Here is a 108,516-nt window from a genome sequence, read left to right on the forward strand (position 1 = left end):
TAATCAATCCAGACAGATGAGCCAGATCCTCTCTTAGATTACGCCGCCATCTGTCCCAAAATCCCTGACGACGGACAATCAGAACATTGTGGAAGTGAGCCAGGAACCGCAGGATCACATTTCGCCTGTGTGACGGCGGCGGCTCGTTGCGTCCGAATTTCTCAAGACGGAGTTTAGCTTGTTCTGAAGTAAGCCCGGTGGCCATTGTTTGCAGGTCCTTAAGCACATCAGCACTTTCTTGCGTGTGCGGCAGGGCTCCAGGTGTTTCAGGCAGAACTTTAAGGCGTTCTGGCATTTCAAACTCCGTTTAAGACACGTCTCAGAGATGTCGTTGCAGCAGTGAACTTGGGATTGATGCGCCCTTGTGACGACGGCCAAGTCGCACCGTCACGACAGGCTTATGGTTGAGCGATTCCTTTATATGCGGTCCTGCCGTGGCCGTATTTGATGTGGTTCAACTCAACGACGCGGGATTGAAGTGTGCGCGATTTTCACAGCTTCCTTTATGCAATTCGGATTGTGTGCGTTGTATAGCACAGCAGTGACGTCGCGGTTCCAAAGGGTATCTTTCGGTTCCATCGCGTGAATGAGAACCGCAGGCCGTACAATCAAATGCTCAGGGCTGTTCCATTTTGATCTTCGTCAAGGTTGCACGCAGTGCGCAGAAGTACAGTCATCAACATAACAGGAGGTCTTGCATGGAAGCGCTAGTCGAAATAGGCCGGGCATTTGTTCAGGCGATGCGTGATCGCAAAGGCTTAATAAGCGTTGACGAAATGTACGCAGAAAACGCTCAGTCCGTAGAGGCGGTTGTGCCTCCGGTAAGGCAATTTCGGATTACAAAGGGTCGCGATGCCATCAAGGCGAAGCGAGAAGACTGGCTGAAAACACATGAAATCAAGGAGCTTACTGTAGACGGCCCCTATGTTCATCCACCCAATCGCTTTGGGGTGGGTTTCAACGCCGAGGTCGTGCAGAAAGACACGGGACAAAGCATGACTCTTAGCGAGATTGCCATTTATTCCGTTGAGGATGGCAAGATTGTACTGGAAGAGTTCTTTATGCTGCCGAAATAGCGAAAGACGCCTAGCAATACGGGTTGCCGGACGCTTGCTGCTTCTGCAGGAGGGGTCGCAGACTCCGTGCGGCGGCAAGAAGTATGTCCAATGAAGATGGGCGGTTGCTTGGTCGTTCCGGGCTTGGTGGCCGCGAAGGTTTAAGATCGCAGCTTTATAGCACTTTGCCCAGATCGGAGAACCCAGATGACTGAATTACCTCCTGACAAGCTGTCTGCTGAAGACAAGATTCCTGCGGCAGACACTGGGCAGAATACCCCGCGACACCCCTATGAGAAACTTGACCGCGCTACGCGCGCGGCACTAGCCCGTGCCACCGCCGGTGTATCGCCGCATTCGATTATGGCCACTTGGATGGATTGGGCCATGCATCTGGGTCGTTCCCCCGGGCGCCAGCTTGAACTGACAGAGCGCGCAGCACGCGATACTGCAAAACTCTGGGTCTATGCCTGCGAGATGGCGATTGGAGCAAAAGCTACTCCGCCTTTTCAGCCACGCAAACAAGACCACCGCTTCAGTGCACCCGGCTGGCAGAAGGCGCCATTTTCGCTATGGCAGCAAGCCTTTCTAAGCGCACAGGATTGGTGGCAGGCAGCAACGGACGAAATACCGGGCATCGCACCCCGCGACGCGGAACGAGCTCAGTTTCAAATCCGCCAGGCCCTGGATCTCATCTCCCCATCGAATTTCCCATGGTCAAACCCGGAAATAATCAACCGCACTTTCCAGACCGGTGGTCGCAATCTGATAGAGGGCAGCGCGCATTTCATTGAGGATGTTGCCCATACCATAACGCAAGAACACGAACTTGCCCCTCAGGGTTATGAGGTTGGCAAAGACCTTGCCGCAACTCCCGGCAGGGTCGTTTTTCGCAATACGCTGTTCGAGCTGATTCAATACACACCGCGCACCAAGAGCGTGCAGGCCGAACCTATCCTTTTTGTGCCTGCCTGGATCATGAAATACTATGTACTCGACCTCTCTGCTGAAAACTCCATGGTGCGATACCTAGTCCAGCAGGGCTTTACTGTGTTCATGATGTCTTGGGTCAATCCCACGGCTGATCAAGCTAACCTTAGCTTGGAGGATTACCGCCTGAATGGCGTTATGGCAGCGATTGACGCCATCGAAACAATCATCCCGGGTCAAAAGATACACACCAATGGATATTGCCTTGGCGGTACACTTCTGGCGATTGCGGCTGCGGTGATGCAACGTGATGGCGATGATCGGCTTGCCAGCGTCACACTCATGGCAGCGCAGGTTGATTTTGCCGAGGCCGGTGAGCTTTTGCTGTTTATCGACGAGAGCCAAGTCGCTTTTGTCGAAGACCTGATGTGGTTGCAGGGCTGTTTGGACCGCCCTCAGATGTCTCGGACTTTTACAACTATCCGCGCCGAAGACCTGATCTATGCGCGGGCAGTGCGGCGCTATTTTTTGGGTGAAGACGATCTTCCAACAGACCTGACCGTCTGGAACAATGATACAACCCGGATGCCCGCACGGATGCATTCCGAGTATCTGCGCGGACTGTTCTTAGAAAACCGACTGAGCGCCGGACGGTTTGCCGTCGAAGGACGGGTTGTCGCGCTTAAGGACATACGCGTTCCCATGTTTGTGGTCGGAACGGAATCAGATCACATTGCTCCGTGGCGCTCAGTTTACAAGATACGCCTTTTTACTGACGGAGACCTGACATTCGTGTTGACCAATGGCGGTCACAACGGCGGCATCCTGAGCGAGCCGGGGCACAAGCATCGCCACTATCGTCAGAGCCATAGACCGGCGGATGCGCTGTATACCTCACCGGATGAATGGCTTGAAGCGACGGAAATACGGCAAGGTTCCTGGTGGCCAGCGATGGCGGATTGGATAAAAGGCCGTTCGTCTGGTGAAACTGCGCCCCCGCTGATGGGGGGAAAACGAAAGGGGGTCGCAAAACTGCCCAAAGCGCCGGGCACTTACATTCATCAGACCTGAACGCTAGGCCCCAGCTTTGCTTGGTCAGCCATGTGTGGACAAACATGCAAAACTGGCAGAGCGCTATCGCAATAATAATCACTCGGCTTGGCCTGCGATACGTGAATGGTCAGATAGGACCACGCCTGTCGAAGACAGGCTGCGTCAAACGGGTTTAATCGGTTCTAGCTTTTGGATTTGCCCGCGGCCTTGGAGGCAGCTTCCATGCTTTCGCCGATGGCGTCTGCTTCTGTTTCGCTCACGTGTTTTGCACAGCGTGACACCATTTCGAACCACTCACGTGCATCTTCCACCATTCGTTCTATGGAATGATGTTGCCAATCGGCGACGGCCTGCATCGTTTTGGCCGGATCCGGGTTGTCGCCAGTCGTGGTTTCCCGGGCTGTTTGCAGCGCAGTACGTGTAGCTTCGTGGCGGCGTTTGAACCAGAGACGCGAGTATTCCTCCGCCTCGCTCAGCAGATGGTCCTGCGCTTTCCAAAACTGTTCGATCTGCGGTGCGACCACCGGGTTCATGGACATCACGCCCCGCATGGATTTCAACGCGTCGGTAAGGGCTTCCTGTATTTCGGGTTTGGCTGATTTTGTAGGCATTTGGACTCTCCCTAGAAAGAAGACGGTGAGCCGATTTTACCATGTCTACAGGCGCATTCACATTAACCGAGATCAAATTCGCGAGGTATTTGCGCACTGTCGTTCCCGATATGCCTGGAGACGGCGCACGCGACCGGTTCATATCAGCTCATCTGGGCGACCGACCTTCGGAACATAAACAGGCTTGTCATTAACAGTGCCAAACCCAACACAGCCATCCAAACGAATTCCGGCCAGATCATTTCGATTCCAGCACCTTTGAAAACGATTGCTTGGCTGGCTGACATATAGTGGCGCGACGGCAGAAGCAGCGTTCCGGTTTGCAGCCAGGCTGGCTGCCCTTCGACAGGTGTTTCCCCTCCGGATAGCATAAGCATTGGCAGGACAATCAGCATGACCAGAAGCGCAAACTGTGCCATCGAGCGCGCGATCGTTGCCAGAAAGACCCCAAGTGCTGTGGCTGTAAACAGAAAGAGCGCCGTTCCACAAAGAAACAGTGTTTTTGACCCGGCAATTCGAATGTCCAGCGAGCCCTGCATGACGAAGGCCAGCGATAACCCGGCAGCGATCAGGACAACGGCCGCATTGGCCCAGATTTTCGCCAAAGCGATGTCAAGCGGGGTTAAGGGCATGGCCAGCAGATGCTCAATTGTTCCGTGCTCTCTCTCCCGGATCATGGCAGCACCCGTCAGGATGGTCGTGAGCCACATGATCTGACCAATCAGCGCAACGATGCCTGCAAAACGCACCGTATCTCTGTTTTGGTTGAAGGCGCTTCTCAGAATGACATTGATTGAGGGTGGATCCATGAGATCTACACCGATTGCAAAGCGATGGATCTCGGCGCTCAGAATGTTGGTGATGTAGTTGGCGCCGATACCTGCCTGCTCCATGGCCGTGGCGTCTATCAGAACCTGAATCTCTGGCGTGCGTCTGGCACGCAGGTCTTTTTCGAACCCTGGCGGAATGGCGACAATAAAGATAAACCGCCCGGCATCCATATGCGTTGGGCCGGTCCCCGGTTCAATTTGCACGACCGGTTGAAACTCCGGCGGGAAAAACGCGGTGGCAAGGGTCCGCGACAATGGAGAGTTATCCTCATCTGCAAATGCGATCGAGGCGTTGTTCACCGAGCTTGCAACGCCTGTCGCCTCCATGATCGGAGCCAGCGTGAACGACCAGACCAGCAAGGCCATCATCACCCAATCGCGGCGCAGGCTCATCATTTCCTTAAGCCCTAGCCAGAATATGCAATAGAGGCGTTGCATTCACTTCTCCTGCGCACGGAGGCAAAGAGCGGCGATTAGTGTCAGCACCGGCCCGAAACAGGCAAGCGCCAGAATGTCCGGCGCAAGGGATTCCCAACCCAAGCCCTTGGTGAACGCGCCGACGTTCAAATGAAGAAAGTAAGAAGACGGCCAGAGCGAGCCAATAACCTGAGCTCCCCCTTCCAATGTGGAAACAGGTTGCAATAGGCCCGAGAATTGGATGGTTGGCACAACCGAGGCGATGGCCGTCGCAAATGTCGCCGCCACCTGACTGGATGTCATTGTGGCAATCAGCAATCCGTAGGACGTCGTTGCCCAGACATACAATAAAGCACCGACCGCCAGCGGAATGGGATCGCCTTTGAGCGGCACGCCGAAGACGAAAATGGTCATCGCTGCCAGCAGCAGAAAGTTCGCGAAAGCAATTGCAATGTAGGGGATTTGCTTGCCGATCAGGAATTCGAGCCGAGTTGTCGGCGTTACGTAGAAGTTCACCACAGATCCCAGCTCCCGCTCACGCGCGACACTGACCGCCGTCAAGACGGCCGGCAACATGATAAGCAGAATCGCCGGCATGGCCGGGGCCATTGCTGCAATGCTCTCAAAACTCTGATTGTAGCGAAATCGTGGTTCTATCCGGGCAATCTCGAAGTCACGTTGTCCGGTGTTACGGGCGTATTCATCCAGAAAGGTCTGATGCAGCCCCGCGACATATCCTTCAACCGTCTCGCCTTTGAACGGAATGGCACCATCGACTGTCGCGAGGACCTGTGTCGGCTCTCCTGTGCGCAGCTTACGGCCGAAGTCCGGTGGCAACTCTATGACCAGTGAAACGTCTCCGGCCTTTAGCCGGTTGCGCCCTTCCACAGCGCTGTTCAAGGGGGGCGTGGGTTTGAAGTAGGACGACCCCGCGAACTCAGTCGCATAAGCCCGGCTTTCAGGACCCTGAGAAAGGTCCAGAACTGCAAAATCCAGCTCTTCAATGTCTAGCGTAATGCCAAAGCAGAAAACTAACATCAAAATGGCAGACCCAAGAAACGCAAAGGCAAGCCGAACAGGATCGCGCGCCACTTCGACGGCCTCGCGTCGTGTATAAGCCAGTGCACGCCCGACACTTCCGCCCACATGTTTTGAACTGGTCGTTACGTCAACTTTTGGCGCTGCAACCGGCGCTGGTTTTTCCGCCGCCTCTAGAATTGAGATGAAGGCCTCCTCAAGGCTGTCTGCACCTTCGGCGGCAATCAGTTCGGCTGGGGCGCCTTCGGCCAAGACCTGGCCTGCATGCATGAACGAAACCCGGTCACATCGTTCTGCCTCTGCCATGAAGTGGGTGGAGACAAAGATCGTTACCGCGTCTTTTCGCGACAATTCAACGAGCAATGCCCAAAACGTATCTCGTGCCTCGGGGTCCACCCCGGAGGTCGGCTCATCCAAAATCAGCACACGCGGGCGATGGATGATTGCAACTGCCAAAGATAGGCGCTGTTTGATCCCAAGGGGCAAAGTGGCCGCCAAGGTATCACGATGTGCGGCCAGTCCGAAGCGTTCCGTCAATTCCGCAATGCGCGCGTCACGGTCACGGATCGCAAAGATGCGGGCATGTAACTGCAGGTTCTGGTGCACCGACAATTCTCCGTATAATGAGAAAGCCTGGCTCATGTACCCAATATCGCGACGTACTTTTCGATCCCGGGCGTCAACGGGTTTGCCGAATAGCGATGCCTCACCTGAGCTGGCCGGCAGCAAACCGGTCAGCATCTTCATCGTCGTGGATTTGCCGCAGCCGTTTGATCCCAGAAACCCGAAAATTTCTCCGCGATTGATTGAGAAGTCGACGTTGTTCACGGCGGTGAAATCGCCAAAGCGCCGTGTCAGCCCGCGAGCAGTGATCACCGGATCCGTGTCGATCTGTCGAACGATTGTTTGATCCGGCTCTGAACCAGACGCCCCATCGGTCCGCAAGCGTCGGTAGGCGGTTTCGAAGTCCTTGTCGTCGCGCTTCAATTCGGCGGGTTTGCCCTGAAAGATGACGCGACCTGCGTCCATCGCAACGATCCGGTCAAAGCCTGCGGCCTCCTCCATATAGGCAGTCGACACCAGAACAGAGAGCTTAGGGTTTTCCGCTCGGATCGCTCGGATCAACGTCCAGAACTGTTGACGTGACAACGGATCGACACCGGTTGTCGGTTCATCCAGAACCAGGAGCTTAGGGTCATGAATCAATGCACAGCACAGGCCCAGCTTCTGTTTCATCCCGCCAGAGAGTTTGCCCATCAAGCGATCCTCAAAAGGCGCAAGCCCTGTCGCCGTTAGCAACGCGGCGATCCGTATATCACGTTCAACGTGCCCCTGGCCGAACAGCCCCGAGAAGAATTCCAAGTTTTCGCGTACCGACAGTTCTGAATAGAGGTTCCGACCCAAACCTTGCGGCATGAATGCGATCGCGGGACATATACGTCGACGATGAGCGGGCTCATCTATTGCACCGCCTAGAACGTTGATTGACCCGGATTGCAGTTTCTTTGCACCTGTGATCAAGCCAAGCAATGTGGACTTGCCCACCCCATCCGGTCCTATGAAACCGACAAGCTGTCCGGTCGGAAGTTCCAAGGATACAGAGCTCAGCGCGACGTGTTTTCGATACCTGTGCGTAACACCGGCGATGCGAAATTCTGACGCGGCGGCCGCCAAATTCATTCGAACAGCTCTTGCGGGATGCGCTGTTCAAGCGCCTCGGGCCACGCGCTGGCAGGGTTGATCCGGATCACGGCAATCCCACGCAGGCCAGTTTTTACATGTTCAATCCGGCTTTCAACCAGGTCCTGGGGGATACGGACGCGGACGCGAAAGACCAGTTGCTCGCGTTCATCCAGGGTTTCGACCTGTTTGGGTGTGAACTGTGCCTCGGGAGAGACAAAGCTGACATATGCGGGCGTGGCGTATTCGGGCAAAGCGTCAAGCACGATGCGAGCCTCGGCGCCGATCGGCAACAGCCCGGCTTCGCGCGCTGGAAGAAATACTTCCATATACACGTTCTCAAGACTGAGAAGGGTCAGGATCGGCTCGCCCGATCCGACGACCTCGCCGGGTTCTGCCAATCGATAAAGGACACGCCCCGGCATTGGTGCCAGCAAGGTACTGTCTTCAATCTGCGCCTCAATCCGGCGCACTTCGGCCTCGGCAGCGGCAATCCGGCTTTCTGCGGTTGCAACACGGGCCTTGGCGGCACCCAACACAGCAGCAGCAACTTGATGGATGGTTTCGCGTTCTTCGAAAACCGTCTCAGAGATAGTGTTCCCGGTCAACAACGCCGTTGCGCGTTCAAGCTCTTGCGCTGCCCTGCGCTGCTCACTCTGGCGTTGAAGAACCAAAGCCTCGGCTTCAGCTTTTGTTTGGCGCTCCAGCGCCACCTCAGCTTTTGCCCGATCCAGCGCAGCGGACAATTCATCTATGTCCATCTCGGCAAGAACATCACCCGCGGCAACCATGCCACCCTCAGGTGCCAGAACCTTGGCAACGCGACCTGCGATTGTCGGTGCAATCTCAACCTGCTCGGCCTCAATCCGTCCATTTCCCTGAACGAAACCATTCGGCATTTGATTGCCGTTTTGGGAAATAACGGAATAAAAAACCGCGCCAGCGATCACGACGACTGCCAGAGCAAAAAAGATGGGCGAACTCTTCTTCATAGCTTTTGCCTGATCATTGAATTCGACGGTCAGTCTAGTACGTGTCTGGATCGGAGGCTTTGCGATGGATCAAGCGTTTCTAAGGCGCGCGTGTGCTATCGTGCCGATAGTCGAAACTCTGTTCCACGTTTAGGGATCGTCCGAAAGCCGGGTTCGTGCGCCCCGTGACTTGCAACGAGAGGAAGCAAAAAACGCGGATGATCCCGAGTAATTGTTTTTGGAGTGATACAACATGACACGCGCAATGGTTTTCAAAGGTGTCGGCCGCGCGCTGAGACTGGAGGGCATCGAACTTCCAGCACCAGGCGCTCATGATATACATATCCAGATTGAGGCCTGTGGTGTTTGTCGCACTGATCTGCACGTCGTCGATGGAGACCTCAAGCATCCTGAACTTCCACTGGTTCCCGGTCACGAAATTGTTGGACGAATCCTGCGTAAGGGCGATGAAGTGACAGGCTTGGAAATCGGGCAGCGCGTCGGCGTGCCTTGGCTTGCGTCCACCTGTGGTCAGTGTCCTTATTGCCGAAGCGCACAGGAAAACCTGTGTGATGCGCCGATATTCACTGGATACACACGAAACGGAGGATTTGCCGAAGCCTGCCTTGCGGATGCACGCTACGTCTTTGCGCTGCCAGAGGTCGCCGATCCGGTTGCACTGGCCCCGTTGTTATGTGCTGGGCTTATAGGGTTCCGCTGTTTGCGAATGGCTGAAGAAGCCAGGAACATTGGGTTCTATGGGTTTGGAGCCGCCGCGCATATCTTGGCGCAATTGGCAGTCTGGCAGGGTCGAAACGTCTATGCGCTGACCCGACCCGGCGATATCGAGGCACAGGAATTCGCGCGTGATTTGGGAGCAGTATGGGCGGGTGGGTCTGACGAACAACCACTAGCAGAACTGGATGCTGCGATCATTTTCGCGCCCGTCGGGTCCCTTGTGCCCAAAGCGCTGCGCGCCGTACGAAAGGGCGGCCGCGTGGTTTGCGGTGGGATTCACATGAGCGACATCCCCAAATTTCCATACAGCGATCTGTGGGGGGAACGACATATCCTGTCTGTCGCAAACCTAACGCGCAAGGATGGTGAAGAGTTTTTCGCAATTGTCCAAACCGCAGGCATCCAGACACAGACGCAAAGATATTCACTAAGGGATGCCAACATAGCCCTCGCGGATCTGAGTGCTGGGCGGTTGCAAGGGGCAGCGGTTTTGGTTCCCTGACCAACGGCCCCAAGGTACTCTAAAATGCGACCACCCGCCCCATAAAGCTGACGACTTTCTTTCACCGCTCGTTTTTCGAACCGTGAGACATCTCTCCAAATGGAAATCAATGGGTCCTGACCCTGAGTTCCCGGTTTAGCTTGTCGCCAACTCGGAATACAACACAGGCGTAGGATCAGGTTGGTGTTAGATCAGCTTGCGGACCAGCTCAGCGCCGGGGCCATCACGTAATCTGCGAGTCAGTTGGATAATGCACGCCAAATACCTTTTCTGGGCTCAGGGCAGCCGTTGATTTGTTTGGCACGCGGCACAACAGCTTGAGGCGGCAATCCACATCAGATGGCCTGCCGGATTGGCAGGCCTTTTTTGAACTTTGCGCTGTCAGTCTTTCCTGCCGACGTTTTCTTCGAACGCAACCTTGAAGGCGGCCTGCTTCTCGGGGTTGGCCTCAGTTTGATACTTGGATTTCCATTCATCCATTGTCATGCCGTAGAAAATCTCGCGGGCTTCATCCTTGCCCAGCTCGATACCCTTTTCGTTCGCGGCTTCCTGATACCAGCGCGACAGGCAGTTGCGACAAAAACCGGCGAGGTTCATCATGTCGATGTTCTGAACGTCCGTGCGGTCTTCCAACAGGTGCTTTTGCAACCGGCGAAACGCGGCAGCCTGAAGTTCGATTTCGGTTTGCTTGTCCATGATGTGGCTCCGGATGGCGATTGTGTTGAATCTGACCTAACAACCCAGCGGTCCTGTTACAACAATCTGACCTGCACCAGTGCGTTTTCACATCAGTTTCAATGCCAGCCACGGTACGATGCAGAAGACCAGCGTCAGGATCTTGTAGTTTGCAAGGTACCTGAAATACGCGCGTTTCACATCGGGGCGTTCCATCTGAAACATCCTGCCGTGAATGCCTGCGATCCAATCCTGCAAGAGCAGAACCATCAGGGTGGTAAACAGAAGAACCGCGATATTGAGCACGGCCATCCAACCAAAAAAAGTCGTCAGAAGCTCTAGTGTCACGATGACCCCCTTTCCCTGTTCATATGGGGATCGAGAGGTTTTCTCACAATAGCGTGATGAACGTTAAAGCGCGTGTGAGACTTGCGGTCAAAGGTCGCTGGCTTCCAATGCATCTTGCAGCATAGGAGCCAATCGTTCGGCCCATTCCCTTTGCCCCGCATGGTCCGCGATCAAGTCGTTGCGCAGCTCGATCAGTGCGTTTGGGCGTCCGAACGCGGTGCAGTGTTTGTCAATCGCATCCCCCGGCAAAACTCCGGAATACGGCTCGTTGACGCCAACACACAGATCATCCTCGGCCTGAAGTCTTGCGACCAGAGGGCGCGAGAACCGTTCGTCCAAGGTGTGCAGCACGCCAATGTGCCATGGACGCGGTTCACGACCGCGCAGTTGGCGGGTGAAGGAATGCATCGAAACGATCACCGCATGGGGCAGGGCCGCCATTTGCGCCAGTGCCTCGTGATAGGGGCGGTAGCACATGTTCAGGCGACGTTCGCGTTCGTCGTCATCTGCATGGCGATTGCCGGGGATGATTGAGCCATCATAGAGTTTCATCAACAGCGTCGGATCGTCTTCACCCCGGTTTGGGTCGATTACCAACCGCGAGAAGTTGGCGGCGATCACCGGCGCGTTCAGGATCTCACCTAAATTTTTCGACACCTCATACGCGCCGACATCATAGGCGATGTGGCGTTCCATATCCTCGCGCGGCAAACCGAGGTCGCCGCCATTTACGTCTGGGGGAACAGTATTGGTGGCGTGGTCGCATGTGATCAGCCAGCGCGACGGGCGATCCGCACCGTGGACGAAAAACGGGGTGTATGTCATGAGCCTGTCATCTAGTTTGCCGCAGGTGTAGGGCAGTTGCTTTGAAAAGGGAATTGCGCAATAAGCATCGAAATGATGTTTGCGGTAACATTTTGCGGAAGCTGATCTGCAAACCTGAGATGATGTAAGGAGGTCTATGCTAATGCGACGCCTGAGAAATGTGAAAATCGTGGCGACGCTGGGGCCAGCGTCAAATGACTATGACACGATTCGTGCCCTGCACGAGGCTGGCGCAGATGTCTTTCGTCTGAACATGAGCCATGGCAGCCATGATGAGATCCGCGAACGGCACAAGATCATTCGACAGGTGGAAAAGGACCTGGACAGCCCGATTGCCATTCTGGCCGACCTTCAGGGGCCCAAGCTGCGCGTTGGTGTTTTTGCCAATGAGGCAGAGGATCTGGAAGAAGGCGCAGCTTTCCGTCTCGACCTCAACCCTGATGCTGGCGACATCAACCGGGTCTGCCTGCCGCATCCCGAGATCTTTGCGGTGCTGGAACCGGGCGCGCGCCTGCTCGTTAATGACGGCAAGATCCGTCTGACTGTTCAGGACTGCGGACAGGATTATGCAAATTGCACGGTTGAGGTGGGGGGCACGATCTCGAATCGCAAGGGCGTCAACGTTCCCGATGTGGTGCTGCCGCTGGCGGCTTTGTCGGCGAAAGATCGAGAGGATCTGGAGTTTGTCTGCCAACTGGGCGTCGACTGGTTGGCGCTGAGCTTCGTGCAGCGCGCCAAAGACGTTTTCGAGGCCCGCGCACTTGCTGACGGCCGCGCGGCGATCCTGTCCAAGATTGAAAAACCTGCCGCAGTTGAGGCGTTTGACGACATCCTTGATGCGTCGGACGGGATCATGGTGGCGCGAGGCGACCTGGGCGTGGAACTGCCTGTATCTGCCGTGCCTCCGATCCAGAAACGCCTGGTTCGAAAATGCCGTGGGTCGGCCAAACCCGTCATCGTTGCAACACAGATGCTGGAAAGCATGATCGAAAGCCCGATGCCGACCCGTGCCGAAGTGTCGGACGTTGCGACAGCGATCTACGAAGGTACGGATGCCATCATGCTCAGCGCGGAATCGGCGGCCGGTGCCTATCCGATCGAAGCCGTGCAGACGATGAACAAGGTTGCCATCGAAGTCGAAGCCGACCCGACATATACGCAGATCATCGCCGCCTCGCGTACCGCCAAGGGAACCACCGTTGCGGACGCGATCGTTGCCGCGGCGCGCGAAATAGCCGAGAAAACCGAAATCAAGGCGATCTGCTGTTTTACGCAAAGTGGCACGACAGCCGCATTGACCGCGCGCGAACGTCCCGGTGTTCCGATTATCGCAATGACGTCGCTGATGGGAACGGCGCGCAGACTTTGCCTGACCTGGGGTTGCAACTGCGTCATGACGCCCGAGCTCGAACGGTTCAAAAGCGCGGTAGTAAACGCGGCTCGCGCAGCCAGGGCAGGGGGCTTTGCAACCGAGACCGATCAGATTGTCGTCACTGCGGGCGTGCCGTTCAACGTGCCTGGCACGACCAACATTCTACGTGTGGCCCCGTGTGACGAGCGTCTGATCTACAGCACTGATCCCGAATAATCAGAAACCGGCTTCAGGTTTCCGGCACCCGTTGGCCAACAGGTTCTTTCACGGCTTCCATGACCGTGAAGGAGCTGGTTTGGTGAATTCCGGGCAGCTTGTTTATTTTCTCGCCCAGTATCATCCGGAAATGCGCAATATCGCGGGTGCGGACAGTCAGAAGATAATCAAACGACCCTGCCACCATCAGGCAGCTTTCGATTTCCGGCACATTGCGTACGGCCTCGTTGAACTTTTCCAGGGATTGTTCCGCGGTCGCGGTCAGCGACACCTGCACGACGGTCAGTAGGGCCAGCCCAATCCGTTCTTTGTCGACTATGGCGCTGTAGCCCTTGATATAGCCGTTCTTTTCCAGCCGTTTCACACGTTCAGAGCAGGGCGTATTCGTAAGGTTTACGCGCGCTGCAAGCTCAACTATTGAGAGCCGACCATTGGCCTCAAGCTCGTTCAGGATGCGTTGGTCGATATTATCCAATTCTCTGCTAATCAGTAATATTCCCTGTATTTTTAGTGCAAAACGACAAATTCCACTGAATATAGACCAAAAAAATCTCCAATTCCTAGTGAAAATTCCTGATACTTACCAAAGGGCGGTCTTATTGAAAGTTCCAAGTTCCGGCTGCCCTGTCGGGGGCACGGGCCCCGGCCAAATGAAAAAAAATGGAGGAACGACATGACAACAAAGATTGTCATAGGACTCGACGGGACAGAGACCGGTGAGCGCGTGATTGCCTTTGCAAAGGATTTGGCAAAGCTGATCGGGACGTGTGAATTGGTGGTCGCTTATGTGATCGAATGGTCCCCTTACACCTTTCAGACACCGGAAGAAAACGCACAGCGTCACAAACGAAGGGAAGAAGAGGTTGATCTGGCTACGTCGCGTATCGTGACACCTGCCGTTGAGGCCCTCAGAGAGGCTGGTTTTGAAGCGCAGGGTGTAGTTCGTCATGGCGATGTGGCGGAGACCTTGAACACCATTACAATGGAAATGGGCGGCTCGCAGATCGTTGTTGGCCGGTCTTCGGCGGACGGGATCAAGAAACGTATCTTCGGCAGCTCGACGCAAAACCTTGTGATGCATGCCGATGTTCCGGTCACGGTTGTGAACTGAAGGGAGGGACAAAATGAGAATGCTAAAACAACTCGGCGCCTCAACGGCCGCCGCTATTGTCGCTAGCCCTGCCTTTGCGCAAGACGCTCCGGGGCTTGATGAAAAAATCAACCAGGCTTTCGCTGACCTGACCGGTCCATTCGTTGGCTTCATCTTCGCGCCATTTCCCGGGACCAGCTTTCCGTGGATCGTGATGTGGCTGGTGATCGCTGCGACGGTCTTCACTCTGTACTTTGCTTTTGTGCAGATGCGGTTCTTCAGTCACGCAATCAGCCTTGTCAAAGGTGACTATTCCGACCCTAATGATGCGGGCGAGGTCAGCCACTTTCAGGCTCTGGCCACGGCGCTTTCGGGCACAGTCGGCTTGGGGAATATCGCGGGCGTCGCTGTGGCCGTCGGCATCGGCGGACCGGGCGCAACCTTCTGGATGATCCTGGCGGGTCTTCTGGGTATGGCGTCGAAATTCACCGAATGTACGCTGGGCGTGAAATACCGCAACGAGTACGAAGATGGCACCGTTTCGGGTGGCCCGATGTACTATATGTCCAAGGGGTTCAACGAATTGGGTTTGCCGGGTGGCAAGATCCTTGCTGTTCTGTTCTCGATCTTCTGTATCCTTGGCGCGCTGGGCGGGGGCAACATGTTCCAGGCCAATCAGGCGCATCAGCAGATCGCGGGCATCGTCGGTGATTATCCTGGCTGGATCACAGGGCTGGTCTTCGCAGCGGTTGTTTTCATGGTCATCGTCGGCGGCCTGAAGTCTATCGCGCGGGTGACTGAGAAGGTCGTACCGTTCATGGGCGTTCTCTACGTTCTGACCGCTCTTGTCATCATCCTGATGAATGCGGATATGATCGGCTGGGCCTTTGGCCAGATCTTCGCCGGCGCCTTCACCGGTCTGGGTGTTGCAGGCGGCATGGTTGGCGCGCTGATCCAGGGCTTCAAACGTGCGGCGTTTTCGAACGAAGCGGGTGTTGGCTCGGCGGCGATTGCACACTCGGCTGTTCGGACCAAGGAGCCGATCACCGAAGGCTTCGTGTCGTTGCTGGAACCGTTTATCGATACCGTGGTGATCTGCACAATGACCGCTCTGGTCATCATCATCACCCAGCAATTGATCATCGATCCGGAAACCGGCAACTACATGCTGAATGAGGCCGGTACGGCGATTGCCACTGTTGACGGCAACTCGGGCGTCAGTCTGACTTCTGCCGCTTTCGGCAGCGCATTCAGTTTCTTCCCGTATATCCTGGCGGTTGCGGTGATTCTGTTTGCCTTCTCGACCATGATCAGTTGGTCCTACTATGGCCTCAAGGCCTGGACTTACCTGTTCGGTGAGGGCCACACCAAAGAGCTGATCTTCAAGGTCATCTTCTGTATCTTCGTCGTCATCGGGGCGGCGGCCAATCTTGGCCCGGTCATCGACTTCTCGGATGCAGCGATCTTTGCGATGGCGGTGGTCAACGTCTTTGCGCTCTACTTCCTGATGAAAGTGGTGCGTCAAGAGCTGGCCTCTTACTCTGAGCGATTGAAAACCGGTGAAATCCGCAAATTCGAACACTAAACCCAATCACTGGGGCGGCCTTGGTCGCCCCGGTGCCTGATCAGCCTGTAAAAAGCGCAGATTCTGGTCCAAACCCCCTTGCCAGTATGGTCGAACTTGCGTAAATGGCGCTTCTGATCGCGTGACCGGCCGAGATGGCATGCCGAGTCGCGTCTGAAACCGAACCCCGAAAGGAGACGGAAATGCCTAAGATGAAGACAAAGTCGAGCGCCAAAAAGCGCTTTAAGGTGACTGCGACCGGTAAGGTCCTTGCTGGCCAGGCCGGCAAACGTCACGGCATGATCAAGCGGACCAAAAAGTTCATCCGCGACGCCCGTGGCAACACCACCCTGTCCGCCCCCGACGCCAAAATCGTCAAGGGCTATATGCCCTACGACCGATAAGAGGAGATTAAGACATGTCCCGCGTTAAAGGTGGAACCGTAACTCACGCCCGTCACAAGAAGGTCATCAAGGCTGCCAAAGGTTACTATGGCCGCCGCAAGAGCACCTTCAAGGTTGCCCGTCAGGCCGTAGACAAGGCCAACCAGTACGCAACCCGCGACCGCAAGAACCGCAAGCGCAACTTCCGCGCGCTGTGGATCCAGCGTATCAACGCTGCTGTCCGTTCGCATGACGAGGCACTGACATATTCCCGCTTCATCAACGGCCTGACATTGGCCGGTATCGAAGTGGACCGCAAAGTTCTGGCCGATCTGGCCGTGCACGAACCGGAAGCGTTCGGCGCGATCGTCGCCCAAGCCCAGGCCGCTCTGACTGCCTGATCCTCTGAAAAGAGACAGTGAAAGAAGGGCCGTCCCGTTTGGGACGGCCTTTTTTTGTTTGGGAAGTACTTAAGTCAGCTTAGAGCCCAAACGCAACAGATCTATGGGCACAAAGTCGGTAAATATCGATTGAGTTTTGTGTCGAGAATTTCGAAGCGCATCCGCTTTTTTGACCAGTTGTAGACCTCAGTTCGCTGGTCAGATGGAGCTACTAGGATGGCATGATAGTCCAGAATTACTGTGCCGGTCGGTCCCGTCCTACTCGTCGCGACTTCAGGAAGACGCATTTCCCAAATGGAAATGAGTTCAGTGTCATATCGAGTTGGTTTGGGCACAAGAATACATGCCTCTTGTGTATCGCTAGCCGCCCCACGATGAACGTACATGCCTATTGCTGAAACCCAAGACCACGTTGCAAGAAGAAAGAGGACCAAGAAACCTCTTCGAGGGAACCACCGCGAGGTCCGCCTTGGTGTAATAATATCAGCAAGCAATTGTAGATAGCCGGCAAACCCCACGACGAAAAACAAGGTGATTGCCCCATCAACTGGTGTACCTAAAGCCAACGCCGCAAAAGCGAGTAAAGCCCCGCCAATCAGAACGAGGACTGTGAGCACCGACAGTGCTCAAGCTGGCCACCGGTATTCCTTTAGTGGCTTTTGGACAAGAAGTACCGCGAGCCATCCAAGGGTACAGATTGCAATGGCCGAAAGCGCCCATCTATCCAGTGAGATTGGGAGCCAACTGCTATACCAGAAAATAAGCACAAAAAACGAAGATGCGGCTTTCAACTGAATTTATGCTCCAAGCTAATTTGCGCTGTATCACAACTATGGATTTAAATTCGTATCTCATCCGAGTGCGCTGTCCAAGATCAGCTTTGTCCGCATAGCCGACGTTGGAATTCCCAGCTTCATTGCGGCTTCAAAATACCAACACTCGCCCTATGACTACTTGCTACTGTCTTTCTTCACCAACTGCGCTGCAAAGGCTACGCCAGTCCCCGGACCAACATAAGTGACCATAATCACGTCATCCAGATAGACACCGTTGAAAATCCCAGCTGAAACGTCATCGCCCGATATCCCAGCCTCGGCCAGAACAAAGCGGGTGGGGTCGTCAAGGCTGAAGGTGCCCATAGCTTCTTCAACGATCCAGTCTTTGTCGCCGATGCGCCGCCAGCGGTTGGTGGCCGTGATCAGGTTGCCGTCCAGCTTTGTGACCTCCAGCTCCATCTCGGTTTGCAGCAGTCCTTTGTCGTGGTTTGGGTTCGATTTGGCGAAGGCCACCAGATAGGTGCCGTGCCAGGTGCCGACGATCTGGGGAAAGCCGCTGCCTTCATTGGCGCTGGAAGGGGTGGCAACCGCAAGGATGGCCACGGCCGCGAGGCTTCGGATGAGCTTTAGTACCATTGGACACGTCTCCTGCATGGGGTGTGATAACCACAGGGTACTTGAGTTGGCGCTTTTGACAAACCCGTGTGTGTAAACACAAAAAAACCGGCGCGGTGGGCGCGCCGGTCCAAGTTCATCCGCCGTGATTGCATGAGTGGTGGCAGATTTATTCAGTTAGGTTCAGCCGAATACACGACCCAGTGCGCCGTCGACCGCATCAGTGATCTGGTCGATGTCGTCTGCGGTTGCAATCAGTGCGGGCGAGAAGCACAGCGTGTTGTTGCGGCTGGGGATCGAACGGTTGGTGGCCCCGATGATGACGCCCTGCGCCATACAGTCGGCAACAACCGCCTGAACCTTTTTCTCGTCCATGGGCTCTTTGGTGGCCCGGTCGGAAACCAGTTCGGCACCCAGGAACAGACCCTTGCCGCGCACGTCGCCGATAACTTCGTGCTTATCCATCAGCGCCTGCAGGTTGCCCAACATCCGGTCGCCCATATCAATGCAGTTCTGCAGCAGGTTCTCGTCTTCGATGATGCGCATGTTCTCGATCGCAGCGGCCGGACCGGCGGTGCAGCCACCAAAGGTCGAGATGTCGCGGAAATAGCTCATCGGGTCCGACATGTCGTCTTTGAACATGTCAAAGACTTCTTCGGTGGTCACCATTACGGCAATCGCCGCATAGCCCGAGGCAACGCCCTTAGCCATCGTCACGAAGTCCGGCTTGATGCCGTACTGCTGGTACCCGAACCAGGTGCCGGTACGACCAACGCCGCAGACAACTTCGTCGATGTGCAGCAGGATGTCGTACTTTTTGCAGATCTCCTGCACGCGCTGCCAATAGCCTTCAGGCGCCTCGATCACGCCGCCACCTGCGGTCACCGGCTCAAGGCACAGCGCGCCAACGGTGTCGGGGCCTTCGCGCAGGATCACGGCTTCGATTTGGTCTGCGGCCCATTCGCCGAAGTTCTCTTCGGGGGCGCCGTCCAGCTCGTGCTTGCGGTATTCCATGCAGTGGGGCACGCGCACAAAATCAGGGGCGAAGGGGCCGTATTGTGCAGTACGTTCGTCCTGACCACCTGCCGACATGGTTGCCAGCGTCGAGCCGTGATAGTCGCGGTCACGATACAGGATCTTGGTCTTCTTGCCGCCGTACTTCTTGTGCGCGATCTGGCGCACCATTTTAAACGCTTTCTCGTTCGCCTCAGAACCCGAGTTGGTGTAATAAACGCGGCTCATGCCGGGCATCTTGTCGATCAGTTGCTCGGCAAAGATCGCGCCGGGGATCGAGCCGGCCGAATTGGCGAAATAGCACAACTTCATCAGCTGGTCGTATACGGCCTTACAGATCGATTCGCGGCCATAGCCCACGTTGACAGTCCAGACACCGCCGGAAACCGCATCCAGATGCTCTTTGCCTTTCTGGTCCCAGACGCGCATGCCTTTGCCTTCGACAATGATGCGGGGGTCATTGGCTTCAAAGGGTTTATGCTGGATCAGATGATGCCAGATATGGGCGCGGTCAGCCTCGACCACGCGGGAAAGATCGTTTTCGTTGAACGTGCCGTCCATGACAAGTCCTTTCAGTGAGATGCGGTGCACGGGGTGGGGAAACGGTATGCCCCGGCCTATGTTTAAGATGCTTCAGATCACCGCGAATGGCCGGATCTAAGTAGGGCCAGATCGCACCATCTCGTATTGCCAGTCAATAAGGGTATCGTGATACTACGGATTTGTCAGAGCACCAAGTTTATGCTCAAGTCGCGCAAACCGAGTGCAGGGAGGATCAGCAGTTGGCAGCGACCAATATCTATGAGCGTCATTTGGACAAATGCCGGGCGAATTACACACCCTTGTCGCCCCTCTCGTTTATTGAGCGCACGGCGCAGGTTTATCCCGATTACCCGTCGGTCGTTTATGGTGAGCGGCGGTATACCTGGGCTGAAACCTATACCCGGTGCCGTCGACTGGCGGGTGCCTTGAATGCACGAGGTATCGTAAAGGGTGATACCGTATCAATTATCGCTGCAAACATCCCCGAAATGTATGAAGCGCATTTTGGTGTGCCCATGGCGGGCGCCGTTCTGAACGCCATCAACACGCGCCTGGATGCGCCGATAGTCGCTTTCATCCTGAACCACGCCGAAACCAAGGCATTGTTGGTTGATCCCGAATTTTCCGGCGTCGTGAAAGAGGCGCTGGAGCAGGTTGATCATGATATTCTGGTAATCGACATCGAGGATCCCAGCTTTGATGGTGGTGAAAGGCTCGGCAGCCTGACCTATGACGCCCTGATTTCAGGGGGAGATCCCGAGTTTGACTGGTCACTGCCCGAGGATGAATGGGACGCTATCACACTGAACTATACGTCCGGTACAACGGGCAATCCCAAGGGCGTGGTCTATCACCACCGCGGCGCTACCCTGAATGCACAATCGGATTTGCTGGACTGGGATATGCCCAAGCATTCGATATATCTGTGGACCTTGCCGATGTTTCACTGCAATGGCTGGTGCTTCCCTTGGGCCATGGCAGCCAATGCAGGCGTGTCCATCTGTCTGCGCGCCGTGCGTGCCGAACCTATCTATGCGGCATTCCGCTATGAGAAAGTCACCCATTTCTGTGGCGCTCCTATCGTTTTGAACATGTTGGCCCACGCGCCAGATGAATTGAAAGACTTTGACCATCAAATCAAGGTGATGACCGCGGGCGCTCCGCCGCCTGCCGCCGTGATCGAAGCGATGGAGGCGATGGGGGTCGAAGTCACACACGTTTATGGCCTGACAGAGACTTACGGGCCCTCGGTCGTTTGTGCGTGGAAGGATGAATGGAACGACAAGGGACCCGAAGACCGCGCCGCTCTGAAAGTACGGCAGGGCGTGCGGTATTCGGCGCTGTCTGGTCTGATGGTAGCCGATCCCGAAACGATGGAGCCCGTTCCCGCGGACGGCGAAACCATGGGCGAGATCTTTATGCAGGGCAATGTGGTGATGAAAGGGTATCTCAAGAACCCTGATGCCACGGATGGGGCCTTCAAGGGCGGCTGGTTTGCATCCGGCGATTTAGGCGTCATGCACCCGGATGGCTATATCGCGCTCAAAGACCGTTCCAAGGACATCATCATTTCAGGCGGCGAGAATATCTCGTCCGTCGAGGTCGAGGGTATCCTCTACAAACACCCGGCAGTCATGGAAGCGGCGGTTGTGGCCCGGCCAGACGAGAAATGGGGCGAAACCCCCTGCGCTTTTGTTGAGCTGAAGCCTGACGCGACCGCGACCGAGGCAGAGCTGATTGCCTTTTGCCGGGACAACATGGCCCATTTCAAAGCGCCCAAGACCGTGGTGTTTGGCACCCTGCCGAAGACTTCAACCGGTAAGGTGCAGAAATTCGTTCTGCGGGATCAGGCGCGGGCGCTGGGCTGAAGCTTGGCAAAGATCGACAGGTCCAGATCCAGCATTTCACCCATCCAGATCGCGCGATCGCGGTGATCGGCCAGATGGTCGCCGGTTTCCGGGTGGGTGAAAACCGAAAGGCCCCGCCGGTTCAGCATCAACCACGGAGTGACCTGATCAAAGGCATCAGCCGCAAAGCTCAACTGGCAGCTCCAGCGCGGGTGGGGGCCGACATTACGGCAATGCATGCGCCCCATCTGGACGGGGAACAGACGGGCGGCCTCTTCGCAGACTTGTTGTGCCGTGTTCTGCGTGTCGGCTTCAAAATAGACATGGGCATGGTAGCCGGTGATCTCGGGCATCAGAACCTCTATTGCTTTGATGAAACAAAGCTAAGTCCGATCGGGCCAGACGCCTAGGCGCACAAGCACACAGGATCTGTGCAAGGTTATTGGGGTGCTTGCGCTTCAGGATGTGCTGCGACAAATGCCGGGTGACCGGCGCAGGCCTTTTCGACCTCCAACAGACGGGGCATGTCCGATAAATCGACCTTCCACCGGCGCGCGTTGTAGATCTGCGGGATCAGGCAAATGTCAGCGAGGCCGGGCTGCGAACCAACACAATAGGGGGTTTGTTCAAACTCACCTAACATGGTCTCAAAGGCCTGCAATCCCGGCCGGATGAAGTGCCGCATCCACTCTCCGGGCATATCGGATGGGTCTTTGCTGAGGGCGGTCGCATGTCGAGCAACTGACAGGTTGCAAACAGGGTGAATGTCCACCGCAATCGCATAGGCCAGCGCCTGCACGCGCGCGCGCCCCGCTGCATCGTCGGGCAGAAGGTTCAATTCACGTGTTCTGTCCAGATAGTCGAGAATGGCCAGAGATTGCGTCAGCCGCTGCCCGTCAATATCCAGAACCGGAACGAACCCTTGTGGGTTTCGCGCGATATGTGCGTCACCCTTGTGTTCGCCATCCACCAGGTCGACGACAACCGCGCGATAGTCGATCCCGGCCAGATTCAGGGCGATCCGCACCCGATAGCTGGCCGAGGAGCGCCAATAGTCATAAAGGACGACTTCGCTCACATTCCAATCCGTCAATTGTCGGTCAAGGCGGCGGCGCGAATGGCGTCAGACAACACCTGTTCGTCGCCGATGTGATTGGCCAGCACCAGAACCAGTCGGGCGTTCAGCGCGTCGCTGTCGGCTTTATCAAGCCCTTCATGCGCAGCCAACAGCTCGGCATAGAAGTCGTCAGCATTGTCGATATTCGGGGATAGGATCAGGTCAGACATCGCGCTTACTCCTTACCACAGGCTCTGCGGATCGCATGCCGGAAACTGTTTTCTTCATAGCTGTCCCGTCGCGCCGCCACGTGCTGATCGGGGCGGATCAGATAAACTGCGCTGGCTGCGTCGCCCAGATAGCGACGTTTCAGCGCCAGGGTCAGGTCATCCTTGACCGACAGCGCCAACCGCGTGACCTCAACCCCGTCTTCTTCCAGCACCTCCGGGGCATCTGCGTCAATTGTCAAAAGGGTGAATTTGCCTGCCAGTCTGGGCAACAGGAACTCATCACCCAGCGGCGCGTCCGGGCAGGCCGAGCCGGGGCGTGTCTCGGCAGGGCCATCCAGCGCGTCGGCAGAGTTCAGCGAAGAGCTGTCATAGGTGCAAGGTTGACTCAGGCGTCCTGAATTCACCAACGGACGGGCAAACTCGTACTGCTCGCTCAGGTCCAGAACCGCATCCCGCAGAACCCGCGACATCTCGGATTTCGGAGTGATGAAATCGGTCGAACGGCTGGATTTCTGGATGTTCTCATCAGCCCCGTGCACGCGTTCCGCGTTGTAGCTGTCCAGCAGGCTTTCGGGGGCTTTCCCATCCAGCACCAGTTTCAGCTTCCAGCACAGGTTGTCAGTGTCCTGCATGCCGGAATTGGCACCGCGCGCGCCAAAGGGGCTGACCTGATGCGCGCTGTCGCCTGCGAAAAGGACTCGTCCTTTGCGGAAGCTTTCCATGCGGCGACACTGGAATGTATAAATCGAGACCCACTCCAGCTGAAACTCGACGTCATCCCCAAGCATTGCCTTGAGGCGCGGGATCACATTCTCGGGGCGCTTTTCGCGTTCCTTGTCGATGTCCCAACCCAGTTGCAGGTCAATACGCCAGACATTGTCGGGTTGCTTGTGCAGAAGCGCGGATTGCCCGCGATTGAACGGAGGGTCAAACCAGAACCAGCGTTCCGAGGGGAAATTGGCATCCATGATCACGTCCGCGATCAGGAAGTTGTCTTCGAAAACGCGCCCTTCGAAATCGATACCCAGCATCCGCCGGGTGGGAGACGCCGCGCCGTCGCAGGCGATCAGCCATTCGGTCTCGAGTGTATAAGGGCCTTCGGGGGTTTCGACTTCCAGCCGAACGTGGTCTTCGTGCGTACCGATCGCCTCAACCTTGTTGCGCCCGCGAATTTCGATCAGCGCGCCGTCTGCCTGCAACTCGCGAACACGTTCTACAAAGTAGTTTTCAAAGTGGTATTGCTGCAGGTTGATGAAGGCCGGGTTGGCGTAACCTTCGTCCGGTTGCAGGTTGAATTCATAGACCTGACGATCATCGAAAAAGACCTTGCCGCGGTCCCAAAGAACGCCTTTGTCGACCAATCGCTGACCGCAACCCAGCCGGTCTGCAATTTCCAGCGTGCGTTGGGAAAAACAGATGGCACGGCTGCCAAAACTGACCTTGTCGTTCTCGTCCAGAACCACGACTTCGACCCCCTGTTGGGCCAGATCGATAGCGGCGGCCAGACCAACCGGGCCCGCACCGATCACGATGACCTTGCGCCTGACGGGCATCGGGCTGTCCTGATCCGGGCTGCGTTCATATCCGTATAGCGGCGTTTCAAAGATCTTGTTCATGGGCTCCCCCCAAACAGATGCACCGATGTGCTGCATATCCTGTCCCCCGGCGACGGGCGCCGGAGGCCTTGGCTTATGGTTTCATCGAATCCCGCCGCAAAAAACGATCTGGATCAAACTCGACCGTTTTTCGTCAACCTTGCAGAGCCTCCCACATCTCCAGATCGCGCTGTGCGGTCCAGATACGGGGCGTGTCGATGCCGCGAGCTTCGTCATAGGCGCGAGCCACGTTGAACGGCAGGCAGTGCTCGTAGATCGCGTAATCGGCAAATTTGGGGTCACATTCCGCTCGGACTGCATCCCATGCTTCCTTCAGACTGCCGCCACGTGCCGCAACTTTGGCCGCCGGGCGGTAGGTGCTTTCGACAAAATCGCGGGTATTTTCAATGGCCGCATTCACCATATCCCTGCCGACCAGCGCATCGCCGCGCCCCGGTGCAATGGCGTCGACATCGAACCACTTGATCTCGTCCAGCGTGTCACCCCAGTCGCTGAAATGCCCATCGCCGCAATAGCAGGCCGAGTGATACTCGACGATATCGCCGGTGAACATCACGTTCTGATCGGGCACATGGATGACGATATCGCCTGCCGTATGCGCGCGGCCCAGATGCATCAGGTCGATCCGGCGGTTGCCCAGATAGACGGTCATCGTATCGCTGAAGGTGGTGGTGGGCCAGGTCAGGCCGGGGATGCTTTCGTGCCCTTCGAACAGGCGCGGGAAACGCTGGAATTCGCTGTCCCAATCTTCCTGACCTCGCTCCACGACCATGGCGCGGGCCATGTCCGACATCAGGATCTGCTGTGCGCCGAACGCGCTTGCGCCCAGAACACGTACTGCGTGGTAGTGGGTCAGGGCCACATGCGTGATCGGTTTGTCGGTGACGGAACGCACGCATTCGATCACCTTGTTTGCCAGACGCGGAGTCGCCTGCGCCTCGACTATCATCACGCTGTCGTCACCGATGATCACACCCGAGTTCGGGTCGCCTTCGGCGGTAAAGGCATAGAGCCCTTCTCCGACTTCAGTGAAGCTGATCTTTTTTTCCGACATGTCCCCCTGGGACGCGAATGCTTTGGCCATGGTGGGTTCCTTATCGTGTATATGGGTTTTCAAGAGCAGGCAGAACGGTGCCGACACACTCACCGAAGCCGATCGTGTAGCCGTCGCCACTGGCCGCACCGGTAAGGGTCAACGTGTCGCCATCCTCGATGAAGCTGCGGGTTTCACCGCTGTCCAATGTCAGGGGTTCCTTGCCGCCCCAGCTGAGCTCCAGCAGCGAGCCGCGTTCAGGTTTGGTTGGCCCGGAAATGGTTCCGGATCCCAGCAGGTCGCCCGTGTTCATGGGGCATCCTGATGTCGTGTGATGCGCCAATTGCTGCGCAGCAGAATAGTACATCTGGTTGTAGTTGGTCCGGGCAATCGTCGTGGTGGTTTGCCCGGCAGGTGCCATGGTGATCGCCAGATCGATGTCATAGAGCATCGGGCCGCAATCCTTGAGGTGATCCAGCAGCTCGAACTCGCGGGGCGGCGTGTCACAGCGGAATGGCTCGAGGGCCGCCTTGGTCACGATCCATGGGCTGATCGAGGTGGCCGTGGCCTTTGCCTGAAACGGACCCAGCGGCTGGTATTCCCATGCCTGGATGTCCCGCGCGGACCAGTCATTCAGAAGCACGTAGCCGAAAATAGTGTCATCCGCTTCCTGCACGGTGATCGGACCATCCGAGGGTGTTCCGACAATCGCGCCCATCTCAAGCTCGATGTCAAAGCGACGGCTGGGCAGGAAGGCGGGCAAGTCCTGATCGGGGGCTTTCAGCTGACCCCAGGGGCGGCGAATTTCCGTTCCCGATACCACGACGGAGGATGCCCGGCCGTTATAGCCAATCGGAATATGCAGCCAGTTCGGCGGCAAAGCGTTTTCGGGCCCCCGGAACATGGTGCCGACGTTGAAGGCATGGTTTCGACCTGCATAAAAGTCGGTGTATTCGCTGACGGCGAAGGGCAGATGCATTGCAGCGTCTTCTTGTTTGACAAGCAGAGGTTCGACCTTGGCTTGCTCGTCTGAACCTTCGGCCAGAATGCTGATAAGCCGTTCGCGCAGCGCGGTCCAGACGGCTGGACCTTCCTCCATCAGAGGGTTCCAGAACGGCATGTCGAACAGTGGCTCATCGGTCAGGGAGATCAAGCCCTCGGCCTCGGCTGCGGTAATGTCAAGGATCATGTCACCGATGGCCACGCCGCAGCGCGGATCATCACCTTCGGTTGAGAAGACGCCGTACGGAAGGTTGTTCAGTGGGAACGGATGTGTCGCGTCATTGGCCGACGCAACCCAGGAAGTCATTAAAGGCATATCTTGCCCCTGTTTGTTATGTTCTAAGAGGTTCTGAAGGATTTTAACTCCGGAACAGCGATTGCAATAGCACGAAGCCGCCTCGGTTGTGGCACATCGTATGTGAGGGGCGCGTCACTGCACACCGGTTGCCGAGGAATGTTAGCTCAGCAACCGGTTCAATTCCACGCCAGCAGAACGGCTGCAATGAAAGTGAACCAGTGGGCGGCTCATTTCTTGCCCGGCGTCCCGTCGAACTTTTTCTCAAGGGATGTCCAGCAGTCGATGTAGTCATCCTGCAGTGGCGCTTCGGTGGCAGCAAACGGGGTCAGGTGCTGTGGGAAGCGGGTTTCGAACATGAACGACATCGTCTGATCCAGTTTGTCCGGCCCCAGATTGGAATATGACGCCTTGTCAAAAGCTTCCCTGTCAGGGCCATGCGGGATCATCATGTTATGCAGGCTAGTCCCACCCGGCACGAAGCCCTGCGGTTTCGCGTCGTACTGACCGTAAATGTTGCCCATCAGCTCGGACATGATGTTCTTGTGGTACCATGGCGGGCGGAAGGTATCTTCCATCACCATCCAGCGTTCACGGAACAGGACAAAGTCGATATTGGCCGTACCCGGCTGGCCGGACGGGGCCGTTAGAACGGTAAAGATCGACGGGTCGGGATGGTCAAACAGGATCGCGCCGACGGGGCAATAGTTGCGCAGGTCGTATTTATAGGGCGCATAGTTGCCGTGCCATGCCACGACATCCAGCGGGCTGTGGCCGATCCTGGTGGTGTGGAATTTCCCGCACCATTTGATTGTCACGGTAGAAGGGGTTTCACGATCTTCATAAGCCGCCACCGGTGCCTTGAAGTCGCGCGGATTGGCCATGCAATTGGCCCCGATCGGCCCGCGACCCGGCAACTCAAATTTCTGACCGTAATTCTCGCAGACAAAGCCGCGCGCAGGGCCTTCCAGAACCTCAACCCGGTACAGCAAACCACGCGGAATGATCGCGATTTCCTTTGGCTCCAGGTCAATGATTCCCAGTTCTGTCGCAAATCGCAGGCGCCCTTCCTGTGGCACAACCAGCAATTCGGAATCTGCCGAGAAGAAATAGTCATCGACCATGGATTCCGTGACCAGATAGATGTGGCTTGCCATGCCGACCTGCGTGTTCACATCACCTGCGGTCGTCATGGTCCGCATACCCGTCATCCAATTCAGACCTTCATCGGAATACGGGATGGGATCCCAACGGTACTGACCAAGGCTGATCACATCCGGATCAATACATGGGGCCGATTTCCAGTAGGGCAGATCGATTTTTTCATAACGATGCGAGTGCTTTACGGATGGGCGAATACGATAGCACCAGGTGCGCTCAGGTGGGTTGGCGGTAAAGGCCGTGCCACTCAGCTGCTCTCCGTAAAGACCATAGTTGCACCGTTGCGGGCTGTTCATCCCTTGCGGCAAGGCCTCGGGCAGGGCCTCGGTCTCAAAGTCGTTCCCAAAGCCGGGCATATAGCCTGCGTGAGTTCCGACAGGCGTTGCAGCCTGTGTCAGCGTATGCGGATCAGTCGGACGATTCATTGCGTTTTCCTCCGTTTGCTGCTTGTCGGTTAATAGTTGATTTTGTAACTAACAAGCATGACACACGATGAATCCGAAAAAAATGATGACTTTGATTTGCAGAATTTTCTGCCCTTCCTGCTGAATCAGGCTGCCGAACGGGCTTCGCTTGAGTTTCAGGCTGTTTACAAGGGCCGCTATGGGATGCTCAGAACCGAATGGCGGGTGTTGTTCCATTTGGGGCTGTTTGGCGAGATGACCGCCAAGGAAATCGGAGAGCGCGCCAGAATGCACAAAACCAAGATCAGCCGTGCGGTCGCCAAGCTGGAAGAACGTCGATATCTGAAACGCACGCGGGACGAAGCGGATCGGCGAGCGGAATGGCTGACACTGACACCGGCAGGGCAGGCTGTGTATCGTGACCTGCGCGGCGTTGCTGCCAAGTACGATGCGAAACTGTCAGGCCTGTTCAAACCGGAAGAGGCCGCGTTGTTGCGTCAAATGCTGCAAAGGTTGGCCGGTTTGGACTGACCTATGGCAATTGATGCGTGCCGCCCCCAAATGGGGATCATGCTTGATACGGACATTAAAATGACCTCGCTAGATTCCGCTTCGGATTCCACACATTCTCTGATCGATTGGTTGGTTAACAAGGGGCTTGAGGGCGCCGGGCAAGAAGAGTTGTTGGAAGGGTTTTGTACCCGATTGGTAGATATGGGTGTTCCGTTGATGCGCTTTCATGCGGCGCAATCGACCCTGCATCCGGTCTATGGCGGCACCGGTTACAGCTGGTACAACGGCGCGGGTGGCGAATCCGAGACGTTTGAATACACGGACACGCCCAGCGAAGTTTGGCAGCGAAGCCCTCTTTATGCGCTGCTAAACGAAGATCTGGATGAAATCCGGGTCAAAATGGTCGAGCACAACGAACCCAGCCGCTTTCCCCTGCTGAACGATCTGCGTGAAATCGGAGCAACCGATTATTATGCCACCGGCCTGTCTTACGAAGGAGCGAAACAACTGCGCCCCGACGGCACGAAAAAGGTCAGCGATGGCGTTCTGATGTCCTGGACCTGCGACGCACCGAACGGATTTGAAGACAGCGATCTGAACCGAATACACACTGTACTGCCGCATCTGGGGCTGGCGCTCAAATCCGCAAAGAACCAGGAATTGGCCAAGGATCTGATGCGGGTTTACCTGGGGCGGGATGCCGGTCGCCGGGTTCTGTCGGGTGAAATTCGGCGCGGGTCCTTACAGCAAATCGATGCGGTGATCTGGAATTTCGACCTCGAAGGCTTCACCACGCTGTCCGAAGACCTGCCAGGGCATGAGATCATCGATATGCTGAACGACTATCTGGCTGTTGCCGTGGGTGTGGTGCATGACAAGGGCGGTAACATCCTGAAATTCATGGGCGACGGGCTGATGGCCATGTTCGATGTCGGAGAGATCGACGAAGACGCTCGCGCTGCGCTGAGCGCCGTGCCTTTGTTGCAGTCCCGCATGGATGAACTGAACGCCAAACGCCGTGCGCAAGGCCTGCCTGTGGCAAACTATACGCTGGCGCTACACTCCGGCGAAATTCTCTATGGCAATATCGGGTCCGAGACGCGGCTGGACTTCACCGTGATCGGCCCGGCTGTAAACCAGGCCGCCCGCATCGCGGGCATGCACCGGTCTTTGGGTCAGAGAATCCTGATCTCGGACGACGTCGCCCGCGCTGCACGACCCTGCGCGCAGGAACTTGTCTCGGTCGGTCGCTACATGCTGCGGGGTGTGAATGAGCCGAAAGAGCTGTTTACGGTATACAGTCCCGGCGAACCATCAGGAACCGAGTGAAACTGCGGCTATTACGTTCAGCATTTCCGAACCTGAAGGACTAGATGGAACGTCTTGGTTTAGCTGGGCATGAGCGGCGGGTTAGCCCGGACGTTCAAGAATAATGCGGCCTTAATCCAATAGCTGCTTTGAGCTTCCAGCGGAGGTCGTGGCAAGACTGCCGGGAGGCTATCGTAGGGCGCGAAGAGGGCTTCCATTGGCTTCAGAAAATTGTTGATGCTACGTTGACCTGATTTGGAGGATGCATGACCGACCTCAATGATTTTGAAAAGATGGAGCGCGAAGGTTGGGCCAATCCAGCTATCGCCAAGGGTTATGCAGATGGGTTCGACCGAGCTACGCTCGTTGTGGCGCAAAGGCTTTCGGATGCAGTTTCGGCTGGACCTAAATCAACGGTTCTTGATCTATGCAGCGGGCATGGTGTGGTCGCTGCAGAACTCACGTCAAGAGGCGCTACTGTAACCGGGCTCGACTTTTCTGCGGCAATGATTTCCCTTGCGCAAGCAGCTGTGCCGGACGCTTCCTTCATTCAAGGAGATGCGATGTCAATGGACTTTGCCGATAAAAGCTTTGATGCTGTCACTATTGGTTTCGGCGTACCGCACTTTCCCGATCCCGAACGTGGTTTGGCGGAAGCGGCAAGGGTATTGAGACCGGGAGGGCATATCGCATTTTCAATCTGGAGAGGGAAAGGATCAGATGGTGCATTCGGTTGGTTGTTCGATGCGGTTGGACGTCTGGGCGACCCCTCGGTCACATTGCCCTTCGGACCTGATGCTCATATGCTTGCGGACCGCGCTGCTGCTGAAACTAAAGTCACCAAAGCGGGATTTGCAGAGGTTCAGTTGATCGAGGTGCCGTCAGAACTGCATGTGCAGCAACCTGAAGACTTGTTTGATGCCTTTGACCAAGGTGCCGTTCGCGCAGCATCACTTTTGGGAGCGCAGCCAGTCCTAAAACGAGATGCAATTCGCTCTGATCTGGCGGCACGTACTCGCTCTCAAGGTATTAAACACAATGGCGGTTTTCTGGTCCCGGCTCCGTCCGTCATCGTTTCGGCCGTTCGCCGCTGACTTTAGCAAACTCTTTGTGATTATGCGCGTGCAGCGACTGGCAAGTTTGTCCCGCTAGCCGGTTTTGATATCCCCTGAACCGACCGGATGACCTGCTGAAACCGTCAGATGAACAGTTCAAGCCAATTCGGCAGAGGCTGCAATTCGCGCCTTTGTCTGGTTATCGATACGCTTTGCCGGCCGCGAGACAGCTTCGGGTTTCTTAGGCTATATCTCTCCATAACAAGTGGGAGAACTGTATGTGCAAGTTTAGAAATGCCCATGCCGCTGATGCGGATCGCTGCTTCGAAATCGAGACCGCGGCCTACGAAGGTGAAGAGGCTGCGACACACGCCAAAATCTGCAGACGGATTGAGACCTACCCCGATGGCTTTCTGATCCTTGAAGTGGATGGAACGGTCGTTGGCTTTATCAACTGCGGATGCGCTCATGAGGTTGAAATGTCTGACGAGGAGTTCAAGGAACTTATCGGCCACGACCCTGACGCGCCCAATGTGGTCATCATGTCCGTTGTCGTAGACCCGACCGAACAAGGCAAGGGCTATTCAAGGTCTCTGATGGATGAGTTTGTCAGGCGAATGCAGCAGATGAACAAGGCAACGATCCATCTGATGTGCAAAGAGCATCACGTGTCGCTTTACGAGAAGCTGGGCTATAGCTATCTGAGACGCTCTGCCTCCGACCACGGAGGAATGGCATGGCATGAGATGAGTATGGGACTTTGAAACAAAACTTACTGTCTCTCAGCTAAACGGACATATGGCCCTCCAAGCGGAACGGCAACTTTGTCCGCAGAGCGGCCGCCGAAGCAGCATATCAGAAATCAATCTCCACACCCGGCAGGTTCAGCTCTTTCATCATGTCGCGCAGCTCCTGACGGGCGGCGATGTTCGAGATGTTCAGCTGTTTGACACCGATGTCCTTGAGGTCCAGCAGGGTAAGGCCACGGGGAAACAACTCGCGGAAAATAACCCGCTCGGAAAAGCCCGATGCGACGCGAAAACCGATGCGCTGCGACAGCATCTCGATCGCGCGCTGCATCTTTTCCTTGTTGACCATGCGTTGTGTACCGACGCGGTTGCGAACGACGACCCAGTCGATGGGCTTTAGTCCAGCCTGCGCCCGCAACTGTCGTGCGTTCCAGACCATCTCGGAATAGACAGAGGGGCCAAGGATCTTCTCACCCTGCGAGTCGATCCGTGCCAACAGGTCGAAATCAATGAAGCTGTCGTTCAGCGGGGTGATCAGTGTGTCGGCCAGCGAATGCGCCACCTGACTGAGCCGGGTATGAGACCCCGGGCAGTCGATCAGAATAAAGTCGCTGTCGCTTTCCAGTTGGGAAACGGCGGCAGACAGGCGATGGTCATAGATATTCTCGCCCGGTTTCAGCGTGGCGGCATCAATCTCGGGCAGGTCGTGATGGCGCGGGCTTGGCAGAGTCAGGTCCGAGCTTTTGAGGAAGTTGTTGCGGTTCTCGAAATAGCGTCCCAGACTGCGTTGACGCAGGTCCAGATCCAAGGTGCTGACCTTGTGCCCCAATCGGGCCAGTGCGGTTGCCACATGCATCGACACGGTCGATTTGCCTGCGCCACCCTTTTCGTTCCCGACCACAATGATATGTGCCATGCTTGTATTCCCAAGTCTCGCCGTGCTTCACTACACGTTGTTGGTGCCCACTATATGTTGTGTCGACCGCGATGAAAAGAACCTCAAGCGGCGCTTTCGGGCAATATCAGACTCTATTTGGGAAAACCTAACGCAGAACACGGGTTACACAGGGCGCTTGCCAATGCAATGACGCTGATTCACTGTCGAAAAACGGTTTCGGCTAGGAGAATTCTGCTTGGAGCACCTGTTCCTGAACGTATTAAACGTGGTTCTGCCAGTTCTGATCTGCGCTGGTATTGGCTATGTTCTTGCCGTGATTCAGGCCCCATTTGACAACAAGGTCATTGGCGGGATCGTTTCGAAAGTTGGCTATCCGACACTGATCATTTCTCATTTGTCGACCACCAAACTGGCCGTAGGCACGTTTCTTGACATGATGACCGCCGCTGCCCTTGCGGTGGCCGGTTTCGGCGTTTTGGGGTATGTCGCGCTCAGGAGTCTCCGCTTGCCGGTGCGCGCGTTTCTGACACCATTGATGCACGGCAATGTCGGCAACATTGGCCTGCCGATCACTCTGCTGGCGCTGGGTGATGCAGGTATGGCCTACACCATGGCGTTCGTGGTGGTGGTGCTGATCAGCATCTTTACCGTGGGCATGTGGATTCCCGCCGGAGAATTCTCAGCCAGGAAACTGGCGACGTCCCCGATTATTTACGCCGTGGGGTTCTCTCTGATCCTGATGGCGACCGGGCAAAGCCTGCCACAACCGGTCGCAAAGTCCTTTGACATCCTTGGTGGGTTGTCGATCCCTCTCATGCTGCTGACACTGGGGCATACTCTTGCGACGTTGCAAGTGAAAAGCCTGGGCCGTGCTGTTCTGCTGACAGCGTTGCATCTGGCGATGGCCGTTGCAATTGCCAGCGTTCTGATCTGGTTGTTTGGTTTTACGGGAGCGCAACGGGGTGCTCTGATCCTGTGTTGCCTGATGCCTTCATCCGTGGCGACTTATCTGTTTATCGACCAGCATGTTCCGGAATACGGGGCAGATGTGGCCGGGTATATTCTTGTCTCCACGCTCAGCACAATCCTGGTGCTGCCGTTTGCCTTGTCCTACTGGATCTGACGCAGCCCTATGCGCAGGGTCAGAAATCGCTAAACTGATGAATAATCGTATCAAACAATCTTGGTTTGCGAGTGCTTAATGGGCGACGAGACCTCGGCAAATGTACCTCCGCAATCCGGCGCCCGCGTGGTGCTGGCCTTAACGGCAATTTGCATGACGGTCGTGGGGTTTAACACCACTGCTGTGACCACCATCTTGCCCAACCTCAAGGCCGAGTTCGATTTGACCCCGTCAGGATTGCAATGGGTGATGGCCGCGTATTCCGTGACCAGCGCGACGCTTGTTTGCATCGTTAGCCGGTTGGGGGACATCACCGGCAAGATGGGTGTTTTTTTCGTTGGCATGGTTGTCTTTGCAATCGGGTCAGCCTCGGCCCTGTTTGCTCAGGATGGGGCCATGCTGCTCATCGGGCGCTGCGCGCAAGGTGCAGGCGCGGCGGCGTTGTTTGGCACCTCTTTGTCACTGTTGACGGCAGCCACGCCCGAGGAGCAGCGCGCCAGCGTCACCGGAATCTGGGGCGCGATTGTCGGACTGGCGATTGGTGTAGGGCCTATCGTCGGCGGCGCATTCGGTCACTATGTCAGTTGGCGCGCGGTCTTTGCAGCCGACCTGGCTCTGCTGGCTTTGGCCTTTGCCATCGGTCTGCATGTCAGAAAACGGAAATATGTTCCCGAAACCCGTCTTGCCGACGCAAAGTTCGATTATGCAGGGGCCGTTGCCATACTGTTTTTCCTCGGGCCATTGTCCTTTGCGCTCAGCAATGGGGAAAGCGGTGGGTGGACTTCGCCTCTGACGCTGGTGCCTCTGGGCGTGGCGGCCGTGTCGACAATTGCCCTTGTCATCGTATCCCGCCGCAGCGACGACCCCCTGATCGAGCTTCGGTACTTTCGCCATCCGCGTTATTTGATGGCCGCGGCGGGGATGTTCTTTACCGGCTTCACGCTGTTCTGCTTCTTTGTCTATTTCAATACATTCGTCCAATCGCCCGATGCTTTTGGGTATTCGTCCATCGATGCGGGGCTGGCGATTATGCCGCTCAGCCTCAGCATGTTTGTGATATCTGTCACCGCGCCCCGCTTTCTTGCCCCGTACAGCTTTCAGTGGCCGATCGCGATTGGCCTGGGGGCAATGGCCTGCGGGTTCCTGCTGCTGACGACAACCACGAACACCACGCATTTTTCCGAAATCTGGTGGAAGCTGCTGATCGTCGGGGTCGGGCTGGGCATCTGCTTTTCGCTGTTGCCTCGTCTGGGTCTGCGCCTGTTACCCGAGCAACATGTCGGGCAGGGTTCGGGGGTCATAAACGCCTGTCTCTATTTCGGAGCAACACTTGGCGCCGTGGTCGGAGGTCTGGCTGAAGCAATCACGAAACGCCGCGGTCTGTCCGAGGTGATCGACGCGTTGCCTGCCGGGTCAACCCAGCGCGAGGATCTGGCCCATGCGCTGACACATGGAGCGCCCAGCCAGATACAGCAATTGATCTCGGAGATGGATCCGGCAACGGGAAGTAAATTGGCGAAAGCCCTAAGGGATATGCAGGACAACGCCTTTAACAGTGCCATGATGGTTGCAGCGATCGCGGCGCTGGCCGGGATGACTCTGGCACTCATGCTATTGCGTGGACCAGTTCCCCCTCCCCACAGTGCAGCGGACTTGACGCGCAAACCGCGATAGCCTTGTCCCTAACCTCCGAGGTACACCCCTTTATGAGGACGAAAAAAGACCTTCTGATCGTGCAGCTTGCCCAGAAGTTCGTGAATGCGCCGCAATGTGTCTTCACGGTTGGTCCTGCTGTTCTCTGGTTCGTCCAGTGCAGCTTGTGACAACGAAGCGATCGAACCGCGCAATGCCGTTTCAATCAGATCCATGTCCTCGACCGATAGCTCGATCATGTCGTTGTACTGGGGCATGTCCGGGTCTCCGTGGAAGCTGGGCGTTGGTCACCCGGAGTGTAGCATCACTGAGCCTGTGCCCAAACGCATCTTGTCCGGTTTGTCCGGTGTCGCGTCCATAAGACACATGGAAGCTTACAAAAAAAGGCCGCCCCCAAGGGACGGCCTTTCGAATTCGAAACCAGTCAGACTTAGAAGCCCAGACCTTCGTATTTCTTTTTGAACTTCGACACGCGGCCGCCAGCGTCCATCAGGCGCGACGAGCCACCGGTCCATGCTGGATGCACGGAGGGGTCGATTTCCAGAGCCAGCTGATCGCCTTCGGCGCCCCAGGTGGACTTCATCTGAACCACGGTGCCATCGGTCATTTTGACGTCGATGACGTGATAATCGGGATGGATGTCTTTTTTCATCTTTCCGTTCCTTACGCTTCGGCGCCAGCCTTGGGCTTGTAGTTGGTGACTTCTGCGATACGCGCGGATTTACCACGGCGCGAGCGCAGATAGTACAGTTTGGCGCGGCGAACGCGGCCACGGCGGACAACGGTGATGCTGTCGATGTTGGTCGAATACAGCGGGAACACACGTTCCACGCCTTCGCCAAACGAAATCTTGCGAACGGTGAACGAACCGGCAATGCCATTGCCGTTGTTGCGCGCGATGCAGACGCCTTCATAGTTCTGCACACGGGTGCGCGACCCTTCGGTCACCTTATAGCCGACACGGATGGTGTCACCCGCTTTGAAGTCGGGGATGTCTTTCCCCAGGGCGGCAATCTGTTCCGCCTCAAGCTGTGCGATAAGATCCATCGCAGGTACTCCTATATGCTCGTGGTTGGTCCACGAAGTTTGGGCACGGCCTGAGAGCTCTTGGTCTTCACCGGGTCCTGCATGCAGCCCGCCAGAGGTCAGATCGAATGTTCCTTTGGTCTGGTTTGATCTGACACATCCCCGCCGAAGAAAGCCGAGCTTCAAGCCATGAATCAAACCAAAACACCGGAGTCGCAAATTGCGGCACCGGATTGCGGTCGTTTAAGGGTATTGTGTGCCGGGATCAAGGACAAATCGTATGGCGAAGCAGTGGGAATCCGCCTTTCGAAAATCCCACCGTTGCCACAGCAGTCAGATCAGGCATTCTGAAGGGAATTGAAAGAGCAGAAATTTCAGACAGGACCCCATGATGCGAATTGGACTTATGCTGACGATTGCAGCCGCTTTGCTTATGTCGTGTGGACGCGGCGGCCCGAAACCGCAGGTCGTGGAGCCCACGCCGGGCGTGGACAGGACAGCACCGTCCGTAATCTATCCTGATTTTGGTGACGCCGATCCACATGACTGGGAGGGCCGTCACCCTGGCTTGTATCCGATCCACGGGCTTGACGTCTCGCGCTGGCAGGGACCGATAGACTGGCGCACGGCCAAAGCTTCGGGCGTAAGCTTTGCGTTTCTGAAAGCAACCGAAGGCGGCGATGTGGCGGATCCATTATTCGACGACCACAGGCGCGGTGCTCAGGCAGCGGGCGTGCCGTGGGGGGCTTATCACTACTATTATTTCTGCCGATCGGCCCGGGAACAGGCACGTTGGTTCATTCAGAACGTCCCGAAAGGGGCAGATCTGCCGCATGTTCTTGACATGGAGTGGACGCCGCATTCCAAGACCTGCACGTTGCGGCCCGATGGCAGAACTGTCCGCGCCGAAGCGCAGCGCTTTTTGGACATTCTCGAACGGCATTATGGTCGGCGTCCGATTGTCTACACGACAGTGGATTTCTTTGCGGATACGGATATCGGGCGTTTGCCCAAAACCGAGTTCTGGTTGCGATCCGTCGCAGGCCATCCGCGTCAGGTCTATCCCCGCACGGTCTGGCGGTTTTGGCAATACACCGGCACCGGGCTGGTGCCGGGGGTTCAGGGTAGGGTGGACATCAACACGTTCAACGGCACCCCAGAGACTTGGGCCAGCTGGAAAGCGCGGCGCTAGTTTTGTGATGTTCCGTAGGTTTCGATAGTGCCGCCCCCGACCAGGTGGTCCAGCCGCCGTTCGCGTTCATCACCAAAGGCGTTTCGCACCCAGAACGACTCACCCGCGGTCAGTTCGCGCCGCTCGAAACCGCGTGCGCGTAGGCAGCGATCAACCTGATCGATTTCGCCCTGTTGCCGCAGCTCGTCCTGAAATGGCGCGGTGACGGCAGGCCCGATGATGATGCCCCAAAGCAGGATATTGGTTGCATAACCGCCGATTACGGCGCTGTTGCCGCCCTCGTCAGCTTCCTGAGAGCAGGAATCAACGGCAACCTTCGCAGAGTGCAGATTATGACCGGCTTGCGTCGGAACGGACATCCCAAGCGGTTTGGTGGTACAGGCGGAGGCAACCAATAAAGTGCCAAGCAGTAGCTTTTTCATAGTAACTTCAGTTTTACTTCTTTTTATCCCAAACCCCATGGAACCTAAGAGCGAATACATTGAGGTGTGATCAACTAAAACTGGCAATCTGACAAACCTAGAACCTTCGGCAACCCGGCCACATCATGCGGGCTTAGTCCTGAGATTCGGAGTTGGTTATGACATACTCTGCCCAGATATCAGGGCGCCGTTCGCGCGTGATTTCTTCTGCCATTTTATGGCGCCACCCCGCGATCCGGCCATGATGGCCCGACATCAGAATCTCGGGGATCGGGTGTCCTTTCCAATCTGCCGGACGGGTATATTGGGGGTGCTCCAGCAGACCCGAGGCAAAACTTTCCTCTTCGGTCGAAGCCTGATTTCCAAGAACTCCGGGAATCAGCCGTACTGTGGCATCAATCAGGGCTTGTGCCGCAATTTCGCCGCCGGTCATGACGAAATCACCCAACGACACCTCTTGCACGCCATAATGTTCCAAAACGCGCTCGTCCACGCCTTCAAAACGACCGCACAGAAGGGTAATGCCGTCACAACGGGCAAGATTCTGCATCATGCGCTGATCCATGCGGCGCCCGCGCGGGCTGAGGTAGATCAGCGGCCAGTTCCCTTGAACACCTGCCATCGCATGCTCGATCGCGTCACCCAGAACATCGGCCCGCAGAACCATTCCGGCGCCACCCCCGGCCGGGGTGTCATCAACGTTGCGATGTTTGCCTATACCGAACTGTCGCAGATCCACTGTTTCCAGTTGCCATAGCCCTTCCTGCAAGGCCTTGCCTGTCAGGCTTTCGCCAAGAACACCGGGAAAGGCGGACGGGAACAGAGTGATGATCTTGGTTTTCCAGACCCCGTGCAGGTCAGGACTCGGCGTCATCAGCTCGCGTGGTTTCAGGGCAGGACGGATTGCCTTACGGCCATGGGATCTGCTGGGTTTCTCTGTCATGTCTGGCGGGCCAGTTCGTTCTGTGCGGAGTGAATCAGTGCTTTCTTCTGGGCGATCATGGCGGTTTCGTCCAGCGAGGAACGGTTCAGAGCCAGGATTTCCAGCAGCACATCGTCGGAAAATGCAGGCGTGCTATGTGCAGGCCCGACAAGCTGTGCCGATTGTTCGGGCGGCAGGTTCAAAAATTCGGCCAACGGCGCACCTGCACCAAAGCGGTGGTTCTGCAACGCCTCCATCCATTCCGTTCGGACTGTGACAGACGGCAGCCGGTTCCTGACGGCGTCGGCGGTTTCCTGAAGGGATGGCAAATGGGCAAGGTCGGTCGAAAAAGTGTCCAAGTCCTGCACCATGCGTGATTTCTGCAAGTCATGGGCCCACAGGCTCCGCAGCCATTGATCGCGGTTGCGCAAGGACATGTAGATCGTGATGTCGGTCTTGTTGCCCAGGAACCGACGCCGAACGACGCTGACCAGAGTTTCCGCCAGTTCCGGTGCGGCCCCGTAACCTTCATGCTTATTCCTGCTGGGGCGCAAGCCTGCGAAGTTTTCTTCGCTCAGGATCAACCCCCGGTATGCACCGAAGTGCAGCTTGTCGAGAAACGCGTGCAGGTGACTCCCAAAACCCGCCAGGGTTGCATCCAGCCGATAAAGCGAATGACGCGTGGCCATCTCGCTTAAGCCGCAGTTGCGTGTTTTATAGGGAAGAACCAATGCGAAGCGGGGCCAGATCAGTTTCCGGTTTTCATGAAGGAAGGACTGTGCTGCGGTCATGCCTGTCTTGTGCAGGCCCAGATGCAACAGGACCCGACGCATCAGATCAGGCCTTCGGGCGGGTCGGCTACGATACGGCCTTGCTCCAAGTCCACTGTGGGTACAACTTGCATCGTGAAAGGTAGCAAAACCGTGGTTTTCAAGCCCGGCCCGTGCAATTCCAACAAGTCTGTCGCTCCATGGTTCTGCACGGATTTGACCTTGCCCAAAAGGGTGCCGCCGGTGTCATAGACGTCCAGCCCGATCAGATCGTTGTGGTAGAACTCGTCATCGGGCAGCGAAGGCAACTGGTCGCGCCTCGCAAAAAGGCGCAAACCATTCAGGGCATCCGCCTGTTCCTTGGTCTCAACGCCACCAAGGCGGGCCGCGAACCCGTTCTTGATCGTGCGCGTCAATACCACCGGATAACGTTCTTTGCCCGCTTCATCGGTCAGCGGCGAATAGGCCTCGATATCTTCGGGAACGGCGCAAAAACTCTTCAGTCGCACCTCACCTCGCACGCCATAAGACCCCGCAACTCTGCCGACGCAGATCAGATCACTCATTGGCTGCCCCTGTCGTCAAACATATCCCGTTTCTCCATTCGCCAAGCCCATTGCAGGCTTCGCGCTGGTTGTTGCGCTCAAAGAACACGCCTACAATAAAGGCGATCAGCAGCAGAATGGGAAGTCGTATCAATCCGAACATGAGGTCTTACCGTGTTTCGATCATCAGGCCCTGTGCCCGGTTTTCCCAGCCGACCTGTTCCAGTTCAGGCATGTCCGACATCTGCTCTGGCCTGCCAACACAGAAATAACCAATCAGACGCCAGGTCTCGGGAGCATTCAGATCGCGCATCATCTGGTCGGGATCCAGTATAGAAACCCAACCCAGCCCCAGCCCTTCCACGCGAAGTGAAAGCCAGAACAGGGTGATCGCGGACACGACAGAATAGCGCCGCATCTCGGGCATCGTACCGGCGCCAAGTCCCAGTCCCTTTTCGGTGCCGTCGTCGCAGAAGACGGCTAGCTGCACAGGCGCTTCTTGCATCCCGGACAGCTTCAGGCTGCTGTACAGCTGCGCCTTGTCACCCGAGTACCCAGCCAAAGCGTGGTCATTGGCGGTTCGAAAATTCTTCAGCGCTGCGGCCCGAGCCGCTTCGCTTTCGACGCGGATCACGCGCCAGGGTTCGCTGAGCCCCACCGAAGGGGCCAGTCGAAATGCGTCGAGGCAGCGCGCCAGCACTGCCTCGTCAATCGCCTCGGAGCGGAACCGGCGCACATCACGCCGGAGCCGCAACAACAGGTCGAACTGCGTGCGAAAATCGTCAGAAAAAGTTTGATCTTGCACGCGTCCGCCTGCTTATTCTTCTGCGGCGGCTTCTTCAGCCGGTGCAGCAGCCGCTTCAGCCGCCTTTGCCGCCTTTTCTTCCGCGCGCTCCTGGGCTTTCTTGCCCGGGGTGCCCTTGTTGGGGTTGTTGCGCTCTGCCTTATCTTTGGCACCGGCTGCTTCCAGCATACGAGCGATACGGTCGGTGGGCTGTGCGCCCTGATCCAGCCAGTACTGGATGCGCTCCATGTTCATTTTCACGCGCTCTTCGCTGTCTTTCGGCAGCAGCGGGTTGTAGGTGCCCAGTTTCTCGATGAAACGGCCATCGCGAGGCATACGGCTGTCAGCCGCAACGATGCGATAGAAGGGACGTTTTTTCGAGCCGCCGCGGGCGAGACGAATTTTCATTGCCATGGTGGTATCTCCTTTGAATGGCGTATCCGGCGTGGGTGCCGGTTAGTTCTGGTGTTTGTTGAACCGGAGGTTCACTCTTGATGCTTCCGGTGGTGTCGGATGACTTCCTGAATGATGAAGTTCAGGAAAGCCTTGGCGAAGTCGGGATCCAGATCGGCTTCATTCGCCAGGTCTTCTAACCGTGCGATCTGCGCAGCTTCGCGCGAGGGATCGGACGGGGGAAGGTCGTGTGCGGCCTTGAGCTTGCCAACGGCCTGCGTGTGCTTGAACCGCTCGCCCAGCGTATAGACGAGGATCGCGTCCAGTCGGTCGATGCTTTCGCGATGCTCTTTCAACAGCGTGGCAGCCTGTGTCACGGGGTTGGTCATTGGCCGGTCCTCTCGGTGGTCAAGTCTATCTGCGGGTGGCGCCAGATCTGAGCGTGCTTGCCCAGAAGTTCGGCATTCTCAAGCTCAAGCGTGGCACCAAGCCGTTCAGCCAAGGCGCGCGAACGATCATTGGCATGAGCTATGTATGAGATCACGCCGTTCAGGCCCTGATGTCGTGCAGCGTACGCGCGCGCAGCCTGGGCGGCTTCAAAGGCCAGCCCTTTACCTTCGGCTTCTTCCAGCAAGGTCCAGCCCAATTCCGGTTCCGCCCAGCCCGGCACGTAGATCATTCCGGCCCAGCCAACGAATGCCCCGCCAGCCTTTTCGGTCAGGTGCCAAAGGCCATAACCTCGCAGCGCCCAATGACCCAGTCGGTTCGACAATGAGTTCCAACATTCGAACGCATCCCTGGGGCCACCCACCATATGGCTGCGCTCGGTTGCGAAGAACACGGTCATCGCGGGCAGGTCATCCAGATGCGGGGCGCGCAGGATCAGGCGTTCGGTTTCAATGGTGGGGATGGTGAAAGAGGTCATGCGTAAGCCTCCATTCCGCCATTCACCAGATCCGAGGGTGCCGGGTGCCGCCAGATTTCGGACTTTCCGAACTTGGGGTGGTCATAGTGATACTCGAACTGCGCGCCCAGACGCTTGGCCACGGCCTTGCTGGCGTGATTGTCCAGGTCGATCAGTGAGATCGCGGTTTCCCAACTCAATACATCATAGGCATAGGTGCGTGCAGTCTGCGCGGCCTCGGTCGCATAACCTTTGCCGGTGGCATTGTTCAACAGAGTCCAACCTATCTCGGGTTCCGGCCAGCCTTCTGGAAACCAAAGTCCGATCCGCCCGACATAGGTGCCGGTGTCCTTTTCATCGACGCTCCAATACCCATAGCCGCGCATGGCCCAGTGACCCAGCAGCGAGGCAACCACCCGCCATACCTCATCCTTGCGCAGAGGACCGCCGACGAACTTCGCGGCTTCGCTGGCAAAGAAGGCAGTGTCCGCGTTGACATCAGCCTCGGACGGCGCGCGCATGATCAGGCGTTCGGTTTCCAGCGTCGGGATTGGCATCGCGAATGTCATTCCTGCCCCTCGCTGTACCGCCAGACATGCTGGGTTGGTCCAAAGGCGCTTTCTGCATTGGCATCACGCGCTGCGCCCAGTCGTTGTGCAAGCGCGTTCGAACGGGTGTTGGATTGCGAAACGTAGCTTACAAACTGCCCGGATCCGAGCAGGTCAAATCCGAAATCACGTACGGCGGCGCATGCCTCGGTGGCATAGCCCTGCATGCGGTGTTCAGCGCTGAACATATAGCCAAGTTCCGGTTCGTGATCGTCCCATTCCAGGCCCAGAACGACGAAGCCAATTGCGCGATCATCACTCTTTAGCGTGACCGAGAACAGCCCGTGACCATGCAGAAGCCAGCCCGAGGTATAATAGGAAAACTCGGTCCACGCGTCTTGCGCGGTATCACCAAAGCTGTCGTTGCAGATCGACGTCCACATCGGCAGGTCGTCCAGGGTGGGCACACGCAGAACCAGCCGCCGGGTCTGAATGACCGGCATGGCTGCGCGATATTGCGCTGCTGCCATCGCCGCCTTTCCGGACGGGGGCTGGGTGCAGCGTGCTGGCGTCACTTTTTCTTTCCGAACCCGCTTAGGCCCTGTGGCAGACCCATGCCGCCCGCCAGACCGGGCATCTTGCCGCCCATGGCCTTGGCCGCCTGCTCCAACGCCTTGGGATCCATTCCTGCGGCCATGTCCTCGGGGCTGGGGCCGCCTTTGCCGAACATGCCTTTCATGGCCTGTTTCAGCATTTTGCCTTTGCCCATCTTGCCCATCTTCTTCATCATGTCCGACATCTGCCGGTGCATCTTGAGCAGCTTGTTGAGATCGCTGACCTCCATCCCGGAACCCGCCGCGATGCGCTTTTTGCGGCTGGCTTGCAGCAGTTGCGGGTTGGCACGTTCGCGCTTGGTCATGGATTGGATCATGGCGATCTGCTGGCGCAGAATCCTGTCGTCCAGTCCGGCCTGATCCATCTGTTTGGCCATCTTGCCCATGCCCGGCATCATGCCCATCATGCCCTGCATGCCACCCATCTGGATCATCTGTTCCAGCTGCATTTTCAGGTCGTTCATGTTGAACTGACCCTTGACCATGCGCTTCATCATGCGCTCGGTCTGTTCCATCTCCATCGTTTCCTGGGCTTTTTCGACCAGGGCAACAATGTCGCCCATGCCCAGAATACGACCGGCAATCCGGTCCGGCTCGAAAGTTTCGAGCGCGTCCATCTTCTCGCCCAGACCGACAAAGCGGATCGGTTTGCCGGTCACGGCGCGCATCGACAGTGCCGCACCGCCGCGCCCGTCACCGTCCATCCGTGTCAGGACCACGCCCGAGATACCGACCTTGGCGTCAAACTCCTCGGCCACCTCGACGGCGACCTGACCAGTCAGGCCGTCGACAACCAGCAGCGTCTCACGCGGGTCGACCACGTTGCGGACCTGCTCGACCTCGTTCATCAGAACCTCGTCGATATGCAGACGACCCGCGGTATCCAGCATATAGACGTCGTAGCCGCCCAGCGTCGCCTGTTGCTTGGCGCGCTTGGCAATGTCTACCGGTTTCTGGCCCGGCACGATCGGCAGAGTGTCTACACCAACCTGCGTGCCCAGAACGGCCAACTGATCCATCGCCGCCGGGCGATAGACGTCCAGCGAGGCCATCAGGACCTTCTTGCCCTCTTTCTCTTTCAGGCGTTTGGCAAGCTTGCCGGTGGTCGTCGTTTTACCAGAGCCCTGCAAGCCGACCATCAGGATCGGCGCGGGCGGGTTGTCGATCTTCAGCGCACCCGGGTCTTCCTCGCCACGCAGGGTGTCAACCAAAGCGTCATGCACGATCTTGACGACCTGCTGGCCGGGTGTGATCGACTTGGTGACAGCCTGACCGGTCGCCTGTTCCTGCACCTTCTTGACGAATTCCCTTGCAACCGGCAGCGAGACGTCAGCCTCCAGCAGGGCAACCCGCACTTCGCGCAGGGCGGTTTTGACGTCTTCCTCGGACAGGGCGCCCTGTTTGGTCAGCCGGTCGAAGACACCAGAGAGGCGTTCGGATAGATTTTCAAACATGCCTTCGGCCTCCTTAGCCGGTTATCTCATGGCGCTTCTTAGATAAGAAACACCGGTTAAATGCACAATTGCCCCCACGGGCGAAACTCGCTGGTGGGGGGCGATCCCTGAACGACTCAAGGGACCGGAAGATCAGACGCTTCCGGATGTTGGGGCGTCATCTACGCCGATGGACTGCCCGAGTCAAGGTGGGCCCTAGGTAAACGCACCGCGCGTGGTGTAATCTGGATGGACCAAGTCCAGGGGCGCTATGAAGGACAATCTTCCGCAAAGAACGAACGAGTATGTCGGACAAGTCACCAACACAGACATCTGGTCCAGTTTCGATATCCGTCCAGACGATATCTTTGTCTGCACACCGCCCAAGTGTGGAACAACATGGACGCAGACGCTGGTTCGGATGCTGATCACCGGTAGAGCGGATCCTGCAGTTTATGACAACAAGGTCTCGCCATGGTTGGACGCTGGATTCAGGGATCAGGAAGAACAAGCCTCTCAATTGGAGGCGCAGACGCATCGGCGCTGCATCAAGACTCATACGCCTTTGGACGGGATCACTTATTCACCAGATGCGACTTATCTTGTGGTGCATCGCCACCCGGTTGACGTGCATTTCTCGCTTCGAAATCATGTTGCCAATATGAAGGAAGACTGGCTGGACTATCTGTTTCCCGATGATTTGTCCGAGGCGTTTGCGATGTTTCTGGAACGGCCCGCATCGTCCAGGGGCACGGATGATCTGACTCTCAGATCGATCATTCATCACTTTCGATCCTTCTGGGGTTACCGGCAGCTGCCCAATATTCACTTTCTGCACTATGCAGAACTCAGTCGTGACCTGCCGGGTCAGGTGGCCCGGATAGCCCGGATTTCAGATATCAATATCGATCCAAAACTGGTCAACGACATCGCCGAGGCAGGCAGCTTCGGTTCGATGAAAAACAATGCCGAACGCGCGGCACAAGCGCCGGGCTTCCAAACTGTCTTCCACGACTACGCGCAGTTCTTTGCCTCAGGAACCAGCGAGAAATGGGAAGGCAAGTTAACGGCGGAAGACATGGGGCGTTACGGTGCATGTATGTCCGAGTTAGTTTCACCCGAGGAACGCTTGTGGCTGGAACGCGGCTTGGCCCCTTAACCCGCCCCGACTTCACGACGGTCTTGCCCGAGCTTCGATGGAAGCCAGTCATTTACGGCATCAGCCAACCGATGAGAACCAGACCCGCTGGAAAATGCTTCGACAATGGGATGGCGACCGGCGCTCATCCCTTTCTCAAGAACAAGGACCGGGCGATACAGCGTCGAGGTGCCGTTTTTGCCGCGGGATGTCGTGCTTTCGACTTCAGCGTGGGACAGGTTGGACAGCGTGTGTTCAACCGCTTCATAGCCAAAGACGGATTGGCGGCGGATCAGGATACTGTCCTTCCTCCTGTCCAGAATGATCTGAACCCGTCTTACAAAAGCGCAAAAGGCACAAAAGCCAAGACCGCCTCCGCCCAGGGCGAAGATCAGGCCGAACCAGATGCCTTCGCCGCCCGTGCTCATCAGGAAAATACCGGAACCGACAAAGGCCAGAATGAAAATGACCAGCATGATACCGATGAACCAGGGCGTATTGGCGATGATCAGTTGGTTCGGGGTGTCTCGGGTCACTTTCATGGCGGTATGCTAGCACCGTTCCAACACCCTGTTCCAGTTTGATTTGCCCGCGCCTTGCGCGAATGGAATCGCAAACAGGCAGGCACCAAGACCGCATCTCCTTGATTTCAGGCAGAGCGGGTGCCGGGGTCACCTCCACGTGCAGCAAGCCAGTCATTGACCGTGCCGGTGATGCGTTCGGCACAGGTTCCGGTCGAAAAAGCTTGGATGATCGGATGACGACCCGCACTCATACCCTTGTCCAGCAACAGAACTGGACGATGACGGCTTGCGAACAACCATGCGGGCTTGTTCAGTATGGTTTCAACTTCTGCATGGGACAGGTCGGACAGAGCGTGCTCTATAGCTGCATATCCGAAGATGGATTTCTGACGGATCACCAACGTGCCCTTGGTCCGGTCAAATATTACCTGAACGCGCCTCACCAGCAGGTGAAAGCTCCATAAACCCATAGCGCCACCAAAGATGATCATGCTCAACCCGTACCAGAAAGCCGACCCGCCAGCCCATGTCAGCAAAAGGCCAAGCGCTGCAAAAATCAGGGTATTCAAAGCAAACAGAATTCCGAAGAACCAGGGGGTATCGCTGAGGATCAGCTGTTGGGGTGTGTTGCGCGCGACTTTCATTCGGACAGGCTATCACCCGGGCGATTGTATGTCCCGCGCTTGAATTCCAAGCCTTGGTGCGCGATGAGCAGTTTAAACAGGAGGGTTTCGTGGACGCTTCATCCGCCTATCAGGACACACTGCCGCTGAGCTCCGACGCATTGTTGACGCGGATGGATGGCTGGGGCTTGACCTATCGCCTGCATACCCATGCGCCTTTGCGTACGGTTGAGGATGCCAAGGCGGTTGAAGACCAGTTCATGGTGCCGGGAGAGTACGCGCTTCGGGTCAAGAACCTGTATCTTCGCGACAAGAAAAAGCGCAACTATCTGGTGACCTTGGAGCAAAGCCGCGAGATTGATCTTAAGGCGCTGGGGGCCGAGCTGGGCATTGGCAACCTGTCCTTTGGCTCGGCGGACCGTCTGTTCCAGAACCTAGGCATACGTCCCGGCGCGGTCAGCCCGCTGGCGATGATCAACGGAGTTCAGAATGATGTACGGTTCTTCATGGATGCGGCGGCAAAACAGGCCGAGTTGATTTACATGCACCCCCTTGTCAACGACCGCACCGTGGCCCTGAAGCGGGCAGATATGATGGCCTTCTTCGATCGCATCGGGTGCGAGGTCACCTGGTTGCCCTGATTATATCAGCGCCTCTTTCAGTGCGGCGGCAACATGCGCGGCTGACGGGTTGACGAACAGGTGTCCGTCAGCTTCGAACACCGGATCGTCCAGGTGGTTCGGAAAAGCCAGTGGAAGCTCGGTACAGGCCAGCAGAATCGCGGTTCCGGGGCTGGCGTACTTGTCGCAAAAGGCCAGTAGTCGGGCCCGGGCCGCGTCGGATGCGCCGCCGTAGAAGTCACTGTCGATCATGGCCTGCATCTCGGAAATCTCGGGTTCGGGCAACCGTTCATTTGCGGCAATGCCTTCGGCGTCCAGACGATCCGCATAGTTGGTGGCCTGCATCGTCACGGCTGTTCCCAAGACCAGAGCCTTGGACGCGCCAGTTCCTGCAGTGGCTTCGGCGGTCGCGTCAAAGATGCTGAGGATTGGCATCGAGACACCCTGCCGTATCGCGTGTAGCCGCGCATGGGGGGTGTTGGACGCGATGATGCCGAAATCGCACCCGGCGCGTTCGAGAGTCAGCAGGGCGTCGCGGAACACCGCGTCAAAATCCGCCCAGCTTGCCTCATCCCCGACAGCACCACGAAGGGCACGTGTCCTGGCCTGCGTGACGGATTCGATGGTCATCGGAGGGATTGGCAAAGGCGAGCCGTGACCACGTTCAGCGAAATAACGCCCGGCCCCTTCGGCAATGGCCCTGTAATAGTCGACGGTCGAGGCCCAGCCCACGCCACCCAGAATACCTATTTTTTTCATGCGCCCCGTCCAGTCTGCCTGTTTGCTAACCGGCAGACTGGACGTTTCAACGCCTATTGACCAGAGGCGATCAGGCTGCAAGCTCCGCCACTGCCTTGCGGGCATTCTCCAGCGCCGCATCCGGGTTTGCGGCCATCTGATCCGCGGCGATGACGTCGACGTCGTGAATGCCGATAAAACCCAGAACGTGGCGCGCGAAATTGGTCGCGAAATCAGATTCGGACCCGACAGGAACACCGCCCGATGCGATGGTCAGAATGGCACGCTTCCCTTCCAGCAGGCCTTTGGGGCCGTTTTCCGTGTAGGAAAAGGTCAGACCCGCGCGGGCAACCAGGTCTATCCACGCCTTGAACGCCGCGGGGACCGAGAAGTTATAGATCGGCAGGCCGATGACGATGGTGTCGGCGTCTTGCAATTCGGAAACCAGTTCGTCCGACAGGGCCAGCCGGTCGCGCTGTACGTCGTCGCGCTGGTCGGCGGGGGTAAAATTGGCGGCGATCCAGTCTTCCGTCAGCAGGGGCAAGGGGGTGGCCAGATCACGACGGATGATGCGTTCTGCGCCCAGTTGCTTGACCACGCGGTCGGACAGATCGCGGGTGGTCGAATTCACGCGGCGGGCAGAAGAGTCGATATGAAGGATAGTTGTAGCCATTGTTCAGGTCCTTTGGGTCACGGGAATCTTGTCCTGCCGCCAATATGATTATTGCGTTTGCGAACGAAACTCGGATACATCAACAGTTATTGTTGGAAATTGCACAGTGATGACATTGCCATGGACAATTGGGATGAAGTGAGAACCGCCTATCAGGTGGCACGCATGGGTACGGTCAGCGGCGCGGCAGAGGTTCTGGGTGTTCACCATGCCACCGTGATCCGTCACATCGATGCGATCGAGTCGCGGTTGGGTGTCAAACTGTTTCAGCGTCATGCGCGGGGATACACACCGACCGAAGCAGGCGACGATCTGCTGCGTGTGGCGCAGGCTACCGAGGATCAGTTCAATCAGCTTGTCGGCCGGATGAAGGGTCGCGGAGACGACGTCTCGGGTGAATTGGTCGTGACATCTCTGGGGTCTCTTGCGCCGTTGGTCGTGCCAACGCTCACCGCGTTTCAAAAGATGCATCCGGACCTGATCGTGCGATACCTGACCGGCGACCGGCTGTTCCGGCTGGAATATGGCGAGGCGCATGTGGCGATCCGCGCCGGATCGGCCCCCGATCAACCCGACAATGTTGTCCAACCGTTCCGGCAAGAGGAAGTCGGCCTTTATGCCAGTACCTCGTACATCAAACGGTTCGGCAGGCCATCCGGCATCGAGGATTTCGGAAACTATCACTTCGTCAGTTCTGACGATGAGACCAGCCGCGCGCCGTTCACCCGCTGGTTGCGCGCGACGGTACCTGCCGATCGCATCACCTTCCGCTGTACAAACAACTTCTGCATGCGCGAGGCCGTTCTGGCCGGTGCAGGCATCGGTTTCATGGCCCGTTGGGAGGCCGCCCGCCACGACAATCTGGTCGAGGTGATTGATCCGCTCCCGGAATGGTTCGGCAATCTTTGGCTGGTGACCCACGTGGATTTGCATCGCACCACCAAGGTGCAGGCGTTCCTGAGCTATCTGAAAGAAGAAGCCAAAGGCTGGCAGCCATGAATCCGCAGATGCGTGGCCATCTGGCCATGCTGACCTTCTCAGCCCTTGTTGCGGGCAGCTTTTCGCTGGGGTCCATGATCGCCAACGAGATTGCCCCGGCCGCTCTGAACGCGGTGCGCTTTGCGATTGCCGCTGCGGTGATTGGTTTGGCCGCACTTGCAACAACCGGCCTGCCACGCAGCGCCGCGCAGGCGCCTTGGCGTTATCTGGTACTTGGGGGTCTATTCGCCACCTATTTCGTCCTGATGTTTTATGGGCTGCAAACCGCCCCGCCTGTCAGTGCGGCCGCGGTATTCACTTTGACACCAGTTGTTTCTGCCATGGCGGGGTGGGTCTTGTTGCGCCAGATCACAACGCCGCGCATGGCGCTGGCACTGACCATCGGTGCGGTGGGCGCGCTGTGGGTGATCTTTCGGGCCGACTGGCAGATGTTCCGTGCCTTTGAAATCGGTGGGGGCGAGATCATCTATTTCTGGGGCTGCGTCGCCCACGCGATTTATACGCCCATGATCCGCAAGCTGAACCGAGGAGAGCCCGCCGTGGTCTTTACCTTTGGTACGCTGGTCGCCGGGTGCCTTTTGTTGGTCGTGCTCGGCTGGTCTGACCTGATGGCAACCGATTGGGCTGCGCTTCCGGCCATTGTCTGGATCGGCTTGTTCTATATTTCGTTCTTTGCAACGGCAGCCAGCTTCGTGCTGGTGCAGTTTTCTTCCCTGCGGCTGCCGTCGGCCAAGGTCATGGCCTATACCTACCTGGTTCCCAGCTGGGTCATTCTGTGGGAGATTGCGCTGGGCAAAGGCGTGCCACCCGGTTTGATCCTGGGTGGTGTGGCGCTGACAATCATCGCTTTGCTTATGCTGTTGAAAGAGGAAATCCCGCCCTCGGTGCCAGTTCGCCGCGTCATGGAATAAGGCCCATCTTCGCGGGCGGAACCGGGCGAATCCAAGATACATCCCAGAGATAGTTTTTGTTGAGCCAGATCAAGGCGCCCTGGCGGCACCTCCATTAGCTTCGTCAGCAAGCTAAAGGAGGAGATTATGTTCAAACACATCATGTTGCCGATTGACCGGCATCTACCGCCCGAGGTTCGCAAAGCGGCCGATGTCGCTGCACAAGTTGCAAAATGGCAGGGGGCTAAAATTACTCTGGTCAGCGTCACCGGGGCCCATATGGGTGAATCCTCGGAAACCGAAGCTGAGATCGACAAGGAACTGGCGGAGTTCACCGAACAGTTGGCTGCTGAGAGTGGATCCGACGTTTCCATGCGCAAGGTGCATTCGGTCGACGTCGCCGCCGAAGTGGACAGCGATCTGACCCGTGCTGCAGAAGAGATTGGCGCAGATCTGGTCATTGTCGGCACCCACGCACCCCGGATCACCGACTACATCTTCTCAAGCCACGCCGGTTATCTGGCGAAACACGCCAGCATGTCGGTTTTTGTGGTGCGTTAGGCCTCGTCCGACCTCGGCAGTTCAATTTCCAGAAACCGTTCGAACGCGTCCAGATTGACGGGCTCGAATTGCCCGAACCCCTGCATCCAGACCGAAGCGGCGCGCAAGGCGTCAGGTTCGAGTTTGCACCACTTTACCCGCCCGCGTTTTTCCTGACTGATCAGACCTGCCTTGGTCAGTATCACCAGATGTTTGGAAATCGCGGCCAGCGACATCTCGAACGGTTCGGCCACATCTGTCACGGCCATATCATCCTCCAGCAGCATCGCCAGGATAGCGCGGCGGGTGGGGTCGGCGAGGGCTGCAAAGACTGTGTCGAGATCGTTGGACATGTGTCCGCTCAACCATAGCCGTCGGGATTGGTCAACCATTTGGTTGAATATGGAGATTCAGGGCTCTGGCGGCGCAGCGGTGGCCATCGGAGCGATTGGCGTGCCTTGGGTCTTCTGGAAAATATAACTTTTTCAAAATGTTAAGGTGCGTCAATCAGGGCGTTCTAGGTCGTTGACTCTGCGCCTTTCGCGCCTTAGCACCATGCCCAAGACTGTACGAGGGAAACGCCCGTGACCGATGATGACCAAAAGCAGCGGATGGCGCAGCTGGAGGCCAAGATCGAGGCGGCGAAAAAGGCCAAGGCGCCAAAACCTCGTGCGGACGCTGACGTGTCCGGGGGCGAGCTTGCCTGGAGGATGGTCATTGAAATGGTTTCCGGTCTCGGGATCGGATTTGGCATCGGATACGGGCTGGATAGCCTGCTCGGGACGATCCCGATCTTTTTGGTGCTGTTCACATTGCTGGGCCTTGTCGCGGGCGTGAAGGTTATGCTCCGCAGCGCACAACAGGCCCAAGAGAAACAAACGGCGGCATCGGCGGCCGAGAAGGACGAGAGGGACTGAACGTGGCAACTGAGACCACCGCAGCAGAAGGCAGCAGCCTGGTATTCCACCCGATGGATCAGTTCATCGTCAAGCCGCTGTTCGGCGACGGTGCGATAGGCATGTTCACGGTCACCAACGTGACTCTGTGGTTGTTCTTTGCAGTGCTGGCCGTAACAGCTCTGCTGGTTCTGCCTACATCCAAACGTGCCATTGTGCCGACGCGTATGCAGTCGGTGGCGGAACTGGCCTATGGCTTCATCTACAAGATGCTGGAAGACATTTGCGGCAAGGAAGGCGTCAAGTACTTCCCTTATGTCATGACCCTGTTCATGTTCATCGTGACCGCGAACTTCCTGGGTCTGATCCCGACCTCGTTCACCACGACATCGCACTTCGCCGTGACCATCCCGCTGGCGCTGGCCGTGTTCCTGACTGTGACCATTTTGGGTTTCGTCAAGAACGGCGCCGGGTTCCTGGGTTTGTTCTGGGTGTCCAGCGCGCCGCTGGCGCTGCGCCCGATCCTGGCAATCATCGAGCTGATCTCGTACTTCGTGCGTCCGGTCAGCCACTCCATTCGTCTTGCCGGTAACGTCATGGCGGGCCACGCGGTGATCAAGGTTTTCGCAGGCTTCGCCGCGATTGCCGTGATTTCGCCCGTGTCGGTTCTGGCGATCACCGCAATGTACGGCCTTGAGGTCCTGGTGGCCTTCATTCAGGCCTACGTATTCACCATTCTGACCTGTGTATACCTGAAGGATGCGCTGCATCCGTCGCACTAAGGTCCGATACCCAAACATCGAAACTTCCAATTCGTAAGGAGAAACATCATGGAAGGCGATCTCGCACACATCGGCGCAGGCCTGGCAGCAATCGGTTCCGGCGCAGCCGCAATCGGGGTGGGCAACGTAGCAGGCAACTTCCTGGCCGGCGCCCTGCGCAACCCTTCGGCGGCTGCTTCGCAGACCGCAACCCTGTTCATCGGTATCGCATTCGCAGAAGCCCTGGGGATCTTCGCATTCCTGGTCTCGCTGCTGCTGATGTTCGCCGTCTAATCTGCGGAACCTGATCCTTACGCGCAGGTGGGCCCAAGCCATAGCGGCCCATCTGTTGTAAAGACAACGTTCCGACGGAGGACATCATGGCGACTGAACCCATTTCAGAAGAAGTAGTTGGCTCGTGCGTCGACTCGCATGGCTCTGCCATCGGGATGCCACAGCTCTGCTTCGATTGGTTCCCCAACCAGATTTTCTGGCTGGTCATTACGCTGGTCGTCATCTTTCTGGTCCTGTCCCGCGTGGCCCTGCCGCGCATCGCGGCAATCCTGGCGGAACGTCAGGGGACCATTACAAATGACCTGGCTGCGGCCGAAGATCTGAAGGCCAAAGCGGTCGAGGCCGAAGAGGCCTATAACAAGGCGCTGGCCGATGCCCGTGCCGAAGCGCAGCGGATCGCTGCCGAAGCACGCGCCGAAATCCAGTCTGGTCTGGATGTCGCGATTGCAAAGGCGGACGCGGAAATCGCTGCAAAGGCGGCTGAATCGGAAAAGGCGATTGCCGTAATCCGTGTCGGTGCGCTGGAAAGCATTCAGGTGGTTGCCAAGGATACGGCGGCTGAACTGGTAACTGCGCTGGGCGGCGAAGCGGAAGCTGATGCTATTGCCAGTGCTGTTGACGCGCAGACGAAAGGATAAGCGACATGCGGAACACTCTTGCTCTTGTCCTGACCGTTGGTGCAGCCAGCCCGGCCTTTGCCGCAAGCGGCCCGTTTTTCTCGCTTGGCAATACCGACTTTGTCGTCCTTCTGGGCTTCATCGTCTTCATCGCGGTCCTGTTTTACTTCAAGGTCCCCGGTATGATCGGCGGTGCGCTGGACAACCGTGCCGAAGGCATCAAATCCGAACTGGACGAAGCCCGTGCGCTGCATGAAGAAGCACGCACTTTGCTGGCCTCTTACGAGCGCAAGCAGCGTGAAGTTCAGGGGCAGGCCGATGCGATTGTTGCAGCAGCGAAGGAAGACGCGGCTTTGGCAGCAGAACAGGCGAAAGTTGACTTGGAAAAGTCGATCGAGCGTCGTCTTGCGGCTGCTCAGGACCAGATCGCTTCGGCTGAAGCATCTGCAGTGAAGGAAGTGCGTGATCAGGCCGTTTCGGTTGCGGTTTCCGCGGCAAGCTCGGTTCTGGCGAAGCAAATGACCGCAGCGCAGGCCAACAAGCTGATCGATGCATCGATTGCAGATGTAGGTGCCAAGCTGCACTGAAGGGTGACCCCGACAGACAAATGAAACAGACGACCCGAGAGCTTTTGGCTGTCGGGTCTTTTGTTTTTGGCCCGCTTCTGTTTCTGTTGTTCGAAACACTCCGAATCCTACGACCTGCCGGGGATCAGGTTGATAGGAGCGCTCCGCTGGGGGCGTGACAATAGCAGGGAAAGACAGGCGGTGTCAGGCAACGCAGTTTCGATGAATATTGTCGGCGTCGTCCGAAATGGCGGGTCGGCGCTGATCGACACGATCAACAGGATCGAAAACCTGTCCGCGCAGTTGCGCCGGTTCACTGTCACCATTGCGACGAACGACAACACGGACGGTACGGATCAAGTGTTGTCCGACTATGCGGGTCAAAGCAGGCATGTCGATATCATGCGACTGGATGGTCTAGCGTCAGAATTGCCAAACCGGGTCGAGCGCATCACGGCGGCCAGGAACGCAGTTCTCAAAAAACTCGAGGACCAAGACAGGGACCTGGAGTTGACACTGGTGTTGGATATGGGTGGTCCGAATACCTGCCTGGATGCTCAGGCAGTTCTGGCAGCAGCGCAGCGGGTCGCCCCGTTGTGGGAAGGTGTTTTCGCCAACCCCAAACCAGCGTATGACGATATCTACGCGCTGCGATGCCCTGGCTGGTGTGATGAAGACGTGTGGCAACGCATTCAAAGCACGCGCAGGCCGCTGTTCGGGCGTCATAAATGGCGCCGGTCTGTTATGAAGTCCGCTGTTTTTGACCGCCAGTTTCACATTCCTGCCGATACGCCCCTGATCCCGGTCGACAGCGCTTTCGGAGGTGCTGGGTTGTATAAATCCCGCGCGCTGCGGGGATTGCGCTATTCTTGCCGGGACGAAAAAGGCCGACAAGTGTGCGAACATGTTATGCTGCACAAACATCTGAGGGATCGCGGTGCAAGGCTGTTCATCGACCCGGCCCTGACAACACTGGCCGCTGAGGACCGTCTGGGAGAAGGCAGCGGGGCTCCGTTTCCCCGACATCTGCTTCCAGCCGCGTCAGGCGCCGCCTAGTCCCGGCCTTGCCCTGCTCTGTCTGAATTATCAGGACGGCCCTTAGGTCCGCCCGGTTTCGTGTTGCAGCCTTTGTTGCGCAATAGCTTCGTTCCGATCGGTCTTTTGTTGGTCCGCCATACAGCGTTCCACAAAGTCCAAATGGCGTTCAATTGCATTTCGTGCAGCCAAAGGATCACGCTGTTGCAGAGCCACATTGATGGCGCGGTGCTGATCCAGGATGGCCTCGCGGGTGGCGCGCTGACGGAACATGGTCTGGCGATTGTAGAACACCCCCTGCACCAGCAGGTCATACATCGACCGCATCATATGCAGCATCACCACATTGTGGCTGGCCTCGATGATGGCCATGTGGAATTCGGCATCCAGCTGCGCCTCGTCATTCGCAGCGTTTCGGTTGTGGGCCGCCTGCATCTTGTCAAAGATCGCTTGAACGACCTTAAGGTCGCTGTCTGATCCCATCCGCGCGGCCCGTTCGGCCGCCAGCCCTTCCATGTCACGGCGAAAGGACAGATAGTCGAATACGGCTTCCTCATGGCTGCCGAACAAACGGATCAGCGCAGGGGAAAAGGCAGAGCCCAGAACCTCGGCCACATAGATCCCGGATCCGGCTTTCGCGGTTAAAAGCCCCTGTTCCTGAAGTTCGGAAATTGCATCACGCAAGGACGGGCGCGAAACGCCCATGCGCTCTGCCAACTCTCGCTCTGATGGCAGGCGCTCTCCAGGGCGCAGGATGCCACGCAGGATCAGAAGCTCGATCTGGCGAACGACTGCGAGCGACAGTTTTTCCGTCTGAACTTTGTGAAAAGGCATCTCATCTTCCGAAATTGGTCAATTCATTTGACCATGGACGCCGGTGCTGTTCAAGAATCCCCGGTCACATCCGCCGAAAAATAAGGTCAGCAATATTGACTTTAATGTGAGAGGGCATAGGCTGCGCCGAATTGAGATCGGAGGAACCTCATGTCCCATCACCCTTTGTTTGCCACTCGGGCCTCGCGGATGAAAGCGTCAGAGATTCGCGAACTGCTGAAGCTGCTCGACCAACCCGGCATCATTTCCTTTGCCGGTGGGATTCCTGATCCCGCCCTGTTTCCCGCCGATGCATTTGCACAGGCGTTTCAGCAGGCCCTGGGGCGGGATATGCAAGCGCAGGCGCTGCAATACTCGGTCAGCGAAGGCTATGTCCCATTACGGCAGTGGCTGGTGCAGCACATGCACGAAATCGGGGTGGAGTGTGACATCGACAACATCCTGATCACCTCGGGCTCACAGCAGGCGCTGGACTATCTGGGCAAGCTGTTCCTGTCCCCCGGCGATACGGCCCTGGTTGGGTGGCCCACTTATCTGGGTGCGCTGGCGGCATTCAACGCCTATGAGCCGCGCTTTGACCGGCTCAATGGCAACCAAGGGGCGGACGAATACAAGGCCGCAGCAGGCGAAGGCACTGTGAAGTTCGCCTATCTGTCAGCGGATTTTGCAAACCCGACAGGAGAAACCGTGGACTTGCAGGGCAGGGAGGCTCTGCTGGATCTGGCCGAGGAGCTGGATTGCGCGTTGATAGAGGACGGAGCCTATCAGGCTCTGCGCTACGACGGGGAACCGATCCCCCCCATACTGTCTTTGGAGCAGGCCCGCAAAGGGTCAATCGAGGACTGTCGGACGATCTATTGCGGCAGTTTCTCGAAAACGCTGTCGCCTGGTTTGCGCATGGGATGGGTCGTTGCGTCCAAGCCAGTCATTTCTCAGATGGTACTGCTGAAACAGGCAGCCGACCTTCATTCCGCGACCATTAACCAGATGGCCGTGCATCAGGTGGCGCAGGCCTGTTTTGACACTCATATTCCAAAAGTGCGCGAAGTCTATCGCAGCCGCCGTGATGTGATGCTGAACGCATTGGAACAGCATATGCCGGACGGGGTGGATTGGACACGCCCTGAGGGTGGAATGTTCATCTGGGTCACGTTGCCCGAGGGGAGGATTGGCTCTGACCTGCTGGCGCGTGCGCTGGACACAGTCAAAGTAGCTTTTGTTCCGGGGCAGGCGTTTTTCCCGGATGGCAGCGGTGCAAACACGATCCGTCTCAGTTTTTCAAATTCCGACGAGGCGACGATTCGCGAAGGCATTCGCCGGCTGGGAGAGGTGCTGCGGGCCTGACGTTCGGAAAGGTTCTGTTAACCAAAATGCTGCAACTCTGCGGCATGATCCGGTTTCTCGCACCTCTGTTGCTGGCCGCCTGCGCCGCCGGCACTCCGCATTTTCGCGATGTTCCTGCCACGCGCGTGGCTGTGAATGGCAGTGTGTTCGATGTGCGCGTGCGTGGCGATCTGGCCGAGGCTGTGCGGATCAACGCACAATACGCCCCTCGGCTGGGTTCAGTTCGGGATCGGGCCGCGTTGGCGATGGCGCAGGTTTCGGGCTGTCCGGTCCTGGATGTTTTGGGTGATGCGGCGGTCACGGTTGGTGTTCTGGGGTGTGATCGAGAGGCGGGCAAGCAATTGCTGCTGACAGCCGTCTCTACCCCGAACTACGAGTGCATCGACTATGGTGCCTATGAAAATGTCGGTGACGACTACGGTTACCAGGTCTTTGAATGCACCCCTTATTAAAACACGCGCATTCTTGCGCATTTAGGCAAGATGTTGTGGATAACTCAAGTTGAAATCCCATATCCTGCGCAACTCCGTTGACTCAGACCCCATCCCTTGCGCAGACTTTCAATGCACAGGAATCATGGGACACGCAGCCATTGCGTTTCAGCAAGCTCAAACTGACCGGCTTCAAAAGCTTTGTTGATCCGACCGATCTGATCATCGCGGACGGGTTGACTGGTGTGGTGGGCCCGAACGGCTGCGGCAAGTCCAACCTTCTGGAAGCATTGCGCTGGGTGATGGGGGAAAACCGTCCCAAATCCATGCGCGGCGGCGCGATGGAAGACGTAATCTTTGCCGGTGCTGCCACACGTCCGGCGCGCAACTTTGCCGAAGTCGTTTTGACCTTGGACAACTCGGAGCGTCTGGCACCGTCGGGGTTCAACGACAGCGATCAACTGGAAATCGTACGCCGCATCACCCGCGATGTGGGCAGTGCCTACAAGACAAATGGCAAAGACATTCGTGCGCGCGATGTGCAGATGCTGTTTGCCGATGCTTCGACCGGTGCACATTCGCCCGCGTTGGTCGGACAGAACCGCATTGCCGAGTTGATCAACGCCAAGCCGCGCGCCCGTCGCCGCATTCTGGAAGAGGCCGCCGGGATCTCGGGCCTCTATCAGCGTCGCCATGAGGCCGAGCTGAAGCTGAAGGGCACCGAAGCCAACCTGACCCGCGTCGATGACGTGCTGGAGCAGTTGGGCGGACAACTGGCCCAGCTTGCGCGTCAGGCCCGTCAGGCGGCGCGCTATCGCGAAATTGGCGAACAGCTGCGTCAGGCCGAGGGAATGCTGCTTTATCGACGTTGGAAAGAGGCCGACATGGCCCGCCAGCAGGCCGAAGAAAAACTGCGTGAGCGGATCACCGAAGCCTCCCGTGCCGAGGCTGAAGCCCGCGCTGCTGCCGCAAAACGTGCCGAGATCGAGGAAACCCTGCCGCCGCTGCGCGAGGAAGAGGCCATTGCCGCCGCCGTGCTGCAACGCCAGCAGGTGCAGCGCGATCAATTGTCCGATCAGGAAACCCGCGCGCGTCAGACGATCGAAACACTGACCAACCGAATCCAGCAGCTTGGCAACGACATCGAACGCGAAGCCGGTCTGAACCGCGATGCGGGACAAATGATCGAACGGCTGGAATGGGAAGCGCGCGAGTTGGCCAAGGCAGCTGAAGGTCACGATGAGAAAGTGGCCGAGGCGGCGGAAATCGCCCGCGAGGCGGCCTCGATCCTACAGGAACGCGAAGACCACCTGTCGCAGCAAACCGAGGATATGGCCCGCCTAGTTGCCCGGCACCAGTCAGCCCAGCGTCTGGTCGAAGACAGTCGCAAGACGCTGGCCCGATCCGAGGGTGAAGAGGGAAAAGCCCGGCAGGCCGTGGACGAGGCGAAAACAGCCCTGATCCGCGCCAGCGAGGCGTTTGAAGAAGCCCAATTGGGCGAGGAAGAAGCCCGTGAAGCGGTCGAAGCCGCCGAAGAGGCTCTTGCCGCAGCGGATGAACTCCGCAACGAAACGCAAGGGCGCGAAGCCGAGGCCCGGGCGCGACGTTCCGAAGCGGAAGGCGAGCTTGGAGCGATCCGGGCCGAAACCACTGCGCTGGCCAAGCTGGTGGAACGCGACACAGCGGAAGGTGGTCAGGTGCTGGACCTGCTGCGCGTCGAACCCGGCTATGAAAAGGCTCTGGGTGCTGCTCTGGCTGACGATCTGCGCGCGCCGCTGGTTGAGGGCGACGGCCCGTCCGGCTGGGTGCAGGTGGCTGGATATGACAGCGACCAGCCATTGCCTGAAGGGGCTGAACCACTGGCGCTTCATGTCTCGGGGCCGGATCGTCTCAGCCGCCGAATTGCCCAGATCGGGTTGGTGGATACGGATCAGGGCGCGCGGTTGCAGGCGTCGTTGAAACCCGGCCAGCGTCTGGTGTCCCGCTCGGGCGACCTGTGGCGTTGGGATGGGTTCCGTGCCTGGGCCGAAGACGCGCCAAGTGCTGCTGCTCTGCGGTTGGAGCAACTCAACAGGCTGGAAGCGCTGAAACAGGACCTTGCCCGTGCCGAAGCACAGGCTGACGGTGCCCGTGCCGCACATGAAGCACTGTCTCAGCAATTGGCGGATGTGACTGAGGCAGACCGCCGTGCGCGTGAAGCCCGCCGTGCTGCTGATCAGCGCATGGCTGAAACCGCCCGTCTGCTCAGCCGGGCCGAAGCGGATCGCAATCTTGCACAAGGCAAGCTGGAAACCCTTGCTCTGGCCGTGGACCGTCACAAGGAAGATGCGATGTCGGCCCGTGCGCAACTGCGCGAGGCAGAAGCCTCTTTAAGCGGCCTGGGCGACCTCGACAGCGCCCGTGCAGAAGTGGAAGACATCAAGCAGACCGTCGAGGCGGCGCGGATCACCATGCTGACCCACCGCTCGACCCATGACGAACTGCGCCGCGAAGGGGACGCCCGCACACGTCGTACCCAAGAGGTCACAAAGGATCTCAGTGGATGGCGCCACCGTTTGGAAACGGCTGAAAAGCGGATCTCGGAACTTGCCGAGCGCAAGGAAAGCTCGGAAGAAGAGCTGACCGAGGCCATGGCCGCGCCCAGCGAAATCGCCGAGGCGCGTGAGGAACTGAACGAACTGATCGCTGCCGCCGAGGCTCGGCGGGCCGAAGCAGCCGACAAATTGGCTGAAGCCGAGGCTCAGCAGCGTGAAATCGTTTTGGCCGAACGGGAAGCCGAGCGTCTGGCATCTGAAGCGCGCGAAAGCCGTGCCGCGGCCGAGGCGCGCTGTGACGCGGCCAAGGAAAGTGTTGTCGCGGCGGCGGAACGGATTGCCGAAGATCAGCAACTGACCCCGAACCAATTGCTGAACCAGCTGGACGTGAACCCCGACCAGATGCCAGCTGCGGACGTTCTGGAATCCGAAGTGAACCGTCACAAACGCCAGCGCGATGCGATGGGTGCGGTGAACCTGAGGGCCGAAGAAGACAGCAAGGAAGTTCAGGAAGAATTCGATACGCTCAGCAGCGAAAAAGCCGATCTGGAAGAGGCGATCAAGGCCCTGCGCAGCGGTATCGCCAGCCTCAACCGCGAAGGGCGCGAGCGTTTGCTGACCGCGTTTGAACAGGTGAATTCAAACTTCGCCATGTTGTTCAAGCATCTCTTTGGTGGTGGCGAGGCCAATCTTGTGATGGTCGAAAGTGACGACCCTCTGGACGCGGGTCTAGAGATCATGTGCCAGCCGCCTGGCAAGAAGCTCTCGACTCTCAGCCTGTTGTCGGGCGGTGAGCAGACTCTGACGGCGACCGCGCTGATCTTCGGCGTCTTCCTCGCCAATCCAGCCCCGATCTGTGTGCTGGACGAGGTTGATGCACCACTGGACGATGCAAACGTGACGCGCTTCTGTGATCTGCTGGACGAGATGTGCCGCCAGACCGACACGCGCTTCCTGATCATCACCCACCATGCGGTGACTATGGCGCGCATGGATCGCCTGTTCGGTGTCACCATGCAGGAACAGGGTGTCAGTCAGCTGGTTTCGGTCGATCTGAAGAAGGCCGAACAGATGGTCGCGTGACCCCGTTCACTGCAAGTTTATGACGGGTGCGACTTTATCGCGCTAGTCTGGGCGCATGACGCGCTTTCTGATCTCTGCCCTCGTCGCCGCCAGCCCGGCCTTTGCCGCCGACTGGCCTGTCAAAACCGGGGACATTCCCCTGACAACCGCAGAGCTTGACGCTTTGGCAGGACAGACACTGACTTTCTACGACGACGGGCAAGCGAAATTCTCAGCGGGCGGGGCCTATTCCTACACATACGCGAGCGGAGATTCTGCTTTTGGTACCTATTCCATTGCTGAGGATGGCAGTGTCTGCATCGCCTACCGCACCGGGTTCAGCCGGTGCGATTTGTACGTGCGCAGCGGGGAAAGGTTGATCCTGATTGACGAAAAAGGCGACCGGTATCCGGTGCGTAGTGAATAAAATGATCTGAAATTTTTATATTTCCAGATCATTTGATAGACAAATACCGAGAATCCAGATGATGTAAGGGGGGAAACCTGACAACCAAGGCGGTATCGTCCCGGAGAATCTTCTTTGATGTACGGGAAAAAAAATGTGCCGTTTTTTGGCTTGGGTTGGGCAGCAGCGATATCTGGACGAACTGGTACTTGAGCAAGAACAATCGCTTGTTATTCAAAGCCGAAACGCATTGATTGGGAAAACACCGATAAACGCGGATGGGTTCGGTCTGGCATGGTATTCTGATCGTGAAACGCCGTGCTTTTACAAGGACACCCATCCAGCGTGGTCTGATGCCAATCTGAAGCAATTGGCGCATCACACGAAATCACGGCTGTTTCTGGCCCATGTACGGGCCTCGACGGGTACGGCGACCTCGCGCAACAACTGTCACCCCTTTGGCGTCGGCAGATGGAGCTTCATGCATAACGGTCAGGCCGGGGGTCATGAACGAATCCGGCAAGAGCTTGATACCATGATCCCGGCGCACCTGTACCAACATCGTATGGGCGCAACCGAGAGCGAGGCGATCTTTCTCATCGCCCATGGAGAGGGGCTGGACGCCGACCCTGTTGGTGCAATGGCCCGTGCGGTCGGTCGGGTCGAAGCCCTTTCAAGGCACCGAGGAGCATCACCCTATCTTCGGTTTGCCGCCTGCTGGTCGGACGGCAAACGGGTTTTTGCGGCCCGTTATGCCTCTGATCGGTTTGCGCCCAGCTTGCATTACAAGGCCTGCAAAGACGGTATCATCATTTCGTCCGAGCCACTGGATGCCAATAATGAAGGATGGCTCGAGATACAGCCCAACACTGCAATCGAAACCGAGGGTGCCGTGGTGACGACGCGCGCCTTTGCACCCCACGTTTCGCAGGAACGGGAATGGGTCGCGTGAGCGTGGTTGCTGCTTAAAGCCGGTTTAGCAGATCCACTGTCGGCCATGCGTCGGCCGGCAGGCCAAGCCGCTTCTGTTCCGCCTGCACGGCCGCTCTGGTGCCAGCCCCAAGGATCCCGTCGACCTTGCCAACGTCATACCCTTTGGTCTGAAGCTTGCTTTGCAGTTGCTTCATCTGCGCCCCGTTCAGGCCTTGTGCGGGATTGCCGGCATCGTAAATCTGCGCCCCTTCCAGACGTGTACCGAAATAGGCGGCGGTCATTACATAAACAAAGCTCTGGTTCCATTCGAAATAGACGTCGAAGTTCGGATAGGCCAGAAAGGCCGGGCCGTTGTGCCCCTGTGGCAGGATCAGCGAGGCGGGCAGATTCGCCAGCGACCCGCTGCGCGCCTGAACGCCCATGGCCTGCCAATCCGCCACCGAACGGGGCTTGCCGGGGCCGGATAGCGACCAATCCATCTGCGCGGGCACCGTGACCTCCTGTAGCCAGGGTTCGCCTGCTCGCCAGCCCAGATGCGACAGCATCTTGGCCCCGGACATCAGCGCATCGGGGGCCGAGGTTTTCAGACGGACATGCCCGTCGCCGTCACCATCGACACCGTTTTCCAGAATATCCCGCGGCAGCATCTGGACCATACCGATTTCACCCGCCCATGCGCCCGTTGTACGAGCCGGGTCGAAATCACCGTTCTGATATAGCTCGATAGCTGCAAAGATTTGGGGGCGGAACAGGTCGGGTCGACGGCAGTCATGGGCCAAAGTCACCAGTGCGTTTCGGGTGTTGAAGTCGCCCTGAAACGATCCGTAATCGGTCTCGAACGCCCAGAAAGCCAGCAACACCCCACGCGAGATGCCGTATTCCCTCTTGATCCGGTCAAATACCGCATCGTATTTGCGCGACATCGCTTGCCCGCGTTCGATACGGTTGGCCGAGATCAGACGACGGGAAAACTCGATGAAGGGCTTCTGAAACACTCCCTGCGCCCGGTCGGCCTTCAGCACGGCGCCATCCTGCTGCACGCCTTTGAAAAAAGCGTTCACGGTGGATTTTTCAAAGCCTTGTTGTTTGGCCTCGGCCTTTAGCCCTTTGACAAAAGAATTGAAGTCACCACCACATTGGGCCAGGGCAGGAGAGGCAAACAGGGCAGCGGCGATAAGGCCGGAAAGAAAACGCATGACAAGTGTCCGTCAGTAAATCAGGTCGATCCCAACCCACACCGACACGAGCCCGAGCGCAAGCCCCCAAACACTCCACAACATGTGACAAGCGCGGAAAATCTCTGACGCGCCTATCTCACGCGGGGCGTCGCCATTGACCCATGCCAGATCCCGTACCTTACCGTCATAGCTGCGCGGTCCGGCCAGGGCGACGTTCAAGGCGCGGGCCATGGCGGCCTCGGGCCAGCCTGCATTGGGTGAAATGTGACGGTGCGCATCTGCCACGATTTCGCGCCAGCGCGACCACTGGCCCGACAGCGCCACGATCATCACGCAGGTCAGGCGGGCCGGGATCAAGTTCAGCAGGTCATCGAACCGGGCCGAGGCCCAGCCAAACGCGCGGTATTTTTCATTGCGATACCCGATCATGCTGTCGGCGGTATTTACCGCCTTATAGGCCAGCAGCCCCGGCAACCCCGCGACCAGAAACCAGAAAGCAGGCGCGATGACACCGTCGCTAAGGTTTTCTGCGGCGCTTTCGATGGCTGAGCGTGCCACCTGCGCCTCGGTCATGTCCCGTGTATCGCGCGAGACGATCCTGGACACCTGTGTCCGTCCCTCTGCCAGCGAGGCCATCAGCCCTTTGCCCACGGCGCGAACATGCGCGACCAACGATTTTTGCGCCAGCAGGATAGCGCAGACCAGGATTTCGACAACTGGCCCCAGCAGGGACAAAGCCCATCCAAGCCCCCATGCGCCGCAAACCAGCAGGACAAGCACTCCCACCCCTTTTGCCCGACGTGCGGCCCCGTGATTCAGACGTTTATCCAGCCAGCCAATCAGGTTTCCGATCACTACCGCCGGATGCTTGATACGCGACCAGAGCCAGTCGGGTTCTCCCAGCGCTGCGTCCAGACACATGGCACAGACCAGCATCAGGCCAAGGCTCACAGCGCGGCCTCCAGCCGGTCCCACCCGTTCGCAGGAGGCAAACCGAGGCGCAGATAGGTTTCGGAGTAGGGGAAGATGCGGCTCCAGATATGGTTCTGTGCCAGCTGTTCCTGCCAGCGGGAGGCATCATCGACCTTGTACAATCGGAACAGGCTTGTGCCGCCAGCGACCTTGGCTCCTCTGGCCGTCAACAGCAAATCCAGCCGAGCGGCCTCGTCTGCCAGTCGCTTACGCGTGGCGTTCGCCCAATCCGTATCTGCAAGGGCCTGTGTGCCAACCCGCAAGGCGGGGCCTGAGACCGACCATGGCCCAGTCAGATCGTTCAGCCGGTTGATCAAGTCCGGTCGTCCGATGGCGAATCCCAGTCTCATCCCGGCCAGCCCCCAGAACTTGCCAAAACTCTTCAGCAAGATCACGCCGGGGCGGTCTGCCAGATGGATCAAGGACTTGTCCGGCATGACGTCGCCAAAGCTTTCATCAATAACGGTAAGTGGCGCTGAGACGTCGCTTTCCTGCCAGATATACCCGTCGGGATTGTTCGGATGGACGATCACGCGGGCGTCACCCGGCCCTTTTGTTTGAACATTCCACCCCTGTGCCGAAAAGGCGGCGGCGTGTTCGTTGTAGGTGGGCGGCGTGATCTGTACCGTACCCGCCGCAGTTAGCGCGGGAAGACGCGCGATGACCGCCGATGCTCCCGGTGCGGGCAGGATCGATGCTCGGTGCGGCACGTCCCAGAACCGGCGTGCGGCACCGCTCAGCCGTTCAAAAGCCCCGTGATCCGGTAACTCAGCCCAGTCAGCGGCAGTCAGGCCCGAAATAGGATAGGTATGCGGATTGATGCCGGTAGACAGATCGATCCAGTCGGTGCGTTGTCCGCCGTATTGTGCAATCGCCCTGTCCAGCCCGCCGCCGTGGTCGCGAACCGTGCGTGGATCCAGGTCTTGATCCGATGTGCTCATCTGCTCTCTCTGCGAGAAAAAAACCGCTTTTGGCGTGCTTCAAGCGGATTCTTGCCTCTAATACAAGCAAATCCGCCCGATCACGGGGCTGTGGGGCCGCCGTTAACACTTTGTTAAGGAAATAACGAGATCACGGACCACGGGGGTCGGCACCACTCACCATATCAAGTGCCGAGGTTGTTGCAAATGAAAGTTCTGATTGTTGAGAGTAATCCCGACCTAGGTCGGGTCTGGAAAAGGCATCTGGAACGGCAAGGCGCCGAGGTCACGCTGGTCGAGACGCAGGAGGCCGCCATTCTGGCGCTATACGGCACGGATTTCGAAATCATCGTGCTGGATCTGGTTCTGGAAACCGGAAGTGCTCTGGCTGTGGCCGACTTTGCCAGCTATCGCCGCCCCCAGGCGCGGGTGATCTTTGTCACCAACACCACCTTCTTCTCGGATGGATCAATCTTTGCCCACAGTCCGAATGCCTGTGCTTATGTGCAAAGCGAAACACCGCCAGAGGATCTGGCGGCGATGGTTGAACACTACGCAGCTGGGCGCTGATCGCGGCGGTGCGGTTCTGCGTAATCCAGCACCGGGTTCACCGGAATGATCCGAAATGGATTGATGCTGTCATGGCTGTAGTGATAGTGGCGCACGATATGGGTCATGTTCACGGTGGGGGCCACGCCGGGCCATTGGTACAGTTCACGCGTATAGGCCCATAGATTCGTGTAATCGATCAGACGCCGTTTGTTGCATTTGAAGTGCAGGTGATAGACCGGGTCAAAGCGGATCAGCGTCGTAAACAGCCGCCAGTCAGCCTCGGTGATCCGATCCCCCATCAGGTAACGGTTCCGGGCCAGACGGTCTTCCAGCCAGTCCAGCGTGTCGAACAAAGGACCCACTGCGGCGTCGTAGGCCGCTTGCGAGGTGGCAAAGCCGGACTTGTACACGCCGTTGTTGACGTCTGAGTAGATGCGCCCGTTGACCTCTTCGATTTCATCGCGCATCGCTTCGGGCCAGTAATCATCGGTATTGCCGGTGATCCCGTTGAAGGCCGAATTGAACATGCGGATGATTTCCGAGCTTTCGTTCGAGACAATGGTTTCCTGCTGCTTGTCCCAAAGGATCGGCACGGTCACGCGGCCCGAATAGGCTGGATCGGCTTTGGTATAGATCTGGTGAGCATAGTTCAGCCCATAGAGATCGTCGCCCGTCGCGCCATGGCCGTCTGTTTCAAAGGTCCAGCCTTTGTCCAGCATGTCCGGATGTACGACCGAGACTGAAATCAGATCGTTCAGCCCTTTCAACTCGCGAAAAATCAGGGTGCGATGCGCCCAGGGGCAAGCGTAGCTGACATAAAGGTGATAGCGCCCGGGTTCCGCCTTGAACTCGCCTTTGCCTGATGGCCCCGCCTCGCCGTCAGCTGTCAACCAATTGCGAAACTGCGCGGCGCTGCGCTTGAATGCACCGCCCGTGGATTTGGTATCATACCAGGTGTCGTGCCATTTTCCTTCGACCAACAGGCCCATATCTTTTCCTCCGCATGCGCGTTTCGCCAAAGATAGGGCCGGACCCGGCGTCTTCCTATGCGAGTGCCCGCGCAAATGCCCTGCATTCGCGCACAGTCGAGGCCGGGGTTTCTGTGCAGGAAACCTCCGCCAGATCGGATGTCTGTGACGTGGTTCACTGGATTTTTACAACTTTTCCCGCACAATGGTAGTCAGTCACGGGGGGAACGGATTAATGAGTACCTATGTTTCAAAGGAAATACGCGCCGAGTTGGACGCGGCACGAATCGCCACATTGAAAAAAGCCAGTCGTTTACGGGTGGAAATGGGCGACAATACTTACAAAATACTCAAATTGTGGAAAGACGGTTTTACGGTTGAGGCGGAAACCACGCCGCGCCTGCGCGGACTTGTCGATATCTATGACGGGGCCAACCACCTCTATCAATGCCTCATCGTCGCGGATGAGGATGAGGGCGGTGAGATGCGGTATGAATTCAAACGCAACACGGCGGCCCATGACAGCGCGCCGCTTGACTTTTATCGCGCGCCCGACGCGCCGATCGCCCTGCTTGGGCTTGACGACTAAGGGCGAATTTCAACGGGCGTTCCAGTTGCGTCCAGGATTTGGTCGATACCAGAGGCCAGCGGTGCCAGCATAAGGGCAGGCACGCGCGGGCCAAAGCAGCGTCAGCCAAATCAACCGGCACCTGTGAACAACAGGGCAGAGCTTGAAATTCCCGGCCGACGCATACTTATTGCAGATCCCCGAAGGCCTGTTTCAGCCGCACGCAAGCTTCCTCAACCCGCGCTCTTTGTGTGGCGAGGTTGAACCGTTCGAACGTCTCGCCTCCAGTGCCGAAACCCGGACCTGACGATGTCGCGATCCGCGCGTCCTCGCGCAGACGACGGACAAATTCGGCGTGATCCATGCCGGTGCCCGAGAAATCGACCCAGGCCAGATAGGTCGCCTGCAAGGGCATCGACCAAAGCCCCGGAATTTCGGCGATGGTCTGATCGAACAGGCGCCGGTTTTCCTCCAGATGCGCGATCTGGGCATCCACCCATTCGGCCCCTTCGGGGCTGTAGGCGGCGGTGATCATCGCCACACCCAGCGCGCTGGGATCGTAATCCAATGTCTGCAGCCGTTGCTTCATGGCCGCGCGCAGTTTGGGATCGGGAATGATCATATTGCCGGTCCGCTGCCCGGCGATGTTGAAGGTCTTCGACGCTGCCGTCAGCGTCACTGTCCAAGGCCGCGCATCTGGAGCGGCCACATCCATCGGCACAAATTTGGCGTCGGGATAGACCAAATCGTGGTGAATCTCGTCCGATACCAGGATCAAACCGTTCCGTTCGGCAAACGCGGCTACGGCTTGCAATTCCTCGGGTGTCCAGACGCGACCTGACGGGTTTTGCGGCGAACACCACAGCAGCATCTTCTCGGACCCGTCCAGCCGGGACTGGGCGTCCTCCAGATCAAGGCCATAGCTATCCCTGTCCCGCACCAATGGGCATTCTACGACACGGCGGCCCGATTTGTTCACCTTGTGCGCGAACTCATGGTAGACGGGGGTGAAGATCACGATGCCATCACCGGGATCGGTCCATACATCCAGCGACAGGGCGATTGCATTGCCCAGACCCTGGGTTGTCAGAATCCAATCTGAGTCGATTTCCCAATCATGCCGGGTTTTCATCCACCACTGAACCGACGCCAGGTAATCCGGGTGCATCCATGAATAGCCAAACACGCCGTGATCTGCGGCTTTGCGCACCGCGTCGATCACGCAGGGTGCTGTTTGGTAATCGGAATCGGCCGTCCACATGGCCAGACCGTCCTCGGGCGAGATGCCATACAACATCTCCATCTTGTCCCATTTTGAACTGTTGGTGCCCCGGCGGTCGATCAGGTCGTTGAAAGTCATGTCTGCTCCATTTTGTCGATCGAAAGCTAACCGCAAATCGGGCAGGTGCAAGGGGGGCGTTGCGGCGCGGGGCGGGATGGCCTAAATCAGCCACATGAGACGCAATATCCTGATCCATCCCGACCCCCGCCTGAAAAAGGTCTGTGCGCCTGTGTCCGACCTGACGGATGAGCTGCGCACGCTGGCTGACGACATGCTGGAAACCATGTATGACGCGCCCGGGATTGGCCTCGCCGCACCTCAGATCGGTGTTCTGGAGCGGTTGATCGTGCTGGACTGCGTCAAGGAAGAAGGCGAAACACCGCGCCCGCTGATCATGTTCAACCCCGAGGTCATCGCGTCTTCCGAGGAAACCAATGTGTACGAGGAAGGATGCCTGTCGATCCCGGATCAATATGCCGAAGTGACCCGCCCCAAGGTGGTCGATGTCACCTGGATGGACGAGAAGGGAAACCTGCAACAGGAGACTTTCGACGGGCTTTGGGCCACTTGCGTGCAGCATGAAATCGACCATTTGAACGGCAAGCTGTTCATCGACTATCTCAAACCTTTGAAACGGCAAATGATTACCCGCAAGATGCAAAAGCTCAAACGTGAACGGACGCGCGTATGACCGTTCGTACCTGTCTGCCCTGGCCCGACAAACGCTTGCGCACCAAGGCGGATCAGGTGATTGAAATCACCGATGAAATTCGCCGGATTTGGCAGGACATGATCGACACGATGGAGGCCATGCCCGGTGTCGGTCTGGCCGCGCCGCAGATCGGAGTGATGTTGCGTCTGGCCGTGGTCGATGGGTCGGCCGAGCGGGGCAAGGCCGTGCGTCTGGCGAACCCGGAAATCCTGCACAGCTCGATCGAACTGCGTGAACATGAAGAGGCCAGTCCGAACCTGCCGGGCGTGTCGGCCACGGTAAAACGTCCGCGTGCAGTGACTGTCAAATTCCTGAACGAGCAGGGCATGGTGGACCGTCGCGATTTTGTCGGCATCGAGGCCACCAGTGTCCAGCACCAGATCGACCATCTGAATGGCCGGATGTATTTTGACCGGCTCAGCAAGGTCAAACGCGACATGCTGCTGCGAAAAGCCAAAAAACAGGTATAAAGATGCGCGTTGTTTTCATGGGAACCCCGGATTTCTCGGTGCCGGTTCTGGATGCGCTGGTCGAGGCCGGGCATGAGATCGCCGCCGTCTATTGCCAGCCCCCGCGCCCAGCGGGGCGGGGCAAGAAGGATCGCCCAACGCCGGTTCACGCACGTGCTCAGGCGCTGGGTCTGGACGTGCGTCACCCAACCTCGCTGAAACCGGCTGAGGAACAGGACAGTTTTGCCGCACTGAATGCGGATGTGGCGGTCGCTGTGGCTTATGGGCTGATCCTGCCCCAGCCCGTCCTCGATGCGCCGACTCATGGCTGCCTGAACATTCATGCCAGCCTGTTGCCGCGCTGGCGCGGGGCGGCCCCGATCCATCGGGCGATCATGGCAGGCGATGCGCAAACCGGCATCTGTATCATGCAAATGGAGGCGGGCCTTGATACCGGCCCCGTTCTGCTGCGGCAGGCCACCGATATCGGGCCCGAGGAAACCACCGCGGAACTGCATGACCGGCTCTCGGCGATGGGCGCGGCTCTGATCGTTGAGGCGTTGGCAAAGCTGCCCGGCCTGACTCCTGATCCGCAGCCCGAGATTGGTGTCACCTATGCCGCCAAGATCGACAAGTCCGAGGCTCGCGTGGACTGGTCGCGCCCCGCCGTTGAGGTCGATCGGCAGATCCGCGGCCTGTCGCCCTTTCCCGGGGCCTGGACCGAGGTCGAAGGCAATCGGGTAAAGCTCCTCGCCTCGCGTCTGGCCGAAGGACAGGGCGCACCGGGGGAGGTTCTGAATGACAATCTGTATGTGGCCTGCGGGCAGGGTGCCGTAGAGCTGCTGCGCTTGCAAAGGGCAGGCAAAGGCGCGCAGGATAGGGAAACCTTCCTGCGGGGCTGGCCAATCCCGATTGGCACCCGGATGTCTTCGGAGTAAAGCCATATGTTCATGGTGATGATGGGCACTGTCGTGATTGCCGGGATCGTCGGGTATCTGTCCGAACAGACCGGTTTCACCCATAACGGATATTTACAATCCATCATCATCTGCGTGGGCGGGGCGTTCCTGTTCTATTTCGTCCGCATCATGTTTGGCATCAGCTTTGGCCTTCCGGGGCTTAACGCGGTGATTTCGTCCATTGGGGCCCTGATCATCGTGCCGACCCATTGGAGGAAGTGACATGCCAATCGTCGCCCTGATCATCATCGGCGCAGCGGCAGGGTTCCTCGCTACCCGCTTGATGCGGATCGAGGCCGACATCCCGACGACCATGCTGATCGGTATTGTCGGGGCCTTGATCGGAGGGTTCGTTCTGCGGTTTCTTGTAACCGTTATGGGGTGGCTGTCTGGTTTTGTCGGGGCGGTTCTGGGTGCATTGCTGGTGATCTGGATCTGGCAGACCTACCTGCGCCGTTAACCCCTTGACCCGGCGCCATTCCTCCATCCAGATCACATTCAAGTAAAAAGGGGAGTGATGATGCCGTACGAACTGAAGCCGGGAGATGTCGCTTTGATGGGCATTCCTCTGGATCTGCATTCCTCGTTCCTGCAAGGGCCGGCATTCGCCCCCGGACGCATCCGCGAGGCGCTGCATTCCGGCGCGGCCAACCTGACGGCCGAGGATGGCACTGATCTGGGTGCAAGCGCCCAATTCCGGGATACCGGCGATCTGGGTGTTTTTGAGATGCGCGGGCAGGAACCGATTGACCGGATCGAGGCCGAAGCGGCGAAGCGGATCGCAACCGGCGCACGCCTGTTGTCACTGGGCGGTGACCATTCCGTGGCCTATCCGCTGATCAAGGCCCATGCAGACCGGTACGAAGGGCTGAATATCCTGCATATCGACAGCCACCCTGATCTGTACGAAACGCAGGATATCGGACCGCTCGGCCATGGCTGCCCCTTTGCCCGCGTGATGGAGAACTGCCCGGTCAAGCGTCTGGTGCAGGTCGGCATCCGCACCATGAACGCGCATCAGCGTGAACAGGCCGACAGGTTCGGCGTCGAGGTGATCGACATGCGCAGCTGGAGCCCCGATTTGCAGATTGCCTTCGATGGCCCCGTCTACCTGTCACTGGATCTGGATGCGCTGGACCCGGCCTTTGCCCCCGGCGTCTCGCACCATGAGCCCGGCGGGCTGAGCACGCGCGAGGTTATCGACCTGATCCACTGGTTCAAAGGTCAGCTGGTCGGTGCAGATATTGTCGAGCTTAACCCGCATCGCGACCCCTATGGCATGACGGCGATGGTGGCCGCGAAGTTCGTCAAGGAAATCGGCGCGCGCTTGTTGAACGGCTAACTTACCTTTCGTCGCACTCCGTCGCAGACCCAAGTGCCGGAGCACCTCTGGTGGTCAAACCGAACCGGTTCGCTTCGGTGGTGTTCATCCAGTGCATACTGTCGGCCGGGGCGGCATAGAGGGTGTACCAGTAGAATGCCTCATCCACGCCGATGTCTGTGAAATAGTCCAGGTATCGGTCATGTTCGGGGTCGTCCTCGGGCAAGTCGGTCGCCACCAGACCTGACCCGGCCCAGCTGTGGACACCGACACAGGCCCCCGGTTGCAGGACGCGGCGGTTTCCGGCCAGAAACAGATCGGTGCCCCCGCTGGCAACCAGACCGTTCGAGGGCACGACGGTATCGAACCCGGCCCTGTGCACTTCGCGGCTGAAAATAACGTTGGCGTCATCATCCAACGATCCTTCAATGTATTGCAGCACCAGCGTTCGGGCTTTGGGGTTTTGGGCGATCACTTCCTCAAAGGCAGACAGGGTTGTCTCGTCAATCGTGCCCGAGGCGATGATCTGGTCGCCCTGAGCAACAAAACTGACAGGAGTGTAATACGCGCCACATGAGGCGAGCAGGGCCAGGCAAGATGTGATGGATGTAAGTCTAAAGGACACATTGGCCTCCGGGCTGCGCTTTCAGCAGGGGTATCAGCATGCCGCTTTGGCGTCCACAGATAGGCTCAGTTGCGCGGCGGGCGGCTTTTGTAGACCGGCATCTGCCAGCCAAACATCAAAGATCCGGCTCGCAACGCCCAGCACACCAGCGCGCAGAGAGCCAGAGAAAATGCAGGCTCTGTCCCCAATCTGGCAGCCAGCACTGCCGTCAGGGCACCTGTAAAGGCGCAGGACACATAAAGTTCGCCCTGTTTCAGCACCAGCGGCACTTCGTTGCAGACCACGTCGCGCATCAGCCCGCCCAGGCATCCGGTGGTCACACCCATCAAAACGACAATGACCCCGGACTGATCCAGCGACAGCGCCGCGCCGGTTCCGGCCGCAACGGCAACCGACAGCGCAAAACTGTCCAGCCAGACCAGCCAGTTATAACGGCTTTCAACCAGATGTGCCGTAAAGAACACCAAGACCGACGCCGCGACTGCGATCAGGATGTAATTCGGCTGCCCGACCCAAAAGATCGGGTGACGATCCAGCAAAAGGTCTCGTACAGTGCCGCCACCGACGGCGGTCAGGCAGGCCATGAAAGCAAAGCCCACCAGATCCAGCTGGGCACGGCTGGCCACAAGTGCCCCTGTCAACGCGAAGACCAGAACTGAGGCATAGTCCAGCAGCGTCAGTGCGGTCACGCCTGTGCCTTTTTCGGTTTGAACGGCGCCATGCCGGCACGAGCCAGTTCATCGGCTTTTTCATTCTCGGGGTGGCCCGCGTGGCCCTTGACCCATTCCCAGGTCACATCATGCCGTTCCTGCGCCTCATCCAGACGCTGCCACAGATCGACATTCTTAACCGGCTTCTTGTTCGAGGTTTTCCAACCGTTGCGCTTCCAGCCGAAAATCCAGCCGGTGACACCGTTTTTCACATAGGCGCTGTCGGTGACGATGGTGATCTTCGACGGCCGCTCCAGCGTTTCCAGCGCGCTGATGGCGGCCAGCAACTCCATCCGGTTGTTGGTGGTCTCGGCCTCGCCTCCGTTGAGCTCACGTTCTTTCAGAACCCTGTCCCCGTCCATCGCGCGCAGCAGCACGCCCCAGCCGCCGGGGCCAGGATTGCCCGAACAGGCGCCGTCTGTATATGCAAACAATTCAGGCATGGGCAAACACCAGAACATATCCATCATACGATCCGGCCAGACCCTTTCCGATGCCGTGGACTGCGCGATCAATCGTAAACCCGGCCTCTTTCAATGCGTCTTCGATTTCAGACTCTGTGTAATAGGTGTAATAGCGATCCAGATCATCGCGGTGCTCACCGGTGCCCAGTTTCATCCCCAGAAACAACTGGCCGCCCGGTTTCAGAGCCCTGTGGATCGATTGCAGATGGCGCGGGAAATCTGCGCGGGGTGCGTGCAGCAGGGAAAAGCTGGCGTAAATCCCGTCATATTCGGCTGTCTCGGTGACGTCATCGAACGTACCCAGATGTGCATCCACACCGTTTACGCGTGCATGTTCGACAAAGGCTGGCGTGGCATCCAGTGCCCGAACTTTCAGCCCCTTACGCATAAGGAAACTGCTGTCCGACCCCGGCCCGGACCCCAGATCCAGTACATAGCCTCCTGCACCGACCGCATCGGCGAAAGCCTGACGAGCCTCAAGCTGCTCGGGCGGCAGGGGGATCTTCAGATATTCGGCCACCTTGTTTGTATAGGCTTTGATCGTACGTTCATCGGTCACAGGTACACTCCGACTGCAAGGCTGGCCAATACGACTGCGGTCAGCAGGATGCGCAACTGCATCCACCAGATCGGTGTAAGGCGCCAGTAGGAAAACAGGGCATCCAGCAACAACAAGCCAACGAACCCATATATCAGATTGGTGCCCGCATTGACCGGCCCGCCCCCTGTCATAGCAAATGCCCAAAGCGCGGGCAGAACCGACAACAGATAACACAGTGCCGCCTTGCTGCCTGACGTCTTGGTGGCAAAGCCCCAGAGAACACCGGACATGAAGCTCAGGATGACCGATCCATAGAACAGTTGCACATAGGGCCCTACGAAACGTGGGCCAAAGGTTTGCGCGCCCCAGGCATTCAGGTCGCCGTTCAGATAGGTCAGCGTGCCCCAGACAAACGGGACAAGTCCCGCCAGTCCCAGATAGAGCGGTGCTTTCGGCACTACTTTCACGCCGGTTGCCTTAACACGCGGGGGACTTTGAACTCGACGTTTTCAATGGCGGTCTCGACCGGCTCGACGGTGACATCATAATGCACGCTGAACGCTTCTATCACCTCGTTCACCAGAACCTCCGGGGCCGACGCGCCTGCAGTGACAGCCACGGTCGAGATACCCTCAAGCGCGCGCCAGTCAATCTCGGTGGCGCGCTGGACCAGCTGCGCGTACTGACACCCCTCCCGCGAGGCGACCTCGACCAGGCGGCGCGAATTCGATGAATTCGGCGCCCCCACAACCAGCAAGGCATCCGCCTTGGGGGCTACGGACTTCACCGCTTCCTGCCGGTTCGTGGTGGCATAGCAGATGTCTTCTTTGTGCGGTCCGACAATGGCCGGGAACCGGGCCTGAAGGGCCGCGATGATGTCCTTGGTGTCATCGACCGACAGGGTGGTTTGGGTGACAAAGGCCAGCTTCTGCGGGTCGCGCACCGGCACCGTGGCAACGTCGTCCACGGTCTCGACCAGCAGCACATCGCCCTCGGGCAACTGCCCCATGGTGCCCACGGTTTCCGGATGGCCCTTGTGGCCGATCATAATCATCTGCAACCCCGCATCCGCGTGGCGCTGCGCCTCGACATGCACCTTGGAAACCAGAGGACAGGTGGCGTCCACATAAATCATCTCGCGCTGGGCAGCCTCGGCGGGAACGGATTTCGGCACTCCGTGGGCGGAAAAGATCACGGGGCGGTCATCGGGGCATTCCTGCAACTCTTCGACGAAAACGGCCCCTTTGGCGCGAAGGCCATCGACCACGAATTTGTTGTGCACGATCTCGTGGCGCACATAGACCGGTGGGCCCCATTTCTGCAAAGCCATCTCAACGATCTTGATGGCGCGGTCCACACCGGCGCAGAACCCGCGTGGGGCGGCAAGGTAAAGTGTCAGTGGCGGCTTTTTCATCAGGCTGTCTCCTTATGGCACAGGTAAGTCTTTTCCCGGCCTTGGTCCAGACAGGACATCGTCATTCCTCTGACACGAATCGTTGCTAATCAGGTGATGTTTAAGCACCTGTACCTTGTTAAAGAAGCGCGGCCAGGACCGACGTCCTGACCGCGCGATTTTTCCCCATCATGACAGGCCAGTCGCCTTGTCAGCTGTTGCTGGCAACAGCGACGCTGCGATGCTCCGTTGGCATTTCACGCGGCGGGCGACCGATGACATCGCGCAGGTCTTCCAGCTCGATGAAATTGTCTGCCTGGCGGCGCAGTTCGTCCGAGATCATCGGTGGCTGGCTGCGGATGGTCGAAACCACCGATACGCGCACACCCTGCCGTTGCAGGCTGGCGATCAACGGGCGGAAATCCCCATCACCCGAGAACAGCACGATATGATCGACGCGCGGCGCCAGTTCCATGGCATCGACGGTAAGCTCGATATCCATGTTTCCTTTGACTTTCCGACGCCCCATGCTGTCGGTGTATTCCTTGGCCGGTTTCGTGACCATGGTGAAGCCATTGTAATGCAGCCAGTCAACCAATGGACGGATCGGCGAATACTCGTCGTTTTCCAGCAGCGCTGTGTAGTAGAAGGCCCGAAGAAGCTTGCCGCGGCGCATGAATTCCTGCCGCAGAAGTTTGTAGTCAATGTCGAAACCGAGTGCTTTTGCCGCGGCATAAAGATTCGAGCCGTCGATGAACAGCGCTAGCCGTTCGTCTTTATAAAACATAAATGGTCCCTTCCGGTATAATCCAGTGCGTGCCGCGTTACGTGAGTGAGTGAGTGATAAAATGACGCGCTCTGGTAAGCCTATAATTAGAACTTCTGTCGGTTATCGCAAGTATGCAATGGGTCGAATGTAGGGTATCACATGAGCAAATCCATGCCAAATGCCGTTGTTGCGCTGGGCGCAAATCTCGATTTGAGAGGAAATAGTCCCGCTGCAACACTTCAGAGCGCGCTTGACGCGTTATCGCGTCACAATGTAATGATTCGCTCTGTCAGTCGTTTTTTTGCGACACCGTGCTTTCCCGCCGGGGCCGGCCCGGACTACGTGAATGCCGCGGCGCTGATTGCGACCGAGAAATCTCCGTCGCAGGTGTTGCAGGCGCTGCACGAGGTCGAACAGGAATTCGGGCGCGAACGGGTGCAGCGCTGGGGGATGCGGACGCTGGATCTGGATCTGGTCTGTTTCGAAGATCAGGTCCTGCCGGATCGCGCCGTGTTCGATCGCTGGCTGACCCTGCCGGCCGAAGCGCAAAGGCAGGAGGCGCCGGATCAGTTGGTTCTGCCGCACCCGCGCCTTCAGGATCGCGCCTTTGTCCTGGTGCCAATGGCCGATATCGTGCCCGAATGGCGTCATCCGGTTCTGGATCTCACGGTCTCCGAGATGATCCAGGCCCTTCCCGCGGCAGAGGTCGAGGCGGTCACAGCGCTGTGATCCGTGCAAATGCAGCATTTCCTGCTTGTCAAGGCGCGGATTCGCGCTTAGATAAACCCCTTCCTGACATGGATTCAGAAACGGAGAGCGCCCAATGGCCCGCGTGACGGTTGAAGATTGCGTAGACAAGGTTCCAAACCGGTTCGAGCTGGTGATGCTCGCCGCCCATCGGGCGCGTGAGATTTCCGCCGGTGCAGCGATTACCGTTGACCGCGATAACGACAAGAACCCTGTCGTGTCTCTGCGTGAAATCGCCGACGAAACCCAAAGCGCAGACGAACTGCGCGAGCGGCTGATCGAGGCCAACCAGACCCAGATCGAGGTTGATGAGCCCGAAGAGGATCAGATGGCGCTGCTGATGGGTGCCGAAACGGACAAACCCGCCATGGACGACATGTCCGAAGAGAAGCTCCTGCGCGCTCTGATGGAGGCTCAAGGGCAGGGGTAAGCCCTGAAGACGAAGGTGCGGACCGGATGATTTCTGCTGACGACCTGATTGCGCTGGTCCGCAACTACAATCCCAAGACGAATGCTGACCGCATTGCGCTGGCCTACGAATTTGGCCAGCAGATGCATGAAGGGCAATTCCGTCATTCCGGTGAACCCTATTTCACCCATCCCGTTGCCGTTGCCGCCATCCTGACCGAACAGCGTCTGGATGATGCGACCATCATCACGGCGCTGCTTCACGACACGATCGAAGACACCAAGGCCAACTATGGCAAGGTGGCTGAACTTTTTGGGGATGAGGTCGCCAAACTGGTGGATGGCGTCACCAAGCTGACCAACCTGCAACTGTCCAGTCGCGAGACCAAGCAGGCCGAGAACTTCCGCAAGCTGTTCATGGCCATGTCCAAGGACCTGCGGGTCATTCTGGTCAAGCTCGCCGACCGTTTGCACAACATGCGCACGATCAAGGCGATGCGCCCGGAAAAGCAGATCGTCAAAGCCCGTGAGACGATGGATATCTACGCACCGCTTGCGGGCCGGATGGGCATGCAGTGGATGCGCGAGGAACTTGAAGATCTGGCGTTCCGTGTCCTCAACCCCGAAGGCCGCCAGTCGATCATCCGTCGCTTCATCACCCTGCAACGCGAAACCGGCGACGTGATTCATCGCATCACCGGCGACATGCGGCACGAGCTGGAAAAAGCGGGTATCGAGGCCGAGGTTTTTGGTCGCGCCAAGAAACCCTATTCGATCTGGCGCAAGATGCAGGAAAAGGATCAGGGCTTCTCTCGCTTGTCTGACATCTACGGTTTCCGCATCATCACCCAGACGGAAGAAGACTGCTATAGGACTCTGGGTGCCATCCATCAGCGCTGGCGGGCGGTGCCGGGCAGGTTCAAGGATTACATAAGCCAGCCGAAATCCAACGGTTACCGCTCCATCCACACCACGGTTTCTGGCCGGGACGGTAAACGGGTCGAGGTCCAGATCCGTACCCGGCAGATGCATGACGTGGCCGAAACCGGGGTCGCGGCGCATTGGTCCTATCGCGACGGTGTGCGCACCGAGAACCCATTCGCCGTCGATCCGGCCAAATGGATTTCCAATCTGACCGAGCAGTTCGACAACGAGGAAGATCACGAAGACTTCCTCGAGGCCGTCAAGCTCGAGATGTATTCGGACCAGGTGTTCTGTTTCACCCCCAAGGGCGACGTGGTGAAGCTGCCGCGTGGCGCGACTCCGATCGATTTTGCCTATGCCATTCACACTCGGATTGGTCATGCCTGTGTCGGGGCCAAGGTTGATGGTATCCGCGTTCCGCTCTGGACGCGGCTAAAAAATGGCCAGTCCGTGGACATCATCACCGCCGATGGTCAGACGCCACAGGTCACGTGGCTGGAGATTGCAGTCACCGGCAAGGCCCGTACCGCCATTCGCCGTGCCCTGCGCGAGGTGGATCGGGAACGATTCATCAAGCTTGGCAAGGAACTGGCCCGTTCCGGGTTCGAGCACGTGGGCCGCAAGGCGACCGACAAAGCGCTCGATACCGCCGCAAAACACCTGCGCCTGAAAGATCGGCACGAGCTGCTGGCCCGTCTTGGCAGCGCCGAACTGACCGCGCATGAGGTGGTTCAGGCCGTCTATCCCGAACTTGCCAAGGACGACGGCGACGCCATTCCGCTGCGCCGTGCGGTGATTGGCCTGGAGCCGGGGCAGAAGTTCGACCGGGCCCCCTGCTGTCAACCGCTTCCGGGGGAACGTATCGTCGGCATCACCTATCGGGGCAAGGGCGTGGTCGTGCATGCCATCGATTGCGATCGGCTCAGCGAGTTCGAAGGCGAACCTGACCGGTGGGTCGATCTGCACTGGCACTCGGGCACCCACCCGGCCGTCTATGGCGCGACTTTGGATCTGACCATTGGCAACGACGCCGGAGTTCTGGGGCGTATTTGCACATTGATCGGCGAGAAAAAGGCCAATATCTCGAACCTTGAGTTTGTTGATCGCAAACCGGATTTTTATCGCCTTCTGATCAATGTCGAGCTGCGCGACCTTGAACAGCTTCACTCACTCATGCTGATGCTAGAGGCGGAAAGCGATGTTGCTGCGGTCGAACGGTATCGGGATCAGGTCAAAACTTCGGTTGCGGCTGGCTGAGAAGGGGTGATCACGGGTGGTATTCAAGCGCCGAGACCGACGCTCTCCAGTCCAGATCGCATCGGATTTCGTCTATCCGCGTGGCGGATGGACCCGCGCCTTCCATTACGTGAAACACCGCGTCCGGCGCTTGCCGGATACCCCTGACCGGATCGCGCGCGGCATAGGGGCGGGTGTTTTCGCGGCCTTTACTCCGTTTTACGGGTTGCATTTTCTTGTCGCCGCCATTGGCGCAAGGCTGATCAAAGGCAATCTTCTGGCCGCGCTCAGCGGCACGTTCTTTGGCAACCCGCTCACGTATGTACCGATTGGGGTGATCTGTCTTCAGACCGGGCATTTCCTGCTGGGCACCGAATACGAAGAAGGCGACACACGGGGGCTGATGGGCAAATTCGCCAGTGCCATAGGGGATCTCAAGAACAATTTCTTGGCGTTGTTTACGGATCGCGTGGCCGACTGGCACGGGCTGTCGCAGTTCTACGACGACGTCTTCTACCCCTACATGATCGGTGGGATCATTCCGGGCGTCGTTGCGGGTGTGATCTGCTATTACCTCAGCCTGCCGTTGATACTGACGTACCAGCAGCGCCGTCGCGCCAAGATCAAGGCGAAGTTTGATGAAATCAAGCGTTTGGCCGAAGATTCGGCTGCCGTTTCTTCGGCAGAGCCTCTAGGCTCGGGCCAAAACATGCAAAAGGAATCGAGGGATGTCTGAGAACCATCTGCGTCTGGGTGTGAACATCGATCACGTGGCCACGGTGCGCAATGCGCGGGGCGGGGACTATCCGGATCCGCTGCGCGCCGCCAAACTGGCGGAAGAGGCAGGCGCCGACGGCATCACCGCGCATTTGCGCGAAGATCGACGCCATATCTCGGACGCCGATATCGACGGGCTGATGGAGGTTCTGTCGGTGCCGCTGAACTTTGAGATGGCCGCGATGCCCGAGATGCAGAAAATCGCCTTGCGCCATAAGCCGCACGCGGTTTGCATCGTTCCCGAAAAGCGCGAGGAGCGCACCACCGAGGGCGGTCTTGAAGTCGCGCGCGAGGAAAACAGGCTGGCGCATTTCATCGCGCCTTTGCGTGATGTCGGCTGTCGGGTGTCGATCTTCATCGCCGCCGATCAACGCCAGATCGAGGCCGCGCACCGTATCGGTGCTGAGGTAATCGAACTGCACACCGGCGCCTATTGCGACGCCTATGCCGAAGGCCGTATCGAGGATGCCGAACGCGAGCTTGAAGCACTGCGCCAGATGTCCTCTTTCGCCCATTCGCTGGGGCTTGAGGTTCATGCGGGCCATGGCCTGACCTATGACACTGTAAAGCCGGTTGCCGCTTTCCCCGAGGTCAAGGAACTGAATATCGGTCATTTCTTGATTGGCGAGGCGATCTTTCTGGGTCTGACCCCGGCCATTCAGGAAATGCGCCGCCTTATGGATGAGGCGCGGGCGTGATCACCCCCGGCTTTGTCGCCATCTGGCTAGCCTGGCTGATGGCTGGCGGCTCTCCCGGCCCCGCGACGATGGGCATTGCCGGAACAGCCATGAACGAAGGCCGCACCGCTGGGCTGGCCTTTGCACTGGGCATTTGCGTTGGATCTGCCGCGTGGGGCATTGCCGCCGCGCTTGGCCTGTCTGCGATCATGCTGGCCAATGTCTGGGTGTTCGAGGTGATCCGCTATATCGGCGTAGCTTATCTGGGCTGGCTGGCGCTGAAGGCCCTGCGCCGTGCGATGACCTCGGACGAGGTCGCTTTGGGCAAACCGGTCACGGGTACTTTGCCGACCATCTTTGCCAAGGGCGCGGCAATTCACCTGACCAACCCCAAGGCGATCCTCAGCTGGGGCTCGATCTATGCCATCGTCGCGCCCAATGATGCCAGCCTGTCGATGCTGCTGGGTTATTTCGCCATGCTCTATGCCGGATCGCTTTTGATCTTCATCGGCTATGCATTTCTGTTTTCATCCGAGCGCATGGTCCGCACCTACAGCCGCGCCCGCCGCTGGTTCGATTTCGCCTTCGCCGGGTTCTTTGGTGTGGCGAGTTACAAGATCCTGACGGTGAGATTGTCATGATCCTCGGCATCGGTACGGACCTCGCAAACATCGACCGCATTCAGGGCACGCTTGACCGGTTCGGCGACCGGTTCCGCAATCGCGTCTTTACTGACACCGAACAGCGCAAGGCCGAACGCCGCGCCGACACCGCAGGTACTTATGCCAAACGCTGGGCCGCGAAAGAGGCCTGTTCCAAGGCGCTGGGTACCGGTTTGCGCATGGGCATCGCGTGGAAAGACATGGCCGTCACCAATCTACGCACCGGCCAGCCCGTGATGCATGTGACAGGCTGGGCCGCCGAGCGGCTGCGCGAAATGACGCCAGAAGGGCACGAGGCGATCATCCACGTCACGCTGACCGATGACCATCCCTGGGCGCAGGCTTTCGTGGTGATCGAGGCGCGGCCGCTTCAAGATCTCACCACGCAGCCTTGACTCGCCCCCATCGCCCCCGCATGTAGCAGCGAAGCCAAGCAAAGAACTGGAGAGAGCAGTATGGCCGAGGAAGCCAAGACCGGAAATCCCGTCTGGGAGACGATCAAAACCATCGTCTATGCGCTGCTGATTGCCGGCGTGTTCCGTACCCTCTTCTTTCAGCCGTTCTGGATCCCCTCGGGCTCGATGAAGCAGACGCTGCTGATCGGTGATTTCCTCTTCGTCAACAAGATGGCTTATGGCTATTCCTATGCATCCTGCCCCAGCCTGATCATCCCCAGCGTCGGCCTGAATGTGGACGCAGAAGACATCTGTGGCTGGATGAAGGGCGACGACGACAGCCGTATCTGGGGCGGTGATCCGGAACGTGGCGATGTCATTGTCTTTCGCCATCCGGTCACCGGGCGTGATTATATCAAACGCCTGATCGGGTTGCCGGGCGACCGGATCCAGGTCCGCGATGGCCAGATCATCCTCAATGGCACTCCGGTTCCACAGCAGCCCGATGGCGTGTTCACCGAAGTTGCAGAACCGCAGGGCCCGCAGCGTCTGCGCCCGCGCTGTGAAAACGGTCCTGTCGGTATTGGCGGCACCTGCGAAAAGTCGCGCCTGATCGAAACCCTGCCCAATGGCGTTTCCTATGATGTGTTGAACATCGGCAACCAGGCATCGGACAATACCGGCATCTATACCGTGCCCGAGGGCAACTATTTCTTCATGGGTGACAACCGTGACAATTCCAGCGACAGCCGTCTGCCGCAATCTGCCGGTGGTGTGGGATACGTGCCTTATGAAAACCTGATCGGTCGCGCCGACCGGATCATGTTCTCGTCTGCCGGCCGTTCGATGCTGTTCTTCTGGACATGGCGGTCGGACCGCTTCTTCAAGGCGGTCAATTGAAGCTTTCGTCTGAGATAAAGGCGTTCCAGCGGCGATTGGGGTATGAGTTCAAAAACCCCGAACTGCTGGTGCGTGCGCTGACCCATGGCTCGGTGTCTTCGTCCACCCGACCAGACAATCAGCGGCTGGAGTTTCTGGGCGACCGCGTTCTGGGCCTTGTCATGGCTACCGCGTTGCTTGAAGCTGACAAAAAAGCCTCCGAAGGCCAGTTGGCCCCCCGGTTCAACGCATTGGTCCGCAAAGAGGCCTGCGCAGATGTAGCCCGCCAGATCGATCTGGGCGCGGTCCTGAAACTGGGCCGCTCCGAGATGCTGACTGGTGGCCGCCGCAAGCAAGCGCTGCTGGGCGACGCGATGGAGGCCGTGATCGCCGCCATCTACCGGGATGCGGGGTTCGAGGCCGCCCGCGATGTCATCCTGGCGCTTTGGGGGGACCGCATCCACGAGGTCGAGGCAGATGCGCGTGACGCCAAGACCTCGTTGCAGGAATGGGCGCAGGCGCGTGGACAAAAGCCGCCCACATACGTCGAAGTCAAACGCAGTGGTCCAGACCACGCCCCGATATTCACCATTGCGGCCCGCCTTCAGGACGGCGCCGAGGCACAGGCCACCGCAGGATCCAAACGTCAGGCCGAACAGGCCGCGGCGAAGGCTTTGCTGGAACGGTTGAGTCCGGCCAGCTCGTCCTAGGGGCATGAAGCTCAGACCAGCCCGGAAATCGGACGCCGCCAGCCTGGCCGCGTTGTCGCTTGAAGTCTGGATCGGCACATACCTGCGCCATGGCGTAAGCTCTTTCTTCGCCGAGTTTGCATTGTCCGAGTTCACAACCGCACGGTTCGAAACGCTGCTTGAGGCAGGGAGTGATCTTCTGGTGGTGTCTGAAAACCGCGATGGAATCGATGGCTACATTCGGTTGGCAGAGGGCCGTGATCCACCCATTGACGGGCTTTCCGATCTTGAGATCGTGACCTTTTACGTGCAGCCGCGCCACCACGGAAAGGGCATCGGGTCAGCTTTGTTGCAGGTGGCCATTGACCATTGCCGGAACAAAGGCCGCACCGAAATCTGGCTGACGACCAATTCCCAGAACGCTCCGGCCATCGATTTCTACCTGTCCAAAGGCTTCCGTCAGGTCGGCGTCACGGATTTCCGGATTGCAGACCAAGCCTATCCGAACCACGTTCTGGCGTTGAACATGTCACCACTGGGCTAGCGTCAAATCACCCGGATGAACCCGGCCAGTCCGGTTTTCTGGTGTTCGATCACGTGGCAATGAAACGCCCAGTCGCCGGGATTGTCCGCGACCAGCGCGACGTCGACGGTCTCGTCTTTCAACAAAAGCATGGTATCGGACAGCAACGGTGGCAGTTTGCGCAGGTTCGACGTCAGCGGAACGAAGGCCAGCCCGTGCAGGTGGATCGGGTGCAGGTTGGGCGATTCATTGCGCAGTCGCAGAACATAGCTCTTGCCCCGTTGCAGCACGGCCATTGGCCCGGTTCCCTGCGCCGCATCGCCTGGCCAGGGCGTGCGGTTGATCGACCAGAAACTATAGCCCAACGACCCGCAGAACCCGTCATTCGGGGCGCCGCCTTCCGGGGTCCAACCGAACACGAATTCATGCAACTCGGCCTGATCCAGATCAGGGCGCGCGACTGGGTTTGCCCGCAATGGGCGCAGCTCTTGCAGGTCTCGTGCAATGGTTTTGCCCATAGCCCGCAACCGGACCATAGTGCGGTGTTTCTGCCCGGGAAACTTGGCCACCAGCAGGGCTGACTGCCCCTCGTCGTCCGGCATCCGAACCGCCAGATCCACCCGTTGACCCGGGGCCAGCAAGAGTGGCTTGGCTGCTGTGGGCAGTGTCACGTCTGTTTCTACCGGATGTCCGTCCCATGCGATGATCCGGACCTCGGCCCCTTCGGGATGCAAAGTGTAGATACGGGTCGTATCCGTGTTGACCACCCGCACACGCACCAGACTGCCCGCCGCGTGGTCATACACTGCCTCGCTCTGCCAGTTGGCGGTCTGCACGTTGCCAAACGTGCCCGCCCGCGCAGCGCCGCGGGCAGTATAAGCCGGCAGAAACGCGCCATCTTCGTCCAGCCTGAAATCCCGCAGATTGATCACCTGCTCGCTGTCGAATCCCGGGTCTTCCGGTTCGGCAACCACCATCAAACCGGTCAGCCCTCGGGCCATCTGGTCCATCGTCATGCAATGAGGGTGATACCAATACGTGCCCGCATCCGGCGGTGTGAATTCATAGGTAAAGCTCTCGTTTTCGCCGATGGGCATCTGGGTCAGGTAGGGTACCCCGTCCATCTCGTTGCGGATGCGCAGCCCGTGCCAATGCATCGCAGTATAATCGGGCAGGGTATTGCGCACCGTCAGACGCAGTGTTTCGCCCTGACGCCCGTAAAGAACCGGTGGTGGCGCATCTGGTGACAGGCTGACCATCCCTGTGGTCAGCTGATCGCGCAACCGATAGCTGGCAGGTTGCAACACCAGCTCCTGCGCAGCATCGCTGGCCGTCAGAGGCAACGCTCCCAATCCCAAAACACTTGCAGCGGCGCTGCTTCCAAGAAGAAACTCGCGACGTTTCATGAAAACCTCACTGAACGGATTTGATGCCGGGCTGGGAATGGCTGGGCGTCTGCGTTCATCTGACATCGAAACCGCATGGCCGCAATGCGACAAATCCCTCTGGCCCGTCGAAGCTTTCTGCTATAGGGGTGCGCACTTGCAAACAGGATCGCCAGACTCATGACCACACGCGCCGGATTTATCGCCCTGATCGGAGAGCCCAATGCGGGCAAGTCAACTCTGCTGAACCGCATGGTCGGGGCCAAGGTTTCGATCGTGACGCATAAGGTTCAGACCACCCGCGCGCGTATCCGCGGAGTGGCGATGGAAGGCGCCGCGCAACTGGTCTTCGTCGACACGCCCGGCCTGTTCAAACCCCGCCGCCGCCTGGATCGCGCCATGGTAGCTGCTGCATGGGGCGGGGCCGCAGATGCGGACGTCGTTGTCCTGATGGTTGAAGCGCATCGTGGTATCACCGAAGGGGTTGAGCGCATTCTCGAAGGTCTGGAAGAGATCGGGCAGGGCCGCACAATCGCGTTGGCGATCAACAAGATCGACAAGGTGCCGTCCGAAAAGCTGCTGGCGCTGACCAGTGACCTGAACGCACGCTACCCGTTTGCCGAAACCTTCATGATCTCGGCTGAAAAGGGCCACGGCGTCGAGGATCTGCGTAAGTGGCTGGCCTCTGAACTGCCTGAAGGCCCCTGGCTCTATCCCGAAGATCAGATCGCCGATCTGCCCCTGCGCATGATCGCCGCGGAAATGACGCGCGAGAAACTTACTCTTCGCCTGCATCAGGAATTGCCCTATCAGCTGACTGTCGAGACCGAGAACTGGGAAGAACGCAAAGACGGCTCTGCCAAGATCGATCAGGTCATCTATGTCATGCGTGACGGCCACAAAGGCATCGTGTTGGGCAAAAAGGGCGAGACCATCAAGGCCGTCAGCCAGGCTGCGCGGGCAGAGCTGGAAGAATTCCTCGACCGCAAAATTCACCTGTTCCTGCAAGTGAAGGTCCGGCCCAACTGGCTGGAAGAATCCGAGCGTTACTCGGAAATGGGTCTGGATTTCAAAGACGGAAACGCATGACCCGTCTGACGGCCGAGTTCTGGGTCCACGCCTATCTGGCGCGGCTGCGATTTCAGGATATCCCGGCCTATGTGGTGGCCCATGGCGATGACACGGCAGGCGCAGTTCTGGTCAAGCTGAACACGCTGGATGGACAGGCCGTTGCGTTCCAACGCAGCTTTGATCTGATGAGTGGTGAACGAAAATGGGTCGAACTCTCGTCTGGCCCGGAGGGTGACGTGGACCAGGCCATCCAGCGTCAACGTGGCTTTGACCCGGACCTCTGGGTGATTGAGGTCGAAGACCGGCAGGGGCGGCACCTGCTGGGCGAAGAGGGGCTGGAGTGACCACGATTCAGAAGGGTCTTTGACGCCGAGGTCAAAGCGACTATTTTATTGCTGCAATTGGCCCGTAAGGCCTGACGTGTCCTACGGACCGAGCGCAACCAAGAGGGGCTTTCGTGACTGAAACGCTTGCGGAGAAACTGGAGAAATCGGAACTCGGCCACTGGATGCAGCGGTTCGAGGGCTTCATGGTCTTTGTCGGCGTTGTCGGGCCTTTTGCCACGCTTCCACAACTGATCAAGCTCTACTTTACCCATTCCGAACACGCGACCGGTCAGTCGCTTCTGTCCTGGTCTCTCTATGCCGGGCTGTCCTTCCTGTGGTTTGCCTATGGTATGGTGGTGGGCAAGCTGCCCATCTATGTGGGCAACGGACTCTCGATGGTGCTGAACTTATTAATGGTCATCGGCATCCTAATTCACGCAGGTGTAACGTTCTGAACCTCCCGCCGCCTTAGGTTTTTCTCACTATCAAGTTCGCAAGTGGTTTTCAGCGCCATCAACCTGCGTCGCCAAAATAGACAAAGCTCATCTTGTTCCCGTCAGGGTCGCGTGCATAAGCGCCAAAAAAGTTCGGACCATATTGGGGGCGGTCACCCGGATCACCTTCGTCTGCTCCGCCATTTGCAAGCGCGGTTGCGTGCGCATCGCGAACTTCCGCTTCGTTTTGGCACAGCAGACCAACCATGTTCCCGTTTCCGATCGTCGCGACTTCTTTGTCGAACGGTGTCGCGACCCATATGCATCCGCCGCCACGCAGCTCATAGCATACAGCGTGCGGCATATACTCGGCGATGACCTTTCCGCCGATCTGGGGAACAACCGCGTCATAGTATTTCCGCGCTTTGGCAACGTCGTTAGAACCGATCATGACATAGTTAAGAGACATTTTTGGAATCCCACTTTAAGAACATAAGCGGAACATTAATACCTGAACTGGATTCAAGCAATGCGTTTTTCGGAATAGTTTTGGCGACCCCCGACCTACCCGGACAGGGCAACTGACGGGGTTTCTATCGGTCTGTGGGTCAGCTGACGCGTTCTACCGGGGCCTTTGGAATGAAAGGCTGATATTCTTCCCCACGGTCTTCGCTCGCCTTTGGATCACGTGCCATCTCCGCCGTTCCACCCGTCTTCGTATTCGCCCAACATTCTGGACAGGTGCAGCAGAGACGCAAAAAAGCGGGCGTAGACATCCCGTGACAACATCGGCTTGTTGTCATCCAGCACCTGCACAAGTTCGACGACGGCCGAAGCAAACGTCTCATAGACCTGCATGTCTGCGGCTGTCGGATCCGGCGTCCAGATTTCGTGTTTGTCGTAATACACGGCAGGTTGCGGTTCGTCATCTATCATGGCGCGGCCCCTTCTGTTTGAAGCGCAGGTGGGGGTTGCGAGAACGTGCACAAAACGGGTGGCACGAAGTCACAAAACTATGGCGCCTTCGGAAAAAGGACTCTCGTCGAAAGCGGGAAAAGAAGTTCCGCTCTTGCGCGCCGACGTCGCTTGGGATTTTCTGCGATCCAACCCAACCAACGGCAGGGCTGAGTTTTGGACTGGCGCGATCACGGAATACTCCTGACTTTACGCCGCCATGGCGAAACAGCGGCGATTATCGAGGTCTTCACCGAAGGCCATGGTCGTCATGCCGGTGTGGTGCGTGGTGGGACCAGCCGCAAGATCGCGCCGATCCTGCAACCTGGCGCGCAACTGGACGTGCTGTGGCGCGCGCGACTGGAAGAACATATCGGCACCTTTCAGGTCGAACCCCTGCGGTCCCGCGCGGCAGCCGCGTTTTCAGGGCGGCTGGCACTGTCCGGGCTGAACGCTGTCGTCTCTCTCTTGTCCTTTTGTTTGCCCGAACGGGAACCACACGCCTCGCTCTATACACGGACGGAACAGTTGATGGACCTGCTGGGGCAGGACGAGATCTGGCCTCTGGCTTATCTGCGATGGGAACTCGCGCTGCTGGACGAACTTGGCTTTGGCCTTGATCTGACAGCCTGCGCAGTGACAGGTGTGACCGAAGGATTGATCTACGTATCGCCCAAAACAGGCCGTTCCGTTAGTGCGAATGGCGCCGGTGATTGGGCGGACAAGCTGTTGCCCCTTCCGCCCTGTCTGCGCGGGGAAGGCACTGCGCCCGACGCCGAGATCGCAGAGGCCCTGCGCACGACCGGGTATTTCCTGGAGCACCGCGTCGCGCCGTCTTTGGGGCATAATCCGCTGCCCGAAGCGCGGGCCAGGTTCGTGGATCAGGTCACTCGGCGGCTGTGAACACCATCTCGTGCCCATCCTCGTTTCGCAGGATCAGCACATTGCCTGACACTTCGGATTGGGTCATGGTCATGAGGGCGGCAAAGTAGAACCCTTCCGCTTCGAGCCCCGCACAGGCGGCGCGCGTCGCGCTGAGGTTCTGAACCTCAAACCACGGGTAGGGCGCGTTGAGTGTACCGTCATAGCTGTTGCACGGAGCGTTTCCGGAAATCCTGCCTTCTTCGGGAAACCGCAGCAGAGCACTCGCCTCATAGGGCTGACCATCGATCTCCTGCAGCACCCAAATCTGGTCCGCCGCACCATAGGCCGCAACGGTTTCGTCCTTGTCGCATTGGAACAGTGCCATCAAAGGCAGGGTCAGGATCAGGCGTGTCATAGCTGGGTCTTAGCGCATCGGGGTTGTCGGCGGAACCACGGTCAGTAGGGGAGGGACCCGTTCAGCAGTTGCTCGCGCACTTCCTGCCTGGGTTTCCAGTTATAGCGCGTATCCTCGCGCACCGGCGCCCAGTACAATGCGCCACTGTTGCGCCAGGGATCAAGGATGATGCCGTCATACATCGAATCCCCCTTGGCGCTGATAGACGCCGAATGGTGGATAATTCGAAAGGATGTCGGCGGAGAAGTGGCCCAATTCAGGTCCAGTGTCCGGAAGTTTTCCTGCCGCAGCCGCTTGGTCATGGCTTCGGCCCAGTCATTGCACAACCCTTTTTCACGGAACCCGTTAATGACCTTGGCGTTGTGGACGATGGCCGGGTCGGTGACATTCCAGTCCCGCGCCAATTGCTGCGAATAGGTGTAGGCGATGGTTGCCGCCTTCTGGGCTTCAACCGGATCGACATCCGGCCCAAGCCTTTGGATCGACTGCGCAAGCGTCTCGATATCACTTTGACTGGCCGTTGGCGCAGGGGTGGTGCAGCCCACAAGAAAGAGGGTCGTCAGAGTGGCGCAAAGGACGAAGAAGGATCGGGTCATGCAAAGTACCAAATGCTGATCGGGTTGAGTCAGGTCCAGCTGACGCTGTAACGGTGAAAGTGCCGGGATCAAAGGGGGAAGTTTGGACACGTGCCAGTCACACGTGTCGTTGTAGAGGCGCTGAAGGGCGTCGATGTGGGCCTGTACAAAACGGAAGGTTCCAAGGACAGAGTGCGTACAAACCCCACCGTAAAGAAAAAGACCCGGCGCAAAGGCCGGGTCAGTTGGGGAAACGGGGTGCCGGTTCCGGTCACCCGAGCAGACGTCGTGCTATGACCTGTGCCTGAATCTCGGCAGCCCCTTCGAAAATGTTGAGAATGCGCGCGTCACACAGAACGCGGCTGATCTTGTATTCCAGCGCAAAGCCATTGCCGCCGTGGATTTGAAGCCCGTTATCGGCTGCTGCCCAGGCCACCCGGGCGCCTAGCAGCTTGGCCATGCCGGCCTCAAGATCACAGCGCTGGCCGTGGTCTTTCTCCCACGCGCTGAAATAGGTCAGCTGGCGCGCAATCATGATCTCGACCGCCATTATTGCCAGCTTGCCCGAGACACGCGGGAAGTTGATTAGCGATTTGCCGAACTGCTTGCGGTCGATCGCATATTGCATGGCGATATCCAGCGCGCTTTGCGCCACGCCGATAGCGCGAGCGGCAGTCTGGATGCGGGCGCTTTCAAAGGTTTCCATCAGCTGTTTGAAACCCTTGCCTTCTTCACCCCCCAGCAGGTTTTCACCCTTGATGTGGAAGCCGTCAAAGCCCAGCTCGTATTCCTTCATGCCGCGATAGCCCAGAACCTCGATCTCACCACCGGTCATGCCGGGAGTGGGGAAGGGGTTCTCGTCCGTGCCCGGTGTTTTTTCGGCCAGGAACATGGACAGGCCGCGGTGATCGGTGCTGTCGGGATCGGTCCGCGCCAGCAGGGTCATGACATGGGTGCGCGCGGCGTGGGTGATCCAGGTCTTATTGCCGGTGATCCGGTAATCACCGTTCTCGTCCTTCACGGCACGGGTGCGCAGGCTGCCAAGATCCGAGCCGGTGTTGGGTTCAGTGAAGACAGCGGTCGGCAGAATTTCGGCGCTGGCCAGTTTCGGCAGCCAGTTGGCCTTTTGCTCGTCTGTGCCGCCGGCGATAATCAATTCGGCTGCGATTTCCGAACGGGTGCCCAGTGAGCCAACGCCAATGTAGCCACGCGACAGTTCTTCGGACACAACGCACATCGAGGCTTTGGACAGGCCGAAACCGCCAAACTCCTCCGGGATGGTCAGCCCGAAAACGCCCATTTCCGCCAGCTCTTCGATGATTTCCAGCGGGATCAGCTCATCCTTGAGGTGCCATTCATGGGCATACGGTTCGACCTTTTCCTGCGCATAGCGGCGGAACTGGTCGCGGATCATTTCAAGTTCTTCGTCCAGGCCCGACGCGCCGAACATGGTGGCACCGGCCTGATCCTGCATCAGCTCGACCAAACGGCTGCGTGCGGCTTGTGAGTTTGCCTGCGCCATCAAGGTCTGTACTTCGGACGACTGAAAGCCCGACAGCGCATCCCAACCGAGACCCATATCCTGAAGGCGCACGACTTCGCCCTGGTTCATCGGGATGCCACCTGCGACCTGATGCAGGTACTCGCCAAAAGCTATCTGGTGAAGCAACTGCTCGACTTCGCCGAACTTGCCTTCGGCCTGAAGTGCTTCGGCCCAGCGCTGCATCTGTTGCAGCGACTGATTATACGTGGCCAGCCAGGCCAGACCATGTGCGGCGGTCTGGTTTGCTTCGATCAGAGCGCCAGAGATACGGCCATCTGCCGAGACCATGCGGCGCACGGATTCACGGGCCTTTTCAAAAACGGCTTCTACCGCGGGTACGGCAGCCCGGGTCATATTCAGAAGATCGGGCAAAACTGCAGCAGTTGTCATCTCGGTCATATCCTGTCCGTCGTGGGCCATGAATCGCGTCCTTTCCTCGGTCGTCTGGTCATATCATGCTGCACGTGCAGCGCAACAAAAATACCAATTATGATGTAAAAAAGTTCAAATATTACCCCATCATTTTTGCAATGCAGAAGAATATCCAGATGATATCTAGGGGGAATGAACCTGTTTTCCATTCTCTCGCCGCAGGAACTGCTGTTGGCCATGGCCGTCGCTTTTGCCGCAGGGTGGATCAAGGGTATAGTTGGCTTTGCCATGCCCATGGTGTTTGTGTCAGGACTTAATTCCTTTTTGCCGCCGGATCTGACGTTGGCGGGTCTGATTTTGCCGACACTTGTAACCAATGGGCTTCAGGCACTTCGGGGTGGGGCCAGCGCAGCCTATTCTGCAATCCTTCGGTTCCGGGTATTTCTTGTTGTTGGCGGCCTCTTACTGGTGCTGAGTGCGCAGCTTGTCGCACTGGTCCCGAATTCTGTTTTTCTGATCCTCATCGGTGCATTCGTATCTGTGTTCGTTCTGTTTCAATTACTGGGCGCCCGTCTGACTCTGAGCCGCCCGTCACAGGGTATTGAGGCCGTGATCGGAGGCATTGCGGGTTTCGTCGGCGGCATGTCGGGAATATGGGGTCCGCCGACGGTTGCCTATCTTACGGCTTTGAATACACCCAAGAAGGAACAGATTCGAATACAAGGTGTCATTTATGGGCTGGGCGCGGTGCTTTTGCTAATTGCCCATCAGATGTCCGGTATTGTTCGCGCGGAGACGATCCCATTTTCCGCGACCTTGGTTCTTCCTGCTTTGGCGGGGATGTGGGTGGGCATCAAGCTGCAGGACCATTTTGATCAGGCCAGTTTCCGAAAGGTCACACTGTTTGTCTTGCTGGTGGCCGGCTTGAATTTACTGCGGCGGGGCCTGATGGGGTGACACCTTAAACCTGTCGCTTGTCGGCAAACCTGAAGGCAAAATACAGACCCAGCATCAGGAAGAACAAGCCTGATATATCGCCGATCAGGAAAGCGATGTATTCGACCGTCGCACTGCCAAAAGCCAAATTGGTCAACCCGGAGACAAGGAAGGACGTGATGACGCCGACGCCCATCACACATATCCAGCAGGGTTTGCGGTCTGGGCGGGGAAACAGGTTCCACCCGATTGCTTTGAGAAGATAAAAAATGGCCGGGACAGTCAGAACTGCAATCGCGATGGCCATCAGGCGGCTGGGCAGGAATACGTCCGTTCCACCCAAATAGGCGAAAACGATGAACACGCCAGGCAACAACGCGAAAATGGCGCGCCACCCCAACAGCCACGCCGTCAGAACCCGTACACCATGCGGCAGAAACAACAGGCTCGCCCGGCTTGGATACTCCGGGAAAAACACGTTCTGCAACGGCATAAGAACGGCGAAGGTAAGGATCGACGCCAGCACATAGGCCAGAGAGGCCAGAAGCGTTTCAGTAGCCCACGCGCGCAAAGTGATCACGGCTCCTTGCGCTCGTGGATCGCTTCATCTGGGCGCATGAACGATGTACCGTCCTCGGTTGGCGCTGCCGCTTTGAGAAAGATAGCCTTTTTCGACCAGCGATTTCAGCGCGCGGAAGAAAGTCGGGCGCGAAACGCTCTGAACCAACGTGTGCTCAATCAAGCCGAACGTGCGTACTTCCCGATCGGGCTTAGAAAGCTCTTCGGCGGCATAGTAAATGTCGCGCTCAACCGGAGATAGATTTTCCAGGCCTAATGTGCGCTCCATGCTTTGCATCAATTTGCGCAGTTCGGTGAGTTTCGAGATCTCAGTCATAATGTTACCTACAGTTTTCCGTGCCGTTTGTCGCCTAATTGCGACCATTTGAGTCATTCTGAATGATGCGCATTTCAGAAAGTCTCGTATTGACACTCATCCCCATTTACTTAGACTAGGTGGCTGATTAGGTTGCTCAATCCCGCGTTGTGAGTGTGCGCACATGAGTGACCCCCAATTAGTTTTCAGCCAGTGCCCGGCGCAAAAGTGCCGGGTTTTTTTGTCACAGCGACTATCAGAGCTAGCGCAAATTGCATTTTGAAACAACGCAATTGTATGTGCTTATTACCACAAACAACCTTAGGGAGAAGTGCGGCAGGCGTAAGGCAAAAGGGGCTTTTCAGCCCCTTTCCCAATTTATCCGATTGCGACGGCTTTGATGTCGTCGTCAATGAAGGGCAGATACTGCTCGAAGTTCTCGGCAAACATCTGAACCAGTTTCTCGGCCTGTTTGTCGAACGCGGCCTGATCGTCCCAAGTGCGGCGCGGGTCAAGCAGAACTTCGGCGACGCCCGGGACAGAGACCGGAACGTCAAAGCCGAAATTGGCATCTTTGCGGAACTCGGCGTCGCGCAGCGAGCCTTCCAGAGCGGCGGTCAACAAAGCGCGGGTTGCGTGGATCGGCATCCGGCTGCCTACTCCATAGGCGCCTCCGGTCCAGCCGGTGTTGACCAGCCAGCAGGTCGCGCCGTGTTGAGCGATCTTGTCCCGCAACAGGTTGCCGTATTCCTCTGGGCGACGTGGCATGAACGGTGCGCCAAAGCAGGTCGAGAAAGTCGGCTGCGGCTCGGTGATGCCACGTTCTGTACCGGCCACTTTTGACGTGAAACCCGACAGGAAGTGATACATTGCCTGTGCGGGCGTCAGCCGCGCGATCGGGGGCAGAACGCCAAATGCATCGCAGGTCAGCATGATGATGTTCTTCGGGTGACCACCCAGTGCGCTTTTGGACGCGTTCGAGATATATTCGAGCGGATAGGCGCAGCGCATGTTCGCAGTCAGTGAGTCGTCGTCGAAATCCAGTTCCTTGGTTTCGGGGTCGAAGACCATGTTTTCGATCACCGTACCGAATTTCGAGGTGGTCGCGTAGATTTCCGGCTCTGCCTCTGCATTCAGGTTGATGGTCTTGGCATAGCATCCGCCTTCGAAGTTGAAGGTGCCGCGATCCGACCAGCCGTGCTCGTCATCCCCGATCAGTATGCGCGAAGGATCGGCGGAAAGGGTTGTCTTGCCGGTGCCGGACAGGCCGAAGAACACGGCGGTGTCGACCGGGTTGCCAACGGCATGGTTGGCCGAGCAGTGCATCGGCATCACACCTTTTTCGGGCAGCATGTAGTTCAGCAGGGTGAAAACCGATTTCTTGTTTTCACCGGCATATTCGGTGCCGCCGATCAGGATCAGCTTGCGGTCGAAATTCATTGCAATCACGGTTTCGCTGCGGCAGCCGTGCTTTGCCGGGTCGGCCTGAAAGCTGGGGCAGTTGATGACCGTGAAATCGGCAGTGAACTCATCCAGATCCTCGCGGTCCGGGCGACGCAGCAGGTGTCGGATGAACAAGTTATGCCACGCCAGTTCAGTGACCATGCGAACATTGATCGCGTAAGCCGGATCAGCACCACCAACCAGATCCTGCACAAAATAGTCACGGCCTTTCATATGGGCCAGCATATCATTGTACAGTGCGTCAAAGCCCTCGGGGCTCATTTCGGCGTTGTTTTCCCACCAGATGGTGTCGGCAACGCTGGCGGTCTTGACGACGTGTTTGTCCTTGGGCGACCTGCCTGTGAATTTACCTGTGGTAACCAGAAACGCACCACCATTGCCAAGTGTGCCTTCGCCGCGCTTCAGCGCCTCTTCGATCAGCGCCGGTTCCATGAAGTTGTAATAGACATTGCCCAGACCCTCGATGCCCTGATCTTCGAGGCGGAATTGCGGGTTAACCCGTCCAGATGTCATGTGTGTCTTCTCCTGTGGCGGCGCGAAGGTCGTTGGCCGTTGCGCCTTTGGGGCAGTGAGCCGGGAAAACCGGCGGCTGAGCGCGTCTTATCACGGTCATTCAGGGCATGAACAGGCGGGTTCGACGCAGTTAGCGCAACCAAGCCCGAGTTTAGCGCCATCAGAAATTCAATGTCGGAAAAGCGGGCAGATTTTTGCGGGCATCAAGGCAAATTTGCCGCAGACCTGCCGCAACAAAGGCATGATTCGCAGTTACGGATTGATTCGGCGTCTTAAAACCGCCAACAATGCCTTACAAATAAGCGAATTATTGCGCGAGTGAGCAGGAATAGGGGTGAGCCCGATGTCAAAGATTGCACTTGTGGATGACGACAGAAACATACTGACGTCTGTATCCATGACTCTCGAAGCCGAAGGTTTCGAGGTTGAAACTTATAATGATGGCCAGGCCGCGTTGGATGCGTTCAACAAGAAACTGCCGGACATGGCTGTTCTGGATATTAAGATGCCGCGAATGGACGGCATGGATCTGCTGCAACGGCTGCGTCAGAAGACGCAGATGCCGGTGATCTTTCTGACCTCGAAGGACGATGAGATCGACGAGGTTCTGGGCCTGCGCATGGGCGCGGATGACTATGTAAAGAAGCCTTTTTCGCAGCGTTTGCTGGTCGAACGCATTCGGGCTTTGCTGCGCCGCCAAGAGGCAACAAGCGGCGACGCGGTAGCAACCAACAGTAGTGATACTAAAGTCATGGAACGCGGCGACCTGAGAATGGATCCGTTGCGCCATGCGGTCAGCTGGAAAGGGAATGATGTGTCCCTGACCGTGACTGAGTTCCTGCTGCTTCAGGCGTTGGCCCAACGTCCGGGTTTTGTCAAAAGCCGCGACCAGTTGATGGATGTCGCCTATGACGATCAGGTTTATGTGGATGACCGCACGATCGACAGCCACATCAAGCGCCTGCGGAAAAAAATGCGCGCGGCTGATTCCGAGTTCTCGGCGATCGAAACCTTGTATGGTATCGGTTACCGGTACAACGAAGAATAGGCGCGGCCGCCTGCAAGAGGTAATGGGGTCTCGTGCGCGACACCGAACAAGCCAGCAAAATGCGCGACGGTGACGTCGTTCTAGGGGATGACTGGGTCATTCCCCAGGACCCCGAGTCAGCGGAGCTGAGGGAAAAGCGATCCCGGAGGAACTTGTTTTCTCTGCGTGGTTCACCTCTGGCGCGCAAAATCATCACTTTCAACCTGATCGCTCTGGTGATTCTGGTCACTGGGTTGCTGTATCTGGACGACTCACGAAAAGAGAAAGTTCAGCAGACTGCCCGCAATCTGCTGGGCGATGCGCTGCTAGTCAGCAACGTGTTTGAAACCCAGCTGCGTCAGGGCGCACAGCAATCCGGGCAGAATGCCGGGAACCTGGACGTCAAGGATACCTTGTCTGGCCTCACCCTGCCCGAAGGGGGCGAGGTTTTTGTATATGACGCCAGCGGCACGTTAATCGGCTGGACACGTGGTGCCCCGCAAGCCTCAGATATGCCGGTTCTTCTGCAATCCGAGGCCGAGATTCAGACCGGCAGCACGGTGATCAGCGACACGCTAAATGCTGTCTGGATGGGTTTGTCGAATCTGCTCAATTGGTCAACTGAAACCGAGGCACCGACGTTGGCGCAGCGTGTTCAGACCATTATTCCGCAAGCGATTGACGGTCACAGCCAGGTGCAGGCGGTACAGGACAGCGCGGGTGAGACGGTTATCGTGGCTGCCGCACCGATCCTTTATGCGGATGTTCCCGCCGGAGCGGTTGCCATTACTGGTCCTGCGGGTGAAATCGATGCGCTTGCCCGCCGTGAGCAGGAGCGCATTCTTCAGATGTTCGTGGTGGCGCTGTTGGTTTCTGTGGGCCTCAGTCTTGTACTGGCCTCGACCATTGCCAATCCGCTGGCTGACCTGGCATCGGCCGCCGAAATGGGCAAGGACCGCGGTACGGGCGTCAACCCCGGGCGCATCCGTATTCCGGACCTCAGTGGTCGTCCAGATGAAATAGGGCGCCTCAGCCGCGCTTTGCGTGGTATGGTAACCGCGCTTTACAACCGGATCGACGCAAACGAACAGTTTGCTGCTGATGTCGCCCATGAAATCAAAAACCCGCTGGCCAGCCTGCAATCCGCCGTGGGCACACTGCGGATGATCAAACGCGAGGATCAGCGCGACAAACTGCTGAATGTGATTGAACATGATGTTCGGCGGCTGGACCGGCTGGTCAGTGACATATCGAATGCGTCGCGTCTGGATGCGGAACTCGTCAAGGAAGAAGAGCAACCCTTTGACCTGCTCAAGCTGCTGGGCAATCTCGGCCAGTATCTGGGCGAAGATGCCCGATCCAAGGGCATCGACTACATTACGGATCTGCCCTCCGAACCAATTGTGATCAACGGGCTGGAAGCGCGACTTGCGCAGGTCTTTGTCAACCTGATCACCAACGCGATTTCCTTCTGCGAGGAAAATGACGCCATTCGCGTCTGGGTCAGACAGCGAGACAACCGTGTGTTGGTCGTTGTCGAAGACACCGGCCCAGGAATTCCCGAACAGGCGCTCACCAAAGTGTTCAAGCGATTCTACTCGCAGCGTCCGGCGGAACATTTTGGCAATAACTCGGGCCTGGGGCTGGCGATCTCGAAGCAGATTGTCGAAGCCCACGGCGGCGTGATCTGGGCGGAAAACATCCGCCCGACCGAGGCCGACATCACGTCGGATCCGCTGGGTGCCCGTTTTGTTGTAGGGCTGCCCGTTTAAATCCATGCACGTTGATACACTGTCACACGCCAAAGGTCAGGACAGGGCCTGTGTACATGCCTCCTGCGTTTCGCTTGCCGGACGCGGGCTTTTGATCATCGGTTTGTCCGGTACAGGGAAGTCCGGTCTGGCGTTACAAATGCTGGCGTATGGTGCGGATTTGGTTGCGGATGACCGCGTCAATTTGGAGATGCAGCATCATCGGGTGTTTGCATCCGCCGTGCCACAGATACGCGGTTTGATCGAGGCGCGTCAGTTTGGCCTGCTCGCAGCCGATCCCACAGGCCCGGTTCCGTTGGATTACGTCGTGGATCTGGACCAGCATGAGCCTCAGCGTCTACCCGATCCTTTGATGATTTCCGTGCTGAGGCAAACTGTTCCCTTGCTTCGGGGCGCGGGGGTGCCCAACTTGGCTGCAGCGTTGATGCAACTCCTGGGAAATGGGCGTGTAAACCCCGAATGGCCGAACAAATGACATCGCAAAGGCGAATCGTACTTGTCACGGGTCCCTCCGGGGCAGGAAGATCCACTGCCATTCATGTGTTGGAAGATCTGGGCTATGAGGCCATCGACAACCTGCCGATGGGACTTTTGCTGCGCTTGCTTGACAGCGCGGACAGCGACCGTCCGATGGCGCTGGGTATAGATGCACGCAATCGCGATTTCTCAACGATCGGCTTCATAGAACTGGCCGAAACACTGGGTCGGTTGGCGCAGGTCGATCTGACGGTTCTGTATCTGGATTGCAGCGATGATGTTCTGGTGCGCCGATTTTCAGAAACCCGAAGGCGGCATCCCGTCGCCAAGAATGCCAGCCCGGAAACCGGTGTTGAGCGCGAAAAAGAGCTGCTGACACCGATACGTGAGATCGCGGACACGCTGATCGACACCAGCCTTCTGAACGTGCATCAGCTGCGGGAAGAGGTCGAGAATTGGTTCGCACCACAAGGCGGGCGGCATCTGGCGGTTTCCATCGAATCCTTTTCCTATAAACGTGGACTGCCGCGCGGATTGGACATGGTGTTCGATTGTAGGTTTCTCGCAAATCCCTATTGGCGCCCGGAATTCAGGGCAGCGGATGGTCGACACCCTGACGTTGCGCACTATGTGCAGTCAGACGCAAACTATTTACCGTTTTTTGAAGGTGTGCTGGGCTTGCTGACCCTGCTGTTGCCTGCCTTTCGGGCCGAGGGAAAAGCGCATCTTTCCGTAGCATTCGGGTGTACCGGTGGCCAACACAGATCGGTTGCCCTGGCAGAAGCCGTTGCAAAGGCCCTTGCGGAAGACGGTCAGCAGGTGGCAATTAGACATCGCGAGATGGAACGTCGGTCGTTGAATGTGAGGTCAGATTGATCGGAATTGTGATCGTTGCACATGGGGGGTTGGCTCAGGAATACTTGGCCGCCACTCAACATGTGGTCGGACCGCAGGCCAGCCTCGTGGCGGTCGCGATTGAGGCTGACCACGACCGGGACGAAAAACAGGCCGAAATCTGCCGTGCCGCGGACGAAGTGGACACTGGCGATGGTGTTGTTGTCGTCACCGACCTCTTTGGAGGCAGCCCCTCGAATCTCAGTCTGCGTGCCTGCGCTCCTCAGGACCGGCGTATTCTGTATGGGGCAAACCTGCCGATGCTGATCAAATTGGCCAAAAGTCGCCACTTGCCCATTGGTGATGCCGTCCGCCAGGCAATGGAGGCTGGACGGAAGTACATCAATGCGCAGAATGTGACATTGGATTAAAAGCGGATTATTGAATATGACTAACCGAAGCCTGAAAATAATCAATGAAAAGGGCCTGCACGCACGGGCCTCGGCAAAGCTGGTTGAGGTTGTGGAGGGGTTCGATGCGCATGCTGAGGTGTCAAAAGACGGACTTTCTGCATCAGGCGATAGTATCATGGGCCTTTTGATGTTGGCAGCATCGCGCGGAACAACTATTGACGTCGAGACGTCCGGGCCGGATGCTGAGGCATTGGCAGAAGCTCTGGAAACGCTTGTGAATGACAAGTTCGGAGAGGGGTTTTAAGCCGCCCCGCCGGGACATGAAGAACGGGAAGACCAGGAATTGGCGGAAACAACGCACGAGACCAAGACAAGCCCGGTGGTGGATGGGGCCGCAGATCAGGGTGAGATCTACGACCGTAGAACTCTGACCTATGCAAACTCATTTGACGATGCCTGGACTTCGACGGCCATTCGGGCCATCGAGTGGTGCACAGGCAAGCTGACCATTTTGCGTATGGTCAACAAGTTCGAAAAAAAGAACGAATACTATCGCGGCCAGCGGTTCTGGGGCGGTGCCCTCAAGACTATGGGAATCGACCTGACCACACCGCAGGAACAGATTGACCGCATTCCAAAAACCGGCCCGGTCGTCGTCGTCGCCAACCACCCGCATGGGATGGTCGATGGCATGATTCTCGCCGAGCTGATCGGCCAGGTACGCAGCGATTACCGCATCCTGACTCGTTCGGTTCTGACAGGGCTGGACGAAGCGGCCACATCATTCATGATTCCGGTTCCGTTTCCACATGATCCCGAGGCGCAGGCCAAGATGTTGGAAATGCGCGGCAAAGCTATGGAACATCTCAAAAACGGTGGCGTTGTGGCGCTGTTCCCATCTGGTGTTGTGATGTCCTCGGATGATTGGTTCGGGCCTGCGATCGAGCGGGAATGGAACGTGTTCACCGCCAAGATGATCCGCCGTTCGGGCGCGCGCGTGGTGCCAATTTTCTTTCCGGGCAGTAATTCGCGCTGGTACCAGATAGCCAACCGCGTCTCTGCAATTCTCCGGCAGGGACTGTTGCTGCATGAGATCGTCCGATCCTGCAATAAACCCCAGTCGCCGGTCATCGGCGAAGCGATTTCGGACCGCGATCTGGAGCTGCTGGAGCGCGATCCGCGCGGTTTCATGGCCTGGCTCAGAAATCACACCATGTCTCTGGGCAAGTCGGAACAAACCTGATCCGCGTCTTCATCTGGCTAAAAATATCCCGGGGGTGAGCCCGGGCAAAGTCCGGGCGAGGGGGCTGGCCCCCTCAACGCGTAGGTACCGGAACTTCGCCTCGGTAATCATAAAAGCCGCGCTCGGTCTTACGCCCCAGCCACCCGGCCTCGACATATTTCGTCAGCAGAGGACAAGGACGATATTTGGTGTCGGCCAACCCGTCATGCAGCACGTTCATTATCGCTAGGCAGGTGTCCAGCCCGATGAAATCCGCCAACTCCAGCGGCCCCATGGGATGATTCGCTCCAAGTTTCATTGACTGATCGATGGATTGAACGTTCCCCACGCCTTCATAGAGTGTGTAAACCGCCTCGTTGATCATAGGCATCAGGATCCGGTTCACGATGAAGGCCGGAAAGTCTTCGGCGCTTGCCGCCGTTTTGCCCAACCGATCCACCACCGCTTTGCACGCGTTGAAGGTTTCTTCATCCGTGGCGATGCCGCGGATCAATTCCACTAATTGCATAACAGGAACAGGGTTCATGAAATGAAAACCCATGAACCGTTCGGGTCGATCCGTGCGGCTTGCCAGGCGCGTGATGGAAATCGAGGATGTATTTGACGTCAGAATCGTATGCGGCAGCAGGTGCGGTTGCAGGTCATCGAAAATCGCCTGCTTGATAGCTTCCCGCTCGGTTGCCGCCTCGATAACCAGATCTGTTTGACCCAGTCGCGGCAGTTCCAGCGTGGTCGTGATCCGTTTAAGGGCAGTCTGCATCGCGTCGTCCGTAATCTTGCCCCGCGACGCCTGCCGCGCCAAGTTGCCTTCGATTATGGAAATGGCGCTGTCCAGAGCATCCTGACTGACATCGTTCAACAAGACGTCGTAGCCCGCCAAAGCCATAACATGGGCGATGCCGTTACCCATCTGACCCGCGCCAATCACCCCGACCGATTTAACTTCCATGTTCAGCTGCCTTTGCCCTGGAGGATACCGCGACAGTATCGGCAGACCGGGGCAGGCGGCAAGAGGATCGAGGCGGTCAATTTTGCTTCAAATGCGCGCATTAGGAAAATCTCAATATCTGTGGCCGCAAGATGGCAGCGGGTGAGATAACGGGGGGCTTGATATGAGCTTTCATCAGACAAACAGCGGCGGGGAGTCCGCCTGTCAATATGCGGATTCGAAACTTTGGTTCCGGGGTCCGCCCGGCGCGCTGGACAAGCCATTTGTGGCTTGCCTGGGAGGAGAGGAAACTTTCGGCAGATTCGTTGATTGCCCGTTTCCGGCAGTGCTGGAGACGCGATTGGGAAAACCGTGCGTGAACTTCGGCAGCCTGTTTTGCGGGGTCGAAGCGTTGTCCACTGATCCGGGGGTACTGAAACTGGTCAATCAGTCAGGCCTGTGCGTGTTGCAGGTGCCGGATCTTCTGCGCCAATCAAATCGGTTTTACCGCGTGCATCCGCGCCGCAATGATCGGTTCCTTGAACCCACCTCAGACTTGCTGGAGCTATACCCCGACGTTGACTTCACTGAAATCCATTTCGTGCGCCATTTGCTGGAGCGGTTAAGCGCCCCAAAGGACGCGCGATTCGAAGTCGTGGTGCAGGAGTTGCGAGAGGCCTGGATACGAACCACAGGAGAATTAATCGGCCGGATCGAACCCAGTGTTGTTCTGCTTTGGTTGCATGTGCAGCGGCAAGCCGGATCGCATATTGACCCTATTGTGCCTGACGCCGCAATGATCCAACAACTGCAACCCCTATGTGCTGATGTTGTAGAGGTTTCGGTACCTGTATCCGCTCGATCAGATGCTCTCGAAGATGTTTTGTTCGGGACGCTGCAGCAGCCGATTGCGGAACACATGATCGGCCCCTCCGCGCATCGAGAGATTGCCGAAAAACTGCTGGTTACCTTGAGGGACCTGAACTGAAAAAGGCCCGCCTGTTGGCGAGCCTTGTTTGGTTTTTGCTGTTTGCGCTTGGCTTTAGCCGAGTTTCTCGGTCAGTTCCGGCACGGCCTGGAACAAGTCGGCGACAAGACCAAAGTCAGCGACCTGGAAGATCGGGGCTTCTTCGTCTTTGTTGATCGCAACGATGACCTTGGAGTCCTTCATGCCGGCTAGGTGCTGAATTGCGCCCGAAATACCGACGGCGACATACAGATCAGGGGCAACAACCTTACCGGTCTGACCCACTTGCCAGTCATTCGGAGCATAGCCCGAGTCAACCGCTGCACGCGACGCACCAACCGCAGCGCCCAGCTTGTCAGCCAGCCCCTCGATCAGTTTGAAGTCTTCTTCCGAGCCGACACCGCGTCCGCCCGAAACAACAACGCTGGCCGAGGTCAGTTCAGGGCGGTCGCTTTCGGCCACCTTGTCCTCAACCCATTCGGACAGGCCGGGGTTGTCGCCAACCGACACGGTCTCAACCGCGGCCGATCCCCCTTCAACGGCAGCGTCAAAGCTGGCGGTTCGGATCGTTACGACTTTCTTGGCGTCGTTCGACTTGACGGTCTGGATCGCGTTGCCCGCGTAGATCGGGCGCTCGAAGGTCGAGCCATCAACAACGCCGGATGCATCCGAGATCACCATCACGTCAAGCAAAGCAGCAACGCGAGGCATCACGTTCTTGGCGTCGGTGGTTGCTGGCGCCACGATGTGCTCGTAGCCATCCGCCAGACCTACGATCAGCGCAGCGGTGGATTCCGCAAGGCGGTGGCCCAGCGACGCGTCTTCGGCGACCAGAACCTTGGACACACCGTCGATCTTGGCGGCGGCCTCACCGGCAGCAGCGGCAGACCCGCCTGCGGCCAGAACGGTAACGTCACCCAGCACTTTCGCGGCGGTTACGGCCTTTGCGGTCGCATCCATCGCCAGTTCGCCGTTGTTCACTTCGGCAAGCAGAAGTACAGCCATTACACAGCCCCCACTTCTTTGAGTTTCTCGACCAGCTCGTCAACCGAGCCAACGATGATACCAGCGGCACGTGCCGGCGGCTCTTCGGTTTTGACGACTTCCAGACGCGGAGTGACGTCGACGCCGTAGTCGGCGGCGGTTTTCTCGTCCAGCGGCTTTTTCTTCGCCTTCATGATGTTCGGCAGCGAAGCATAGCGCGGCTCGTTCAGGCGCAGGTCAACAGTCACGATGGTAGGCATCTTGACACTGATGGTCTGCAGACCGCCATCCACCTCGCGGGTGATCTTGGCGGTGTCACCTTCGATGTCCAACTCGGACGCGAAAGTGCCCTGTGACCAGCCCAGCAAGGCCGACAGCATCTGGCCGGTGGCGTTCATATCATTGTCGATCGCCTGCTTGCCCGCCAGAACAATGCCCGGCTGCTCTTCCTCGACCACTTTGGCAAGGATCTTGGCAACGGCCAGAGGCTCGATATCTGTGTGTACATCGTCAGCCGCCACAACCAGGATTGCGCGGTCCGCACCCATGGCCAGCGCGGTGCGCAGGGTTTCCTGCGCCTGCTTCACGCCGATCGAAACAGCAACGACTTCGTCAGCCTTGCCAGCTTCTTTCAGGCGGATCGCCTCTTCGACTGCAATTTCGTCGAACGGGTTCATCGACATTTTGACATTGGCGAGATCAACACCGCTACCGTCCGCTTTCACGCGGACCTTCACATTGTAGTCAATCACGCGTTTGACAGGCACCAGTACCTTCATTGTAGCGCTTTCTCCTCAAAAAAACGGTAAGCCGCGAAGGCGACTCCACCAATGCTCTCGCCCGACTAGATAGCGCTTGCCGCAGTGGCACAACAGAGCAAAATCGTCACGTCATGGCGTCGGGACGTCGCGTTTTGCAATTTTTTTGCAGAGAGGCGAAAGAATATTACCCGCGACCTCTGCATTTCGCGATCAGCGGTTCGCGCCCGGAACCCACAATACGTCGTCTTTACCGTTTGCGTTTGCGCAACGGGCAGCAACAAAAAACCAGTCGCTGAGACGGTTGAGGTATTTGACCGCCACGTCGTTGACGGGCTCCATATTCGTCAGTTCGACCGCAAGCCGTTCGGCCCGGCGCGAAACGGTGCGGCACACATGCAGATGTGCAGCCAGACGCGAGCCACCGGGCAGGATGAAGCTGCGCAGAGGTTCCAGCGTCTCGTTCATTACGTCGATCTCGGCTTCCAGCCGGTCGATTTGGGCGGACACGATGCGCAGAGGCGGGTAATCGGCCTCTGCATCTTTCTCCATGTCAGGTCGGCAGAGGTCTGCCCCCAGATCGAACAGGTCATTCTGAATGCGCGACAGCGCGATCTCGACATCGACTTCGGCTTCAGTCCGTGCCACGCCGACAAAAGCGTTCAGTTCGTCCACTGTGCCGTAGGCTGCGACGCGGCCCGAGTATTTTGCTACACGCTCGCCATTGCCCAGAGCGGTTTTTCCGTCATCGCCAGTGCGCGTGTAGATTTTGTTGAGTACGACCATTTATTGAACTCCCTGTCCGCGCAGATACACGAAAAGCACGATCAGCAACACGGCGATGAACTGAAAGAGAATGCGCAGGCGCATCATCTTGTTGCTCTTCTTGGCCGCTTCCATGCCGCCTTTGCCGAAATTCGCAATGCCCAGGGCCAAAACAACGACAACCGCCGCCATAGCCAGAAGCAGAATGACCATCAGAAGGTCCATATGAAGTCACCGTCCGGTTTTTTCGATTATCACCCATCTAGCGTCAGAGCGTCGAAAAGCGAACGGGAAATATCGTCTCAGATATCCGAAAGGATGCGATCAGTTGCTTTTGTGGGCAGGATCCGGCGCAGGAACCCCGCGACATATGTCGGGGTGGTCACGTAATAACGCGGTTTTGGTCGTCGCGCCTCGATCGCGTGGGCCAGCTTGTCCGTGACGGCAGAGGCGGGCAATTCAAACCGGTCTGGCCCACTGCTTTCGTAAAGACGCTTCAGTAGTGAGTCCTCATACTTTTCCCGAATGGCCGAGTTTTCCCAGTCGATGTATTTCTCGAACATGGGGATCGCCTTTTCCCGGAGTTTTGAGGTGATGGGGCCGGGCTCGATCAGGGCGACGTGGATGTCGGTATCCCGAAGCTCCAGCCTAAGCGTGTCGGTCAGCCCTTCGATCGCGTATTTCGTGGCGACATAAGCGCCGCGCCACGGGAAGGCGACA

132 protein-coding genes (1 of these 132 only partly in view) are annotated in these 108,516 nt (G+C 57.8%); 65 read left to right on the plus strand and 67 right to left on the minus strand.

The annotated features are described in order from the left end of the window. Positions 1–295 (minus strand): cation-transporting P-type ATPase (locus tag AC2FJB_RS16005; protein WP_496719595.1); only part of this gene is annotated, 295 nt, incomplete at its 3' end. A gap of 403 nt (positions 296–698) precedes the next feature. On the opposite strand from AC2FJB_RS16005, the gene AC2FJB_RS16010 reads away from it, so the two are divergent. Beyond that, positions 699–1,076, plus strand: a complete 378-nt coding sequence (locus tag AC2FJB_RS16010; protein WP_117869950.1) for a nuclear transport factor 2 family protein — start codon at positions 699–701, stop codon at positions 1,074–1,076. 186 nt (positions 1,077–1,262) lie between these two features. Next, on the plus strand, positions 1,263–3,056 hold the full coding sequence (locus AC2FJB_RS16015; RefSeq protein WP_496719593.1) for a PHA/PHB synthase family protein: 1,794 nt from the start codon (positions 1,263–1,265) through the stop codon (positions 3,054–3,056). A 164-nt stretch (positions 3,057–3,220) separates the two neighbouring features. On the opposite strand, the gene AC2FJB_RS16020 is transcribed toward AC2FJB_RS16015, so the two are convergent. From AC2FJB_RS16020 to AC2FJB_RS16035, 4 genes are all read right to left on the minus strand, one after another. Beyond that, the gene (locus tag AC2FJB_RS16020; protein ID WP_496719591.1) at positions 3,221–3,649 is read right to left on the minus strand and encodes a hypothetical protein; all 429 of its coding nucleotides are present in this window, start codon (positions 3,647–3,649) and stop codon (positions 3,221–3,223) included. Between the two features lie 143 nt (positions 3,650–3,792). After that, positions 3,793–4,917, minus strand: a complete 1,125-nt coding sequence (locus AC2FJB_RS16025; RefSeq protein WP_496719590.1) for an ABC transporter permease — start codon at positions 4,915–4,917, stop codon at positions 3,793–3,795. Next, the gene (gene rbbA / locus AC2FJB_RS16030) at positions 4,918–7,614 is read right to left on the minus strand and encodes a ribosome-associated ATPase/putative transporter RbbA (RefSeq protein ID WP_496719589.1); all 2,697 of its coding nucleotides are present in this window, start codon (positions 7,612–7,614) and stop codon (positions 4,918–4,920) included. Continuing rightward, the gene (locus AC2FJB_RS16035) at positions 7,611–8,606 is read right to left on the minus strand and encodes an HlyD family secretion protein (protein ID WP_496719587.1); all 996 of its coding nucleotides are present in this window, start codon (positions 8,604–8,606) and stop codon (positions 7,611–7,613) included. The genes rbbA and AC2FJB_RS16035 overlap by 4 nt, the downstream gene beginning before the upstream one ends. Positions 8,607–8,838: 232 nt before the next feature. Between AC2FJB_RS16035 and AC2FJB_RS16040 the strand changes: the two genes are divergently transcribed. Continuing rightward, entirely contained in the window at positions 8,839–9,825 is a 987-nt protein-coding gene (locus AC2FJB_RS16040) for a zinc-dependent alcohol dehydrogenase family protein (RefSeq protein ID WP_496719585.1), read from the plus strand. Between the two features lie 381 nt (positions 9,826–10,206). Here AC2FJB_RS16040 and AC2FJB_RS16045 read toward each other — a convergent pair whose 3' ends face one another. The 3 genes from AC2FJB_RS16045 to AC2FJB_RS16055 all read right to left on the minus strand — a co-directional run bounded on the left by AC2FJB_RS16045 (position 10,207) and on the right by AC2FJB_RS16055 (position 11,673). Continuing rightward, positions 10,207–10,521: a DUF1244 domain-containing protein gene (locus AC2FJB_RS16045; RefSeq protein WP_496719583.1), complete on the minus strand. Its 315-nt coding sequence runs from the start codon at positions 10,519–10,521 to the stop codon at positions 10,207–10,209. 87 nt (positions 10,522–10,608) lie between these two features. Continuing rightward, complete coding sequence (locus AC2FJB_RS16050; protein WP_117869943.1) at positions 10,609–10,848, minus strand: DUF6868 family protein; 240 nt, start codon at positions 10,846–10,848, stop codon at positions 10,609–10,611. Positions 10,849–10,935: 87 nt separating this feature from the next. Beyond that, positions 10,936–11,673 carry an N-formylglutamate amidohydrolase gene (locus tag AC2FJB_RS16055; protein WP_496719581.1) on the minus strand — a complete coding sequence of 246 codons (738 nt, stop codon included), beginning with the start codon at positions 11,671–11,673 and terminating at the stop codon, positions 10,936–10,938. A gap of 142 nt (positions 11,674–11,815) precedes the next feature. Here AC2FJB_RS16055 and pyk point away from each other — a divergent pair, with 142 nt between their 5' ends. Further along, the gene (gene pyk / locus AC2FJB_RS16060; RefSeq protein WP_496719579.1) at positions 11,816–13,261 is read left to right on the plus strand and encodes a pyruvate kinase; all 1,446 of its coding nucleotides are present in this window, start codon (positions 11,816–11,818) and stop codon (positions 13,259–13,261) included. Between the two features lie 13 nt (positions 13,262–13,274). Here the strand turns inward: pyk and AC2FJB_RS16065 are convergent, their stop codons facing one another. Next, the gene (locus AC2FJB_RS16065; protein WP_254683713.1) at positions 13,275–13,736 is read right to left on the minus strand and encodes an Lrp/AsnC ligand binding domain-containing protein; all 462 of its coding nucleotides are present in this window, start codon (positions 13,734–13,736) and stop codon (positions 13,275–13,277) included. 198 nt (positions 13,737–13,934) lie between these two features. Here AC2FJB_RS16065 and AC2FJB_RS16070 point away from each other — a divergent pair, with 198 nt between their 5' ends. The 4 genes from AC2FJB_RS16070 to rplT all read left to right on the plus strand — a co-directional run bounded on the left by AC2FJB_RS16070 (position 13,935) and on the right by rplT (position 16,699). After that, positions 13,935–14,372, plus strand: coding sequence for a universal stress protein (locus AC2FJB_RS16070; RefSeq protein WP_117869939.1), 438 nt, complete (start codon positions 13,935–13,937; stop codon positions 14,370–14,372). 13 nt (positions 14,373–14,385) lie between these two features. Continuing rightward, positions 14,386–15,936, plus strand: coding sequence for an alanine/glycine:cation symporter family protein (locus tag AC2FJB_RS16075; protein WP_496719577.1), 1,551 nt, complete (start codon positions 14,386–14,388; stop codon positions 15,934–15,936). Positions 15,937–16,118: 182 nt separating this feature from the next. Beyond that, positions 16,119–16,319, plus strand: coding sequence for a 50S ribosomal protein L35 (gene rpmI, locus AC2FJB_RS16080; protein ID WP_010443552.1), 201 nt, complete (start codon positions 16,119–16,121; stop codon positions 16,317–16,319). Positions 16,320–16,333: 14 nt separating this feature from the next. Continuing rightward, positions 16,334–16,699 (plus strand): 50S ribosomal protein L20, encoded by a 366-nt coding sequence (rplT, locus tag AC2FJB_RS16085; RefSeq protein WP_074737047.1) that lies wholly within the window; start codon positions 16,334–16,336, stop codon positions 16,697–16,699. Positions 16,700–17,649: 950 nt separating this feature from the next. Here rplT and AC2FJB_RS16090 read toward each other — a convergent pair. Together AC2FJB_RS16090 and AC2FJB_RS16095 are read right to left on the minus strand one after the other, a co-directional pair. Beyond that, positions 17,650–18,111, minus strand: a complete 462-nt coding sequence (locus tag AC2FJB_RS16090) for a hypothetical protein (protein ID WP_496719574.1) — start codon at positions 18,109–18,111, stop codon at positions 17,650–17,652. A 162-nt stretch (positions 18,112–18,273) separates the two neighbouring features. Continuing rightward, the gene (locus tag AC2FJB_RS16095) at positions 18,274–19,665 is read right to left on the minus strand and encodes an aminotransferase family protein (RefSeq protein ID WP_496719572.1); all 1,392 of its coding nucleotides are present in this window, start codon (positions 19,663–19,665) and stop codon (positions 18,274–18,276) included. A 221-nt stretch (positions 19,666–19,886) separates the two neighbouring features. On the opposite strand from AC2FJB_RS16095, the gene AC2FJB_RS16100 reads away from it, so the two are divergent. Then, positions 19,887–21,515: an acyl-CoA synthetase gene (locus AC2FJB_RS16100; RefSeq protein WP_496719570.1), complete on the plus strand. Its 1,629-nt coding sequence runs from the start codon at positions 19,887–19,889 to the stop codon at positions 21,513–21,515. Here the strand turns inward: AC2FJB_RS16100 and AC2FJB_RS16105 are convergent. The 7 genes from AC2FJB_RS16105 to hmgA form a co-directional block, all read right to left on the minus strand. Then, on the minus strand, positions 21,494–21,847 hold the full coding sequence (locus tag AC2FJB_RS16105; protein ID WP_496719569.1) for a DOPA 4,5-dioxygenase family protein: 354 nt from the start codon (positions 21,845–21,847) through the stop codon (positions 21,494–21,496). The two genes, AC2FJB_RS16100 and AC2FJB_RS16105, sit on opposite strands and share 22 nt — an antisense overlap. 86 nt (positions 21,848–21,933) lie before the next feature. Further along, the gene (maiA, locus tag AC2FJB_RS16110) at positions 21,934–22,572 is read right to left on the minus strand and encodes a maleylacetoacetate isomerase (RefSeq protein WP_496719567.1); all 639 of its coding nucleotides are present in this window, start codon (positions 22,570–22,572) and stop codon (positions 21,934–21,936) included. 11 nt (positions 22,573–22,583) lie between these two features. Further along, a complete protein-coding gene (locus AC2FJB_RS16115; protein WP_117869932.1) occupies positions 22,584–22,781 on the minus strand; it encodes a DUF2783 domain-containing protein in 198 nt (65 codons plus the stop codon). A gap of 5 nt (positions 22,782–22,786) precedes the next feature. Further along, positions 22,787–24,397: an FAD-dependent oxidoreductase gene (locus AC2FJB_RS16120; protein ID WP_496719565.1), complete on the minus strand. Its 1,611-nt coding sequence runs from the start codon at positions 24,395–24,397 to the stop codon at positions 22,787–22,789. 133 nt (positions 24,398–24,530) lie between these two features. Beyond that, positions 24,531–25,481 carry an MBL fold metallo-hydrolase gene (locus AC2FJB_RS16125; RefSeq protein WP_496719563.1) on the minus strand — a complete coding sequence of 317 codons (951 nt, stop codon included), beginning with the start codon at positions 25,479–25,481 and terminating at the stop codon, positions 24,531–24,533. 10 nt (positions 25,482–25,491) lie between these two features. Next, positions 25,492–26,748, minus strand: a complete 1,257-nt coding sequence (fahA, locus tag AC2FJB_RS16130) for a fumarylacetoacetase (protein WP_496719561.1) — start codon at positions 26,746–26,748, stop codon at positions 25,492–25,494. 209 nt (positions 26,749–26,957) lie between these two features. Next, complete coding sequence (hmgA, locus tag AC2FJB_RS16135) at positions 26,958–28,313, minus strand: homogentisate 1,2-dioxygenase (protein ID WP_496719559.1); 1,356 nt, start codon at positions 28,311–28,313, stop codon at positions 26,958–26,960. Positions 28,314–28,370: 57 nt separating this feature from the next. On the opposite strand from hmgA, the gene AC2FJB_RS16140 reads away from it, so the two are divergent. The 4 genes from AC2FJB_RS16140 to AC2FJB_RS16155 all read left to right on the plus strand — a co-directional run bounded on the left by AC2FJB_RS16140 (position 28,371) and on the right by AC2FJB_RS16155 (position 31,932). After that, positions 28,371–28,823, plus strand: a complete 453-nt coding sequence (locus AC2FJB_RS16140; protein WP_117869928.1) for a MarR family winged helix-turn-helix transcriptional regulator — start codon at positions 28,371–28,373, stop codon at positions 28,821–28,823. Positions 28,824–28,883: 60 nt separating this feature from the next. Beyond that, positions 28,884–30,134 (plus strand): adenylate/guanylate cyclase domain-containing protein, encoded by a 1,251-nt coding sequence (locus AC2FJB_RS16145; protein WP_496719557.1) that lies wholly within the window; start codon positions 28,884–28,886, stop codon positions 30,132–30,134. Positions 30,135–30,379: 245 nt separating this feature from the next. Next, positions 30,380–31,207: a class I SAM-dependent methyltransferase gene (locus AC2FJB_RS16150; RefSeq protein ID WP_299900381.1), complete on the plus strand. Its 828-nt coding sequence runs from the start codon at positions 30,380–30,382 to the stop codon at positions 31,205–31,207. 239 nt (positions 31,208–31,446) lie between these two features. Continuing rightward, the gene (locus AC2FJB_RS16155; protein ID WP_299900383.1) at positions 31,447–31,932 is read left to right on the plus strand and encodes a GNAT family N-acetyltransferase; all 486 of its coding nucleotides are present in this window, start codon (positions 31,447–31,449) and stop codon (positions 31,930–31,932) included. Between the two features lie 91 nt (positions 31,933–32,023). Here the strand turns inward: AC2FJB_RS16155 and AC2FJB_RS16160 are convergent, their stop codons facing one another. Further along, positions 32,024–32,833 carry a division plane positioning ATPase MipZ gene (locus AC2FJB_RS16160; RefSeq protein WP_117869926.1) on the minus strand — a complete coding sequence of 270 codons (810 nt, stop codon included), beginning with the start codon at positions 32,831–32,833 and terminating at the stop codon, positions 32,024–32,026. 217 nt (positions 32,834–33,050) lie between these two features. Here AC2FJB_RS16160 and AC2FJB_RS16165 point away from each other — a divergent pair, with 217 nt between their 5' ends. Next, complete coding sequence (locus AC2FJB_RS16165; protein ID WP_117869925.1) at positions 33,051–33,938, plus strand: AEC family transporter; 888 nt, start codon at positions 33,051–33,053, stop codon at positions 33,936–33,938. A gap of 78 nt (positions 33,939–34,016) precedes the next feature. Further along, entirely contained in the window at positions 34,017–35,612 is a 1,596-nt protein-coding gene (locus AC2FJB_RS16170; protein ID WP_496719554.1) for an MFS transporter, read from the plus strand. An 8-nt stretch (positions 35,613–35,620) separates the two neighbouring features. Here the strand turns inward: AC2FJB_RS16170 and AC2FJB_RS16175 are convergent, their stop codons facing one another. The 3 genes from AC2FJB_RS16175 to rplS form a co-directional block, all read right to left on the minus strand. After that, positions 35,621–35,848 (minus strand): hypothetical protein, encoded by a 228-nt coding sequence (locus AC2FJB_RS16175; protein ID WP_117869923.1) that lies wholly within the window; start codon positions 35,846–35,848, stop codon positions 35,621–35,623. A gap of 173 nt (positions 35,849–36,021) precedes the next feature. Continuing rightward, positions 36,022–36,243: a 50S ribosomal protein L31 gene (gene rpmE / locus AC2FJB_RS16180; RefSeq protein WP_050605278.1), complete on the minus strand. Its 222-nt coding sequence runs from the start codon at positions 36,241–36,243 to the stop codon at positions 36,022–36,024. An 11-nt stretch (positions 36,244–36,254) separates the two neighbouring features. Continuing rightward, entirely contained in the window at positions 36,255–36,638 is a 384-nt protein-coding gene (gene rplS / locus AC2FJB_RS16185) for a 50S ribosomal protein L19 (RefSeq protein ID WP_117869922.1), read from the minus strand. 370 nt (positions 36,639–37,008) lie between these two features. On the opposite strand from rplS, the gene AC2FJB_RS16190 reads away from it, so the two are divergent. Next, the gene (locus tag AC2FJB_RS16190) at positions 37,009–37,809 is read left to right on the plus strand and encodes a glycoside hydrolase family 25 protein (protein WP_205511819.1); all 801 of its coding nucleotides are present in this window, start codon (positions 37,009–37,011) and stop codon (positions 37,807–37,809) included. Here the strand turns inward: AC2FJB_RS16190 and AC2FJB_RS16195 are convergent. The 12 genes from AC2FJB_RS16195 to ffh all read right to left on the minus strand — a co-directional run bounded on the left by AC2FJB_RS16195 (position 37,806) and on the right by ffh (position 45,165). Beyond that, the gene (locus AC2FJB_RS16195) at positions 37,806–38,231 is read right to left on the minus strand and encodes a hypothetical protein (protein WP_117869920.1); all 426 of its coding nucleotides are present in this window, start codon (positions 38,229–38,231) and stop codon (positions 37,806–37,808) included. The genes AC2FJB_RS16190 and AC2FJB_RS16195 overlap by 4 nt on opposite strands. 133 nt (positions 38,232–38,364) lie before the next feature. Continuing rightward, on the minus strand, positions 38,365–39,174 hold the full coding sequence (trmD, locus tag AC2FJB_RS16200) for a tRNA (guanosine(37)-N1)-methyltransferase TrmD (RefSeq protein WP_496719551.1): 810 nt from the start codon (positions 39,172–39,174) through the stop codon (positions 38,365–38,367). Continuing rightward, positions 39,171–39,986 carry a hypothetical protein gene (locus AC2FJB_RS16205; protein WP_299900405.1) on the minus strand — a complete coding sequence of 272 codons (816 nt, stop codon included), beginning with the start codon at positions 39,984–39,986 and terminating at the stop codon, positions 39,171–39,173. The genes trmD and AC2FJB_RS16205 overlap by 4 nt, the downstream gene beginning before the upstream one ends. Next, entirely contained in the window at positions 39,986–40,489 is a 504-nt protein-coding gene (rimM, locus tag AC2FJB_RS16210) for a ribosome maturation factor RimM (protein WP_117869917.1), read from the minus strand. The genes AC2FJB_RS16205 and rimM overlap by 1 nt, the downstream gene beginning before the upstream one ends. Further along, entirely contained in the window at positions 40,482–40,631 is a 150-nt protein-coding gene (locus AC2FJB_RS16215; protein WP_162896811.1) for a hypothetical protein, read from the minus strand. The genes rimM and AC2FJB_RS16215 overlap by 8 nt, the downstream gene beginning before the upstream one ends. Before the next feature lie 6 nt (positions 40,632–40,637). Then, on the minus strand, positions 40,638–41,273 hold the full coding sequence (bluB, locus tag AC2FJB_RS16220; RefSeq protein ID WP_117869916.1) for a 5,6-dimethylbenzimidazole synthase: 636 nt from the start codon (positions 41,271–41,273) through the stop codon (positions 40,638–40,640). 12 nt (positions 41,274–41,285) lie between these two features. After that, the gene (gene rpsP, locus AC2FJB_RS16225; RefSeq protein WP_496675954.1) at positions 41,286–41,666 is read right to left on the minus strand and encodes a 30S ribosomal protein S16; all 381 of its coding nucleotides are present in this window, start codon (positions 41,664–41,666) and stop codon (positions 41,286–41,288) included. 71 nt (positions 41,667–41,737) lie between these two features. Further along, positions 41,738–42,034: a chorismate mutase gene (locus tag AC2FJB_RS16230; RefSeq protein ID WP_117869914.1), complete on the minus strand. Its 297-nt coding sequence runs from the start codon at positions 42,032–42,034 to the stop codon at positions 41,738–41,740. Next, positions 42,031–42,570: a GNAT family N-acetyltransferase gene (locus tag AC2FJB_RS16235; protein ID WP_117869913.1), complete on the minus strand. Its 540-nt coding sequence runs from the start codon at positions 42,568–42,570 to the stop codon at positions 42,031–42,033. The genes AC2FJB_RS16230 and AC2FJB_RS16235 overlap by 4 nt, the downstream gene beginning before the upstream one ends. Further along, positions 42,567–43,118 (minus strand): GNAT family N-acetyltransferase, encoded by a 552-nt coding sequence (locus tag AC2FJB_RS16240; RefSeq protein ID WP_496719547.1) that lies wholly within the window; start codon positions 43,116–43,118, stop codon positions 42,567–42,569. The genes AC2FJB_RS16235 and AC2FJB_RS16240 overlap by 4 nt, the downstream gene beginning before the upstream one ends. Beyond that, positions 43,115–43,672: a GNAT family N-acetyltransferase gene (locus tag AC2FJB_RS16245; protein ID WP_496719545.1), complete on the minus strand. Its 558-nt coding sequence runs from the start codon at positions 43,670–43,672 to the stop codon at positions 43,115–43,117. Before AC2FJB_RS16245 ends, AC2FJB_RS16240 begins: the two co-directional genes overlap by 4 nt. Continuing rightward, the gene (gene ffh / locus AC2FJB_RS16250) at positions 43,669–45,165 is read right to left on the minus strand and encodes a signal recognition particle protein (RefSeq protein ID WP_117869910.1); all 1,497 of its coding nucleotides are present in this window, start codon (positions 45,163–45,165) and stop codon (positions 43,669–43,671) included. The genes AC2FJB_RS16245 and ffh overlap by 4 nt, the downstream gene beginning before the upstream one ends. 250 nt (positions 45,166–45,415) lie before the next feature. On the opposite strand from ffh, the gene AC2FJB_RS16255 reads away from it, so the two are divergent. Further along, a complete protein-coding gene (locus AC2FJB_RS16255) occupies positions 45,416–46,303 on the plus strand; it encodes a sulfotransferase domain-containing protein (RefSeq protein ID WP_496719543.1) in 888 nt (295 codons plus the stop codon). On the opposite strand, the gene AC2FJB_RS16260 is transcribed toward AC2FJB_RS16255, so the two are convergent. Together AC2FJB_RS16260 and AC2FJB_RS16265 are read right to left on the minus strand one after the other, a co-directional pair. Continuing rightward, on the minus strand, positions 46,300–46,824 hold the full coding sequence (locus AC2FJB_RS16260) for a hypothetical protein (protein WP_496719541.1): 525 nt from the start codon (positions 46,822–46,824) through the stop codon (positions 46,300–46,302). The two genes, AC2FJB_RS16255 and AC2FJB_RS16260, sit on opposite strands and share 4 nt — an antisense overlap. Positions 46,825–46,931: 107 nt before the next feature. Next, positions 46,932–47,450 carry a hypothetical protein gene (locus AC2FJB_RS16265; RefSeq protein ID WP_496675947.1) on the minus strand — a complete coding sequence of 173 codons (519 nt, stop codon included), beginning with the start codon at positions 47,448–47,450 and terminating at the stop codon, positions 46,932–46,934. Between the two features lie 89 nt (positions 47,451–47,539). Here AC2FJB_RS16265 and AC2FJB_RS16270 point away from each other — a divergent pair, with 89 nt between their 5' ends. Continuing rightward, positions 47,540–48,070, plus strand: coding sequence for a prolyl-tRNA synthetase associated domain-containing protein (locus AC2FJB_RS16270; protein ID WP_496719539.1), 531 nt, complete (start codon positions 47,540–47,542; stop codon positions 48,068–48,070). On the opposite strand, the gene AC2FJB_RS16275 is transcribed toward AC2FJB_RS16270, so the two are convergent. After that, entirely contained in the window at positions 48,071–48,808 is a 738-nt protein-coding gene (locus AC2FJB_RS16275) for an aspartate/glutamate racemase family protein (protein ID WP_496719538.1), read from the minus strand. A 70-nt stretch (positions 48,809–48,878) separates the two neighbouring features. After that, positions 48,879–49,460 (minus strand): FMN-dependent NADH-azoreductase, encoded by a 582-nt coding sequence (locus AC2FJB_RS16280; RefSeq protein WP_496719537.1) that lies wholly within the window; start codon positions 49,458–49,460, stop codon positions 48,879–48,881. A 120-nt stretch (positions 49,461–49,580) separates the two neighbouring features. On the opposite strand from AC2FJB_RS16280, the gene AC2FJB_RS16285 reads away from it, so the two are divergent. The 3 genes from AC2FJB_RS16285 to AC2FJB_RS16295 all read left to right on the plus strand — a co-directional run bounded on the left by AC2FJB_RS16285 (position 49,581) and on the right by AC2FJB_RS16295 (position 51,910). After that, a complete protein-coding gene (locus tag AC2FJB_RS16285; protein WP_299900437.1) occupies positions 49,581–50,459 on the plus strand; it encodes a LysR family transcriptional regulator in 879 nt (292 codons plus the stop codon). Next, a complete protein-coding gene (locus AC2FJB_RS16290; protein WP_496719536.1) occupies positions 50,456–51,370 on the plus strand; it encodes a DMT family transporter in 915 nt (304 codons plus the stop codon). The genes AC2FJB_RS16285 and AC2FJB_RS16290 overlap by 4 nt, the downstream gene beginning before the upstream one ends. Before the next feature lie 126 nt (positions 51,371–51,496). Next, positions 51,497–51,910, plus strand: coding sequence for a universal stress protein (locus AC2FJB_RS16295; RefSeq protein WP_117869902.1), 414 nt, complete (start codon positions 51,497–51,499; stop codon positions 51,908–51,910). Here AC2FJB_RS16295 and AC2FJB_RS16300 read toward each other — a convergent pair. Next, a complete protein-coding gene (locus tag AC2FJB_RS16300; RefSeq protein WP_299637197.1) occupies positions 51,907–52,242 on the minus strand; it encodes an ArsR/SmtB family transcription factor in 336 nt (111 codons plus the stop codon). The two genes, AC2FJB_RS16295 and AC2FJB_RS16300, sit on opposite strands and share 4 nt — an antisense overlap. Positions 52,243–52,473: 231 nt before the next feature. On the opposite strand from AC2FJB_RS16300, the gene AC2FJB_RS16305 reads away from it, so the two are divergent. The 7 genes from AC2FJB_RS16305 (at position 52,474) to AC2FJB_RS16335 (ending at position 56,079) form a co-directional block, all read left to right on the plus strand. Beyond that, a complete protein-coding gene (locus AC2FJB_RS16305) occupies positions 52,474–52,806 on the plus strand; it encodes an AtpZ/AtpI family protein (RefSeq protein WP_496719535.1) in 333 nt (110 codons plus the stop codon). A 2-nt stretch (positions 52,807–52,808) separates the two neighbouring features. Further along, the gene (locus AC2FJB_RS16310; RefSeq protein ID WP_117869899.1) at positions 52,809–53,567 is read left to right on the plus strand and encodes a F0F1 ATP synthase subunit A; all 759 of its coding nucleotides are present in this window, start codon (positions 52,809–52,811) and stop codon (positions 53,565–53,567) included. Positions 53,568–53,615: 48 nt separating this feature from the next. Further along, positions 53,616–53,840, plus strand: coding sequence for a F0F1 ATP synthase subunit C (locus AC2FJB_RS16315; RefSeq protein ID WP_005981269.1), 225 nt, complete (start codon positions 53,616–53,618; stop codon positions 53,838–53,840). 86 nt (positions 53,841–53,926) lie between these two features. Further along, complete coding sequence (locus AC2FJB_RS16320; RefSeq protein ID WP_496719534.1) at positions 53,927–54,478, plus strand: F0F1 ATP synthase subunit B'; 552 nt, start codon at positions 53,927–53,929, stop codon at positions 54,476–54,478. A 5-nt stretch (positions 54,479–54,483) separates the two neighbouring features. Next, positions 54,484–55,044, plus strand: a complete 561-nt coding sequence (locus tag AC2FJB_RS16325; RefSeq protein WP_117869897.1) for a F0F1 ATP synthase subunit B — start codon at positions 54,484–54,486, stop codon at positions 55,042–55,044. Between the two features lie 20 nt (positions 55,045–55,064). Next, on the plus strand, positions 55,065–55,202 hold the full coding sequence (locus AC2FJB_RS16330; protein ID WP_496719533.1) for a hypothetical protein: 138 nt from the start codon (positions 55,065–55,067) through the stop codon (positions 55,200–55,202). A 22-nt stretch (positions 55,203–55,224) separates the two neighbouring features. After that, positions 55,225–56,079 (plus strand): hypothetical protein, encoded by an 855-nt coding sequence (locus AC2FJB_RS16335; protein WP_496818679.1) that lies wholly within the window; start codon positions 55,225–55,227, stop codon positions 56,077–56,079. A gap of 42 nt (positions 56,080–56,121) precedes the next feature. Here the strand turns inward: AC2FJB_RS16335 and AC2FJB_RS16340 are convergent, their stop codons facing one another. After that, positions 56,122–56,892: a FadR/GntR family transcriptional regulator gene (locus tag AC2FJB_RS16340; protein WP_117869895.1), complete on the minus strand. Its 771-nt coding sequence runs from the start codon at positions 56,890–56,892 to the stop codon at positions 56,122–56,124. Positions 56,893–57,042: 150 nt separating this feature from the next. On the opposite strand from AC2FJB_RS16340, the gene AC2FJB_RS16345 reads away from it, so the two are divergent. From AC2FJB_RS16345 to AC2FJB_RS16365, 5 genes are all read left to right on the plus strand, one after another. Next, on the plus strand, positions 57,043–58,236 hold the full coding sequence (locus AC2FJB_RS16345; RefSeq protein ID WP_496719531.1) for an aminotransferase-like domain-containing protein: 1,194 nt from the start codon (positions 57,043–57,045) through the stop codon (positions 58,234–58,236). 44 nt (positions 58,237–58,280) lie between these two features. Next, the gene (locus AC2FJB_RS16350; RefSeq protein WP_496719530.1) at positions 58,281–58,688 is read left to right on the plus strand and encodes a hypothetical protein; all 408 of its coding nucleotides are present in this window, start codon (positions 58,281–58,283) and stop codon (positions 58,686–58,688) included. 140 nt (positions 58,689–58,828) lie between these two features. Further along, the gene (locus tag AC2FJB_RS16355) at positions 58,829–62,284 is read left to right on the plus strand and encodes a chromosome segregation SMC family protein (RefSeq protein ID WP_496719529.1); all 3,456 of its coding nucleotides are present in this window, start codon (positions 58,829–58,831) and stop codon (positions 62,282–62,284) included. A gap of 55 nt (positions 62,285–62,339) precedes the next feature. After that, positions 62,340–62,690: a hypothetical protein gene (locus AC2FJB_RS16360; RefSeq protein ID WP_117869893.1), complete on the plus strand. Its 351-nt coding sequence runs from the start codon at positions 62,340–62,342 to the stop codon at positions 62,688–62,690. Positions 62,691–62,823: 133 nt separating this feature from the next. Next, a complete protein-coding gene (locus tag AC2FJB_RS16365) occupies positions 62,824–63,621 on the plus strand; it encodes a class II glutamine amidotransferase (protein ID WP_299900458.1) in 798 nt (265 codons plus the stop codon). Between the two features lie 13 nt (positions 63,622–63,634). Here AC2FJB_RS16365 and AC2FJB_RS16370 read toward each other — a convergent pair whose 3' ends face one another. Genes AC2FJB_RS16370 through cobD form a run of 3 tightly spaced genes read right to left on the minus strand, consistent with a single transcriptional unit; the run spans position 63,635 to position 66,693 of the window. After that, complete coding sequence (locus tag AC2FJB_RS16370) at positions 63,635–64,798, minus strand: lytic murein transglycosylase (RefSeq protein WP_496719528.1); 1,164 nt, start codon at positions 64,796–64,798, stop codon at positions 63,635–63,637. A gap of 12 nt (positions 64,799–64,810) precedes the next feature. Further along, positions 64,811–65,731, minus strand: coding sequence for an adenosylcobinamide-phosphate synthase CbiB (cbiB, locus tag AC2FJB_RS16375; RefSeq protein ID WP_496719527.1), 921 nt, complete (start codon positions 65,729–65,731; stop codon positions 64,811–64,813). After that, positions 65,728–66,693, minus strand: coding sequence for a threonine-phosphate decarboxylase CobD (gene cobD / locus AC2FJB_RS16380; protein ID WP_496719526.1), 966 nt, complete (start codon positions 66,691–66,693; stop codon positions 65,728–65,730). The genes cbiB and cobD overlap by 4 nt, the downstream gene beginning before the upstream one ends. Positions 66,694–66,879: 186 nt before the next feature. Here cobD and AC2FJB_RS16385 point away from each other — a divergent pair, with 186 nt between their 5' ends. Next, positions 66,880–67,242: a response regulator transcription factor gene (locus AC2FJB_RS16385; protein ID WP_117869888.1), complete on the plus strand. Its 363-nt coding sequence runs from the start codon at positions 66,880–66,882 to the stop codon at positions 67,240–67,242. Here the strand turns inward: AC2FJB_RS16385 and AC2FJB_RS16390 are convergent. Further along, complete coding sequence (locus AC2FJB_RS16390) at positions 67,224–68,213, minus strand: glutathione S-transferase family protein (protein ID WP_496719525.1); 990 nt, start codon at positions 68,211–68,213, stop codon at positions 67,224–67,226. The genes AC2FJB_RS16385 and AC2FJB_RS16390 overlap by 19 nt on opposite strands. A gap of 214 nt (positions 68,214–68,427) precedes the next feature. Here AC2FJB_RS16390 and AC2FJB_RS16395 point away from each other — a divergent pair, with 214 nt between their 5' ends. Continuing rightward, positions 68,428–68,781: a hypothetical protein gene (locus AC2FJB_RS16395; RefSeq protein ID WP_496684974.1), complete on the plus strand. Its 354-nt coding sequence runs from the start codon at positions 68,428–68,430 to the stop codon at positions 68,779–68,781. A gap of 166 nt (positions 68,782–68,947) precedes the next feature. Here the strand turns inward: AC2FJB_RS16395 and AC2FJB_RS16400 are convergent, their stop codons facing one another. Beyond that, positions 68,948–70,120, minus strand: a complete 1,173-nt coding sequence (locus tag AC2FJB_RS16400) for a MalY/PatB family protein (RefSeq protein ID WP_117869885.1) — start codon at positions 70,118–70,120, stop codon at positions 68,948–68,950. A gap of 94 nt (positions 70,121–70,214) precedes the next feature. Between AC2FJB_RS16400 and def (AC2FJB_RS16405) the strand changes: the two genes are divergently transcribed. From def (AC2FJB_RS16405) to speB, 6 genes are read left to right on the plus strand one after another with little or no spacing between them, the layout of a single operon-like run. After that, positions 70,215–70,733: a peptide deformylase gene (gene def, locus AC2FJB_RS16405; protein ID WP_117869884.1), complete on the plus strand. Its 519-nt coding sequence runs from the start codon at positions 70,215–70,217 to the stop codon at positions 70,731–70,733. Continuing rightward, positions 70,730–71,224, plus strand: a complete 495-nt coding sequence (def, locus tag AC2FJB_RS16410; RefSeq protein WP_496719524.1) for a peptide deformylase — start codon at positions 70,730–70,732, stop codon at positions 71,222–71,224. The genes def (AC2FJB_RS16405) and def (AC2FJB_RS16410) overlap by 4 nt, the downstream gene beginning before the upstream one ends. Before the next feature lie 2 nt (positions 71,225–71,226). Next, positions 71,227–72,141 (plus strand): methionyl-tRNA formyltransferase, encoded by a 915-nt coding sequence (gene fmt / locus AC2FJB_RS16415; protein WP_496719523.1) that lies wholly within the window; start codon positions 71,227–71,229, stop codon positions 72,139–72,141. A gap of 6 nt (positions 72,142–72,147) precedes the next feature. Then, positions 72,148–72,384 carry a hypothetical protein gene (locus AC2FJB_RS16420; RefSeq protein ID WP_299900489.1) on the plus strand — a complete coding sequence of 79 codons (237 nt, stop codon included), beginning with the start codon at positions 72,148–72,150 and terminating at the stop codon, positions 72,382–72,384. Between the two features lies 1 nt (position 72,385). After that, the gene (locus tag AC2FJB_RS16425; RefSeq protein WP_117869880.1) at positions 72,386–72,622 is read left to right on the plus strand and encodes a GlsB/YeaQ/YmgE family stress response membrane protein; all 237 of its coding nucleotides are present in this window, start codon (positions 72,386–72,388) and stop codon (positions 72,620–72,622) included. Between the two features lie 60 nt (positions 72,623–72,682). Next, complete coding sequence (speB, locus tag AC2FJB_RS16430; protein ID WP_496719522.1) at positions 72,683–73,504, plus strand: agmatinase; 822 nt, start codon at positions 72,683–72,685, stop codon at positions 73,502–73,504. A gap of 1 nt (position 73,505) precedes the next feature. On the opposite strand, the gene AC2FJB_RS16435 is transcribed toward speB, so the two are convergent. From AC2FJB_RS16435 to AC2FJB_RS16465, 7 genes are all read right to left on the minus strand, one after another. Next, entirely contained in the window at positions 73,506–74,108 is a 603-nt protein-coding gene (locus AC2FJB_RS16435) for a COG3904 family protein (RefSeq protein WP_496719521.1), read from the minus strand. 65 nt (positions 74,109–74,173) lie between these two features. Continuing rightward, entirely contained in the window at positions 74,174–74,797 is a 624-nt protein-coding gene (locus tag AC2FJB_RS16440) for a trimeric intracellular cation channel family protein (protein WP_496719520.1), read from the minus strand. Beyond that, positions 74,794–75,261: a ribonuclease HI gene (rnhA, locus tag AC2FJB_RS16445; protein ID WP_117872847.1), complete on the minus strand. Its 468-nt coding sequence runs from the start codon at positions 75,259–75,261 to the stop codon at positions 74,794–74,796. Before rnhA ends, AC2FJB_RS16440 begins: the two co-directional genes overlap by 4 nt. Further along, positions 75,254–75,841, minus strand: coding sequence for a class I SAM-dependent methyltransferase (locus AC2FJB_RS16450; protein ID WP_496719519.1), 588 nt, complete (start codon positions 75,839–75,841; stop codon positions 75,254–75,256). The genes rnhA and AC2FJB_RS16450 overlap by 8 nt, the downstream gene beginning before the upstream one ends. Further along, positions 75,838–76,290: a DUF3429 domain-containing protein gene (locus tag AC2FJB_RS16455; protein ID WP_496719518.1), complete on the minus strand. Its 453-nt coding sequence runs from the start codon at positions 76,288–76,290 to the stop codon at positions 75,838–75,840. The genes AC2FJB_RS16450 and AC2FJB_RS16455 overlap by 4 nt, the downstream gene beginning before the upstream one ends. After that, positions 76,287–77,237 carry a 4-hydroxy-3-methylbut-2-enyl diphosphate reductase gene (gene ispH, locus AC2FJB_RS16460; RefSeq protein ID WP_299900503.1) on the minus strand — a complete coding sequence of 317 codons (951 nt, stop codon included), beginning with the start codon at positions 77,235–77,237 and terminating at the stop codon, positions 76,287–76,289. Before ispH ends, AC2FJB_RS16455 begins: the two co-directional genes overlap by 4 nt. Positions 77,238–77,427: 190 nt before the next feature. Continuing rightward, entirely contained in the window at positions 77,428–78,003 is a 576-nt protein-coding gene (locus AC2FJB_RS16465) for a LabA-like NYN domain-containing protein (RefSeq protein WP_117869875.1), read from the minus strand. A 141-nt stretch (positions 78,004–78,144) separates the two neighbouring features. On the opposite strand from AC2FJB_RS16465, the gene folK reads away from it, so the two are divergent. The 10 genes from folK to AC2FJB_RS16515 all read left to right on the plus strand — a co-directional run bounded on the left by folK (position 78,145) and on the right by AC2FJB_RS16515 (position 85,923). Further along, entirely contained in the window at positions 78,145–78,714 is a 570-nt protein-coding gene (folK, locus tag AC2FJB_RS16470) for a 2-amino-4-hydroxy-6-hydroxymethyldihydropteridine diphosphokinase (RefSeq protein WP_496719517.1), read from the plus strand. 94 nt (positions 78,715–78,808) lie between these two features. After that, positions 78,809–79,162 (plus strand): DNA-directed RNA polymerase subunit omega, encoded by a 354-nt coding sequence (gene rpoZ, locus AC2FJB_RS16475; RefSeq protein ID WP_117869873.1) that lies wholly within the window; start codon positions 78,809–78,811, stop codon positions 79,160–79,162. A gap of 26 nt (positions 79,163–79,188) precedes the next feature. Further along, positions 79,189–81,321 (plus strand): RelA/SpoT family protein, encoded by a 2,133-nt coding sequence (locus AC2FJB_RS16480; RefSeq protein ID WP_117869872.1) that lies wholly within the window; start codon positions 79,189–79,191, stop codon positions 81,319–81,321. 16 nt (positions 81,322–81,337) lie between these two features. Then, a complete protein-coding gene (locus AC2FJB_RS16485) occupies positions 81,338–82,036 on the plus strand; it encodes a DUF2062 domain-containing protein (RefSeq protein WP_496719516.1) in 699 nt (232 codons plus the stop codon). Beyond that, a complete protein-coding gene (locus tag AC2FJB_RS16490) occupies positions 82,029–82,775 on the plus strand; it encodes a pyridoxine 5'-phosphate synthase (protein WP_496719515.1) in 747 nt (248 codons plus the stop codon). The genes AC2FJB_RS16485 and AC2FJB_RS16490 overlap by 8 nt, the downstream gene beginning before the upstream one ends. Next, positions 82,772–83,395, plus strand: coding sequence for a LysE family translocator (locus tag AC2FJB_RS16495; RefSeq protein WP_496719514.1), 624 nt, complete (start codon positions 82,772–82,774; stop codon positions 83,393–83,395). Before AC2FJB_RS16490 ends, AC2FJB_RS16495 begins: the two co-directional genes overlap by 4 nt. Beyond that, the gene (gene acpS, locus AC2FJB_RS16500; protein ID WP_117869868.1) at positions 83,392–83,811 is read left to right on the plus strand and encodes a holo-ACP synthase; all 420 of its coding nucleotides are present in this window, start codon (positions 83,392–83,394) and stop codon (positions 83,809–83,811) included. The genes AC2FJB_RS16495 and acpS overlap by 4 nt, the downstream gene beginning before the upstream one ends. A gap of 60 nt (positions 83,812–83,871) precedes the next feature. Further along, positions 83,872–84,711, plus strand: a complete 840-nt coding sequence (lepB, locus tag AC2FJB_RS16505; protein ID WP_117869867.1) for a signal peptidase I — start codon at positions 83,872–83,874, stop codon at positions 84,709–84,711. Next, complete coding sequence (gene rnc, locus AC2FJB_RS16510; RefSeq protein WP_496719513.1) at positions 84,708–85,400, plus strand: ribonuclease III; 693 nt, start codon at positions 84,708–84,710, stop codon at positions 85,398–85,400. The genes lepB and rnc overlap by 4 nt, the downstream gene beginning before the upstream one ends. A gap of 4 nt (positions 85,401–85,404) precedes the next feature. Beyond that, positions 85,405–85,923 carry a GNAT family N-acetyltransferase gene (locus AC2FJB_RS16515; RefSeq protein WP_496719512.1) on the plus strand — a complete coding sequence of 173 codons (519 nt, stop codon included), beginning with the start codon at positions 85,405–85,407 and terminating at the stop codon, positions 85,921–85,923. A 2-nt stretch (positions 85,924–85,925) separates the two neighbouring features. Here the strand turns inward: AC2FJB_RS16515 and AC2FJB_RS16520 are convergent, their stop codons facing one another. Continuing rightward, the gene (locus AC2FJB_RS16520) at positions 85,926–87,308 is read right to left on the minus strand and encodes a multicopper oxidase family protein (protein WP_496719511.1); all 1,383 of its coding nucleotides are present in this window, start codon (positions 87,306–87,308) and stop codon (positions 85,926–85,928) included. 159 nt (positions 87,309–87,467) lie between these two features. On the opposite strand from AC2FJB_RS16520, the gene era reads away from it, so the two are divergent. From era to AC2FJB_RS16535, 3 genes are all read left to right on the plus strand, one after another. After that, positions 87,468–88,376: a GTPase Era gene (gene era, locus AC2FJB_RS16525; RefSeq protein WP_496719510.1), complete on the plus strand. Its 909-nt coding sequence runs from the start codon at positions 87,468–87,470 to the stop codon at positions 88,374–88,376. Next, positions 88,373–88,702 (plus strand): DUF1491 family protein, encoded by a 330-nt coding sequence (locus AC2FJB_RS16530; protein ID WP_496684993.1) that lies wholly within the window; start codon positions 88,373–88,375, stop codon positions 88,700–88,702. Before era ends, AC2FJB_RS16530 begins: the two co-directional genes overlap by 4 nt. A gap of 113 nt (positions 88,703–88,815) precedes the next feature. Next, positions 88,816–89,139, plus strand: coding sequence for a SemiSWEET transporter (locus tag AC2FJB_RS16535; protein WP_117869862.1), 324 nt, complete (start codon positions 88,816–88,818; stop codon positions 89,137–89,139). 58 nt (positions 89,140–89,197) lie between these two features. On the opposite strand, the gene AC2FJB_RS16540 is transcribed toward AC2FJB_RS16535, so the two are convergent. Next, positions 89,198–89,587, minus strand: a complete 390-nt coding sequence (locus AC2FJB_RS16540; RefSeq protein WP_496719509.1) for a VOC family protein — start codon at positions 89,585–89,587, stop codon at positions 89,198–89,200. 215 nt (positions 89,588–89,802) lie between these two features. Further along, complete coding sequence (locus AC2FJB_RS16545) at positions 89,803–90,054, minus strand: hypothetical protein (RefSeq protein WP_496719508.1); 252 nt, start codon at positions 90,052–90,054, stop codon at positions 89,803–89,805. A gap of 195 nt (positions 90,055–90,249) precedes the next feature. Between AC2FJB_RS16545 and recO the strand changes: the two genes are divergently transcribed. After that, on the plus strand, positions 90,250–90,975 hold the full coding sequence (gene recO / locus AC2FJB_RS16550) for a DNA repair protein RecO (RefSeq protein ID WP_117872845.1): 726 nt from the start codon (positions 90,250–90,252) through the stop codon (positions 90,973–90,975). Here the strand turns inward: recO and AC2FJB_RS16555 are convergent. The 3 genes from AC2FJB_RS16555 to AC2FJB_RS16565 all read right to left on the minus strand — a co-directional run bounded on the left by AC2FJB_RS16555 (position 90,959) and on the right by AC2FJB_RS16565 (position 93,889). Further along, complete coding sequence (locus AC2FJB_RS16555) at positions 90,959–91,351, minus strand: META domain-containing protein (RefSeq protein WP_117869859.1); 393 nt, start codon at positions 91,349–91,351, stop codon at positions 90,959–90,961. The two genes, recO and AC2FJB_RS16555, sit on opposite strands and share 17 nt — an antisense overlap. Before the next feature lie 41 nt (positions 91,352–91,392). Beyond that, positions 91,393–92,037, minus strand: a complete 645-nt coding sequence (locus AC2FJB_RS16560; RefSeq protein WP_366140784.1) for a hypothetical protein — start codon at positions 92,035–92,037, stop codon at positions 91,393–91,395. A gap of 160 nt (positions 92,038–92,197) precedes the next feature. Further along, entirely contained in the window at positions 92,198–93,889 is a 1,692-nt protein-coding gene (locus tag AC2FJB_RS16565) for an acyl-CoA dehydrogenase family protein (RefSeq protein WP_496719507.1), read from the minus strand. 144 nt (positions 93,890–94,033) lie between these two features. Here AC2FJB_RS16565 and AC2FJB_RS16570 point away from each other — a divergent pair, with 144 nt between their 5' ends. Next, on the plus strand, positions 94,034–94,798 hold the full coding sequence (locus AC2FJB_RS16570; protein ID WP_117869856.1) for a sulfite exporter TauE/SafE family protein: 765 nt from the start codon (positions 94,034–94,036) through the stop codon (positions 94,796–94,798). A gap of 4 nt (positions 94,799–94,802) precedes the next feature. Here AC2FJB_RS16570 and AC2FJB_RS16575 read toward each other — a convergent pair whose 3' ends face one another. From AC2FJB_RS16575 to AC2FJB_RS16585, 3 genes are all read right to left on the minus strand, one after another. Beyond that, entirely contained in the window at positions 94,803–95,357 is a 555-nt protein-coding gene (locus tag AC2FJB_RS16575; protein ID WP_496719506.1) for a hypothetical protein, read from the minus strand. A gap of 24 nt (positions 95,358–95,381) precedes the next feature. Beyond that, positions 95,382–95,672: a hypothetical protein gene (locus AC2FJB_RS16580; RefSeq protein WP_117869855.1), complete on the minus strand. Its 291-nt coding sequence runs from the start codon at positions 95,670–95,672 to the stop codon at positions 95,382–95,384. 357 nt (positions 95,673–96,029) lie between these two features. Then, positions 96,030–97,628 carry a phosphoenolpyruvate carboxykinase gene (locus AC2FJB_RS16585; protein WP_117869854.1) on the minus strand — a complete coding sequence of 533 codons (1,599 nt, stop codon included), beginning with the start codon at positions 97,626–97,628 and terminating at the stop codon, positions 96,030–96,032. A 55-nt stretch (positions 97,629–97,683) separates the two neighbouring features. On the opposite strand from AC2FJB_RS16585, the gene AC2FJB_RS16590 reads away from it, so the two are divergent. The 8 genes from AC2FJB_RS16590 to AC2FJB_RS16625 are packed head-to-tail and all read left to right on the plus strand — an operon-like array spanning position 97,684 to position 103,394. Then, the gene (locus AC2FJB_RS16590) at positions 97,684–97,950 is read left to right on the plus strand and encodes a hypothetical protein (RefSeq protein ID WP_496818698.1); all 267 of its coding nucleotides are present in this window, start codon (positions 97,684–97,686) and stop codon (positions 97,948–97,950) included. A gap of 21 nt (positions 97,951–97,971) precedes the next feature. After that, positions 97,972–98,676, plus strand: coding sequence for a response regulator transcription factor (locus AC2FJB_RS16595; RefSeq protein WP_496719504.1), 705 nt, complete (start codon positions 97,972–97,974; stop codon positions 98,674–98,676). Positions 98,677–98,735: 59 nt separating this feature from the next. After that, complete coding sequence (locus AC2FJB_RS16600; protein WP_496719503.1) at positions 98,736–100,427, plus strand: ATP-binding protein; 1,692 nt, start codon at positions 98,736–98,738, stop codon at positions 100,425–100,427. Between the two features lie 4 nt (positions 100,428–100,431). After that, complete coding sequence (locus AC2FJB_RS16605) at positions 100,432–100,902, plus strand: HPr kinase/phosphorylase (protein ID WP_496719502.1); 471 nt, start codon at positions 100,432–100,434, stop codon at positions 100,900–100,902. Beyond that, a complete protein-coding gene (gene rapZ, locus AC2FJB_RS16610) occupies positions 100,899–101,780 on the plus strand; it encodes an RNase adapter RapZ (protein WP_496719501.1) in 882 nt (293 codons plus the stop codon). The genes AC2FJB_RS16605 and rapZ overlap by 4 nt, the downstream gene beginning before the upstream one ends. Continuing rightward, a complete protein-coding gene (locus tag AC2FJB_RS16615; protein WP_152457103.1) occupies positions 101,777–102,169 on the plus strand; it encodes a PTS sugar transporter subunit IIA in 393 nt (130 codons plus the stop codon). The genes rapZ and AC2FJB_RS16615 overlap by 4 nt, the downstream gene beginning before the upstream one ends. A gap of 16 nt (positions 102,170–102,185) precedes the next feature. Further along, a complete protein-coding gene (locus AC2FJB_RS16620; RefSeq protein ID WP_117869849.1) occupies positions 102,186–102,455 on the plus strand; it encodes an HPr family phosphocarrier protein in 270 nt (89 codons plus the stop codon). Positions 102,456–102,494: 39 nt separating this feature from the next. Beyond that, on the plus strand, positions 102,495–103,394 hold the full coding sequence (locus AC2FJB_RS16625) for a lysophospholipid acyltransferase family protein (RefSeq protein WP_117869848.1): 900 nt from the start codon (positions 102,495–102,497) through the stop codon (positions 103,392–103,394). Positions 103,395–103,467: 73 nt separating this feature from the next. Here the strand turns inward: AC2FJB_RS16625 and AC2FJB_RS16630 are convergent, their stop codons facing one another. After that, positions 103,468–104,343, minus strand: coding sequence for a 3-hydroxybutyryl-CoA dehydrogenase (locus AC2FJB_RS16630; RefSeq protein WP_496719500.1), 876 nt, complete (start codon positions 104,341–104,343; stop codon positions 103,468–103,470). Positions 104,344–104,506: 163 nt separating this feature from the next. On the opposite strand from AC2FJB_RS16630, the gene AC2FJB_RS16635 reads away from it, so the two are divergent. Continuing rightward, the gene (locus AC2FJB_RS16635) at positions 104,507–105,310 is read left to right on the plus strand and encodes a DUF6473 family protein (RefSeq protein WP_496719499.1); all 804 of its coding nucleotides are present in this window, start codon (positions 104,507–104,509) and stop codon (positions 105,308–105,310) included. Positions 105,311–105,364: 54 nt separating this feature from the next. Here AC2FJB_RS16635 and AC2FJB_RS16640 read toward each other — a convergent pair whose 3' ends face one another. The 5 genes from AC2FJB_RS16640 to AC2FJB_RS16660 all read right to left on the minus strand — a co-directional run. Next, positions 105,365–106,294: an electron transfer flavoprotein subunit alpha/FixB family protein gene (locus AC2FJB_RS16640; RefSeq protein ID WP_496719498.1), complete on the minus strand. Its 930-nt coding sequence runs from the start codon at positions 106,292–106,294 to the stop codon at positions 105,365–105,367. After that, entirely contained in the window at positions 106,294–107,052 is a 759-nt protein-coding gene (locus AC2FJB_RS16645; protein WP_117869845.1) for an electron transfer flavoprotein subunit beta/FixA family protein, read from the minus strand. The genes AC2FJB_RS16640 and AC2FJB_RS16645 overlap by 1 nt, the downstream gene beginning before the upstream one ends. Positions 107,053–107,244: 192 nt before the next feature. Continuing rightward, positions 107,245–107,817: a cob(I)yrinic acid a,c-diamide adenosyltransferase gene (locus AC2FJB_RS16650; RefSeq protein WP_496719497.1), complete on the minus strand. Its 573-nt coding sequence runs from the start codon at positions 107,815–107,817 to the stop codon at positions 107,245–107,247. Then, positions 107,818–108,021, minus strand: coding sequence for a twin transmembrane helix small protein (locus AC2FJB_RS16655; protein ID WP_117869843.1), 204 nt, complete (start codon positions 108,019–108,021; stop codon positions 107,818–107,820). Positions 108,022–108,098: 77 nt separating this feature from the next. Beyond that, on the minus strand, positions 108,099–108,516 hold the 3' portion of the coding sequence (locus AC2FJB_RS16660; protein ID WP_496675861.1) for an SDR family NAD(P)-dependent oxidoreductase. The gene runs 410 nt beyond the window's last position; the window shows 418 of its 828 coding nt (coding positions 411–828); the start codon falls outside the window, past its right edge; the stop codon is at positions 108,099–108,101.

The organism is Ruegeria sp. CDSC085, from assembly GCF_059610465.1.

Coding starts and splice junctions, on each gene's coding strand:
- AC2FJB_RS16010 (WP_117869950.1), top strand. CDS start 699: ATGGAAGCGCTAGTCGAAATAGGCCGGGCATTTGTTCAGGCGATGCGT.
- AC2FJB_RS16015 (WP_496719593.1), top strand. CDS start 1,263: ATGACTGAATTACCTCCTGACAAGCTGTCTGCTGAAGACAAGATTCCT.
- AC2FJB_RS16020 (WP_496719591.1), bottom strand. CDS start 3,649: ATGCCTACAAAATCAGCCAAACCCGAAATACAGGAAGCCCTTACCGAC.
- AC2FJB_RS16025 (WP_496719590.1), bottom strand. CDS start 4,917: ATGCAACGCCTCTATTGCATATTCTGGCTAGGGCTTAAGGAAATGATG.
- rbbA (WP_496719589.1), bottom strand. CDS start 7,614: ATGAATTTGGCGGCCGCCGCGTCAGAATTTCGCATCGCCGGTGTTACG.
- AC2FJB_RS16035 (WP_496719587.1), bottom strand. CDS start 8,606: ATGAAGAAGAGTTCGCCCATCTTTTTTGCTCTGGCAGTCGTCGTGATC.
- AC2FJB_RS16040 (WP_496719585.1), top strand. CDS start 8,839: ATGACACGCGCAATGGTTTTCAAAGGTGTCGGCCGCGCGCTGAGACTG.
- AC2FJB_RS16045 (WP_496719583.1), bottom strand. CDS start 10,521: ATGGACAAGCAAACCGAAATCGAACTTCAGGCTGCCGCGTTTCGCCGG.
- AC2FJB_RS16055 (WP_496719581.1), bottom strand. CDS start 11,673: ATGACATACACCCCGTTTTTCGTCCACGGTGCGGATCGCCCGTCGCGC.
- pyk (WP_496719579.1), top strand. CDS start 11,816: ATGCGACGCCTGAGAAATGTGAAAATCGTGGCGACGCTGGGGCCAGCG.
- AC2FJB_RS16070 (WP_117869939.1), top strand. CDS start 13,935: ATGACAACAAAGATTGTCATAGGACTCGACGGGACAGAGACCGGTGAG.
- AC2FJB_RS16075 (WP_496719577.1), top strand. CDS start 14,386: ATGAGAATGCTAAAACAACTCGGCGCCTCAACGGCCGCCGCTATTGTC.
- rpmI (WP_010443552.1), top strand. CDS start 16,119: ATGCCTAAGATGAAGACAAAGTCGAGCGCCAAAAAGCGCTTTAAGGTG.
- rplT (WP_074737047.1), top strand. CDS start 16,334: ATGTCCCGCGTTAAAGGTGGAACCGTAACTCACGCCCGTCACAAGAAG.
- AC2FJB_RS16090 (WP_496719574.1), bottom strand. CDS start 18,111: ATGGTACTAAAGCTCATCCGAAGCCTCGCGGCCGTGGCCATCCTTGCG.
- AC2FJB_RS16095 (WP_496719572.1), bottom strand. CDS start 19,665: ATGGACGGCACGTTCAACGAAAACGATCTTTCCCGCGTGGTCGAGGCT.
- AC2FJB_RS16105 (WP_496719569.1), bottom strand. CDS start 21,847: ATGCCCGAGATCACCGGCTACCATGCCCATGTCTATTTTGAAGCCGAC.
- AC2FJB_RS16115 (WP_117869932.1), bottom strand. CDS start 22,781: ATGTCTGACCTGATCCTATCCCCGAATATCGACAATGCTGACGACTTC.
- AC2FJB_RS16120 (WP_496719565.1), bottom strand. CDS start 24,397: ATGAACAAGATCTTTGAAACGCCGCTATACGGATATGAACGCAGCCCG.
- AC2FJB_RS16125 (WP_496719563.1), bottom strand. CDS start 25,481: ATGGCCAAAGCATTCGCGTCCCAGGGGGACATGTCGGAAAAAAAGATC.
- fahA (WP_496719561.1), bottom strand. CDS start 26,748: ATGCCTTTAATGACTTCCTGGGTTGCGTCGGCCAATGACGCGACACAT.
- hmgA (WP_496719559.1), bottom strand. CDS start 28,313: ATGAATCGTCCGACTGATCCGCATACGCTGACACAGGCTGCAACGCCT.
- AC2FJB_RS16140 (WP_117869928.1), top strand. CDS start 28,371: ATGACACACGATGAATCCGAAAAAAATGATGACTTTGATTTGCAGAAT.
- AC2FJB_RS16145 (WP_496719557.1), top strand. CDS start 28,884: ATGACCTCGCTAGATTCCGCTTCGGATTCCACACATTCTCTGATCGAT.
- AC2FJB_RS16150 (WP_299900381.1), top strand. CDS start 30,380: ATGACCGACCTCAATGATTTTGAAAAGATGGAGCGCGAAGGTTGGGCC.
- AC2FJB_RS16155 (WP_299900383.1), top strand. CDS start 31,447: ATGTGCAAGTTTAGAAATGCCCATGCCGCTGATGCGGATCGCTGCTTC.
- AC2FJB_RS16160 (WP_117869926.1), bottom strand. CDS start 32,833: ATGGCACATATCATTGTGGTCGGGAACGAAAAGGGTGGCGCAGGCAAA.
- AC2FJB_RS16170 (WP_496719554.1), top strand. CDS start 34,017: ATGGGCGACGAGACCTCGGCAAATGTACCTCCGCAATCCGGCGCCCGC.
- AC2FJB_RS16175 (WP_117869923.1), bottom strand. CDS start 35,848: ATGCCCCAGTACAACGACATGATCGAGCTATCGGTCGAGGACATGGAT.
- rpmE (WP_050605278.1), bottom strand. CDS start 36,243: ATGAAAAAAGACATCCATCCCGATTATCACGTCATCGACGTCAAAATG.
- rplS (WP_117869922.1), bottom strand. CDS start 36,638: ATGGATCTTATCGCACAGCTTGAGGCGGAACAGATTGCCGCCCTGGGG.
- AC2FJB_RS16190 (WP_205511819.1), top strand. CDS start 37,009: ATGCGAATTGGACTTATGCTGACGATTGCAGCCGCTTTGCTTATGTCG.
- AC2FJB_RS16195 (WP_117869920.1), bottom strand. CDS start 38,231: ATGAAAAAGCTACTGCTTGGCACTTTATTGGTTGCCTCCGCCTGTACC.
- trmD (WP_496719551.1), bottom strand. CDS start 39,174: ATGACAGAGAAACCCAGCAGATCCCATGGCCGTAAGGCAATCCGTCCT.
- AC2FJB_RS16205 (WP_299900405.1), bottom strand. CDS start 39,986: ATGCGTCGGGTCCTGTTGCATCTGGGCCTGCACAAGACAGGCATGACC.
- rimM (WP_117869917.1), bottom strand. CDS start 40,489: ATGAGTGATCTGATCTGCGTCGGCAGAGTTGCGGGGTCTTATGGCGTG.
- AC2FJB_RS16215 (WP_162896811.1), bottom strand. CDS start 40,631: ATGTTCGGATTGATACGACTTCCCATTCTGCTGCTGATCGCCTTTATT.
- rpsP (WP_496675954.1), bottom strand. CDS start 41,666: ATGGCAATGAAAATTCGTCTCGCCCGCGGCGGCTCGAAAAAACGTCCC.
- AC2FJB_RS16230 (WP_117869914.1), bottom strand. CDS start 42,034: ATGACCAACCCCGTGACACAGGCTGCCACGCTGTTGAAAGAGCATCGC.
- AC2FJB_RS16235 (WP_117869913.1), bottom strand. CDS start 42,570: ATGACCTCTTTCACCATCCCCACCATTGAAACCGAACGCCTGATCCTG.
- AC2FJB_RS16240 (WP_496719547.1), bottom strand. CDS start 43,118: ATGACATTCGCGATGCCAATCCCGACGCTGGAAACCGAACGCCTGATC.
- ffh (WP_117869910.1), bottom strand. CDS start 45,165: ATGTTTGAAAATCTATCCGAACGCCTCTCTGGTGTCTTCGACCGGCTG.
- AC2FJB_RS16255 (WP_496719543.1), top strand. CDS start 45,416: ATGAAGGACAATCTTCCGCAAAGAACGAACGAGTATGTCGGACAAGTC.
- AC2FJB_RS16260 (WP_496719541.1), bottom strand. CDS start 46,824: ATGAAAGTGACCCGAGACACCCCGAACCAACTGATCATCGCCAATACG.
- AC2FJB_RS16265 (WP_496675947.1), bottom strand. CDS start 47,450: ATGAAAGTCGCGCGCAACACACCCCAACAGCTGATCCTCAGCGATACC.
- AC2FJB_RS16275 (WP_496719538.1), bottom strand. CDS start 48,808: ATGAAAAAAATAGGTATTCTGGGTGGCGTGGGCTGGGCCTCGACCGTC.
- AC2FJB_RS16280 (WP_496719537.1), bottom strand. CDS start 49,460: ATGGCTACAACTATCCTTCATATCGACTCTTCTGCCCGCCGCGTGAAT.
- AC2FJB_RS16285 (WP_299900437.1), top strand. CDS start 49,581: ATGGACAATTGGGATGAAGTGAGAACCGCCTATCAGGTGGCACGCATG.
- AC2FJB_RS16290 (WP_496719536.1), top strand. CDS start 50,456: ATGAATCCGCAGATGCGTGGCCATCTGGCCATGCTGACCTTCTCAGCC.
- AC2FJB_RS16295 (WP_117869902.1), top strand. CDS start 51,497: ATGTTCAAACACATCATGTTGCCGATTGACCGGCATCTACCGCCCGAG.
- AC2FJB_RS16300 (WP_299637197.1), bottom strand. CDS start 52,242: ATGTCCAACGATCTCGACACAGTCTTTGCAGCCCTCGCCGACCCCACC.
- AC2FJB_RS16315 (WP_005981269.1), top strand. CDS start 53,616: ATGGAAGGCGATCTCGCACACATCGGCGCAGGCCTGGCAGCAATCGGT.
- AC2FJB_RS16320 (WP_496719534.1), top strand. CDS start 53,927: ATGGCGACTGAACCCATTTCAGAAGAAGTAGTTGGCTCGTGCGTCGAC.
- AC2FJB_RS16325 (WP_117869897.1), top strand. CDS start 54,484: ATGCGGAACACTCTTGCTCTTGTCCTGACCGTTGGTGCAGCCAGCCCG.
- AC2FJB_RS16330 (WP_496719533.1), top strand. CDS start 55,065: ATGAAACAGACGACCCGAGAGCTTTTGGCTGTCGGGTCTTTTGTTTTT.
- AC2FJB_RS16340 (WP_117869895.1), bottom strand. CDS start 56,892: ATGCCTTTTCACAAAGTTCAGACGGAAAAACTGTCGCTCGCAGTCGTT.
- AC2FJB_RS16345 (WP_496719531.1), top strand. CDS start 57,043: ATGTCCCATCACCCTTTGTTTGCCACTCGGGCCTCGCGGATGAAAGCG.
- AC2FJB_RS16350 (WP_496719530.1), top strand. CDS start 58,281: ATGATCCGGTTTCTCGCACCTCTGTTGCTGGCCGCCTGCGCCGCCGGC.
- AC2FJB_RS16360 (WP_117869893.1), top strand. CDS start 62,340: ATGACGCGCTTTCTGATCTCTGCCCTCGTCGCCGCCAGCCCGGCCTTT.
- AC2FJB_RS16365 (WP_299900458.1), top strand. CDS start 62,824: ATGTGCCGTTTTTTGGCTTGGGTTGGGCAGCAGCGATATCTGGACGAA.
- AC2FJB_RS16370 (WP_496719528.1), bottom strand. CDS start 64,798: ATGCGTTTTCTTTCCGGCCTTATCGCCGCTGCCCTGTTTGCCTCTCCT.
- cobD (WP_496719526.1), bottom strand. CDS start 66,693: ATGAGCACATCGGATCAAGACCTGGATCCACGCACGGTTCGCGACCAC.
- AC2FJB_RS16385 (WP_117869888.1), top strand. CDS start 66,880: ATGAAAGTTCTGATTGTTGAGAGTAATCCCGACCTAGGTCGGGTCTGG.
- AC2FJB_RS16390 (WP_496719525.1), bottom strand. CDS start 68,213: ATGGGCCTGTTGGTCGAAGGAAAATGGCACGACACCTGGTATGATACC.
- AC2FJB_RS16395 (WP_496684974.1), top strand. CDS start 68,428: ATGAGTACCTATGTTTCAAAGGAAATACGCGCCGAGTTGGACGCGGCA.
- AC2FJB_RS16400 (WP_117869885.1), bottom strand. CDS start 70,120: ATGACTTTCAACGACCTGATCGACCGCCGGGGCACCAACAGTTCAAAA.
- def (WP_117869884.1), top strand. CDS start 70,215: ATGAGACGCAATATCCTGATCCATCCCGACCCCCGCCTGAAAAAGGTC.
- def (WP_496719524.1), top strand. CDS start 70,730: ATGACCGTTCGTACCTGTCTGCCCTGGCCCGACAAACGCTTGCGCACC.
- fmt (WP_496719523.1), top strand. CDS start 71,227: ATGCGCGTTGTTTTCATGGGAACCCCGGATTTCTCGGTGCCGGTTCTG.
- AC2FJB_RS16420 (WP_299900489.1), top strand. CDS start 72,148: ATGTTCATGGTGATGATGGGCACTGTCGTGATTGCCGGGATCGTCGGG.
- AC2FJB_RS16425 (WP_117869880.1), top strand. CDS start 72,386: ATGCCAATCGTCGCCCTGATCATCATCGGCGCAGCGGCAGGGTTCCTC.
- speB (WP_496719522.1), top strand. CDS start 72,683: ATGCCGTACGAACTGAAGCCGGGAGATGTCGCTTTGATGGGCATTCCT.
- rnhA (WP_117872847.1), bottom strand. CDS start 75,261: ATGCCTGAATTGTTTGCATATACAGACGGCGCCTGTTCGGGCAATCCT.
- ispH (WP_299900503.1), bottom strand. CDS start 77,237: ATGAAAAAGCCGCCACTGACACTTTACCTTGCCGCCCCACGCGGGTTC.
- AC2FJB_RS16465 (WP_117869875.1), bottom strand. CDS start 78,003: ATGTTTTATAAAGACGAACGGCTAGCGCTGTTCATCGACGGCTCGAAT.
- folK (WP_496719517.1), top strand. CDS start 78,145: ATGAGCAAATCCATGCCAAATGCCGTTGTTGCGCTGGGCGCAAATCTC.
- rpoZ (WP_117869873.1), top strand. CDS start 78,809: ATGGCCCGCGTGACGGTTGAAGATTGCGTAGACAAGGTTCCAAACCGG.
- AC2FJB_RS16480 (WP_117869872.1), top strand. CDS start 79,189: ATGATTTCTGCTGACGACCTGATTGCGCTGGTCCGCAACTACAATCCC.
- AC2FJB_RS16490 (WP_496719515.1), top strand. CDS start 82,029: ATGTCTGAGAACCATCTGCGTCTGGGTGTGAACATCGATCACGTGGCC.
- acpS (WP_117869868.1), top strand. CDS start 83,392: ATGATCCTCGGCATCGGTACGGACCTCGCAAACATCGACCGCATTCAG.
- lepB (WP_117869867.1), top strand. CDS start 83,872: ATGGCCGAGGAAGCCAAGACCGGAAATCCCGTCTGGGAGACGATCAAA.
- AC2FJB_RS16515 (WP_496719512.1), top strand. CDS start 85,405: ATGAAGCTCAGACCAGCCCGGAAATCGGACGCCGCCAGCCTGGCCGCG.
- AC2FJB_RS16520 (WP_496719511.1), bottom strand. CDS start 87,308: ATGAAACGTCGCGAGTTTCTTCTTGGAAGCAGCGCCGCTGCAAGTGTT.
- era (WP_496719510.1), top strand. CDS start 87,468: ATGACCACACGCGCCGGATTTATCGCCCTGATCGGAGAGCCCAATGCG.
- AC2FJB_RS16530 (WP_496684993.1), top strand. CDS start 88,373: ATGACCCGTCTGACGGCCGAGTTCTGGGTCCACGCCTATCTGGCGCGG.
- AC2FJB_RS16540 (WP_496719509.1), bottom strand. CDS start 89,587: ATGTCTCTTAACTATGTCATGATCGGTTCTAACGACGTTGCCAAAGCG.
- AC2FJB_RS16545 (WP_496719508.1), bottom strand. CDS start 90,054: ATGATAGATGACGAACCGCAACCTGCCGTGTATTACGACAAACACGAA.
- AC2FJB_RS16555 (WP_117869859.1), bottom strand. CDS start 91,351: ATGACACGCCTGATCCTGACCCTGCCTTTGATGGCACTGTTCCAATGC.
- AC2FJB_RS16565 (WP_496719507.1), bottom strand. CDS start 93,889: ATGGCCCACGACGGACAGGATATGACCGAGATGACAACTGCTGCAGTT.
- AC2FJB_RS16570 (WP_117869856.1), top strand. CDS start 94,034: ATGAACCTGTTTTCCATTCTCTCGCCGCAGGAACTGCTGTTGGCCATG.
- AC2FJB_RS16580 (WP_117869855.1), bottom strand. CDS start 95,672: ATGACTGAGATCTCGAAACTCACCGAACTGCGCAAATTGATGCAAAGC.
- AC2FJB_RS16585 (WP_117869854.1), bottom strand. CDS start 97,628: ATGACATCTGGACGGGTTAACCCGCAATTCCGCCTCGAAGATCAGGGC.
- AC2FJB_RS16595 (WP_496719504.1), top strand. CDS start 97,972: ATGTCAAAGATTGCACTTGTGGATGACGACAGAAACATACTGACGTCT.
- AC2FJB_RS16600 (WP_496719503.1), top strand. CDS start 98,736: ATGCGCGACGGTGACGTCGTTCTAGGGGATGACTGGGTCATTCCCCAG.
- AC2FJB_RS16605 (WP_496719502.1), top strand. CDS start 100,432: ATGCACGTTGATACACTGTCACACGCCAAAGGTCAGGACAGGGCCTGT.
- rapZ (WP_496719501.1), top strand. CDS start 100,899: ATGACATCGCAAAGGCGAATCGTACTTGTCACGGGTCCCTCCGGGGCA.
- AC2FJB_RS16620 (WP_117869849.1), top strand. CDS start 102,186: ATGACTAACCGAAGCCTGAAAATAATCAATGAAAAGGGCCTGCACGCA.
- AC2FJB_RS16630 (WP_496719500.1), bottom strand. CDS start 104,343: ATGGAAGTTAAATCGGTCGGGGTGATTGGCGCGGGTCAGATGGGTAAC.
- AC2FJB_RS16635 (WP_496719499.1), top strand. CDS start 104,507: ATGAGCTTTCATCAGACAAACAGCGGCGGGGAGTCCGCCTGTCAATAT.
- AC2FJB_RS16640 (WP_496719498.1), bottom strand. CDS start 106,294: ATGGCTGTACTTCTGCTTGCCGAAGTGAACAACGGCGAACTGGCGATG.
- AC2FJB_RS16645 (WP_117869845.1), bottom strand. CDS start 107,052: ATGAAGGTACTGGTGCCTGTCAAACGCGTGATTGACTACAATGTGAAG.
- AC2FJB_RS16650 (WP_496719497.1), bottom strand. CDS start 107,817: ATGGTCGTACTCAACAAAATCTACACGCGCACTGGCGATGACGGAAAA.
- AC2FJB_RS16655 (WP_117869843.1), bottom strand. CDS start 108,021: ATGGACCTTCTGATGGTCATTCTGCTTCTGGCTATGGCGGCGGTTGTC.